Here is a 115,343-nt window from a genome sequence, read left to right on the forward strand (position 1 = left end):
TGTATACACCAGGATCCTGTAAAGACAGCACAAAACGATAGCGTCCATCAGTATCAGCCATTGCTTGCTGATTATTTAAACTGCATACTACATTTCCGGGATCGATGGTAATGGTCCATGGACCAGTCGCAGGCGCAATGAAATAGTTAGCACCTCCCATATCCACTGTTAATAATAAGGCTTCATCATCCTCTATTTCAAAATGTCCAAACGAACTTGCCTGACTGACCAGGGTTCCCAAATCATCAGATTGCTCGGGCTGTTTAAATGTGTTAACCGGATTTAGCTTGGTTTTGATACCCAAAGCCCCTACCCCGTAAAAGAAGATAGATTCCGAGATATTTTTTATCGTCTCCAGATAAATTCGGGTGTCTGATCTTGGCGTTTCACCAGAGATATCATCAAGCAGTTCAACCGATAAACTATCCGGCTTTTGAGCCTGCCAATCTCCAAGACTATTGCGCACAAACAACATTTCTGCATCATCATTCGATTGAATATGATTAATTCGACCATTAGCCGCTTCACTATCTATCGTGATTTCATAATTTCCATCGGCATCAATCTGTAATTCACTATTAGTGAGCAATGCCACTGTACCCTGTGAATTAGGATTACTGATTAGAGAGAAACTGGCATCCGCAAGGCCAGCGGGTTCCCGATGTCCATGTATTTTATAATGTAAGGAACCATCTATGGGGATTGTACGGTAAATAACATCCGGATTATCATAACTGTATCTTCCGCCAGGCACATCAAGGCCAAACCATTGACGCGGGCCGCTATCCACCCAATAGACTTTTGGAAAATAGGGATCAGAGTTAACTGCTTTTTGAATGGAACTGAATATCAGCTCATCAACCATCGGTGACAACAGTGGCTTTGCTTCATTGCTGATTAAAAGTCCATAAGCCAGAGCATAAACCGCCTTGGCTTTGATGCGAAACAGCCGAAAGGTATTATTCTGATATATTTCGATGGCTTTCTCATCGAGAAGTTTCTGCTCTGGGGTTGCCAAAGGATTACCGGCATACAGGGGAAAAGCCAGGGCAAGAGATGTTAGAAATACAGCTGGGCTTTTCAAGTGTGAAACAATATTCATTGAGCTTCCTTAATCTATTGAACATTTAAAAACTAACACGTTTTTATTCCAAGTCCAATTAAGGCGTGTTTTTTTAATTTCCAGGGCTAGAATTAAAGAGAAAGATTAACTTTAAGAGCAGCATGGAAAAAAGTTTCCTCGAATTGGAAATATTAAAAAGCGATAAGTTAAGAACGACCATTCTGGCTATCGTTTTTGCATCTCTTTCGCTCATGTGGACCTTTTTTGTAATTTTTTATCCTCAGGAATATATTAAAATAATGCGCGGATTACCTCTAGCCGGATTACCCAGCGGTTTGGCTTTGGTTGCGCTTTATTTTCTTTTTATGAGACAAATGATTTGTCGACATATTAAACATCAAAAGCCATTTCCAGGTATTTTCCGCTATTTGACTTCTTTTTTAGAGGTAAGCATCCCGTCTATCGCTATTATCATTTTGTCTCACTTTCAAACCCCTGTTTATGTTCTTCTGATGCCGCCTGTTCTGGTTTATTTTATTTTTATCATTCTTTCTTCATTAACCTTAAATGAATGGATTTGCCGGTTTGCAGGACTGATAGCAGCGATAGAATATATTGGACTTTATTACTACGCGCCCTTTTGGAGCAATTTTCAAGAGATCGATCCCTTTCTGACAAGCTGGTACTCTTTTGCCGGGCGGGCTGCGTTGTTGTTGATTGCAGGCATTGTAACCGGTTTTGTAACCGCTCAAATCAGAAAACAATTAGGTACCGCTTTTGAGGCTCAGAAAGAGCGCGAACGAATTGAGAGTATTTTTGGACAGCATGTTTCTCCTGAAGTAGTTGCTAAATTACTATCAAAAAATGCCAACGCCAGTGAATACATTCCGGTATGCGTCATGTTTCTCGATATCAGAAACTTTACTCATTTTACGGAACAGAACGAACCCGCTGTTGTGGTTAGCTATCTGAATCAGCTTTTCAATTATATGATTGAAATTATCCATGATAACAAAGGGATTATTAATAAATTTCTAGGGGATGGTTTTATGGCGGTATTCGGGGCGCCCATCTCCAGCGGTAACGATATCGCGAATGCCATACAGGCGGCCCAGGAGATCGTTAAGCGTACCGATGAAGAAAGTACCAAAGGCAACATACCCAATTTCAAATTGGGAATCGGCCTGCATTTTGGCTATGCTGTAACCGGCACTATTGGTACCGAACGGCGGCTCGAATATACCATCATGGGAGATGTGGTTAATTCAGCTGCTCATATCGAACAATTGAATAAAACCTACAACACTACCGCCCTGATTTCTGAAGATGTAGTGAATAATTTACCCACCATCCAGGCTGAGTTTATCGGCAATGCCACTTTGAAACACCGGGAAATGCCGGTGAAGTTATATAAGCTGGTTTAAACCTGATGCGCCGGTGTGCGCATCAGGCTTCTTTTTAGCGGCTTCGCCGCATTGCAATTGCCAGAAAAATATAAGCCCAGCCATCAACCATAAGCTCTACCGCAATGAAAAGGCCAATCACCCATAAGCCGCTGATTGGCCATTGCATAATAATCATTACACCCAGAGCAATAGCGATAATTCCAGCTAAAATCAATATAAAAGCAGATGAGCCTTTGAGTGTGGATGCCATAATAAACCGGCTTAAACCGATTACGATCAGAACCGTGGCCAGCATCAGAGTAATCAGGCTGGAGGCAAGAAGAGGATCATAAATCACCAGACCTCCGCCAACGATATAAAGAACAGCAATAAAGGCATGCCAGATAACTGCTCGCCAATGTTTTGATTTGAACACATCAACAATTTGAGAGCATCCGGCGATGATCAGTAAAATGCCTAAAAAAAGCATGCTGGCCAAAGTTAGCCCAACCACCATACTTAAACCAATTGCGCCCAGCAGCACAAAAAAGATGCCCAAGGCCAAAAGCCATCCCCAACTGCGGCTTGGCTCATTGACCGCCCTGACTTCCTGTTTCTCGGTTGACATACAATATCCTTATTAATCGTTTATCTTTTTTACAGATGAAGTAAAAGCATAACTGCTTTCCAATTCATTTCGCCTGTTAAGGAACAATAGCACAACTTATGGATCCAGAACCATGATTTAAACACATAGCGGGGTTGTATCAACAACCCAAAATGGCGTAATACTGCCATCACCGAAACTACTGTTAGCCATAAAGCTTTTAATTTACTTTAGAGACAACTTACAGGAAACTATCTTTCGCAACTCGCTCAGGGAGTTTTACCAAAGGATATGGAGAAATTATGCCGCAAGAATCTGATGCTCAGCAAATAGCTACTATTGAAAACACCTCAGGCTACGCCACTTTTGACACACCCACAAGTTCTCACAGTTATTTTGGAGGTCTTAAACGCTATGTCAGCACATTAAATCTGAGTAGCTATCTGCCCTCTTCCAATACACTAAAAAGCTATGTCCCTTCCTGGTCTTCGATAGCCTACGGATCAGCAGCAGTCCTTACCACCCTGCCCTTTCTGCCTTATTGCCTAACCTCTCGACCGGAAGCCATCAGCGAAGAATGGTGGGATTCAAAATTAAAATCTGATAAATGGTTTCTAATCATCAATGCCTTGGTTTTTATGGGTATTGGAACTGCAACACGTACTCGTTATTATCATGAAATGGTCGATAATTTAAAAAAAATCCTTGGTGGCTATTTTGACAGTTTAAGCGGTTTTTTTTATAGAACAACTATCTTGTTAATCTCTGCCCTCTCAGCAATGCCAGCAGCGGCCTTAGGCTATTTCGGCGCCATCTGGGCAGGATCCAATGCGGCTCTTTTCTCCTCATTATCGAGCTTTGCTAACACCTGTGCCTTACGTATTGTTTTTATTCCCAATTTTATTCAAACAATTAAAAACTGGTTTGATGAAGATCGGATTTTTCAAAAAGAACTCGCCTATCAGCTTAGTCATTTAAAACCGGAATCTGTTAGCACAATCAACAACTGGCTTACTGAAGAATTTACAAATCAACAGCTTGATGAGCAACTCGTTAAAATCATTATAAAGCGCATCTTTCAGGAGGAATTAGCACTCTCAGACCTCGGCGAATCTCATTTTTATAAACCAGGAATTATCACAAGAGCTATCGATTGCTTTAAATCCTGTACTCCCACAGGAGTCTCTGGTTTTTTTAGTATTTCCTTTTTTCTATTAATCAGCCAGGCAGGTTTTGACGGCTTTAAACTATTCTGTCAGGCACTTAGCGAACGCTGCACAGTCGAGGACTTAAAATATATCGTTAAACTAAGTATCGCATTTATCCCGGGATTAACTGCTGCTATCGTTGCATTTATGTCCAGCAACAATTTTTCCCGACAGATCTTAAAAGATGTTTACGCACATGTCAGCAATAAACCACGCGAAGTGATCAAAGTATTAGTTATTGCGGGATGCTGTCTGATAACTGCCGGGGCCCTATATAATGCGGCTAAAAGTATTGCTGACAAACCCAATTTATATCAAATTAAAACAGATACAGAAACCCTGGGACAACTGATGTATCTGTATTCTTTTCTAACAGGCAATTACTCTGTCGGTCTGATTCTGGATTTAGGCGCCTGTCTGAAATTAGCAGGGCTTACCGAAACGCATAATAGCACTCCGGATGTTAAAGCGGTCGTTCATTGGCTAAATCGAAAGGAGCTATCCTCTGCAAGCGTTTCTACTATCAGACAACATGGTTTTTTTTCTCAATCCCGAATAAAGCGGCTTTCGACAGCTGAAGCTGAAATGCAACCCGTGGCCGCATGTAATTTAACCGGACTATCACAAAGATAGGCTTCTGATATCTTGCTCATACTGAAGAGCAGCGCCCCATCTCGAAAACCTTGCAATCAATATCTGCATGAGTTTCTCTGCTCTTTTCCAGCCGATTATTTATTTCAATAAATGTCCGGGCTGCTTTTTTCAAATCAATGTCCTGCGTATTTTTGTTCAGATAGATTTTGCCTCGTTTGCCAAAATGCCTGTGAGAAGCCAATGCTTTCCTCACCTCCAGATTATTAATGAACATGTCGCCTCTACACTCAACAGACACCTTGCGGATAGCGTCCTCTATCCTGTCTGCTTTGGCATTTTTTCCAATAGCAAACCAACTTCGGGCTCCTTTACGCAAATCGAGGATAGCTAAACAAATCTCCTGATATTCAGATGAGTTTAAACTTTGAAGAACATTATCCAGCCGTGTTTTAATTTTGCTGATATCAGTAATTGATTTTGCGCCATCTATCAGTTGCTGCTGCTTATCGACATAGTGTTGCATCAATAAATCTTTCTGACCCCCGACATTTTTTTCCTGAATGGACTTAATAAGCCGCTGACATTCCAACTTTATTTCTTGAAAAAGTGTTTCTTCCATCTCTGAATACCTGGACAGTTTATCCGCATTCGCTTTTCCTGGTAACAGTTTACTTTTTAACCCCTGAGCTATAAAAACAGCCTGCGAAATAATTTTTTTTGTATGCTTTTTTTTCTCAGGGGGTAAAGCATTCTCATGGGACACTTGTTGGTTATGAGTGACTATGCGCTCTTGCTTTAGCTGATCTGTTCTATAGTCAATGGCTGCAATTAATTTGAGTATTGCTTTTGTTCTGGCTAAACGAACAGCCTGCTCCTGAACCACGCGCTGCAGCATTAGCTTTAACTGCAGTAATTGGCTGTATAGCGTTTCAGCATTATTATTCCCTGCCATTTTCCTCAGGAAAATTTTGATCTCTAACTTATAATTGTTGACCTTATCCTTTCTTGTGGTGCTAAAAAAATACTTAAACCCTTTATTAAACTGATCCTCATCACTGGCCAGTAAGGCATCCAGTTGCTTAAGCCACTTGTTAATCTTTTGGTTTTCTGGATGAGACAGATGAAGAAAGGATTGAATTTTTTCCCGAAGATTTAAATTGCCAGGCTTATTGATTTTTTCTAGTTGTTTCATAGTGACAAACCGCCCTGATTAAAAGGTTATAGTTAGTCATGACTACATGGTCGATAATGACCCAACATGTATTTCTAATAAAGCAAGACATCCAGGCACAAAATAAAATACTGGAAAAATCTCAAGTCACTGAAAATAAATGTGATATGGTTATAATGATAGCAGTAAAAAAAAATTTGCAATTATTTTTTCATTTATACAGGGAAATTCATGCAAAAAAAGCACCAGTTTGTTTTCTTCTTCACTTTTCTACTGGTTTCTGTCGCTTTTCCCAGAGGCACAATCGAATTCCAGCTTCAGCACATTCTGAATAAAAATCTTAACTCCACAACTCCCGGCGCCGTTTTACTTGTTTCCAGCCCTGAAACAGGCTTGCTAATCGCTGCGGCAGGCCAATCTAATCATCAAACCGGGCAAATGATGAATACCAGTAATAATTTTCGTATTGGCAGCATTAGTAAGACTTTTTTGGCGGTCAGCTTGCTAAAGCTGATTGAAGAGGGAAAACTAAGCCTTGATACGAAAATTTCCACACTTCTTCCTAATAATATTGATATAGACCGTATACCGAATGGCCGTTTGTTGACAGTGAAAAATCTAATGCAGATGCGAAGCGGCATACCGAATTATGTTGAATATAACAGTTACTATCGCCTGATTGAACAAATGGTCGGACAACAATGGAAACCCGAATTGCTTATCAGACTTATTTATGATGAAAAGCCCAAATTCAGTCCCGACAGTTCATACGAATACAGTAACACCAACTATTTATTACTGCAGTTAATTGTTGAGAAGCTAACCGCCCATTCCTATGCGGATTTATTCAGAGAACAAATTCTGACTCCGCTCCACATGAAAAATACTTATGTGGAGCATACAGACGAGGACACCCTTCGCTTAATTACCCGGGGCTATACACTGGCAGAGAAACAACTCATTGACGTGACCTATCTTAATGATGGTTTTGGTCTTGGGGATAGCGGCATGATTAGCACGGCCAAGGATTTGGAGCATTTTGTAGCCGCCCTGCTCAGAGATAAAAATTTACTGTCTTCAGGTTCTTTAGAGAACATGCTGACTACAAAAGACGACTATGGACTTGGCATTTATCGGGAGCAGATTGGTGATGAATGGGCCTGGACTCATAATGGGGCCACCTCAGGCTTCCAGGGAGAGTTTTATTATTTTCCACGAGAGCAGTTAATTATCATAATACTCACTAATTCATTCGATACCGATATCATTGAAAAAGTCGTTTATGACAGCTATCAGTTATTTAAGCGAGAAAGGGATTAGAAAATGAATTTCCCGGTTGCTCACAACCGGGATTCAATGCTCCAGGTTCACAGAGCCTGAAACTATCAATACATTTCATAAACAGCAGGAGTCACCTCAACGGGCGCTTCATTGACCACAGTCACCTCTTCATAGTTGGTGGTTTGTACAGGTGAGCAACACGTATTAGTCACAACCGGGCGACGGACCTCTACGGCAGCGGCACAGCAATTGGTTTTTACAACAGGCCGTTTTATTACTTTTGTGCAGCAATTGCGTACAGGTACGGGTTTTACAACAACTGCATTACAACAGCTGGAGGGGGTGTAGACGGTATTTACATAGTTTGTGGTTGGAATATAACCACAAGCGGTTAAACAAAGGGCGGCAGGTAACAATAATATTCCTTTCATGTTGGACTCCGTTATTTTTCCATTAGCTAGCTTAAGTGTATAGCATGGTCATTGATAATTCAATTTTTGTACAGATGGTAGAATTATAAACATTGGAGTCTGAGGTGATGGCGAAGCTTTTGACTTTCGTCTACGTACCATAACTTGCTTTGTTTTGTTTAATGAAGGTTGATTTTTAAAAAAACGTCTTTGCGAGTGTCAGCGACGCAATCCAGTTCATACCTTTCATTTGGATTGTTCACTTCGCTCGCAAGACTACACTATGCACAGCTTGCCGTTTCGGCCATATTTTTCACATTCCGCTCAATATTCTCCACAAATCCCATTCGAGATGTGTTAGTGAAGAAAGCTGATGCATAGCCATCTTTAATCTTGCTGTAGGCTAATTTGGCTATTAATGCCAGTCCCGCTGAGATCACGGAGACAAATATATTTCCCAGCAATGGTTGCCATGTATTTCGCCGTTCGCTCATTGCATCGTCCTGACTATGCAGGTGAAGACGAAAATCATCTTCAAAAGCGCGATACGTCTGCTCATCAACCTTGCCGGACTCAGTCAGTACTGATTCATTATCCATAAGAAACTCATCAACTCGCTGTTTCAATTGACAGGCCAGGGTGCTAGCCGTTTTAGCTTTGTCTGCATCGTCTATTGCAAGCTTTTCAGAATAAGCTTCCATAGCGTTTATGGACGAATAAAGAACATCGATTTTTTCGGCTGCATCAGCATTAACAGCGCGAATCCTCCCTAAAAGCTCATTTCTGTCCGCAAGAATCCTGGGCGTGAACACAAATGGCTTTTCATAACTAGCAGGAACCTGCTTGCGATATTCTTTAACTGCAAGCGTTAAACGATTCAGCAAAGGTTTAAAATGAACTCCACTGTAAGCTTTACCCTGGGTGTTGATTAAATCCAGAAGGGCTTTGCTATCCCCTGTATCCTTAAATTGAGCCAATTGTGCTGCCAAACGCTCAATAAAGGCTGTTCGGCTGAATTGATCGGCCCTGTTGAAAAAATCTTTGGTATGATGTCTTTGGTTTCGCCTGGATAGATATTCCTGCAGCTCCAGATCAAAATCTGAAAAAATCTTGCTTCGAAGTATTGCTCTTTCCCGGATTGTATCGGCAACTGCCATCTTGTTGACAAAAACCGGTTCAATTGCTTGCTGGTGCTGTTGAAATTTTTCAATCTGCTCATGCACATCAATCAATTCGGGATTAAATTGCTTAAACTGCGCCTGGAATATTTGAAGACTATCAGGGGAGAACTGGGTCAAGTTAGTATTATGCAAATCCAGAATATTTTGTTTGTTTCTATAATTCTTTATGATTTCATCATTTGCATCAAAATCCAGTCGGTCTAAATCTTCCTTCGCTTGCGCAGTAAGCTGTTCATTCATACTCGCCAGTAGTGCGTCAGCCATTTCTTTAAGCCGCAGCGACACGCGAGCGAACTGCGTGGTCAAATTTCTCAGGTCCGCTAAAGCTTGCTCAGCAAGGTTGGGTTTATGCTTCGCAATAAAGCTTATGCGGCCATGGCAGCTATTTAATGTGGATTTCAAGTCATTGAATTGTTTCAACAGTTCATTGAGTTTATCAAGGCTCATATCGTCTGTTATGACTGCATCTACTTTGCCAAGCTCATTCAGTAAAGGCGTGAGCAAATTGCTTTGCTCCGTTAATTCGGTCTTGAAACAGGTCTCCACTTGCTGATCGGCTGCTTCTTTTAGCGCTTCAATGGACAGCAGATTTCTATGATAGGGGGACTGAGGCGAAATTGTTTGTTTAAACTGATTTATTTCCTCAAATAACGATGTTACCTCTTCAAAATATGAGCTAACGCCATTTTCATTAAAACCATCGAGAGCTATCAATCCATTCATTTTCTCGACCAAACTCTTCGCCCTGTTAAAGAAAGCAATCACAGAGGATAATGGACGTTGCTCTTGATCTAAATCATCTAATTGTTTCTGTTGTCCATTAAGAGCTAATGTCAATTTACGATCTTCTTCGGCAGATGCATTGAGAGATTGCTCAACCGCATTAAGCGTCTGAATTTCTATATCCCCTTCCTCAATCAAAACGCTGATTTTATGCTGTTCCGCTCTGACTGTGGCATATTCCAATTCTTTAGAGCCGATAAGAGCATATAGTTGTTCTTTTTTATCAACCTGATAGTTTGTTGAAACAAACCCCAAGCGGTTCACTTCAAAAGTTTTGTCGCCAATGACGGACAAAAAATAATCCAATCCCGATAACTTTGCCCCTTTCACATTTAACGCATTCAGCTTGTTTATAGCACTTAGCGGGAAATCCCCCTTCCCACTATTATTTAGGCAGGTCATAACGGCAAGGATCAGACTCTCTTTATATTTTATGATCTCTTCCCGTTCTTTTATTTGTTTAATCAGAGCCGCTTTCCACTGCTCAAACTTTCTATTGGCATCAGAGACATTCTGCAAGTTGACTTTAACAGCTGTGTGCTGAGGATGACTATTTTCTGCGATTGAGGGGTAGACTTTTTGACCCAATTTATTCATCAGTTGAAAATACTGAGCTGAAAGACCAGCAACTTCATCTCGCAATTTTGATATAGAACCCTCGGTTATACTTTTCTCAGAAGAAACAGCCTCTATCGTCTTTTTGTTTTCTTCAAATATTACAATTAAATCATCAACACTTGCATTAGCTAAACGCTCATCCGCTAACTTCTTAAGCAGGGTTCTCTCCCGCAATTTTACAACCTCAGACCTGTTTTTTAATAACATGGATTCCAGTTCATTGAGGTGCTGCCCAAACTGCTGAATGTGCTTATGCAGGTCTGAATAAACAGGCTCGTCATCATCAAGCGTCTCTCTGGTTTGGCTGAGTAACTCCCTGGCATTAATCAGTAATTTCTCGTGTTCGGAAATCAGTACAAGTTCCTTTTCATAAATATCTATAGCATCTGTTGCAGTTACAGACGACTCCAGTTTTGGGATTACATATCCATTGAGCGGGTCGATAGCAAGTTGAATCTTGCTCAATTGTTCGCGAGCGTCTCCAATTGTCTTTCGCTGAGTGAGTATTTTATTCTCTGCAGTTTTGTAGGTATCAAGTGCGCTATTGATTACATCTTTGCCTAATGCAAGATACTTCAAATATTTATCATTGGCATGAATTGTTCCCTGCCCCATGGCTGTATAGCTAAACTGGCCTTTATTTTCTTCTTTGTTTTCAGCTTCCGAACGCGGGGTATGAGAGACTATTAACAATGCAAATGCTTCTGGATTCAGGAAAGACACCAGTTCATCCATAACCAGAGGAAATTTTGCAAGCATTCTACTGATTTCATTAAACAGTTCGTAAACAACAGGATCATAAATTCTGATTTGATAGCTGCCCTTGATTCCCAAGGCATTGTGCAGGTGCCAATAAAAAGCTCCATTCTGTTTCAATAAACCGACATCCAGCTGCCCCTTAACAAAGTAAGCTGAGAAATCAAATGAATCAATAGCCGCATCAATTGCTTTCAAGGAATTTTCAAGACTGAAATCAGGTATTTTTTGCCAGTTGGTAAGAAAATTCAGCGTAGAGGTTTTAATATTCTTTTTTAATGTTTCTTTCAGGTGACTTATGTTGTGTTCATTGAATTTTTGAGAACCTAGCAAGGATTCAAGATTACCGTAGATATTACCCAACAAATTATAATCAGGGTTAGCGCTTAAGTATTCGGTATCCTTGAATAGTTTTTCGGCTTGCTTTCCCAATTTACGTAATGCGAATATGCCGGGCGATTCTCCTTTATCAAACCTGGGAAGGACTACTTCAGTAAGAAAATCAAAAGTTTGATTTATAAGCCTTATCTGAGTCATTGAAAATTCTTTTTTCAAATCGGTATCAACCAGACTGAGTTCACCCATTCTATTTTTGGAAAGAATTTCCTGTCGACGTTTCTTGAATTCAGAGATCAAATTGCCCAATAAGCTAGTTTCAATGTCAGTAAATGGGAACATAACGCCTACATCTCAGATTATTTGGGTTGATAATATCCCAAAAAAATTAAGTGAGTATTAAGTACTATTGGTTAACAATTAAATAAAAAATTCTTAGTCTAAACGTTCTACGGTTTATCCGGTATTGTTGTATAAATAGAACCTCACACCCTGTCACGTCTTTGCGAACGAAGTGAAGCAATCCAAATCGAATCTTGAATGGCGTTAGATGTGGATTGCTTCGCTGACGCTCGCAAAGACGGTTTTGTGTGTACCTATCCATTTATGCAACAGCGCGGGTTATAGATTTTGAGAGCCCCTGGGAGAATGAGTAGAACTTGCACTACTCACTATGTCCAAAGATGTCATTAAGTATCACTGCTAAGCGGCAGCCGGCCAGTGTGATTCTTTTTTCTACCGCCGTTTTAACGTCGTTCTCATAAGCTTTGGATGGTATTTCACCGTATTGAATACGATAAGCGAGATTGACTGCCAGGTCGTAGGATTCTTCAGACCAGCTTTCAGGATTTATAACCTGAGAAGCGGTATCGCAGGGCCATTTTTTTTCAAGATATTTAGCCTTTCTGTTAAGCTGAGCAGCATTCAAATAGCCAGTTTTAAGTAACCCGCCGCCATTATCCCAATAGGAATGGAGATTTCTTGCAACCGGGTTTTGTCCAAGAATAAGAAAATTGCCTCCCGCGTCGCCTTCGGGAAACCGTCGGCTAAATTCACTGACCGCATGCATGGGCTGGTGTATGTCACCAGTGACATGCAATAAAATCCTCAGACTAAAGCCTTTATCAAAGGGAGTGGATTGACGCTTTTTAAGCGTGGCAATTGCTTTGTTCAAAGCCAGCACGGCGTTGTTTTTATCTGGGGGCACCAGAGAAGTGCCATCACGGCTGAAAGGAATATCTACATAATGGAGAGACTGTAACCATAAATCGTTTTGAAAACGCAGAGTATCCATCCAGGGTCCTGCATTAACAAATGAAAGCGGCTTATATAACCGATCCAATTGATGATTATAGTGATTAACCGCCTGCTTTGTTTCTTTCGTCAAATGATTATAGGCAATCTGCGCCACCAAACGGTGACCCAAAGCATTCCAGCTATGGGCCATATTAACAAATAATAAGAAAAATAAATAAACAAACGTCCTTATCAGATTCATCATTTACCCTAAATAAGGTGACCAGGCAGGTTCCTGAACATCACCCTGGCGAGCAGGGAGACGTAAACGAATGCGTCCGTCAATTGAAACAACCCCTAACACGCCTTTGTCCTGGAAACGTGTTGCATAGAGTACCAATCGGCCATTAGGAGATACAGAAGGCGATTCATCAAGTGAAGCAAAGGTCAGCAGACTCACCTGACCGCTATTCATATCCTGTACACCAATATTGAATTTGCCATTGTCGCGGTGATACATCACCAGATGTTTCTGATCCGGGGTAAACATTGCCCGCGCGTTATAGTTTCCATCATAAGTGATACGGTTAATGCTGCCGTCAGCCAGAGACAGTTTATATACCTGTGGAGAACCACCACGGCCTGAAGTAAATATGAGGGAACGGCCATCAGGAGTATAGCGCGGTTCGGTATCAATAGAGTCGCCAAAGGTTAATTGCTTCATGCTTCCTGAAGAAAGATCGATGCTGTAAATTTTGGGACTACCACTCTTGGATAATACAACCGCCAACTGACGACCATCAGGCGACCAGGTCGGCGCGCCATTAATACCAGAAAAATCAGTGACTAATTGCCGTTTCCCGGACTCAACTGAAACAATAAAAATCTGTGCCTTTCTTTTCTCGAATGAAACATAGGCAATTTTGCTGCCATCCGGCGACCAGGAAGGCGACATGATCGGTTCAGGCGAAACCAGCAGGCTTTGCGGGTTATAACCATCAGCATCTGCAACTTCGAGAGAGTAGCGGGCACGGCCTGCAGCTCTTTGAACCAGAACATAGGCGATTCGGGTTGAGAAAATACCCCGTTCACCAGTCAGTTTTTCATAAACCATATCACTGATATGGTGCGCCAGTGGACGAATATCATTGGCACTTACCTGGAAACTTTTGGAAAGCAGCAATTTGTTTTGGCTGACCGTATCCAATAATTCAAAACTGATATCATAGCGGTTTGAACCTATCGGAGTTACCCGCCCAGTCAATACGCTGTCAGCACCCGCCTGTTTCCAGGCGCCAACGCCATTCATTTCCATGGCAGGCAGGCTGATAATTTTGAATTGACCCGACAAGCGCAGATCGTTATTAATTACTGACGTGATTTCCTGGGCACTGCTGTTTTCTCCGAATGAATTGATTCCGATGGGCAAGGCTGAGCTGATACCCTGGGTCAATTCCAAATCAAGCGCAAAAAGATGGCTTGATACAAGCGTTAAAAAACAGGTCAGAAGTTTTTTCATAGACACAATAATTACCCCCTAACGTTCTCGGGTCTAACGGTTAAACTGATATCGCGGAATAAATTAAATGTTTCCGGATCACTTGGCACCGGCAATGGCGATGCTTTATATATAGCGGTTTGGGCGGAGCGATCGAGTATGGGATCCCCGCTGCTGCGCATCAGAGTCACTTCCAGTACCGCTCCATCAGGCGCCAGACGAATTCGGAACTGACTGGATAAATGACTGTCCACGTTTTCAGGCAGAATCCACTGTCTGCCAATCGCGTTCACAATCATCGCCTTGTATTTGTCGACTTCACCAGCCAGCCTGGCCTGCTGGGCCGCTTCCTGGGCAGCTTGCTGCTGAGCAGCGAGTTTTTGCTGAGCAGCTTTAGCCTCTGCGGCCGCTTTGTCTGCCGCTGCCTTTTCTGCGGCCAGTTTATCAGCAGCGGCTTTTTCCGCAGCCTGCTTCTCAGCCAGCTGCAGGGCTTCCTTCGCCTTCAACTCATCCTGTTTTTTTTTAAGCTCAGCCTGTTTTTCTGCTTCCTGCTGTTGTTTTTCCAACTGTTGCTGTTTACGCTTTAACTCTTCCAGACGCTTGGCTTCCTGCTCTTTTTGCAATGCCAGTTGTTTGAGGCGTTTTTGTTCTTCTTCAATTTGCTTTTTACGCTGTATTGCCAGCTTTGCCGCCTCATCTTTCAACCTGGCCAATCGCTGCTGTTCGCGCAGCCGCTCTTTTCGTGCATCCTCAGCCTGTTTTGTCAAAGCCTGCTGTCTCGCCTGCTCAGCCTTTTGCTGCTGTAGTTTTTCCTGTTTGAGACGGTTAATTGTTTCCATGACTTCCTGGCTATCCACGCTTACCGCTTTTACAATTTCCTGCTGTTTTGGCTGCTCGACCTGCTCGATAGGCAACATCTGCCCCGGTGTGTTTTTATTGTCAGCGACCAAAACGGGGTGTTCGTTACTGGATGAATCCTGCAAAAGAAAAAGTATCAGGCCGAAATGCAGAATTAAGGCAGCGATAAATGCCTTACGATAAGTCATATCATTTATCATCCCTGCATCTCCGTTTCCTGGGTGGAGTCGGTCATTAAGCCAACTTTTTCAGCACCTGCCTGTTTCAAAAAGCCCATAGCAGACACCACCTTCCCATAAGGAACGCCCTGATCACCTTTAACCAGCACATTAACAGACTGGTTATTCTGCTTCGCAAGCTCAAGTTCAGCCGCAACCCTGACCACTAGCGCATGAGGCTCAATCGGCAGCTCAGGCTGGGCATTAATATTCAGAAAATAATCGCCTTGCTGATTAACGGATACAATAATCGGCTCACGCTCACTGTCTTTTAATGATTCTGTCGACGCCGCTTTGGGCAGGTCAACAGTTACCCCCTGTGACAACATCGGCGCGGTAATCATAAAAATAACCAGCAGCACCAGCATCACATCGATATAGGGAACCACATTGATTTCCGCAATGGGACCGGCACCTGGTTTTCTTCTTTTTCTTAACATAGAAGTTATCCTCTAATCGGTACAGTGGTTTGTTGCTCGATTAATGCGATAAGCTCATCCTGAAATAAATCGTATTGCTCCAATATACCAGTGGCTCTGGTAGAATAACGATTAAAAGCAATCACCGCGGGTATGGCAGTAAACAGTCCAAGGGCTGTTGCCACTAATGCCTCAGAAATTCCGGGAGCAACCATTGCGATAGTCGCCTGGGAAGCCTGCCCTAAAGCCTGGAATGACGTCATAATGCCCCAAACGGTTCCAAATAAACCGATGTAAGGTGCAATGGACCCCACTGACGCAAAAAAAGGCAGGTGCTGCTCCAGCTGAATTGCTTCCTTATTATGAGTAATTTGCATAACTCGCTGAATAGGCTCCAGGGCAATCGAGCCCTGCTTTCTTGTGCGAACATATTCTTTGAAACCCGAATGAAAGATCGAAGCCAGGCCATGCTTGCTATCCGGATTGCCATCAACATCAGCATAGAGCTTGCTTAGGTCGCTACTATCCCAGAATCGCTGGCTGAAGCTGTCGCACTCAAGCTTTTTGCGCTTGAAATACCAGGCTCTTTGTAAAATAAGTGTCCAGGACGTAATCGAAGCGACAAGCAAAATCAGCATCACTGTTTTAACGACCAGGCCTGCCTGTATAAAATACGCTAATACGCTCGCATGGGTTCCCACTGTATTCCTCCAGCATTTTAGAAGTTGATTTTGACGTAACTCAATAATTTCAAAAAATTTGTCTTTCCACAATGACAGATAATGTCATTTTTGCAATAAATTGAATCGATCTGGCAAGCGCCGCGGCTTGGTATGACTGTTTACACAGACGATTGTCACCAATGCACTGCAAAGCTCGCTATTATGCTCATTCTTTATGATTTGTTCAAATACAATACTGCATGCCGTTTTATTTTTTATATTACAGGTAATAGTTATAAGATCATCTAATCTGGCAGGCTGTTTGTATTTTAATTCCACATCTGTGATAACAAAATGGCAGTCCTGCTTTGCTAACTCAGTAAGTACCAGGCCATTACTTCGCAACATCTCGGTTCTTGCTCTTTCGCAAAATTTCAGATAATTGGCATAATAAACGATACCCATGAAATCGGTATCTTCGGCATAAACACGAAACTGGCTGGAATGCGTAAATTGAGACACTAGATGCGCTCCGCAGGCTGTAATCCAAAAAGATGGTACGCCTGGACTGAAGCGACACGGCCTCTTGGGGTACGCATCAGAAATCCCTGCTGAATTAAGAAGGGCTCCAGCACGTCTTCAATCGTTCCTTTCTCTTCACCAATAGCCGCAGCGATACTGTCAACCCCGACAGGGCCACCATCAAAACGCTCAATAACTGCCAGCAATAATTTTCGGTCCATCATATCGAAACCATTTTTATCGATATCAAGCATCTCAAGTGCTTTTTTCGCCATATGCAGAGTGATAATACCTTCCCCGCAAACCTCAGCATAATCTCGCACGCGCCGGAGCAAACGATTGGCAATTCGAGGTGTTCCTCGTGAACGTAAGGCAATTTCTTTTGCACCAGCTTCTTCTGTGCTTACTTTAAGCAGATTGGCTGAACGCTTCACGATTTGGGTTAAGGAATCAGTGGAGTAGAATTCCAGGCGCTGAACAATGCCGAAGCGATCTCTTAATGGGGAGGTCAGCAAGCCTGCTCGGGTGGTGGCTCCCACCAGTGTAAATGGAGGTAATTCGAGTTTTATGGAGCGAGCGGCTGGTCCTTCGCCAATCATAATATCCAGTTTATAATCTTCCATCGCAGGATAAAGGATTTCTTCAATAACTGGGCTTAATCGATGAATTTCATCGATAAATAAAATATCGTTTTCTTCTAAATTGGTTAATAAAGCTGCAATGTCACCTGCTTTTTCTAATACTGGCCCGGACGTCTGGCGAAGATTGACCCCCATTTCATGAGCAATAATACCTGCAAGAGTGGTTTTACCCAAGCCTGGAGGTCCGAATACGAGAACATGATCAAGCGCGTCATATCGCTTTCTGGCCGCTTCAATAAAAATGCGCATTTGAGTGCGAACCGCATCCTGGCCGATATAATCATCAAGATTCAATGGGCGGATCGCTCGATCGATAGCTTCTTCTGAGCCAATTTGGACAGCACTTATCAAACGGTCGCTTTCGAGCATTTTTATTCGTGTTATTATCAAATGCCACATTCTAGCACAGCTATCGAACAAGATAATAGCAAGATCAATGACAAAAAAATCTATTTGAGAATAACGAGAATTGTTGAGCGAATACGGTGTATTCTTGAGCGGACTGTGCCTAATGGACAATGCATTCTGCGAGCAATCTCTTCATAAGCCAATCCTAAAACACTGTATAGATAAAAACACTTCTGCAGAGTTTTTGGTAAACTCAGCAGAAATCTGGTTATCTTCTCACTGAGTTCCAAACGAATCGCCTCTTGCTCGGGTGAGCTGTCCTGCGTATCGGGTTCTTCATTGAAAATTTCTACAGTATCCAGACGCCGGCTTCGATAATAATTAATAATTGTCGTTTGGGTAATCTTGTATAACCAGGTCTTAAAATTAGCTTTATGATCAAATTGATTGATAAAACGAAACACTTTAATGCAAACTTCCTGAGCGAGATCTTCTACATCAGCCATCTCATCTACCTGCGCTCTGATCTGGTATACAATGGTGGGACGATAATGGCACAAAAGTCTCCCAATAGCCGCTCTTTCTCCGCTTCGCGCCTGGTTCACCAATTCCCTATCTAGATCTTTTTCTAGCGCAGCCATGATATGCTCTTTAATTGCTCACATCTGATTTATCGTCATAAGAAACAATTGCTTTAACATTGTTCTTATTGATTATAACTCATTCACATTCAAACCGAGGATAATTGAGCGAAATTCTGTATGAGATAACTGATCGAGGAATATAGGTATGATTTTTCGCTGTTCTGGGGAGGACAACTCGAGAAGAAAAAATAGTCCGGTGTTTAACAAAACTCTACGCCGAGTGAAGATTATGCGCTGTCCGTTTTTGTTAAGAATCCATTCATCATAGAGATACTGGATGCTGATTTTCCCTGAAGGATAAGGAGACTTCAGAATATAAAGCATCTGGAGAATAATCAGGCAACTCAAGATAAGTTTTAAAAACAGCAGAAGAGAAGATGCCATTAACATATGGAATGCAAACAGATACAGTATGGAGGCTGTTTTGATATAGTTTGGCGATCTATTTAACTCTATGCCGCAACTTAATGAATTGTACAAGTTCGGATAACTCCTTATCCTCAGGCGATTCTTCTGTCATCAACCAATTATACAAATCCGGATCATCACAGCTTAACAATCTTTCCAGCGTATCAAACTGCTCATCCTTCATCTCGGCAAAACTAAACTCAAGAAAAGACTGGAACAGCAAATCAAGTTCAAGCATTCCTCTGCGGCATCGCCATTCAATTCTGGCTTTTCTAATTGGATCTATCATAATTTATGTATTTTAAAAATCGCCAAATGTTACAATACAATGCTAATGTACTGCAAATTTATTGTTATCTGGCGCTTTTATGAACACTATTCGAATTGATAACCGAGTTTATACTAAAATTGACTCCCCCAAAGAGAGCGGGCTATTTCCGCTGGGAGAAGAGTCTGCAACACTTTTTGATTTGAGTTACCTGGCACTTATCGAAGTCAGCGGTAATAAATCAATGGAATTTCTCCAGGGCCAATTAAGCTGTGATGTTTCAAAAGTGACATCTGACCAGATGCGTCAGGGAGCATTCTGTAACCTGAAAGGCAGAATTTTAAGCCTGGCAGATATTATCAGCTGGCAACGCTACTATTTGGTTGTACCAAATGATTTATGTGATAAAACCATTGAGTCACTAAACAAACCAGCCATGCTTAGCCGGGTTAAATTGCAGGCTGTTTCTGATTTCTTCATTTTTGGCTTATATGCCCCACCCGGCTCTCTACCTCTCGCCCATTTGGGCATTGAACTACCCGAACAGCAATATGAGCTTGTGTCCAATGATGTTTTTTGCTGTTATTCTCTTGGAAATAATTACTACCAAATCATAAGCCGAAGCAATGATCTTAAAAATAGTTTTATTGCACAAGAGCAATTCTATGGTTCCCTGGCATGGCATCAGCTACAGCTTCGACGCAAGCAAATAGAAATTTATCCCTCTTCCCGTGGACTTTTTCTACCGCATCGGCTGGATTTGCATCTGGCAGGCTATCTCGATTTCCAGAAAGGCTGTTATAAAGGACAGGAGATCATCGCCCGCACCCATTACAAAGCCAAGCTTAAGCATAAACTTGCGATTTATCTCATTGAGACTGATGAGCCATTAGTCCTTGGGCAGCGTATTTTAGCGGATGATAGAAATAGCGAGCTGGGAGAACTTGTCGACTTTTGTCCTTTAGAAAACAACCACTATCTGGTCGCAGCGAGTATTCATTTTGAACATCCCGAGATGGTTTATTTTGAAGGGCACCAGAATTCTGTCAGGCTACAGGAAAGCATATAACCCCGCCTGGCTTTTACTGCCATTAAGTTAGGTACACAAAAACCGTCTTTGCGAGCGTTAGTGAAGCAATCCAGATCCTAACTCTATTCAAGCTCGAGCTGGATTGCTTCACTTTGTTCGCAAAGACAACAGTTTAGTTTCTTGGTTCTATTTACGCAACAACGCCTTCGCGGGGAGGACAGTTTAATTAACCTTACTGTAGAAACTGCGAGTTACTTATTTGAGCCCGGCAGCATTTTCCTTAATACATCATCTCTATCAATAAAATGATGTTTTAAAGCGCCTGCAACGTGTAGAGCAATCAATGCAATCAGGATCCAGGCGATGGTTTCATGAAACTCAAACATTAAATCGGACAGGCTTTTGTCCGGCTTAACCCCTGGAAACGGAACATTGAAAAAACCAAAATAGCTTGGAGTGCGATCAGCTGCAACCGACATAATCCATCCTGAAAGCGGCATTAATATAAGAAATAAATACATAGAATATTGCACTACGCGGGAAAGGATTTTTTCCCAAAGTGGAACATTTTCTGGTAATGGAGGTCTTCCACTTTTAATTAACCAGATAATCCGCAGTATAACCAGCAAAAGAATACTCAAGCCTAATGACTTGTGAACCATATACGCTGTTGCTGCATACTGATCAGGGATCTCATCAAGGAAAAATCCCACCGCGAGCATTCCAAGTACCAATAAGGCGATAAGCCAATGAAAAAACTTGGAACCACTTGAGTAATGGGTTACCAACTCGCTTCTGTACATCTGAACTCCTTTTGATAAATCCAGGCAAGTGGCTTTATCATTTCAAGATATATCAATAAAAGCAATCATTTAATCGATTTAGAGTAATACTTATGTTCTAAGTGAAGGTGAGCAGATCTTACTGAATCCCGCGAACCGTTCTTCTTCTGTTTTAACGCTGGTCAATGCACCGTTCTCCATTATTTTTCGCCAGTAAAATAGTTGACTGGGAGGAATACCGTGTTTGCGTGCAATAAAGGATACTGTTACGCCTGTTTGGTAGGTTTCATGAACAATTTGTTGTTTTTCGTAAGCTGTCCAACGTTTTCGCTTACGACTGAAGTGAATTATTTCGTTACATTCTATTGTTATTATATTCATATTACTAGTCCTATTCCTAGTCGTTAATTTAAAACTAGGTGGACCGGTTTATTTGGGGGGCATTACAATAACAAGCCAGTGACCAACAATGACAAACGCATCGGGCAAAAAAAAATAATATACACTGAAAGCCAAGCCATAATCGACTCGGAATTTGTATTACAATTGAAAGACCTTTTTGAGAAGGCGATCTTAAAAAAATTAAATAAATATAATTTTGAAAACGGTATTTTAACTATTATATTTGATGACGAACTTCCTTATTTAAAGGCAAAAATTCAGGAAATGATAATTGAGCTGATTGGGTTTTATAAGGAGAAAATAAATAAATCTGAATTTAGAGAGATAATTTTTATTGGTACTCGAAATTTTTTTTCCGGTTAAATGAATCAACTTAATCTACCCCTTACATTTGTCCCGTTATCCTTAAAATAGTCAATGCAATGGTGAAAGCGCTGAATGGAATGTAGTTTGTCCAAATAAAGCAACATACTGATCAGAAATGCTATTAGCCAATCCAGCATATTTCCTATCAAATATGATGCGGAAACCCTATCTCAGTGGAGGCACTTATTCTGCTCCAGAGTTATCTAATATAACCGGTATTGCTGTAGCGCTAGTTTGTGGAAAACCTATAGGGATCGTTGGAATTAGTTGGATTTGTGTTAAGTTAAAATGGTGTAATTTACCAGATGGTATGACATGGAAAGGTATTTGGTTGGTAAGCCTTCTTACATGAATTGGATCTACCATGTCAATGTTTATTGCCATGTTAGCTTTTAATGATATAAAAATTTTAAATGCCGCAAAATTGGGAATATTACTGGGATCTGTTACTGCGACTATATTAGGACGTGTATGGGGTATAATTACCTGAAACAAATGGCCAGGAAGCAGAAGAAATAAACTAGTCTTTTTCCTTAATAAAATGATGCTCATATAAGCTTAAAAGTTTTTTACGGTCCTCTTTTAGCGGAAGACTTTCATTTGCAGCTTCTTTAAGGGATAGTGCCTGATTGGCTAAAATAGATTTATGTATGATATTAGTGATGTTTTTATGTATAGAAATAATCACTTCCATCAGATGAAAAGTTGCATTCCTATCCTTACATACATAAGGTTGTACTCTACTAAACATTAGATCACAAAACTCCTGAAAGGAAATCGGTTTAGTTATTAATCGTAATTTATTCTCAATATCTGCTCTATAGGCCGAAGGCTCGTCCGTTTTTGATAATTTTTGTATGCTTGATTGAAGCCAATCCAAACAGGTCATCGCTGTGAAAGGATCATTAATACCTGGTGATAAAGCACGAGCAATGATTTCAACCATTTCATCTACTAGAAAAAGGATGTCCTGCTCTTGATTGCGTTTGTGGCCTAATGCAAACACATCAGTACATTGTTTCTGTATATCCTCATCCACCTTTTGAGAGGAAAAAATAGTAAGCAGAGTAGCGTCTTCAGTAATATAAGTTCCAGGCCTTACTTCTAATTGAATAATTAAATCATTCTTCGTAGCAATATCAATTAGTGAATTCCCCTCCAAGATACGAATGTAGCCCTGGTTAGTGGACTTCACAAGGGTTTTCCTTAGCAAGGATAAGTCTATTGATTTTTGTGTGTGTTCTTTGCCTATATTAATGGGAAATTGACAGCTGATTTGACTATTTAAATCTCCTCCGACTTGGGCAATCACATTAGACATATTAATACTTTCAGGGATGTGATGAATAAAGCTAATTAAAACAACTAGACTACTAATAGTAAAGATAATAGCCATCAGCAAAGAAATTTGTGGAATAAAAACCTGCCCATTAATCTGTGGAATACCTTCTTTATTCGCATTAAAAAGCGCTAATAAAATAAATAGGCAAAATAAAAATGTAGCAATGAAAGTACCCAATGTGATTTGATTTGCTCTATCCCTCATAAAATTTGAAGTGAGTCTTGGGCCAACCTGACTGCCAGCGAAAGCAACGGCTACAATAGTCATAGAGAATGTCACTCCGGCTACCGTAATCATCGAAGTGGCGATTGTGGATAAAATACTGCGAGCTCCTTCGGGATTGCTGGCATGAAACCAACCCCATTTTTCTAACCAATGCCAAACGAGCATATGATCTAAACGTAAAGTTAAAACAGCAAGTAAGAGGGAAATGATGCACATCAGTAAAGGGATATACCAATAACTCGCTCGTAACTTAGAAAAAAAGTCCAGTATTTTTGATTTCATTCATATTCCTTGGAGCGTGCCATTGCCCTATGATTCTGATTAATTAGAACGATGCAGTCTCTTCATAAGTTATTGTTGCGGTACTACCTTCTTTTAAGTCTTCACTATCAAATAGAAGTTGGGGTAATCCCCCATTTTTAACCGAAGTCAAAAGTAGAGGATTATGCCACTAAGGCCAATTTTCGCCTTGGAGGAATACCTCCAATAGCCATATTAGGACGTTCGTTGTTGTACGTCCATAACCATTGTGTCGCATGAAGTTGAACTTCTGCAATGCTTTCAAATAAAAATTGACTTAACCCGCCATATCTAACGGTGCGATTATGTTCAATATAAGCATTTTGCTGCGGATTTCCAGGCTGAATAAAAACCAACTGTATCTGATTTATATCCGCCCATTGTTGCAGCAGTTTGCTAATATATTCAGGACCATTATCACAACGTATTTGCCGAGGTTTACCCCGCCACTCGATGATTTGACTGAGCGCTCAAACCACGCGCTCTGCCGGCTAGGACAGATCGACCTCGATGGCAAGGCCTTCGCGGTTGAAGTCATCAATCACATTTAACAAGCGATAGCTACGGCCATCCTCTAACTGGTCATGCATAAAATCCATCGACCAACATTCGTTGATTGAAGTAGGTACCGCAAGGCATCTGGCTTGTCCCTCATTAACCGCTTTTTAGGCTTTATTCGCATATTGAGTTCCAAGTCCCGATAGATTCGATAAACCCGTTTGTGATTCCAGGGGAAATCCCTTCACATTGCGTAGGTATAAGAAACATAAACCGAAGCCCCAATTACGCTGGCTCTGCGCTAATTGCAGCAACCAGTCCGAAATCAGCGCGTTTTCATCATTCAATTTGGCTTGATAGCGATATGTAGTGGTCTAATATTACCCTACGCTTAGAAGATGGCTCTCTGAAGAACTTAAGCAACTAGTTTCGATGCTCCAAGTCCGGTCGGATAGTGTCAACTATTGGTCAATGGCCTCCAATGACTAAGGCACACTGGCCGGGCGGTGGAACTGGCTTACAACGTTATCCGATGGTGCTAACATACCGTATTTTTTAGTGAACGAGCAATTGGATGAGTTGTAGCAAGGGGCCTCATACTGTTTATTTCTTACTCGCGACTTTCCCGGCTCTGGATATATTCGCGATGGAGTCTTTAAGAACCATCGAAGAGAAAAAGGTCATGGACCGTGTGACAAAAGCCAGGATATTAATCGAGACAGAGGGAAAAAAGACGGCGTTGAATGGGTTTCAAAAAAATTCAAGTCGAATTCTTGCCATTGAACTGAATGGTATGGTGCTAGCCTCCCCTATTCATCCCGAAACAATAGGGACTAATCAATGGTGGTATAAAGATGATTTGGGCGTTTTAGTCGTCCAAGAGGAGATTGCAAAAGCCAAGGCCGGAGGCGGATGGCTTAACGGCCGGTTTAGGAAAAATCACCTCACGGGCCATTATGCCTGCCGAAAACTTTACATTCTTCCCATACAAAACGATTTCTTTATCGGCTCCTGGTATTACTATCCTCCCAGCGAAGAGAATGACTGTCCCATGTAGTCAGGACTAGCGGTAAACCTGACGAAAGGGAGAAATGCTATTCGTGATTAATTCAATTGATATCCCCCTTCATCTCTATTTTTTATTAGCGATATCGATCCACGTGACATGTTGCTACAGAGCGGATCTCTATCCACAATGGCTTCATTAAAAAATCCCATTCTCGCTTTATTGTGTTTGCTTGTTTTTTCCAATTCTCTTTGGGCGATAAAGGCGTTTACCAATTCCAGTCCGGTGCAGTTACCAGCCAGTATCGCGGTGGATTTTGCTTTCGCCAACACATCGTCGAGAGTTGGGGAGAGGGGTATAAATGGAATATTACATAGCAATATTCTTGTCAATTCAATTTGATCGGGGTGTGCCGCTGAATCGATTAAGGCTTTTTGATAATTGCCAGTATCTCTAATTTCTAGCTTCACTGTTCTATCAAGACAGTCAAAACCTTCTATCAGAGAATCTAGGCAATGCAATTGAAGCTGCTGAAAGTAGTTAGAGACTTTAAACTCCTGCAAAACCCATTGTTGCGCTGAAATACTAACGTCAGATTTAAAGTTAAAGGGATTATTCGATTGGTTTATCCCATTGGGAAAAATTTTATTCCGCCAGGGATCGGCTACAATAATGGCTTCATTATCTAAAAATAATTCGGCATCGACAGTCATTGGATTGGTCTTATTTTGAAACGGATCGCTTTGAAGTAATTGATTAGAGCGTGGAATAATAAGTACAAAGCCGTGATTGACCTGTTCGCTTTCATAGGCTGCATAGAACACTCTATAGCGTTTAGATAAGTAAGTGGTATTGGATAGCAGAGCCGCTAAATAGGCGGATTGATCCCCACAGTCGCCAATGTGATATTGAAGCATTAAACGAATGCAGACGTAATGTTCATGCTCAGCTGCCAGGGCATTGATTGTATTGTAAATCAAATTTTGTTTATTCCCCATTGTTTTATAGGGTCCAAACTCCTCTCTATCAATGTGATATAAAGAACCGCTGAACGAATAATCAATTTGGGATCCGATGAACCTGCAGTAATGCTCGACATAAAATAAGACTCCGTTTTTCATTTAATCTCCGTTTAGAAAAGGTCACTAAATTGCAAGGCAATTCATTTTATAGAAAAAATTCCAATTGAGAGTGAGTAATTTCTCCATGGCGCAATACTTAAATTACTCAATATTGTAGAAAGACATGGTATTGGTGGTTTACTTTAAGAGTTTTTGACATTTCCGGCTAAGGGGATTATTAACAAATGATATTGTTATTGCTTCGGAATTATCACGACCAGGACGTTCCTTCAAGGAAACACTTCATACAATAGAAACAATTATCCAGGATAAACAAGCAAGATTGATTCTCATTAAGCAGAATCTTGATTTAAACCCACAGTTAAAGATAATGTAACCAATAAAGTGCTGATTACCATTTTTTCAATGCTGGTGGAGCTGGAAAGTGAGTTTATTTCAGAGAGAACCAAAGAGGGATTAAAGGCACATGCTGCCAAAGGAATTAAACTTGGCAAACCGAAAGGAGTAATACAAGCTTCTATGTATGATCAGGATAAAGAAAAAATTTTACATCTTCATAATTTGGGGGGGTTCAATAAAAAAATTATGCCAATACATCTGGGCTATGGCAAATATTTATCGTTAAAAGCCTTTATTGATAAATTTAGGATAATGGAATGAATCAAGGCTCATGAAAATATAAAAAACTTAATCAATGAAGCGCCAACAATGAACAACAAGGGACTGATATGATAATCAAAAAACTAGCTCTAAGTATTTTAGCTCTATCACCAATATTAAGCACTTCTTACTCAAATGAAGCCCCAAAAGAAGCCTCTTCAGTAACTAAAAATGCCAATGATGATTTATTAAACGAATTGCCATTCAATGACAAAGAGTCTTTTGATAATGCATCTAAAGGGCTTATTGCCCCCTTGCCAGATAAAGGGGTGATTAAAAATGCTAATGGTACTATTGTATGGGATTTAAGCAACTTTTCATTTATCAAAAAAGACAGCCTTTCTCCAGACACGGTTAACCCGAGTTTATGGCGACAGTCCCAGCTCGTTTCAATGGGAGGGTTATTTAAAGTTAATGAACATGTATATCAAGTGCGTACTGCTGACCTTTCCAATATTACCTTTATTGAAGGGCCTCAAGGCATCGTGATCGTTGACCCATTAATTTCTACGGAAACAGCAAAAGCCTCCCTGGATTTATATTTTAAACACCGACCTAAAAAACCTGTTGTGGCAGTTATTTATACGCATAGCCATGTCGATCACTATGGCGGGGTTAAAGGAGTAGTTACAGAAGATGATGTTAAAGCAGGAAAAGTAAAAATTGTAGCGCCTATTGGATTTACTGAAGCTGCTGTAGCTGAAAATGTGATGGCTGGCAATGCGATGAGCCGAAGGGCTAGCTACATGTATGGTAATTTACTACCTATGTCACCTACGGGGCAAGTTGGAGCAGGCTTGGGAATGACCACCTCATCTGGAACAGTATCACTTATAGCCCCTACCGACCTCATCAAAGATAACCAACAACATTTGAATTTAGCAGGCTTGGATTTTGTTTTTTATATGGCACCAGACTCTGAAGCACCCTCTGAAATGTTTTTTTACATCCCAGAATACCATGCTTTATGTACTGCTGAAGATGCAACCCATACCTTACATAACACTTACTCTCTGCGAGGAGCCAAAATTAGAGACCCATTGGCCTGGTCTAAATATTTGAACGAAGTCCTTTATCTTTGGGGCAACGATGTTCAGGTATTGTTCGCGCCTCATCACTGGCCCGTTTGGAATAGAGACAATATAGTTAAGCATCTAAAATTACAACGCGATATGTACCGGTTTATTAATGATCAAACCCTACACTATGCAAACCAAGGGTTTACTATGGATGAAATAGCTGAAAAAGTGAACCTTCCCGATACATTAAATCATTATTGGTCAAACAGAGGCTATTATGGGACCATGAACCATAATACCAAGGCAACTTATGTCAAATATTTAGGTTGGTTTAGCGGTAATCCAGCTACATTACATCCTCTAGTTCCTGTGGAGTCTAGTAAAAAATACGTCGATTATATGGGGGGCGCTTCCAAAATTATGGAGCAGGCCAGAAAAGATTACAGTCAAGGAAATTATCGTTGGGTGGCCGAAGTAATGAATCATGTGGTTTTTGCGGAACCAAACAATCAGGAAGCCAGAAATCTTGAGGCGGATGCCTTAGAGCAAATGGGCTATCAAGCAGAGTCAGGCCCATGGCGTAATTTCTATCTAAGCGGAGCTAAGGAATTGCGTGATGGCGTCCAAAAAGGCGCCACTCCCGACACGGCAAGTCCAGATACTATTCGCGCAATGAGTACTGATTTGTTTTTCGATTATCTAGGCGTTAAATTAGATGGCATAAAAGCTGCTAATACCACACTTACATTAAATTTTGTTTTCCCTGATGTTAATGAGAAATACATCGTAGAGCTCAATAATGGCAGCTTGCATCACATTAAGGGATATCAATCAGATATAGCAGATGCAACGATTACAATCAATAGAGAGATCTTAAATCAAATTATTCTTAAACAAAAAACAGTTACCAGCACACAAGCCAACAATGAGTTAAAAATTGAAGGCAATCAAGAGTCATTAAAGCAATTATTGGGTTTAATCGACAACTTTGATTTTTGGTTCAATATTGTAACCCCTAATCAATAATGGTTTGGCCTCACTGTCAATGGATAGTGAGGCTCGTACCCTTTTATCAATTAGGTTGGTTGAAACTAAATGTGGCAAACTGCCCCGACTCTCAAAAATTGCCTCCTAATTTTACTGCATTACCGGAAAAACTGTCACAATAAACCAGTCGATCCCCAACACCAGTATATGCTGGATTTTGTGAAAGAAATTGCTGATAAAAGTGGCTTTTCCTATGGCAGCCGGCGGATGCAGAGAGCGTTAAATGCTCTGGGATATCCGGTCGGCAGAGGCAAAACACGAAGCCTGATACAAGAAGCCAATGTGATAGTGCGTTACAGGAAAAAATACAAAGCTAACTCTTCAAAAATACTCTGCCCCCAACTGCCCGTTACAGTTTTTTTACTGATGTAAGCACCAATATCCCAGTAAAGTAAAATTAGTGTACTATTCACTTGCTGCCAGACTTTCGATTTGGCCGATACGATCATTCGATGGATTTCATCGAAGTCATTTTCATAGCTACTATTAATGGTTTTGTCATTTTTTAATCTCTACATATTCAGGTATCGATACAAGCTAGGCCGGGATATTTTTAAAGCACTACAAATTTCATCGATTGAAATATGTTTATCCTGATGCATTCTTTTAGCCGTAATAACTTTGGGGTGATCTGCACTGATTTTTGGCCGCCCGCCTTTTCTTCCGCGAGCTCGAGCTGCTGTTAATCCTGCCAGTGTTCGCTCCTGGATTAAGCTTATCTATAAAAATATTCTTCCGAATGCATCCTGCTTTTATTAAGGCATCAATCTGTAAATTGAGATTCTGCTCTACGGTACTTACGCGTGCATAACCGATTAGTCGGCCAATATGGTCTGTCATCTCATAAATATTCAATATTAATAAGTTTATGATTATGTTAATTAGATGGGTTTACAATACATTGAGAAGCTTATTTTATAAAGCTCGACATTATTAGAGATTCATATCTCAAAAAACGACTGTTTTGTAAACATGCTTTTTCTCAGCAGTTGATAACTCATCAACCAGATTATAGGACTGATTACTATTAGAGGATGAAAACCATCAATCTTTGCGAACGAAGTGAAGCAACCAGATCGAAACTTGTACAAAGCTATAAGAGCTGCTTCGCCAACGCTCGCAAATACGGTTTTCATTTATGCAACACCCCTGTGCATCCTTACACCAGGGCTTCTTTTTCGGTCATTTGCATCGTGGTCTGTGTTAAATCAAGCAGTTCACGAATCGCAACAAAGTACATTGTGTAATTCAAACTGGAACTGGCACGAAGATCAGCCAATATATGCTGCCAACGTTCAATCAAACCGGAATGGCTCTCAGCCCATGCAGTGAAACAACCCATGAAATCCTTCTGCTGATTGTCCAGCGTAATCACTCCCATTGTAAGCTGTCTTTGCTGCCAATCCAAATCATCACGTAATGCCTCACGTGACAACGCTTCCCAGTTATTGTCTGTTGGATGAGCAATAATTTGAGAACGGATCCAGTGCAGATCGAGAAACTCTCCAATCCCAAAATAAAGTTCGGCCACTTTAGTTACACTAATATCAAGCTGCCGAGCAATTTCCACAATATCCATCGCTGAAAATAAAGCACGGACGGCTGTTAGATCACGAGCAAGCTCAGGGCTTAATCCCTCTTCCAGCTGCTGATTATATTGAGTTAGGTAAACTTCTTTATAATCAGCGCCGAATATGCCAGGAATCGCTTGTTTTAGTTCAGCTACCCCTGGGGCGAAAGCCTTAACAGCCTTACTGATATTTAAACGCAGACGCTGGTTACGCAAGAACCATCTTGTGGTTCGTCTCAACAAGCGCACACAAGACATAACCAGATCCATTTGCTTTTCAACCGTGATCTGAGTTTCCAGATTTTCAATCTGATGCCAGATGTTATCAATATCCAGAATACTTCTTGCAATCATATAGGCTCTTGCAATGGCAGATACAGGCGCGCCGGTTTCATCTTGCATACGAAATACAAAATGGAAGCCCATTTCATTAATGATAATATTGCTTAATTTTGTAGCAATAATTTCACGTTTCAATGGGTGCTCCTGCATTTGCTTACTGAATCGCTCTTGCAGAGGCTTAGGGAAATAGCTCACCAAAATTCCTTTCAGATAACTATCTTCCGGCACATTGGTTGCCAGGATTTGCTCTTTAAGAATGGTCTTACTATAACTCTGCAATACCGCGATAGCTGGACGCCCAAGCCCTTTGCCCAGGAGCTTTCTCTCCATGAAGACTTTATCGTCTGGCAAAAACTCCAAAGCCCGATCGATTTTACCAGTACGCTCTAACTCGTTAATATAGCGAGTATGCAATTCGACCATCCGCAGGGAATTTTCGGCTGTAAAACTAATGGACCGGGTCTGGGCAAAATTATCTTTAAGTACCAATGCCGCGACTTCTTCCGTCATTTCTTCTAAAAGCTCATTTCGCTGTTTAAAAGTTAAATCACCGGCAGCAACAATTGTATCCAGCAAAATCTTGATATTGACTTCTTTATCTGAACAACTTACCCCTGCGGAGTTATCGATAAAATCTGTATAAATCAAACCGCCAGCCAGGGAATATTCGGTTCTGGCAAGCTGTGTCAAACCAAGATTTCCGCCCTCGGCAACCACTTTACAGCGTAGTTGCGTCGCGTTGATACGGATTGCGTCATTGCTTCGATCTCCAACATCCAGATGCGTTTCAGTGGTCGCTTTAACAAAAGTACCGATACCAGCACTCCAGAGCAAGTCGACTTTGGAACGTAAAATGATTCGAATCAGTTCATTGGGCTCGATATCTGATTGCTTAATACCGAATGCCTGCTTCATTTCCTTGCTGACAGCAATCGATTTTGCATTACGATTAAATACGCCGCCACCCTTTGAAATTAATTTTTTATCATAATCCGCCCAGGTTGAGCGAGGTAAATTGAACAGGCGCTGACGTTCATTAAAACTGGTTTCGGGGTTCGGGTTAGGATCAACGAAGATATGCATATGGTTGAAGGCGGCAACCAGTTTGATGCGATGCGATAAAAGCATGCCGTTGCCAAATACATCACCCGCCATGTCACCAATACCCACCACAGTAAAGTCGGTGGTATTGATATCGACATTCATTTCATAGAAATGCCGTTTGACCGATTCCCAGGCTCCACGTGCAGTAATACCAATTTTCTTGTGATCATAGCCCACCGATCCGCCGGAAGCGAAAGCATCTCCCAGCCAGAAACCAAATTCCAGCGAGATTGCATTGGCAATATCAGAAAAGGTGGCGGTCCCTTTATCCGCCGCGACGACCAGGTAGGGATCATCTTCGTCAAAACAAATAACATTCGCCGGCTTGACGACATGACTGTCTTTATAATTATCAGTAATATCAAGCATACCGCGAATGAAATCCTGGTAACAGGCAATACCTTCCGCCAGGATCTCTTCTCTGGAACCATTGGCAGGCAAACGTTTGGGAACAAATCCTCCCTTCGCTCCTGAAGGCACAATTACCGCATTCTTGACCTGCTCGGCTTTCATCAATCCCAGGATTTCAGTGCGGAAATCTTCACGACGATCCGACCATCGCAATCCCCCGCGAGCTACTTTACCGCCACGAAGATGTACTCCCTCAAAGCGGGGAGAATAAACGAAAATCTCAAATAAAGGATGCGGTTTAGGCAAATTAGGTATCAGCTTGCTATTTAATTTAATAGAAACATAGGGCTTATAATTCCCCTGCTTGTCCAATTGATAATAATTCGTCCTTAATGTCGCCGCCATTGTATGCACATACTGTCTGATAATTTTGTCTTCATCCAGATTGGCTACGTTATCCAGTGCGGCAAACACTTCTTCTACTTTCTCGCCAAATTGAATTTCACGCTTTGGATTAGCCTCTGGATTAAAGCGCATTTCAAAAAGCTCAACCAGTTTTTTAGCAATCAGCGCATTGTTATTCAGTGCAGATTCAATATATTCCTGGCTGAAGGTCAGACCTATTTGCTTGAAATAACGCGCGTAAGTACGCAAAACTGCGACTTGTCTCCAGTTTAAACCAGCGGCCAGAACCAATTGATTAAAGCCGTCATTTTCTGCTTCACCAAACCAGACACTGGCAAAGGCATTCTGGAATAAATCTTTAATTTCATCGATATCAAAACATTCACCCCCGGTGTATTGCAATGAAAAATCATTGATCCAGGTTGTTTTGCCATCTTCAAATTTTAAAGTATAAGGTCTTTCACTTATGGCGCGCATACCCAGCCGTTCAATGATAGGCAGCACATCCGAGAGCGGAATAGTATTATCATGCTGATAGATTTTTAGCCTGAAGCTGCTCGCCACTTCATCCATCGGACGATAGAAGTTCATTACCAGGGGATTATCTTTCGATAATGCCTCTATATGTTTGATATCATAAACTGCTGTTCGCGGAGTAAAATTATCTTTATACGCACCAGGGAATGCAGATTTGTAGCGCGCATTCAGCCTGTTTGAGACTTCTTCACCGAAGGCCTCTGACAGAAAGTGTTGCAAATCATCCGTCCAGGAACGGCCAATTTCAATCAGCTTCTGTTCGATTTCTTTAAAATCCCACTCGGTATTATCCTGAGGATTGGTTTTGATGATAAAGTGAATACGGGCAAGAACCGACTCTGAAAACCAGGTCGAAAAACTGATTTCCTGCGCGTTAAAACTCTCGGCAAGTTCTTTTTGCATTGCCTGACGCAATTCAGTATTAAACCGTTCCTTGGGAACATAAACCAGGCAGGAAACAAAGCGGCGATAAACGTCTGTGCGAGCAAACATGCGGATACGGCGACGTTCCTGCATGTAGAAAATGCCCATAGAGATTTCAAGTAATTCATCTTCAGACGCCTGGATCAAATCGTCGCGAGGCAGAGTTTCCAGAATATTCAGCAGGACTTTGCCAGCATGGCTGCGAGGATTCAAATTGGAATTTTTCATCACGGTCGCGACTTTATGCCTTAGAAAAGGAATATGCTTGGGATTGGTATTATAAGCCGCAGAGGTGTAAAGACCAATGATGCGTCTTTCTCCGATAACCTGCCCTTGTTTATTAAAACGTTTCACACCGATATAATCGGTATAGGCACTGCGGTGAACGGTAGCTTCTGTGTTAGTTTTGAACATCACAAGAGCACGATTGGATAATGTCAATTCACGTGCCTCAGGCGTCATTGCCGAAATACTGCGCACATTTGACTTGCTCATACTGGATCTCAGAACCCCCAGGCCCGTTTGTGCAATCGGCTGAAGAATGGTTTCCTGTCCTTTATGAACCAGATCATAATCCCGTATACCAAGAAAAGTGAAATGATGGTCTTCTATCCAGCCTAAAAATTCTTTGGCCTCCTCCACCTCAGCCTGATCGATTATTCCTGCAGCTTCACTAAGCTCGTCAATCGCTTCACGGACTCGTTGCCGCATCATTGGCCAATCTTCAACAATAGCGCGATTATCTTCCAGAACCCGCTCGAAATTACGATGTAATTCTTCAAGCACTTCAGGATCAGTCTGGCGATCAATCTCGATAAAAATAGGGGCTTCTACATAGATGGACGATCCTTTTTCACTGCTGCCTCTTGGCAATACCTCAGCAACCTGGTGCTGTTTATCTCTGCGAACAGTAAATCCGCCCATATGAATCACTAAATGGGAAACCAGGCCAAGACGGTTAATCACCATGCGTAATGTGTCAACCAGAAAAGGCATATCGTCAGTGATGACCTCAACAACAGTATGAGTTGTCTGCCATCCATGCCGTTCGTAATCGGGATTATAGATACGAATTTTGGTTTCATTGGGAGAACGTTGCTGAATGAGCGCCCAAAAATTGATAGCTGCACCATACAAGTCATCAATATCCCATTCACCCAAATCTTCAAGGGCAACGGTGCCAAAAAACTGACGAACAAATTCGGCACAATAAAGGCCCTGATCACCGGTCATTTTCTGACGTAATTTATCAACAACTTCCTGGATTATCAGATCCTTGCCCGCTTCAAACTTATAAGACATGCATTTACCTCATCAGGATGGGAAATAAATTTTTGAGGAATTATATACTGGACCCCATTCAATTTGCGAGAAATTAAAGCATAGAAATTGCAACTGTTATTGAATATATACCGGGGTTCCTACTTCTACCCAGTCCGACAGGGCAATAATGTGGCTATTTCTCATACGAATGCAGCCATGGGAGCCGGGATGGCCCAATGGGGTAGTATCAGGTGTTCCATGAAGATAGATGAATCGTTTAAGACTGTCTACTTCTCCGCCCTGGTTTCGACCTGGCTCCATTCCATCCAGTTGGAGAATGCGCGTCAGGATCCAGTCTCGCTCGGGGAATTGGCTTGCCAGTTCCTCGGTGTACATTTCTCCAGTCCATTCTCTGGCGACAAATACCGAGTTAGCTTCCGCCGTTAATCCCAATTTACTATAAATACGATGCCAGCCTCTGGGGGTACGGAAACTGCCCTTTTCCTCCCCTAGGCCGTTTTTGGCTGAAGATATCGGATAAACATTAATTAATGAGTCGTATGCATAGCAATACATCGACTGCACCTGGGTATTAATAACTATAATCTGACGGCTCATTTTATTGCGACAGTTTTAACATTCACAAACTCAAGAATACCTTCACGCGAAAGCTCTCTCCCCAAACCTGAGTGTTTTGTACCCCCAAATGGGACACGTGGATCTGATGCGACAAAGGTATTCACAAAGCAGGATCCGGCATCTATTTTATCACGGGCTATCCTTTCGCCGCGCGAAATATCACGGGTAAAAACCGCTGCGCCCAAACCATATGAGCTGTGGTTGGCAAGCTCTATTCCCTGCTCTTCATCCTTCGCATCGATTAGGGCAATCACTGGTCCGAATAATTCCTCATTAAACGCCGGCATTCCCGGTTTTACATCTACAAGCAAGGTAGCGGGATAATAAAAACCCTCTCTCTGCGGAATTTTTCCTCCTGTAATCAGCCGACATCCTTTAGTCAGGCTTTGTTCTACTTGTTTCTGAAGAGTTTCTCTCAGATCGTTTCTCGCGAGCGGCCCCAACTTTGTTGTATTTTTTGCCGGATCATCCATTTGATAGGCAGCTATTAATTGTTCTATTTTCTGCTGTAACGTGTCTTTAACAGAATGTACCGCAATTACACGTTTAGCAGCGATACAAACCTGGCCGCAATTATTCAGCCTGGAAGAAACCACAGCCTGGGCAGCGATATCCAAATCCGCATCTTCCAAAATTAAATAAGGATCACTTCCCCCTAACTCCAAAACCGCTTTCTTCAAATTTGAAACGGCTAGCCCGCCCACAATCCGCCCGGCTTTTTCACTGCCTGTAAAACTCAATCCGGCCACCTCGGGGTGTGCAATCACTTTTGCTGCCACGTCATTATCTATAATCAGATTTTGAAATAAATGGTTTGGAAAACCTGCTTCGAGAAATAATTGTTCCATCGCATTGCCAGCACCAATGGAAATCGGTGCGTGTTTCAAAAATACCGCATTTCCCGCCATGATGGCCGGAATGGCACAGCGAAAAACCTGCCAGAAGGGAAAATTCCAGGGCATAATCGCTAAAATAACCCCGAGCGGTTTGTAACAGACAAATGTTTTTTTCATTTCCGTCTGAATGCTGTGATCAGCCAGATAATGCTCTGCATTTTCGGCATAATGCTCACAAACCCAGGCGCATTTTTCAATTTCAGCCTGAGACTGGGTTATAGGTTTACCCATTTCCATCGTAATAATTTGAGCCAGCTCTTCAGACTTTTGCCGCAATAACTTTGCCAATGCCAGCACCAGCGTCGATTTTTCAGCGAAAGTTTTGCTTTTCCAATGTTTAAATGCCGTATGAGCGTTATGAATCCTGGTTTCGGCAGTCCTGTAATCCAGAGCCTTATATTCGTTAATCAGATGCTCATTCGCCGGATTAATTGTTTGAAATATCATATTCCATCTCCTGTAGGCATTTTCCCCGAACCAAAAGACCGAGAAGCAGTTTAAATTAGTATAACACTTCGCCCCCCTTTTCAGGAAACGGGCACTTTAAAGTTCATTTATTAATTAATTGGAGTATTTTTTACTAACAATTTTCGCTAAATACACAAATATCTCAATCAGATGACCGCTATCCTTGCCTCAGATAAATGATTATTGTTACTATTTTGCTATTTGTAATCGTTGGAATAATTCCAACACTAAACTAATGTGTTTTGCAAATGTAATCTGCAAAAACCGCCATACAGGATTAGAAATGACAAAACAAAAACTGGGCTACCGTTTTTCTCATTATTTGGTCGCCTGGGCAGTACATGCCTTTACCGCCAGTGCTGCGTATGTGGGAATATTGACCCTTATTAAAATTTACCAGCAGGAATATCAACAGGCACTGTGGTATATGGCCATTGCGGTTGTAATCGATGCGCTGGATGGCACCTTGGCAAGACTTGTAAAGGTCAAAATGGTATTACCCAATATCGATGGCGCCTTGCTGGATAATCTCGTGGATTATGTTAATTATGTGATAACTCCCTGCTTTTTCCTATACGCCAAAGCAGATATGCTTCCACCTTCACTGGGTTTATTAATTATTATTGCGATTACAATCACTTCGTCCTACCAGTTTACCCAGTCTGATGCTAAAACCCCGGATCATTTCTTTAAAGGATTCCCCTGTTACTGGAATATTGTTATTTTTTACATGTTTATTTTTAACACATCAATGTATACCAATGCCTTGATTCTTGCCGTTTTATGTCTCCTGGTTTTTGTTCCAGTCAAATACGTCTATCCCTCGCGGCTCGACTATCTGACTGAATCCAGGGCACTAAAGGTGCTGATGCATGTCTTCTCAATAATGTATGGAGTTTGCTCTGCGATTATTTTATGGACCTATCCCGAGCTAAACCCATTTTGTCTGGCTGTCTCACTCATTTATGTGGTGGTTTATTTGTTATTGAGCATTTACAGAACGTATTACCCGATGATCAAATCACGAATCACTGCTCATCGCGAAGAATTAGAGAGCAAGGTTTAAAAGGAGGTTCACTTTTAGACTCAATCTCATTAGAATAGCCGCTTTTACATTGGTATAAAGGTTAATAATGTCATCATTAAAGACAGGATTTGCAGGAATTTTATCGCTGCTGGCTTCAGTAAGCAGTTATGCAGAGGGGTTTCCTCGTGGGTGCGAAGTCACCGGTTTTGGGTATAATGGCTATAATCTGGTTCTTAATGAGACGGGTGATCAAAGCTTTTATTTAATACAGAATCGCAGTACGCATCATGTTGAACTACAGCGTATCGAAACAAAAGAAGTCTTTATGAGCCCTCCTCTGACCGCAAAATTACAAGCTGCTAACTGGGCGGCCTTTGCATCCGATGAAAAAGAGTTTAACTTTCAATGTTTTGTTGTTGAAGACAACAACACTGAAAAAGTAGATTGCCGTGAAGTGCTCGACGTATGTCAATATCCAAGAGCAAAATTTGCTTTAAGCAACATGGGCAATTATTGGGTTTCTACTAACAAACCACAGCGCGAAATTATCAATGACGCAGCAGCCAAAGGCATCTATTTACGCTGGTAACAAGATGCCATTAACATTCCGTGATTATTTCTTTTGGATGCTTGGTATTGTGGGTGCAATCATTACGCTTTATGGTTTCACCCAGACCAATGCGCAGGCTTATTATGTAGCAGGCTCAAGCCTTCTATTGCTTACTGCTATTTACTCCAGACTGGTATTTTTTATTGCTCTTGAACTCATTCTGATTGCAGGGCACGGCGCGATCTTGCTGGGCATTGGCTCTATTCTGCAATTTGCCATCCCGGTCTTGTTATGCGTGCAGCTGCTAATCTTTTTTTATCTGATAGGACAGCTTAATAATATTTTCCTTCTGATAGGTATAGTCGGTATTGCCAGCTTATCGATAGGTTTTTCTTATGCTAATGAATGGATATTTTTTATTGGCGGAATATCCCTGGCAACTTATGCATTTTCTATTGTAAAGAAGAACCCTCTGGTATTACTCTGGGCGGTTTTAAACAGTCTATTCGCACTCATTGCTATTATTAATGTGATTTTTTAGAAAATTGCACAAAGGAGTTGGTTATGGCAAGAACACCTTCAAATATGAAAGAGCTGGGCTCTGCAGCGCCCGAATTTTCCCTGACAGATGTTATTTCCAATGACAAAGTTGAATTGCGTTCTCACAAGGGTCAGATTGCCACAGTGATCATGTTTATTTGCAATCATTGTCCCTATGTAAAACATGTTAATAAAGAGTTGAGCCAATTGGCAAAAGACTACACTGGTAAAGGAATAAGCTTCATTGCCATTAATTCAAATGATGTAAAAAACTATCCTGATGACTCTCCTGAGAATATGCGAATTACTGCACAAACAGAAGATTATCAGTTTCCTTATCTGTTCGATGAAACTCAGGATGTTGCCAAAGCCTATCAGGCGGCCTGCACCCCGGATTTCTTTATCTATGATGCGAATCTGACACTGGTTTATCGTGGACAACTTGACGACTCACGTCCGGGAAATCAAATTCCGGTGTCCGGTATTTCTATCCGCAATGCACTGGATTGTCTGTTAAACGCACTGCCCGTTTCCACAGAGCAAAAACCAAGTTTGGGATGCAATATCAAATGGAAAGAATAATTAAATTTAGTCACTAAAAGGAAAATATTATGTCAGCTAGCCAGGCGCAGATTGTTCGGTTTCATGAAACAGGGAATGCCGATGTGTTAAAGCTTGAGAGCGTCGCATTGCCAGAACCCGGCCAGGGCGAAGTACGCTTGCGTGTCCATGCGATTGGCTTAAATCGCGCGGAAGTAATGTTTCGCGTGGGTCAATATCTTATAATGCCCCAGTTCCCCTCCAAGATTGGTTATGAGGCTTCAGGAGTCATTGAAGCTGTGGGTCCAGGTGTTGATCCCCAAATGATTGGTAAAAAATTCAGTACGGTTCCCTGTTTTGATATGGGTAAATACGGAGTCTATGGTGAAGTCGCCATTATACCTGCTTATGCTCTGGCGGCTTATCCTGAGAAATTATCCTTTACTGAGGCGACATCCATCTGGATGCAGTACATGACTGCTTATGGCGCACTCGTTCATTACGGGAATGTATCTAAAGGTGATTTCGTGTTGATTACTGCAGCGAGCAGTAGTGTCGGTATCGCAGCTATTGAGACAGTACGTGCTCAGGGCGGTATAAGCATTGCAACCACTCGTACTCAAGCTAAAAAAGCCGAATTACTGGAGCTTGGCGCTGATCATGTGATCGTCACTAATGAAGAAGATCTCCCCGCTCGAGTAAAAGAAATTACTGGAGGCAAAGGCGCACGCGTTATTTTTGACCCTATTGCAGGCAAAGGGATTGAAGCATTAGCTGAGGCGGCCTCAGACAAGGGAATCATCTTTGTGTATGGCGCATTGGCTAATGAGCCTATGCCTTTCCCTCTGTTCACTGCCTTAAACAAGGGACTCAGCATTCGCGGCTATACACTGTTTGAGCTCAGCACCAATCCTGAGTTACGAAAGAAAGCAGAGCATTACATTTTTGATCATCTGCAAAGTGGAACATTTAAACCACGTATAGCTCGCAGCTTTACCCTGGAGCAAATAAAAGACGCTCATCGCTATATGGAATCCAATGAGCAGATTGGAAAAATTGTGATTTCAGTTCAGTAAAACCGGAACGGTACGTAGTTAACTACGTACCGTCACTTGTTTTACATAGTCACTACAGCGCGAAAACGCACCTGGCCATTCTTTACTTTTTCATAGGCCTTATTGATTTCATTCAAAGAATAGGTTTCAGCAACTACTTTGACCTTCCCTTTAGAAACCATATCAAGCGCTTCAAAAAGATATTCCCGATGGTTTTGCTGGCTGCCGATTATTTTTATACGTTTGACGATTAAATCGGCTACAGGTGCAGCAATAAAATAGTAATCACTTACTGTGAATGCAGGAAAGATTGGATATAATATCCAGGGCAAAACTGAGGTCACTGAATCACAGGAAAATCACATGACATTTTCAATAAACGATTTGCATTCTATTGCAGAATTAGCCCATCTTGATATAGAGGATGAGGACATGGATTCACTGGCGAAAGAAGTCAATTCGATTATAAATTTCGCAGAACGAATACAGCAAATGAACACCGATGAGGTCGCGCCACTGTTTCATCCAATGGATATGCATCAGCGTTTTCGTCCTGATGAAGTGAGCGAAGACAATTGCTTACAACAGTTAGAGGAAATCGCTCCTTTATTTGAAGAAGCTCATTATCTGGTACCCAAGGTTATTGATACGGAAAAGCAGGATGTTTAAAAACTTACGAGAACTGATTACTGCTCTGCATAGCAAGAAAATATCCAGTACAGAATTAACCAGCCACTATCTTAAACGCATCGATCAGTATAAAACATTAAACTGCTTTATTAATGTGGATGCCGAAGCAGCAATGATGCAAGCCCAAAAAGCGGATCAGCTTCTTCACAAAGGTGAAGCTCAGCTATTGACTGGCGTGCCAATGGCTCATAAAGATATTTTCTGCACATCCGAGCTCGCAACCACTTGCGGATCAAGAATGCTCGCTGATTATAAATCACCCTTTTCGGCTACCGTGGTAAACAAATTCGCCGCTCACAATACTGTATTACTTGGTAAAACCAATATGGATGAATTTGCCATGGGCTCCACTAATGAGAACAGTTATTTTGGCGCGGTTAAAAATCCCTGGAATTTATCCTGTGTCCCCGGAGGATCGTCAGGCGGCTCCGCTGCCGCTGTTGCGGCCGACCTGTCAGCTTTTGCAACGGGCTCCGATACGGGAGGCTCCATCCGCCAGCCCGCTGCGTTTTGCGGCATATCCGGTATTAAACCTACCTATGGTCTCGTCTCCAGATATGGCATGGTCGCTTATGCGTCCAGCCTGGATCAGGGAGGTCCAATGGCCAGAACGGCAGAAGATCTGGCTTTGGTTCTATCTGTCATGGCGGGATTTGATCCGAAGGACTCCACTTCCTACCCCAGTAATATTCCCGATTACTCGAGTTTCCTGAATCAGTCTTTGAAGGGTTTGCGAGTTGGTCTTCCTTCCTGCTTTTTTCAGGCAGAAGTTAATTCAGAAATTCAGCTGGTAATCAGACACGCTGTGAAGCAATTGGAAGACGCAGGGGCGATTATCGTGGAAATGGATCTTGCCTTACAATCCCTGTGGGTTCCCTGCTACTATCTGATTGCCTGCGCTGAAGTCTCCTCCAATCTTTCACGTTATGATGGAATACGTTTTGGTTACCGAAGTGCCAGAGCTGGTGATATCAGAGAACTGATTGCGGCTTCACGCTCTGAAGGCTTCGGTCTTGAAGTCAAACGCCGAATTCTGACTGGTACTTATGCCCTGTCTTCCGGATATTTCGATGCTTACTATTTAAAAGCACTGAAAATACGTCGCCTGATTCAGCAGGAACTATTGGCGCAATTCTCAAAAGTGGATGTTATCCTGGGACCTACAACCCCTACTCTGGCTTTTCCGCTTGGTGAAGTTCAATCTGATCCCATACAAAATTATTTGGCTGATATTTTTACAGTGGCATCAAATCTCGCTGGAATTCCGGCTATTTCCATTCCCGCGGGTCAGATTAGAGGCTTACCGGTTGGCATGCAGCTAATGGCGAAACATTTTAATGAAGCCTTATTATTAAATGTCGCACATCAATTTCAACTGTTGACTGACTGGCATCAACGCCGTCCGGCCTTGTGAGGACAATATTATGCAATGGGATACCGTAATCGGCCTTGAAGTGCACGTGCAGTTACAAACTAAATCAAAACTTTTTTCAGGCTCAGCAACCCGGTTCGGTGCACGGGCAAACACACAGACTTCCTTTATTGACGCAGGCTTACCCGGTGTTTTGCCTGTGTTAAATAGTGAGGCCGTGCATATGGCCATTCAATTTGGACTCGCCATTAACGCGAAGATCAATAACTTATCTTATTTTGAACGTAAAAATTATTTCTATCCTGATTTACCCAAGGGATACCAGATAAGCCAGTATCAGTCTCCCATCGTCAGTGATGGCCGTCTGCGCATTGAAACCCCCAATAGCGCTACGAAAGAAGTCGACATTGTACGTGCGCATTTGGAGGAAGACGCAGGTAAGTCGGTTCATGACGCCAATCCTGATTACACCGGCATTGATTTAAACCGCGCGGGAACTCCCTTGCTGGAAGTAGTCACTGCCCCCTGTCTCTACTCCTCTGAGGAAGCGATAGCCTATCTTAAAACATTGCATCAGTTAGTTCGTTTTCTAGGTATTTGCGATGGCAATATGCAGGAAGGCTCATTTCGATGTGATGTTAATATTTCTTTAAAACCTGCCGGCTCCGCAAGTTTAGGGGTGCGTACTGAGTTGAAAAATCTCAATTCTTTCCGCTTTATTGAAAAAGCCATTGCCTATGAACAGGCAAGGCATCAGGATCTTCTGGAAAATGGTCAACCAGTAATTCAGGAAACCCGGCTCTTTAATCCCGATACCGAACGCACTTATGTATTGCGAACCAAGGAGAATGAGCAGGATTATCGTTACTTCCCAGATCCCGATCTCTTACCTGTGGATGTGGAGTCATTGAACATTGAAAGCATCAAAAACAGCCTGCCGCCATTACCTGAAACCATCAAAAAACAATTGACGGCAATGGAAAATATTAATGAGGATGACATACAGTTTTTGCTCTCCTCACCAGAAAATTATTATTTTTTTGTAAAGGTTCTGCAGCAAGCTCCGGTTAGCGAGAAGCTGGTCATTAATTGGCTCAAGGGGCCTTATCAGGCATTACTTAAGGAAAAACAGCTTGATTTCCTGAACCCGCCAATAACAGCCGGGCAAATCGCTTTATTATTGAAGCACATTAGCGCGGGCAAGATTAGTAATAATCAGGCCAGGCAAATATTTAATAATCTCGAGCTTCATCCTGATGCCAATGTAGAACAACTGGTAGAAGATGCAGAAGCCAGCCAATCTGAAAGCGCTGCTGAAATTGAGCAATTTATCAAGGAGTTGATTGAAAAAAATCCTGTACAAGCTCAGGAATACCGCCAGGGAAAAGAAAAGCTCTTCGGTTTTTTTGTAGGTCAGGTAATGAAATACTCGAAAGGACAGGCGGATCCCGCTGTTGTTAATGAATTACTAAAACAATATCTTGCTTGAGCAAGCATCTTGCACTTCGCTTATCAAGGCTACTCTCACGAAGTAGCTTGATAAACGAAATCAGATATATTTTATATCCCTGCGCTGGCAGGTCGTAAACTTCTTCTAGTAAGGTTTCACAATTACTGTCGTACCTACATCAATGAAATCCTGATTCAACCATTGTGCAGCACTGGGCAGTACCCGTATACAACCATGGCTGGCATTATAGTTAGGAACTTCATAAGCTGCATGGATTGAATAACCACCGCTGAAGTGCATACAGTAGGGCATTCTGGCTCCGCCGCCTGTTTCGATAGGATAAATACTGGATGTACATTCAGCACCTTTTTTAGAATATACCCTGAATGTACCTGTTACTGTGCGGCAAGGGCGACCCACGTCCTCACAGAAATCCTTTCCTCCCGAAGCACTACCTGTCTGGACCCGATTACCCTGGGCATCATAAGCTGCCCATGCTGTCGCTTTCGGGTCAAAGATAAATACTTTACGTCCTGTAGCCGCTCGCTTCTCAGGGAAGTAGTTGCTGCCTTTAGAATCCGATTTATAAAACGCCGTATAATGGGTGTACCCCCCATCATCGACAATCGGCACTGAGCGATCCATTGAAGCGCAAGCTGCGGTTAACACCGAAAGCGATCCAATGATAAGTTGTTTTTTCATTGGTGTATCCTCCCTCTCTTTTTTTTTGTTATCGGGAGAATAAAAAATAGGTTTAGCTTTTTTATAATTTTTTTTAACTAATTGTTTTTTTTATGGGCTTCCAGTTCATTTTGCAGATTTTTTTTGATTTGCGGTGAAAGCATGGCTAAAATGGCTAACTTCAATTGCTCGTCACTGCATTCAAAGCATCCTCCACGAGAAGGCATAGCCCCATACCCTTCTTCGGTATGGTTGAATAAGACATTAAATCCCTGCTTCAGCCGCGGGATCCAATCCTCATCCCGCTGAATGACAGGCGCTCCAAGATTAATCATCGGCTTGGCGGCGTGACAGGTTGCGCAAAAATGCTCAACAATCTGTTCTCCTTCATTAGAGCTCCCCCTGATTTCCTGCAAAAATTCCTGGGGACGGTGGCTCGCTGACCACACATTCTGACTCAATATCCAGCTGATAATAATCATTCTAAAATACATCGTTGATGGTCCTTATAAAACAGCCATTAGAAAGTTGGCTTGATTTTTGCTTGGGGAGTTTTTTTATAAAACGGTATTGTACATGATTTTTTATCGATTAATTGTTTTCATTGTATTGCTTCATCCCCTGACTAATTACGCTGAAAATCAATCGCTTGATGTGTTAAGACATAAAATAGAGTTGTTTGTTAAAGAGGAGATGCCCAATCAACACTATGATCAAATCAATATCGTCGCAGAAAATATAGATCCCAGGTTACATTTACAGAAATGTCATAAAAATCAACTGGAAGCATTCAACCCTTATCAGCATCTCGCTAAACAACATACGACCATTGGTATTCGCTGTAAAGAACCCACTAACCACTGGACAATTTACGTACCAGTTCGGATTACCATTCTGAAGGAAGTTCTGGTGAGTTCTCATTCGCTTGCCAAGGGGGACATTATCACCGACAGAGATATTTATTTACAAAAACAAAATGTTAGTTTCGTCAGTCAGGATTATATTGATAACTCCGATCAGGCACTTGGTCTGGCGGTTAAAAAAAATATCAAAGAAGGACAGTTGATAACCCATAGCCTGCTGCAAAAACCCTGGTTAGTGAGAAAAGGTGAACAAATTCTTATTCAGGCCATTAACGGTAATATCAAAATTACTATGGCAGCAATTGCACTTGCAGACGGGGCTTTGAATGAAACTATAAAAGTCCGTAATCTGACAAGCAAACGAGTTGTCGATGCGCAGGTTATTGATGTCAGAAAAGTCACAGTCTCATCTTCTTAGTCACACATCCTCCCTTCTCCAGCAAGCGGGAGAAGGGAGCAGCAGAGTTTAGTGACATTTTCTTTCCCTCTACCAAAAACCGGAGAAGGGAGCAACAAAATTAGTGACATCTCCTTTTATTTATGATATTGCTAAGTCTGGAGCACGAAAAGCCTCACTGACTGGACTTAAAGGGGCTACGCCTGGACAACTATCGGTAGACCTTTTTTATCCTTTTTTCCAGGGTTTTTCTAAAGATCTTTAAAATGGAACCGATAACTATGATGAATGTAATTGAGGACAATATTATGGTTAACTCCATTAACGATTCCCATAATTTTAAGCAGCTGGATCCAGAGATTAAATTAAAAAACTCCCAGCAACTTCATCAAAACAGGAATGCTTCTGGTGCAAGTAATGTCAGTTTAAGCGATGTTACCAAGCAAATTGCCATGCTAAAAAAGTATGTTACGGATACCGAAGTTGTCAATGAAGCTCGAATTGAGTTTATTAAAAGTCAGATTGCCAGCGGGCAATATGAAATGTCTGGCCGACAAATTGCCGCCAATATGCTTAATCAAATGCAATCATTTTAAGGACTGTGATGACTTCTCCTCAGGCTTCAACACTGGTTTCATTGCTAGCCAATGAAATTCATTTGCTCAATAACCTATGTAATGTCCTGGTTCAGGAAAAAGAGATTCTTCTTAACAGGCAATTTGAGAATCTGGAAAGCCTTGCTAATCAAAAACAGGAATTATCAGAGCAATTGGAAGCAAGCGGAAAACAGCGCAGTGAATTGCTCACCTCCTCTTCCAATTCTGCAGAGCATAAGAACGCACTGGAGATTTTTCTAAATAGCTGTTCCGCTGAAGAGGCCGGTCAGATTAAACGACTCAATGAAGAACTTGCAAACAAATTAATTCATTGCCGTGAGCTCAACACTGTTAACGGGCAGGTGATCGTCACTAATCTGAATATCCGCCAGGAACTGGTCCAGATTTTACATGGACAACACCCGACAGAAGCAGTTAATACCTACACTTCCACAGGCGATTTAAACTCAAAAGCAGGCTCAAATCATCATGAGAAAGCTTAATTCATATGAGTGTTCAAATTGACATCATTTTGTAAAAAATATCATTGATAACCCTGTGCAATAAATGTATTATTTGCCTTAAATCAAGCATTGAGTATATTCATGCCTCATAAAAATACTTTATATAATTTTATTGCCCACTATATTGACGGCCAGAAAAAACTGGTTAACGTGAGAAAGTTAAAGCCTTTAACAACTCTGGACAACAAAGATTATTATCTGATAGACCTCGAAATGCCAAGGCCAGTGACTTTCGACCTGGACGACAAAAAGCTTGAGCTTATCGAGCATCATATCAGCGTTTATGCAACAGAATGCAATGGCATTCCTTCATTAAGCCAGTACCATTACACTGTCAAATTAAAGGCAGCCAAGCCAGACGAAGCTAAAAGAGAGCCAGATCCGCTGTCAGATCACTATATCCTCCATATTTACTTTAATGAGAAAGATGAGTTAACCAAACTCCCTTCATTAAATTTTGTCAGTAAAGGTCGACAGAAAACCACTTCCATTGACCATGATTTGAACGGTAAATTCCTGGCGCTGTCAGAAGAAATGATTAGACCTACATTAATGCAATTACGAGCGCTCAAAAAAGAATGCATTGAACAACTGCAGCAGCAGTACCAGGTAGAAGAAGCAAGAGCAAGTGATCTTTCCACTGATCTGAAAAAAAATGCAGCAGAGCACAAGCAGGCCATACAACGAATGATAGCCATTCGGCTTCAGTTAGACCCTCTTTTCAAGCATGATACCAATGCAGCAGTTGCTGAAATGCTTGGCGCTATCCGGTTTAAATCGCCTATTGCCCAGGAAAAACCTCCATTACCGCAGATAAAAACTGTGGAAGAGAAAAAATCAGCGCCCGTTAGTCACTCCAAACATAAAAACAAACAACCGAAAAAATCATCAAAAAAAGAAAAAATCAGACCGTCTGAAAAAGAATTTGAGAGTGGCTTACAGAGGCTGGCTCGAGAATTTGCGAAGCTTCAGTCAGAAAATAGCAGCAAACTGGCTATCGATTTATGTAATATGTTCGCAAAGACAAGCGAACTATCCATCGTTGCTATTGATGCAAGACCTTCACAAGCAGGTTTAAGCGAATTAAACCTGCTGCGTCTGCAGATACAAACCACAGGCGAGAAACTGCTGAAGCAGCTTGTTAAAGATAAAAACTTTGCCCTCGCCTCTACACTTTATCCTTTTCATTCCAGCCTTGAACAACGTCTAATTAATGAAGCTCTGAGTTGCGGCGATGATCTTTTTCTCGATTTTTTAATTCAGTGCAGTGAACATGATCTCAATTACCAACCACTAAAAATACGAGAACAATTTTACCCTTCCCCTATACATTATTGTCTCCAGACTTGCCGGGGGAGCATTGATATGTCTGGCTGCTTCAGCACATTGCTTAAACACAATGCTTCTTTACTGGTGCCTGATGAACAGGGAATACCCTTGGCCTGCATAATATTAAGCGATCCTAACCATCCTTTTCAGAAGCCCCTGACAGCCAGCAGGAAATTAACCAAGGATTTTTATTTCAAGCTTATTAGTCATTTAGAGAGCTATCTTTCCAATCATGATCTGGATGAAGCTAATGCAGAGCGATTGGCGATTGAAATCGACGTATATAGAAATCGTGCCCAATCTGCAGTACTTGCTCAGGAACTGAATGATATGTCGGAACTATCTAACGTAAGTAATATGGTGGAGTTAGCAGTTCATATCGGCAACGAACAGGTTCACAAGCTTGAAAGGGCTCCGGAAATCATCGAGGCCATAGATAATTTTAATCAGGTTGCTTTGGAGTTTAAGAGAAGACGGGTTCGCAGCAGTTGCTTAAGGACTCGGTCTATAAAAGAAATGATTGGCGACTTATTTTCCCATACGCCCGAGAATATCAAAACGATGAGCTATGAAGAAATTCTTAAATGGCGGCTGTCTTTGTTTGAAAGTGCGCAAGGCCTGTTCCAGGAGATGGGAGAGTATGTTTCCATACTGCCAGCCGGCAGCAGGAGAAAAGTGGTGAAGGCGCATCGCGGAATCATGGATAAATGTGAAGAGGTGATCAGAGTGGCTCAATGTACACCTGTCGAGTCAAGCGCTGCCAATATCTTCTCTTTTTTCGCCTCTGGTCTATGCAGCGCCCTGGAGGCGCAGAAAGAGAAAGAAGAAGATCAGGTGGAAAAAGAAGCCATATCACAAAATCTCTATGCTTTTCATTCTAACTCTTTGAGCAGCTCCGATGGAGAGGATAGTCCTTCCCCTTCCGGTAGAGAAATCGTGAAAAGATAAAACATTGCCCATCAATCCGTCATTGCATTCCTTTCAGCAATGACGGGATTTAACCGGCTTATTTTGCCTGCATTCTCAACGCACCATCCAATCGAATCACTTCACCATTCATCATTTGATTTTCAATAATGTGAATGACTAATGCAGCGAACTCCTCCGGCTTACCCAGTCTTTTGGGAAACGTCACCGTTGCAGCCAGTTTATCCTGAACCTCCTGCGGCATATTTAATAATAAGGGGGTGGCAATCAAACCAGGAGCAATAGTATTCACACGAATGGCATGCTCCGCCATTTCTCTTGCTGCAGGTAGTGTCATGGCGACAACACCGCCCTTGGAAGCACTATAGGCCAATTGTCCAATTTGTCCTTCAAAAGCTGCAATTGAAGCCGTATTAATTATCACACCTCGCTCACCGCTATTTTCATCTATTGCTAAACGAGTCATGGCTTCAGCCACCAATCGCATCACATTGAATGTACCAATAAGATTAATGTCGATGACCTGGCGGAATGCTGCAAGCGGCATAGCTCCTTCGCGGCCAATCATTTTCTTTGCCGGTGCAATACCTGCGCAATTAATGCAAATACGGGGGGTACCTAATTGCTCAATGGTTTCCTGCAGGGCACGCTCCACTTCGGATTCAGAACTCACATCGCAGGCAATGGACAAATCCCCTTTTTCAGTACTTGTTTTATCCCAGATAGCCACTCGAGCACCCGCCTTCATTAATGCGTTCGCGCATGCCCATCCCATGCCGGATGCACCACCCGTTATCACTGCAATTTGATTGTTAAGACTCACTTAGCTTCCCTCATTTCAAATATTGTTGGCTTAATCGTTTAAATTCCGCGCTTCCCGCTTTTTCTACCCATTCAAAAAATACCATTTCTGAAGTAACCAGTTGAATACCAGCCTGTTTCATTCGCTTCAAACCATATTTCCAGTCAAGTGTCTTTCGGCTGCCCACCGCATCGACAACTACAAACACCTCATACCCTGCCTCAATTAATTCCATCGCGGTTTGCAAAACACAAACATGAGCCTCTATTCCAATTAAAACGGTTTGTTTTCTGTGCAGATTCTTTAGCGTGGAAATAAAATCAGGCTCACGGTGGCAGGAAAAATACACTTTTTCAAAAGTTTCTGCACATTCTAGCGACTGGAGTTCATCTACTGTATGACCTAAACCCGAAGGATACTGCTCACTCACTAAACAGGGAACTGATAAATCACTTGCCAGTGACATTAGCCATTTGCAGCGCTCAATAATTGCTTGTGAATGCTCTATCAGGGGAGCCAGTTTTTTTTGGACATCAATTAGCAATAAACACGAATTTTCTTTTTTGAGCAGCATGGTAACTTCCTTTTTTAAACAGGTTATTATCGTCTGTGTGCATAAAGGTCAACTTAATAAGTTTCCCTATATCCTCTCTCCCCTCAGGGGAGAGAGTTAGAGAGAGGGGTTTAAAATCAACTCTCACCCTAGCCCCACTGCCATTAAGTTAAGCTCAGTTGTATATAAACTGTCCTCCCCGCGAAGGCGGGGATCCATCTCTGAGCTCGCTATAATGCCAATTGAGGAATGGATTCCCGCCTTCGCGGGAAGGTCATAATCCCTTAACTTATTGGCAGTGTCCCTGGCCCTCTCCCAGCTTGAGAGAAGGGAATTTCTTTTTAAATTGACACCTATGCGCCTGAACGAAAATGACCTTCCTCTTCATTAGCCAGTAATCACATCTCAAACCTCGCCGAATGTCAAATGATTTGACTATCAAATGGCATTCAGATAGAATGCGATAATGTTATATTACATTAGTACACTATCATGAAATCACACAACCATTCTAAACGTTCAAACAACCATTTAATGAAGGCAATTTGCTCATTGAAAAATGAAGACGAAGCCACTGCTTTTTTTAATGATCTCTGTACGCCTGCAGAACTTGAAGCAATGGCCGATCGCTGGGAAGTGGTTCCCTTACTACGTAAAGGCTTATCTTATCGAACGATTCACGAACAAACAGGAGTGAGCGTTACAACCATTACGCGTGTAGCGCGCTGTCTTAGCATGGGAAGCGGGGGTTATACACTGATTGCAGAGAGGTTAGATCAATCATGACAAAAAGATTACGTTTAGCGATACAAAAAAAAGGCCGCTTAGCCAAAGAATCGATGGAGCTACTTAATCGTTGTGGATTAAAATTTCGCTTACGAGAAAATGCCCTCTTATGCCATGTCGAAAACTTCCCTATTGATTTACTGCTAATTCGTGACGATGATATTCCCGCATTACTTTTCGATGGTCTTTGTGATGGCGGTATCGTTGGCGAAAATGTTTTACTGGAGGCGGCGCTAACTTTTCCCGATAAACCCTATTCTATTCTGCAAGCTTTAGGAACTTGCCGCTGTCGTCTTTCTATTGCGGTTCCAGAGTCATTTGACTATCGAGGTCCAGGATGTCTTGATGGCAAACGCATAGCCACCAGCTATCCTCTGCTTCTTAAAAAATATCTGGATGAAAATAAAATCTCTGCTGAATGTTTAACCCTTTCAGGATCGGTCGAGGTTGCTCCGCGAATGGGCATGGCTGATGCAATCTGCGATCTGGTTTCAAGCGGACAAACACTTGAAGACAACAAGTTGGTTGAGGTCGAAACGCTTTTAAACAGTCAGGCATTATTCATTCAATCATCTTATCCCCTTCCTGATGAACTGCAAAATCTGCTCATCATGCTTAAGCGCCGCATTGAAGCGGTTCAGCAGGCACAGGAGAGAAAATATATTCTTTTTCATGCACCCCGTAATGCCCTACAGCAGATCTGTGAATACTTGCCTGGCGCTGAAAGCCCAACGGTGCTTCCGCTGCCGGCTAATCCTGAGAAAGTAGCGGTACATGTCGTTTCCAGCGAAGGAATTTTCTGGAACACGCTGGAATCCATTAAAGCAATGGGAGCCAGCTCTATTCTGGTTTTACCCATTGAGAAAATGCTGGAGTAATCATGATTAAAATCATTAACTGGAACACCCTTTCTGATTCAGCCAAAGAGCAAATCCTTGAAAGACCCATTATGACTAATGATCCCTCTCAACAGGTCAGTGAAATTATTTCCCAGGTCAGAACCCAGGGGGACAGTGCTCTGCTTGAGCTGACTGAAAAGCTCGATGGAGTGGCGTTGGATTCAATTCAGGTTGAGCCTGAGGCAATTTCCGAAGCCATAATTGAGGATAACGCGCTTGAAGCCATTGTACAGGCGACAGACACCATTACCAGGTATCATCAGGCGGTGCTGCCCTGTTCACAGACCATTGAGACAGCGCCTGGAATTATTATTGATAAGCAATATAGGCCTATTGAAAAAGTGGGACTCTATGTACCCGGTGGAAATAATACGCCATTAATTTCTTCCTTGCTGATGCAGGCCATTCCCGCCAAAATTGCCGGATGCCCGCTGCGCGTTTTATGTACTCCTCCTGATAAAACAGGTGGTATCGACCCTCATCTGCTGGTGGCTGCGCGCATTTGCGGTATAAGCACTATTTATAAACTCGGCGGAGCCCAGGCAATCGCGGCTTTAGCCTATGGAACAGAAACGGTCATCAAAATGGACAAATTATTTGGCCCAGGTAATCGTTTTGTGACCGAGGCAAAAACGCAGGTTTCAATTGATCCTCAAGGGGCCGCCATTGACATGCCTGCCGGCCCATCCGAGGTGATGGTCGTTGCAGACAAATGGGCTAATCCGGAATTTGTCGCCGCCGACTTGCTAGCACAGGCAGAACATGGCTGCGATTCTCAAGTGATATTACTATGTGAGGAAGAAGCCTTTGCCTGCTCGGTTCAGACCGCCTTGTCAAGACAAATCTATGAAATGCCTAAACAGGCGATCATTCGCCAGTCGCTGGGCATAGGAAGCATACTAGTCTGCAAGTCTGTTAAAGAACAGCTAGCTATAATAAATCGTTATGCACCAGAACATTTAATTATTAATCGCGAAGACGCCCGTGACTGGCTCAATGAGATCAAATCAGCCGGAACTGTTTTCCTGGGCCCTTGGGCCGCAGAAAGTATGGGCGATTATATCACCGGAAGTAATCACGTCCTGCCGACATTTGGGTATGCAAAGACACACAGCGGTTTGAGTACCGCTGATTTTATGAAATCAATGACTATCCAGTCGATTGATAAGGCCGGCCTTTTGGGCTTGGGGGAATATGCTATGAGGCTTGCAAAGCTTGAAAATCTGCAAGCTCATGCCAATGCCATTCAGCTTCGTATAGACTCGGTTTACGCAGGAGAATAATGTGACCATTTTAAATTTAATCCGCCCAGAATTTGCCAGATTGATTCCTTATCGACCGGGCGGTGATGAGCTTAAATACCGGCTGCACGCTAATGAATCACCCAGCGCACCTGTTTCGGCCCTTGACCTGCCTTTAAATCAGTATCCGGATTATCAGCTTGAGCGGGAAGTTCAAAGGCTGCTTGCAGGATACTATAAAGTCAATCAGGAACAGATTGCACTCACTCGAGGAAGTGATGACGGTATCGATCTGTTGATGCGTTTATTTTTAATCGCAGGACAGGACAGCATTTTGCAATGCCCGCCCACCTTCCCCATGTATCGATTTTATGCGCAACTGCAAAATGCGGCTGTGATTGACTGCCCTTTGGACTTTAAATCCGATTTTAGCCTGGATTTGCAAAAACTGTTTTCAAGCTGGCGTGAAGGCTGCAAACTGGTGATGCTATGCAGTCCTAATAATCCCACTGGTAATTGTCTGGATATTGCCAGCATTGCCGAAATCTGCGAACAGTTTACCAATAAAGCGGCAGTCGTTGTTGATGAAGCCTATATTGATTTTTCCGCTCGGGAAAGTGCTATTAGTTTACTCCCGCAATTTGAAAATCTGATTATTTTGAGAACACTGTCCAAAGCCTATGGACTCGCTTCTGTCAGAGTGGGAGCGGTCGTCGCTAACCAGGCATTCATTCAGCAAATAAAAAAGATTATCCCACCCTATCATTTGGCAGCACCTGTATTGAAAATTGCCGAATTAGCTTTGAAAAACCCGGCATGGCTTGCAAACTCTGTCAGCCACATTGTGGAACAGCGTCAAAACCTGATTAAAGCCCTGAAGGCTTTTGCATGGATAGAGATTGTTTACCCCAGCGAGGCAAATTTCATTTTAATAAAAAGCCCATATAACGCTCAGTTACAAGTCTGGCTGGCCTCACATGATATTGCGGTGCGGCAATTGCCGAATACTTCCGAACTGCACAATATGCTGCGCATTACAGTCGGTAATGCGATGCAAAATACCCTGCTCCTTGACGTATTAAACCGTTTTAAACCTACAGGTGTTGTATGAAAAAACTGTTACTCATTGATCGGGATGGAACTCTGGTGGAAGAGCCTGAAGATTTTCAGGTAGACCGGTTTGAGAAAGTTAAACTTTTACCTGATGTGATCCCTTCTCTGCTTCGTTTACAAAAGGCAGGGTATCAGTTCATCATGATCACGAATCAGGATGGCCTGGGAACTGACAGTTTCCCGTTGCCAGAGTTTGAGCGGTGTCAGAATTTCATCCTGGATTTATTTTTATCACAGGGTATTCGCTTTCAGGATATCCTCATTTGCCCACACAAAGAGGAAGATGCTTGTTTTTGCCGTAAACCCGCTATTGGGTTAATGACTGAGTTTCTTAAAAATAATGAACTGGATCAAACGAGCTGGATGGTAGGCGACCGTGTAAGCGATCGTCAATTTGCAGAAAATCTCGGTATTGGCTTTTTAGAGGTTAACAAACAACAAAGCTGGCCGGAAATTGTTAATCTCATTCTGGCAAGAAAGGCCCGGATTGAACGGCGTACGCGTGAGACAGCGATAGAGATGAGCCTGACTCTTGACTCGGATAACAATATTTCGATAAATACGCCTATTCCCTTTTTCTCTCACATGCTGGAGCAGGTTGCCAAACATGGCGGATTTGCCTTGCAACTGAATGCCTTGGGCGATACAGAAGTGGATGAGCACCACTTGATTGAAGACACGGCCTTAGTCTTGGGCGACGCACTGTGTGAAGCATTAGGCGATAAGCGAGGAATTGGCCGCTATGGATTTACCCTGCCAATGGATGAAGCTCTGGCCGCTATTGCCATTGATTTGGGCGGAAGATCCTATTGCCGCTTTGAAGCATCATTTACCCGGGAATTTGTAGGCGGAATGGCTACCGAAATGGTACCCCACTTTTTTCATTCCTTAGCTGCAAGCCTTAGAGCAAGCATTCATATAAAAATCACCGGTGAAAACCATCACCATATGATAGAAGCCTGCTTTAAAGCCCTGGGCCGCGCATTAAGACAAGCCTGTGCCCGAATTGACAATGACTTACCTTCGACCAAGGGGATTTTATGATTGCGGTACTGGATATCTGTGGGAACAATCTGGCTTCGTTGAGTAACTCACTGGCCCGACTGGGTTATGACTATACACTCACCCACAATCCAAAAAAAATTGAACAGGCCAGTCACTTAATAATTCCTGGCGTTGGCACTGCTTTATCCGGTATGAATGCCTTGATTCAATACGGGCTCGTTGATCTAATCAGAGAACTTCAGCAGCCTGTTCTGGGAATTTGTCTCGGTATGCAGTTACTTTATGAATACAGTGAAGAAGGCCAGGTGGAATGCCTGGGCCTGCTTCCGGGAAAAGTGAGCAGTTTTTTTCCACAGAAAGGCTGTCCAGTCCCTCATATGGGTTGGAATTCTATAAGCTGGTTGCAGGAGTCTCCTCTTCAGCAACAGCTTCCCCAAGAGACATTTCTGTACTTTGTGCATAGTTATGCCCGATTTATTGACAAAAGTAATGAGCACACGATAGCCAGCTGTGACTATATGCAGCCGTTCTCTGCGATTGTGCAGCAGGGAAATAAAGTAGGGATGCAGTTTCATCCGGAAAAATCTGCAGAAGCCGGCTTACAGTTACTTGATAACTTTTTAAGGATGCAATAATGAATATTATTCCTGCCATCGATTTACAACAAGGGCAATGCGTCCGTTTGCGTCAGGGCGAGTTTTCACAGACCACAATTTATCCACAAACAGCTTTGCAATTGGCAAGTCTTTATCGCCAAAAAGGAATGACTCGTTTACATCTGGTGGATTTAGACGGCGCACGATCGGGCTGTATGGAACAGCTTGAATTAATGACCAGCCTTTTATCCTCCGGTTTAATTTTACAGGCAGGAGGTGGAGTCCGCTCTCTTGAAACAGTAAAGCAATGCCTTGATGCCGGAATTCATAACATCGTTCTGGGGAGTCTGGCGGTTCACGATCCCGATTTAACGCGAGCAATTATCCGATTGGCCGGTGGCGGCCGAATTGTGCTGGCATTAGATATTCGCTGGAGCAATAACCTGCCCTTGCTTACCAGTCACGGCTGGCAGCAACCCACGGCGATTAGTCTTTGGGATCTCGTTGAGGCTTATTCGGATATGGACATTCGTGAAATTCTTTGTACGAATGTGCAGTGCGATGGCATGATGCAAGGCCCTGATTTTTCCCTTTACCAGCAAGCTATTGAACGATTCCCGCAAATTCAGTGGCATGCCTCTGGTGGAATTCGTGGCGCGGATGATCTGAAGCGCCTGGCAGATATGGGATTGTCAGCCGCCATTCTCGGGCGAATGCTTTATGAAACCGATTTTGATTTATCCAGTTATTCCGAGGGAGTTTTGCTATGTTAACCAAACGCCTTATTCCCTGTCTGGATGTATGTAATAATCAGGTTGTTAAGGGGGTTCAATTCAGAAATCATCGAATTATTGGCGATATACTGCCCTTGGCCAGCCACTATTCACAGTCCGGTGCCGATGAGCTGGTATTTTATGATATCACGGCCAGCAGTGAAGATCGCGCAGTCTCTTTAAACTGGATTGAAGCAATCGCCAAAACAATCAATATTCCCTTTACTGTTGCTGGCGGCATCCGTACACTGGATAAAGGGCGAGCTATTTTAAATGCGGGAGCAGATAAACTCTCTATCAACAGCCCGGCTTTGGAAAGACCGCAATTAATCAATGAATTGAGTGATCAATTTGGAAAGCAATGCGTTGTTATCGGGATCGATAGCCAGTGGATTGACGATGATTACTATGTATTCCAATACACAGGCAATCCGGACAAAACATTGAATTCCAGGCGCAAAACCCTGGATTGGGTGAAGGAAGTTCAGGCAAGAGGTGCTGGAGAAATCGTATTGAATTGTATGCAATCGGATGGTGTAAAAAAAGGCTACGACATTCAGCAGTTGCAAATGCTCAGACAAGCAATTCATGTTCCATTAATTGCTTCTGGCGGAGCAGGTGCGGCTGACGATTTTATTGCTGTATTCAAAGAAGCTCAAGTTGATGGAGCGCTCGCAGCGTCTATCTTTCACGACAGAATTGCAAGTATCCAGGAAATCAAATGCTTGCTTGCGGAAAATAATATCGAGGTTAGATTATGAATCATATTGATAATACATTATTAGACTGGGAAAAAATGAATAATCTGATTCCCGCCATAATTCAACATGCCAATAACGGTGATATACTGATGTTAGGTTATATGGACCCTCAGGCACTTGAAATAACCCAGGTTACCAGAAAGCTTACTTTATACAGCCGAAGCAAACAACGTATATGGCGTAAAGGGGAAAGCTCGGGTAATTCAATGGATGTCATTTCACTGGCTGTAGATTGTGATGGCGATAGTCTTTTAGTTCAGGTTATTCCAACAGGACCTGCCTGCCATCTTGGTTATTCAAGCTGTTATAAACCCGTGACCACGGCAAAAATCAACTTTCTCGCCTGTCTCGCTGACATCATTCAAACGCGTGGCGATCAGCAGGAAGGGATTAGTTATACTGCCCAGCTGGTTCAATCCGGGGTGCCTCGATGCGCTCAAAAAGTAGGCGAAGAAGCCGTTGAAACAGTGATTGCCGCAGTAGAAGGCGATAAGGACGCAGTCATAGAAGAAACAGCAGATTTACTATTTCATGTTCTGGTACTGCTCAAAGCCTGCGAGCTGGATCTCTATCAGGTGATTGATTGCTTACAGCAACGACATATGCCAATTATTCAACAAAAGTAGTTATACAGTAAACGTAGCCAGGTTAACCACGCCCTAGGCTCACTGCCATTAAGATAAGCTCAATTGTATATTAAACTGTTATCCCCGCGAAGGCGGGGATCTACCTCTGAACTAGCTATAATACCGGCTAAGCAATGGATTCCCGCATTCGCGGGAATGACAAAATTCCTTAACTTTATGGCAATGCGCCCTGGGCTACGCGGATATTTTCGTTCATCCCTTATCTTGTAGTATACTTTCAACCCTCAAATAGTCTTGATCGTGATTTATGCAAAACGCCATACTCCAATATCCATCTGTTGACCGAAAACAAAACTGGGGAAGCCTTCATGGCTGCAGCTTGTCACTTGCCCTGTCGGAATACTGCCTGAATGAACCCGGGGTTAAATTACTTATCACCCCTGATACTCTGACGGCCAATCAACTCATGTCAGAGTTGCGTTTTTTCCTCGGACAATCCAATTGTGAACTGCTTTATTTTCCTGACTGGGAAACGCTGCCCTATGATTTATTTTCTCCCCATCAGGATATTATTTCAGAACGCCTGCTCACATTAAACCGCTTGCAGCAAGCCAGTAAGGCGATTGTTATTGCATCAGCGTCAACGCTCATGCACAGGCTTTGTCCTCCAGCGTTTCTGCATCAATATGCCTTTGCGCTGAAACAGGGCCAAACACTTGATCTTGGCCATTTCAGAAGCCAGCTGCAAAATGGCGGCTATCATTCGGTCAATAAAGTATTGGAGCATGGGGAATACGCGGTTCGCGGTTCGATTATTGACATGTATCCAATGGGCAGCAATTGCCCATTCCGCATTGAACTATTCGATGATGAAATTGAAAGTCTTCGTCAGTTTGATACTGAATCGCAGCGAACGATTGCCAAGGTTGATCGAATTGAAATTCTTCCAGCCAGAGAATTCCCGCTTAATGAAGCCAGCATCACCCTGTTTCGCAGAAATTTTCGGGAACAGTTTTCGGGTAATCCAAGCCAATGCCCTGTTTATGAAAGTGTCAGCAATAGCCAATATCCTTCTGGTATCGAATATTATCTGCCTCTTTTCTTTGAGAATACGGCCACTTTTTTTGACTATTTACCAGAAAATGCAAGTATTTGTCTTATACAGAATATACCCGACGAAGCGGAGCGATTCTGGCAGGAATTAAAACTGCGCTATGAGCAGCGCCGCTATGATATCAGCCGACCCGTGTTGACACCGGAACAAATGTTTATTACCCCCACGGATCTCCTGACTCAGGTGAATACGCATCAGCAATTACGTCTCTGGCATCAGGAAGTCGATAGAAAAGGGACGGTATTTAACTTCAAGGTGAAAGAAGCCCCCGCTCTTCCTGTTCAACGTCAGTCACCACAGCCTTTACATCGTCTACGGGAATATCTCAGCCAACCCGACCGCCGTCATTTAATTGTGGTGGAGAGTGCTGGCCGTCGGGAAGTCCTTTTAGATTTGCTAAGGCAAACCGGGATTAGTGCAAATCAGCTTAGTGACTGGCAATCATTTGTTAACAGTGATGAGCTGATTAGTATTACAACCGGCCCTCTGATTGAAGGAGCAGAGCTTTTAGACCCGCAAATCGCTATTATTGTCGAAGCCCAGCTTTTCGGTGAACAGGCCATTCCCCAGCGCCGGAGTACGCAAAAAACAGTCGATCCGGATTTGATTATCCGGGATTTATCAGAGTTACGTCTTCATGCGCCGGTGGTGCACATTCAGTTTGGAGTCGGGCGTTACCAGGGGCTTAAAACACTCGAAACCAATGACAGTATTAACGAATTCCTGGTCTTATCCTATGCCGGTGATGATAAAATATATGTTCCAGTCACCTCTTTACATCTGATTAGCCGATACACTGGCATGGATAGTGAGCATGCCCCGCTTCATAAATTGGGCAGCGACCAGTGGCAGAAAGAAAAGAAAAAAGCGGCAGAAAAAATTCACGATGTGGCTATTGAATTGCTCGATATTTATGCCAAACGTGAAGCGCAGCCCGGATTTGTGTATGAGTTTGATTCCCTTGAATATCAACGTTTCGCCAGTGGATTCCCGTTTACAGAAACTGTTGATCAGTTAAATGCAATCAATGAAATTATCAAGGATATGAAATCTTCAAGGCCAATGGACCGCCTGATATGCGGCGATGTGGGTTTTGGGAAAACAGAAGTTGCCATGAGAGCCGCTTTTCTGGCGGTTCAGAACAACAAGCAAGTCTGTGTCCTCGTTCCAACAACGCTTTTGGCGGGTCAGCATTTTGAAAATTTCCGTGATCGCTTCGCCGATTTTCCAGTCAACCTTGAATTACTTTCCCGATTTCGCAGCACTAAGGAATCCAATCAGGTTATAGACGGATTAAAGTCCGGGAAAATTGACATCGTTATTGGCACGCACAAACTGTTCTCCAAGAACATTAGTTTCAAAAATCTGGGCTTATTAATTATTGATGAAGAGCATCGATTCGGAGTCAAACAAAAAGAGCATATTAAATCGCTTCGTACCCATATCGATATTTTATCCATGACAGCAACCCCAATACCAAGAACCTTAAACATGGCGATGGGAGGGATCCGTGATATTTCCCTGATTGCAACCCCGCCCGCCAAACGACTGGCTATCAAAACGTTTTGGCAGGAAAAGCAGACATCGGTGTTACGCGAAGCTATCCTGAGGGAAATACTGCGTGGCGGCCAGGTTTACTTTTTACACAATAACGTTCAGACAATTGATAAAACGGCTGAGGAATTGCAGGAAATGATTCCGGAAGCAAAAATCCGCACCGCGCATGGGCAGATGAGGGAAAGAGAGCTTGAAAAAATAATGTCTGATTTCTATCATCATCGCTTTAATGTACTGGTATGCACGACGATCATAGAAACCGGTATTGATATTCCTACGGCGAATACGATTATTATCGATCGGGCTGACAAATTTGGTCTGGCACAATTACATCAGTTAAGAGGCCGGGTTGGCCGCTCGCATCATCAGGCCTATGCCTATTTGTTTACTCCCAATGAAAAGCTGCTGACTCCCGATGCGGTGAAACGTCTGGAAGCTATCGTGTCACTGGAAGATCTCGGTGCCGGCTTTACACTGGCTACTCATGATCTGGAAATCCGCGGCGCAGGCGAACTGTTAGGCGAAGAACAAAGCGGCAATATGCATGCGGTAGGTTTTCATCTGTTTATGGAAATGCTCGATAAGGCGGTTAGCGATTTAAAATCCGGAAAAACTCCGGAACTGGGCGGGCCTATGCAGCAAGGACCTGAAATTGATCTCCGTTTAAGCGCGATTTTGCCTGAAGAGTATATTGCTGACATCCACACTCGTCTTATTATGTACAAACGGATTGCCAATGCAGGCGATAAAGAGCAATTGCGTGATCTGCAGATTGAAATGATCGACCGCTTTGGGCTGCTTCCTCCTCAAGCCAAATATTTATTATGGGTCACTGAGTTGAAACTTATAGCGGCAGAGTTGGGGATTAATAAAATATACGCAGCCCAGCAGCACGGTAAAATTGAGTTTGGAGAAAATCCCAGAATCAATACTGGAGTGCTGATTAATCTCATTCAGGTTCATGCCAAACGCTATCAGCTTGAAGGCCCCTCCAGGCTCAAGTTTACACTGGATAGTGAAAGCCATGAGGAACGAATTCTCGAGATTAAGAATTTGTTATTGAGGTTGGGTAATGAGGGGTGAGCCTTCGAGACGAGAAGAAAAACCCGTCTTTGCGAGCGTTAGCGAAGCAATCCCTAACTGTATTCAAGCTTCGATGTGGATTGCTTCACTTCGTTCGCAAAGACGACAGTTCTGGTCGAAACGGGAAAAAGATACTTTACTCCCAAATAACCGACTGCCTTTCCTTAATCGCTCTTTTTATCAAAGGCTGGTAGTTCGCTTCAATCGTTCTTCTTTTGATCTTTAAGGTCGGTGTCAGGCAGCCATTTTCCGGGGTCCAGGGGTATTTGCTGATTAGGATATGGCTAATTTTCTCATAACTGGCCAAGTCAGTATTTACAGAGTGTAATATTTTCTCAAGCTGTTCCTTAATCCACTCCGGAGGTTTCTGCTGACCTGTCTCATTTAATGTGATTATCAGCACATTGCTGGGCAGTTCTCGCCCAACAAGGCAGAGTTGTTCAATGAAGCAGCTTTCGCTAAAACGTTCCTCTATTGGTCCTGGCGCAATAAACTCCCCTTTCTGATTTTTAAAATTTTCCGACAGACGGCCGAGAATTTTCACGCGCAATGAATTATCTATCTCAGCAATATCACCTGTACAAAGCCAGCCATCAGCCGTTAAAGAACGTACAGTGGCCTCTGGATCGTCATAATATTCTTTCATTAGACAAGGTGATTTTATTAACAGTTCTTCATTTTCGCCAAGCTTTATTTCCACCTTTAATCTTGGGCTTCCCACATAGCCCGGCCGTCTTTCGGATAACTCGGATAATGTAGCATAAGCAAGATTTTCAGTTTGCCCATAGCCTTCCTGGATAGGAATATTTAAATCGTCAAAAAATTTAATAATTGATGCGGGCAAATGAGAAGCGCCCGAGAAACAGTTATAACATCGTTCCAGCCCTAATTGGTGTCGGATTTTTTTCTTGATAAAATAAGAAAGTATGGGAATTTTCAAGATCAGGCGCAATTTGTCAGGCGAGGCTTTTTGTTCTATTTTCTGCTGGAAAACTCCCCATATTCTGGGTACTGCCGTAAAAAGACTGGGCTTTATTTCACGAAGATTCTCAGCAAATTTGTCCAGACTCTCAATAAAAGACACATCACAGGGAATACTCACACTACCCAGTTCAATAGCTGTTCGTTCATATACGTGAGCCAATGGCAGATAAGAAACCAGATGATAATGATTTAATTTACGAACGCGTGCCAGATCGTCAGGGAATAACGCCAGATAATTACCGATAATTTCATGTGTGTAGACAGAGCCTTTGGGAAGCCCCGTTGTGCCTGACGAATAAATGATCGTAAATAAATCCTCTGGCTGTGGTAAAACAACTTCCTGTAAAGGTTCTTTTTTTAAAATCTCATCCCAGGATATGCAGTTGCTCAGATTAGGATGATAGTTAAAAGAAACGGAGGTAAATTGATTGGAAATGTATTCTCTGGTTTTTTTATGGTTATCCAGTTTGCCAATAAAAACCAGCTTCACGCCGGCGTGATTTAATACAAAATCAATACTCTCTTTGTGCTGATTTGCAAAAAGCGGTACGCTCACCATTCCAGCTAAAGAAATACCAAAATCACTAATGAACCATTCCGCACAGTTTTTTGAAAAAATAGCCACTCGATCGCCTGGGTTTAAGCCCGCATCCTGTAAAAAACGCGCAACCTGCCGGGCCTGCCGCATCGTTTGCTGCCAGGTATATTCATGCCATTGATCATCGCGTGGCTGACGAAGATAGATGCGATCACCAAGGCGCTTCTCATTATCGAGAAGATATTGGTTTATCAAACATCCTGTATCAGTAGCTGTCATTTTCAATCCTTGAAAAATCTTTATATACAGCTAGAAGTATAGTCGAATGAATGACCAGGGTGCTAAATTCAGGACACTATAGCTAGGGCAGTGAAATTATCCTGGTAGGAATTTCACTCTCTCTCATCAGGATAATTATCGTTTATTCCATTGACCATTCAGGAAAAAAGCCTGTGTCCATTGAAGCTGAAGCGGCTTTTCTTTTTCTTTTATAGTTGCTGTAAACGTTTCAGTTTCATTGGGCCGCAGATAAATTAATGGTTCGGAAGCTGTTGGCTTCAATGCAAAACGGGGACAGCAAGCATAAAGCGATGCTATATTTGAACAGTGTTGTGAGGATATTTCTTTTTTTCATTATCGACCCTCCCTGGTATCGAAACTATAAATCAGGCTAAGTCACTCCGTCAAAGGGCATAAACGAACTTAATTAGGTATAACCTATGCTATTGATTTGCGAAAATTTTGTCATTCCCGCGAAGGCGGGAATTCATTCCTCAATTGGCATTATAGCGAGCTCAGAGATGGATCCCCGCCTTCGCGGGGAGGACAGTGTTATATAAAATTTTCCTAATTTATTGCCCGAGCTTTCTCCCTGCTTGGGAAAAGGTTCTCAGACAAGTGAAATTATTGAAAAACAATCCTCAGAATCTTTATTTTGTTCCGCCAATAGTCAGAGCATCAATCTTAAGCGTTGGTTGCCCCACACCTACAGGAACGGATTGCCCTTCCTTGCCGCAAATGCCAATTCCTCCGTCAAGGGTCAAATCATTGCCAATCATACTGATTTGCTTCATTACTTCGGGACCATTGCCGATCAGTGTTGCTCCTTTTACAGGCTTTGTGATTTTGCCATTTTCAATCAAATAGGCTTCACTGGCAGAGAAAACAAATTGTCCGGAAGTAATATCAACCTGTCCACCGCCAAAATTAACTGCGTACAGACCTCTCTTAACGGATTTAATTATCTCCTGCGGATCATATTGACCAGCCAGCATATAAGTATTAGTCATCCTGGGCATTGGTACGTGAGCGTAGGATTCACGGCGGCAATTTCCAGTGGGTTTCATTCCCATTAATTTGGCATTTAGTTTATCCTGCATATAATTTACTAATACACCGTCTTCAATAAGTGTTGTGCATTGCGTTGGAGTACCTTCATCATCCATTGTCAGGGAGCCGCGACGATTTTCCAGAGTACCGTCATCCACCACAGTCACCCCTTTGGCTGCAACCTGCTGACCGATTTTACCGGAAAACGCAGATAAGCCTTTACGATTAAAATCACCTTCTAAACCATGTCCTACGGCCTCATGCAATAACACCCCCGGCCAGCCAGGTCCTAATACGACAGGCATAGTTCCTGCGGGGGCATCTTCTGCTTCCAGATTTATCAAAGCTTCCCTCACAGCTTCTCGTGCATACTCCAAGGCACGATCCTTCTCAAGAAAGTAGGAATAGGGAACCCGGCCTCCTCCTCCAGAGCGAGCGCTTTCACGGCGGCCGTTTTTATCTTCCACCAGTACACTAACATGAATGCTTACCAATGGTCTGATATCTGCAACCATTCTTCCCTCAATCCCGGCGATCATAATCACTTCATAACAGCCGCTCAATGAAGCATTCACCTGAATCACTCTGGGATCAAGACGGCGAGCTTCCTTATCTATCGCTTCCAGTAGTGCGATTTTTTCCTGCTTATTCATTCCCTCAATCGGATTAATACCCTGATAGCGGGCAACAGGCGCTCCAGACACATGAATGGCCTGCACAGGATTAGTCGCGACCAGAGCAATTGAACGCGCGGCATCTGCGGCACGTTGCAATGCAGGTAAAATGATATCATCACAGTAGGCGTAACCGGTTTTATCACCGCTAACTGCTCGAATCCCTACTCCTTTATCATGAGAATAGCTGCCGCTTTTAACTTCGGAATCTTCCAGATACCAGGACTCATAGCTGCTGCTTTCAAAATAAAGATCAGCATCATCCACATGCTGACCCATTATCGAACGAACCAGCTTAGCGATGGTTGATTCATCAAGGGAAGCGGGTTTTAAAATTAATTCTTTGGCAATTGCCAGCGCCTGACTCATAATAAACACCTTATACGTTATTTAACCTACCATGACCGCATAAACCTCAGTTACATATCAAGACATGATGTTCCACACAGGGAAATTGCCGTCTTAACTGATGCAACCGCGGCAAATCAATATCCGCAGTCACCATACCTGCATTGTTCTCATGTTGGCCCAGAACTTTCCCCCAAGGCTCAATAATCATACTATGACCATAAGTCTGTCTGCCATTTTGATGTGTTCCACCCTGGTTGGCGGCAAGCACATAACATAAATTTTCAATGGCACGCGCTCTCAGTAAAACTTCCCAGTGCGCCATGCCAGTTATGGCCGTAAATGCTGAAGGAACGGAAAATAATTCTGCTCCCCTCATCAATAATTGTTGATATAATTCTGGAAAACGCAAATCGTAGCAAACTGTCAAGCCGATTTTACCTACAGGTGTATCCACAACCACCAGCTCGCTTCCTCTTTCAATTGTCAGAGACTCCTGATGGGCCTCTTGCTCAGACACTCTGACATCAAACAAATGGATTTTATCGTAACGGGCTGCACAAATGCCATGTTCATCAAATACAAGGCTTGAGGAACGCACTTTATCCTGCAACCCTTTGACCGGTATTGTTCCAGCGATAATCCAAAGCCTGTATTTACTGGCAAGCGCACTGACTTTTTCCTGAATTTCGCCGTGCGGATAAGCCTCCGCCAAGCCAAGCTTGTCGGTTTCCTTCAATCCCATAAATGCAAAATTTTCTGGAAGAACCGCTAACTCAGCATTCTGCTCTTTTGCACTTGCCAGCAATAAATCGGCCTGGCGCAAATTTTCAGCGGGTGAGGCAGAAGAAACCATTTGTAATACAGCCACTTTGGACATCATTGTGTTCCTTGCATAAAACAGAATCTCATTCTACTCTCAAATAATTGAATATTACACGCTTTTAACTTTCTGATTATTCTATTCAACGATGGTTACAGTAGTCACACTATTGAGTTCAATTTAATATCTCTATAGACTTGAAATGCCAAGAGTCATTCCCATATATATGCTAAAATAACTATATATTATTTTAATTAGGACAAAACAACCGGAGCTGTCAATGAATAGAAATGACGTTACTGTTTTAAGCCAACGCAACGATTCGGTACTCGCGACCAATCGTGTTTTGCGAAACACTTATTTGCTTCTGAGTATGACTTTCCTGTTTAGCGCACTGACAGCCTATCTGTCTTATGCAAGCAAAGCAGGCCCAATGAACCCATTTGTCATGATAGCAGGTGTGTACGGTTTAATGTTTCTGACTCAGGCTCTGCGTAACAGCGTATGGGGACTGGTTAGCGCATTCGCGTTCACAGGCTTTCTCGGATACACCCTGGGTCCTATTCTTAACTTTTATGTCGCCAGTTTTTCTAATGGACCGCAACTGATTGGTACTGCACTGGGCGGCACCGGAATGATTTTCTTCGCCTTGTCTGGCTATGCCCTGACAACTAAAAAGGATTTCAGCTTCCTTGGCGGCTTTCTTTTTGTGGGAATGATGGTTGCGTTGCTGGCTATGATTGCAGGTCTGTTCTTTGATATCCCTGCTCTTCAGTTAACTATCTCAGCGGCCTTTGTATTGATTTCCTCCGGTTTGATTCTTTTCCAGACCAGCGAAATTATTCATGGCGGTGAGACAAATTACATTTCCGCAACGATATCTCTCTATGTATCAATATATAACCTGTTTATCAGTTTATTGAACATACTAAGCGCTTTTGCAGGCAACAGAGATTAATCAATTCGTTTTCCTATCTGAATCCCGACGCCAGTCGGGATTTTTTCATCCCCTTCTTGCCTAAACTGCTTATCGATCATATCATTAACCCGTTTTTTTAATATTGTCTCCAATTATAAGTCAAGGACAAGACATGCATACAAAAAATAATGCTCTAATTTCGATAGGCATGTTACTCGCTTCCAGTTCTTTCGCTGGCACAATGGGTGCGGTACCAGCGGGAGCTTATGTAGCGACTGTAAGTCTCGCTGCAGCCTGGGTCGATCCTGGCGAAACTCAAACCCTGACGCTACAACCTGATATTGTTAAAACCTACTCTGATACCACCAACTCAAAAGTCGTTCCTGCTATCGAGTTATTCCTTGGCTGGCAACACCCCATCAATAATACGCTACGCGGTCAAATCGGAATAGCGGGAGCAGCTACAACACAGGTAAAACTGGAAGGCGATGTCTGGGAAGATGCTGACCCTGCATTTAATAATTTTACCTATCAGTATAAAGTGAATCATTATCATCTTGCTGTAAAAGGTAAGCTGCTTATGGATCTTGATGAGTGGGTTGAGCCTTATGTCAGCGCAAGCGCCGGTATAGGTTTTAATCAGGCTCGAGATTTCCAGATTGCTGCCAGAATATTTCAAGAAATTCCAGCGCCTCCATTTAACTCAGAAACAAAATCATCTTTTGTTTATACGCTGGGGATCGGATTGCAAACAGCGTTGAATTCTAACTGGCAAGTCGGCTTAGGTTATGAATTTGCAGATTGGGGTAAAACTGAATTAAGTCGCGCTTCTGGCCAAACAGTAGGTAAAGGAATTGAAACTGATAATTTCTATGCCCATCAATTGCAACTGAGTTTAAGCTACATTTGCTAAACTTCCTGATCTGAAAGGTATCTGTACATCTCCACTACGCCCTGCGGCTTGTCCGCAGGTGCAGTGCTTCTCTTATGAGTCTTCTGGATCCCTCGAAACCAGGCCTTCGATTACGAATGATATGCTAATCCTGACTCCAGGACGCCTTTGCCCTGAATAAATGCTCTACATCAGCTTTTGTTTTAGTTATTGGTTTATCAAACTGATAGCATTGACGTGGCTGCTGATAATAAACACCCAAGGGTACTGGATAATCTGGATAATGAATCTGAGCCAGGCGCATGGCGGCTATCAGATTGCTGCTATCATGGACATAAGTGTTTTGTTCATCATGAGCAATGATTCCAAGTGTCTCTCCCTTCAATGATAAAGCCTTCTCACCATTGCTTCCATACACAAGAGGTTTATTTTCTTCCAATAGCACGGTCTTGTCCGCACGGTTTGTTTTTAAGGCAAAACCATCAAAAGCACCATTATTGAAAATATTGCAATCCTGATAAATTTCAACAAATGAGCATCCAGGATGCTCATAAGCTTTCCTGAGCACTGTGATTAGATGATTGGGATCTTTATCAACTGCTCTGGCAACAAAGCTGGCTCCTGCTGCCAAAGCAAGCATAAGGGGATTAATGGGTTCATTATTAACGCCCTGCGGTGAGGTTTTTGTAATCTGACCTTTTTGAGAGGTCGGTGAAAACTGACCTTTAGTCAAACCATAGACCTGATTGTTAAACAATAAAATATTGACATTGACGTTACGGCGCAGGCAATGAATAAAATGATTACCGCCAATACTCAAAGCATCTCCATCTCCGGTAATAATCCAGACGGTAAGATCGTCTCGCATGGTTTTGAGACCTGTTGCGACAGCAGGCGCCCTTCCATGTATTGTATGCAGACCATAGGTGTTCATGTAATAAGGAAGCCGGCCGGCACAGCCAATTCCTGATATAAATACATGCTGTTCTGGCGGCAGGCCAAGCTCCGGGAGCAAGCGCTGCAATGCCATCAGGATAGCGTAGTCACCGCATCCAGGACACCAGCGAACTTCATTTGAATTGGCAAAATCATCACGCTTGTATTGAGTGTTCATAATCGACTTCCGCTTTGATGGCTTGAAGTAAAAAACTGACTGTAAATGGTTGACCGTTACACTGATTGATTGAACGGCAATCGACCAAATACTCGGCTCTGAGCAACTGGCATAATTGTCCGGAGTTCAGTTCAGCCACCAGCACCTTCTTGTATTTTTTGAGCAAAGGACCCAGATCACCTGGAAATGGATTCAAATGACGAAGTTGTAGCAGGGCAAGCTCAAGCCCTTCTAAAGCCGCATGCTGAACAGCTGATTTAAGACTGCCATAGGTACTTCCCCATCCTATTACTAATGTTGAAGCGTTCTGACTTCCTTCGACATGAAGTGGCTCATAAATTTTGCTTATCCCTGCAATCTTGGCAGCTCGTAAATTCACCATATTCTGATGGTTTTGAGCATCGTAACTGACCTTCCCTTCTTCTCCCTGTTTCTCCAGCCCACCAATCTGGTGTATAAAGCCAGGTACACCTGGCGGATTCCAGCTCCGAGCCAATTTATCGTCACGCTGATAAGGCTTATCAAAATGGTTAAATTCTATCTCAGGTAATTTCAAAGAGTCGAAGTCAGGAATTTTCCAGGGCTCTGCGGCATTGGCCAGATAAGCATCCAGCAAAACAATCACTGGCGTCATATAAGAAACTGCTATTGAGAATGCTTCAATAATAGTTTTGAAACAATCGGCTGCCGAACGAGCAGCAATAACCGGTAAAGGAGCTTCACCATGACGTCCATATAAAGCCTGCCTGAGATCGCTTTGCCCTGTTTTAGTTGGCAATCCGGTGGAAGCGCCGGCCCGTTGTACATCGACCACGACCAGGGGTAATTCAGTCATCACCGCAAGCCCCAAGCCCTCGCTTTTTAAATCAAGGCCCGGACCGGAGGTGCAAGTCAAAGCAAGGTTGCCCCCGAAAGCCGCGCCAATGCAGGCGCAGACAGCGGCAATTTCATCTTCAGCCTGTAATAACTGAATACCATAATCAGTGAATTTTGCGCACTCATGTAAAATGGCGGAAGCAGGCGTAATAGGATATCCGGATACCAGCATTCTGGTCTGGGTACCCACAGTTAAGGCTGCAAGTCCCATGCTCAAAGCTTCAACTCCGGTAATCTGCCGATATTCCCCTGGCTCTCTGTTCATCTTGCCCAACATGAAATGCTGTCTGGCCAGTTCCAGCGTCATGGCGTAGTTATAACCAGCCAATAACGTCAATTCATTTGCTTTGGCAATTTCTGAATTGTTTTTAAATTTTTTAGCAATAAACGCCAGACAATTTTCGGCAGGTAAATCAAAAAGCCATAATACCAGACCCAGCACATAAAAATTCTTGGTCTTCTTGGCTTGAGCATGCGTAATACCCAGGCCCTCTACTGCTTTGATAGTCAGACTGATTAGCGGCAGACTCAAAATCTGATAAAGCTCGCTGGCCCCTTTTAAAAAATCGCTGCTTAAACCAGCCTTTTGCCAATCCTTCTCAGTAAAGCTGTCTTCATTGATAATCAGCAAGCCCCCCGGAGATAAAAACTCCAGAGAATTTTTTAAGGCTGCAGGATTTAAAGCGACCAATACATTTAAAGTTTCACCGGCGGTAAAAATAGCCTCTTCCGCCATCGCTAACTGAAAACCGGACACTCCCGCCACCGTTCCAGCCGGTGCACGGATCTCAGCCGGAAAATCGGGCAGAGTACGCACCTCTCGTCCGGTAAGTGCAGCAGTAATAGTGAGTTGCTCGCCTAGTAATTGAACCCCATCACCAGAATCTCCGGTGAGGCGAATTACAATCGCATCAGTTGTTGACATAATTCCTTGCTTCCAGCATGAGTTGACGTATATCCTTCACTGCCTGCTTTAAACCGGTAAACAGTGCTCTCGCAATGATGGCATGCCCAATATTTAGTTCATTCATTTCCGGTATAGCCGCGATGGCTTTTACATTATGATAATGCAGACCATGCCCCGCGTTTACAATCAGACCTTTGCTGGCAGCATAATTTGCAGCCAGCTTTATTCGTTCCAGCTCAATATTCTGAGTTTCCGGACTGCTTGCGTCGGCATAGCATCCCGTATGAATTTCAATAACCGGAGCCCCTGTCTCAACCGCCGCATCAATTTGTTTAAGATCAGCATCAATAAACAGAGAAACTTCACTGCCATTAGCCTTCAACCGTCTTACAGCGTTTGATACGGCTGTAAAATGAGTAAGCACATCCAAACCGCCTTCAGTAGTCAGCTCTTCTCTTTTTTCAGGAACCAGACAGGCATGCTCAGGTGAAATTTCCTCAGCAAAATCCAGCATAGCATCAGTAACGGCCAGTTCGAGATTCATTCTTGTTTGTAAAACAGCCTTAATCAATCGGACATCCCGGGCCTGTATGTGCCTCAGATCTTCCCGCATATGCAAAGTGATGCCATCCGCGCCCGCTTCTTCTGCCTCCATTGCTGCCTGTACCGGATCAGGGTATCGAGTGCCCCTGGCCTGACGAATGGTTGCGATGTGATCAATATTTACGCCTAATAATATCTCTTTTAACATACTTCACCTGTTACAAATGCAATAGAATAACCAAGTGGCCGGCACTTCATTTCAATTTATCATATCAGGTTATAATGCGAGAAAGTAGAAGAATCGAGAAGTCTTCATCAAACTGTGTCATGCCATATCAGATTCAGGAGATCTCTCACTGCATTCGAGATGACGGGTGTAATGACACCGTTTAATGAACACCCTCCAGGAATCATTCGCTCCTGGGAATTAAAAACAGGGCTCGCGATTTCAGCTCGCGGCCGGCCAATAAGTGATCAATGGCTTGACGCATAATGGTTTTAGCCATTTTAAGAACAGACAGACGACTGAAATCCTGATTGGCAAAAGCGAGTATATCAGATCCCTGAAAACCTTGACGGGATAAAAGAAAACCAGTACCCGGAATAAACTGATAATAATGATCTGCAGCAATGGCATCTCCTGTTGAAGCCTCTTCGCTGAGATTCAGACTATAGCCGCAGGTACTTAATAAACACTTCTCGAACTGCCTCAGTATGATTTCAATCGCCAGCTTGTCATTAGTAATCTGCAGTGCCTTAAGTGTTAATTCATAACTGTCGAATAACCAGGGACAGGGATCCTGGGGCCTGATTGTATAATAGATTAGTTCGTTAAGGTAAAGTGCTGTAAATAAAGCGTTTCCCTGCAAGTCGAGAATAGTTTCTGTTGACTCCACGGTATTAATATAGAAAAAATCTCTTCGCAGATTAACCGATAACCACAATGCAGAGAAAGGCTGTACCAAAGCATGTTTTCCAGGTTTGCGCCCGCCTCGATACAGGCAATCAATTACGCCCATTTCTCTTGTAAAAAAACGTACTTGAAGACTGCTGTCCCCCGATGGGCGCCTGTGCAAAAGCCATGCTTTACAGGTTTCAGTGATCATAGCCTAATTGCCGTAGCATACGCTCATCATCAGACCAGCCTGACTTCACTTTACACCAGCAACGTAAAAATACTTTTTTGCCCAGTAACTCTTCCATATCCAGACGGGCGCTAGTCGCCATTTCTTTCAGCTTTTTCCCTTTATCGCCGATTATCATTCGCTTGTGATTATCTTTGTCGACCAGAATCAGGGCATGAATGGTCACCAGGTCTCCTTCATCTTTGTAGGATTCAAGATCCACTGTCGTCGAGTAGGGCAGCTCCTGTCCGCAGAGACGGAATATTTTTTCACGAAGCAGTTCTGCGCAAAGAAACTTTATCGGCCTGTCGGTGATTTGATCCTCTCCAAACAAATGGGGACCTTCGGGTAAAAACGGCTTAAGCTGATTCTGCAATTCTTCAACCTGCACCCCGGTTCTTGCTGATAAGGGAATCATGGCAACGAAGTTATGCTGCTGAGATATTTTATCGATCCAGGGCAGCAAGGCGGATTTGTCTGCAAGCTTATCCACTTTATTAATCGCGAGTATACAGGGTACGCCTGATTGCCTGATTAGCTTAAGGACATACTCATCCTCGTCATTCCAATGCGTTCCATCTACTACCAATACAGCCACATCGACATCACGCAGCACACTGATGGCTGTTTTATTCATCATTCGATTCATGGTTTTTTTGGAACCCTGATGAATACCCGGCGTATCTACATAGACATATTGGTAGTCGCCGCAGGTATCAATCCCTAATATACTATGTCGCGTCGTTTGAGGTTTTCGCGAAGTGATACTGATTTTCTGTTTTAAAATTCGATTCAACAGGGTTGATTTGCCTACATTAGGACGCCCTACTAAAGCAATATAGCCGCAATAACTAGTCATTCAATAAAACCTTGATTAATTTGGAGTCATTTTAGCATGACTCGGTCAATACAGTAACCGTGAATTGATAAGATTACTTATTCAAAAGCACTTGCCTTATCAACCCTAATAACGCTAATGTTTAAGACCATATGGATAAACGGTAACTAGCAAATGGCCAATTTAAGAGCAACGGATGATCATCTGCAAATAGCTATTCCCTTAACCGTTAAACCTGTTGATAACGAAACAGCAACAGTGAGCAGCTTAACGCCCAAAGAGGCTAGCTTATTATACGGGCATTATAGTATGGATTACCGTATACCGGGAGGTATTCTGCGGCTATTAGCGCGTCATGACAATAAATCAATGCAAATATTGCTGATGACAGAAGATACCGCGCTGCTCCAGGAGATGCCTGGAGAGCGGCCTTCCTCTCTGATTGCCAATACCATCAGCCGTTTAAACGGCTATTTCCTGCACGCGGATTCTTATGACAGACCGCTTTCAATTCATCAGAAGAAAAAAATTCAGCTGACGCAAAACTGTATTAAACAGTTATCTCTGCTTCTTGAAGAGGAACGACAAATTCAGTGTGAGGAATGGTCAAGACAAGAAGACCTGCGCATTAAAGTACTCGCAGTCATTGAAGCATGCCAGGATGGGAATATTTTGCTGGCCAATCATCCTGCCGTTTCGGAGGGAACGCTCGGTAAAATTTTATTTCATGCACGTGACTTTGCTCAACGATATGAATTTAATCGGGTTTTTCCAGTAAGTAGAATTGATCAACATGATTTTTCCAGGGTATCTGAAACGAAGAACAATCCTTGTTTTATCTGGGATAGTGAGACTCACCTGGAAAATGGTGATAAAGAAGAATTATTGAAAGAAGCGCTCTGGGTTATTTCGCGTCAATATGGTTTCAATGAAGCAAATGAACTAAACCAGATTGATGCCAACCGTTTTAAGCGGCTGGAGACATTTTTAAGAAAGCGATGGCAGGATATCCAGAAATGGGTTGATTATCTGGCAATGCCACAAAAGCCCGAGCCAAAGCTTAGAGAAGAAAAGCGATTAAATGGAATATCGACTACCAGTATTGAGCCTTATTATTTTTTTGAAGGTGTTGGACAGCAAGCTCACCTGAATCTTCATTCATTAGTTGAAAGCCTGGTGAATAATCCCGTGGAAATTGCTAAAACCGAGACCTTTGAACAGGCAGAACAATTGTTATGGACCGCTCATGACGGCTCCTGGGTGCATCTGGCAGGCTCAAATTCAATTGTCCTTAGAAAAAATAATCGCATACGTCAATGGCATTATTTTAAGGAAGATGAATTTTATTATATTTTACCAACGAATCAGGACCTGCTGACTCTGATGCAATTGAGCAAGCGCCATCTCTATTTCCCTGAACGGGCGAAATTAACATTCAAAGCATTTTTAGTGAACATTCCTCGTTTTTTTAAATTTTTATATACAAAGGTTTACGCTTATATCACTGAAACCCTGAAGGATGATTTTTTCAATCATCTGCATTCAGGCCATCCCCAATTAAAAAAAGAAAGTTCCCCGTCTAAACCCTTACGAGTGCTGCCAGCCCACCTGCGAAGTTTACAAGACATTCTTCAGGGTCAGGGGCTGCTTGCCAATGGAGAAACGCTGGAGGAGTTTGTTAAAAGACAAATACATGTCAACCAATATGTCATCGCCAGAGCTGAACATGTGCCAAGCCCTCCTCCTTACAACAATCCATTTCATAGAGTGCTGGGCGTATTAAGGCATTTTTCCGCTCTGTTCATTGATATTAGCGAACAAAATCCTATCATTGGATCGTTGGCACTTGCTGCCTATATTTACGGTGCGGGTGCTGTTGCCGCTCCGGAGCTGCTAAAGTCCATCCTGGTCAAGCTTCATCTGAATGGTTTGATCTACGGTATTGAACCAACTCAGGCTTTAGGGCGCTGGATGAGCCACGGTACCGTTTCGGAGGCCATTTCTGCGGCTGTCACTTACTGGCAGGGAGTCATTGTGGGCGGTGACCTGGATCAATTCTTTATTAAAGCGGTGAGCGTTCTGAAAGATGAGCCCGCCCAGGTTGCGATCATCATCAGCCTCGCTCTTGGACTAGGTTATGGTTTATGCAAGACATTTCCTGCGATTGAGAAAGAAATGGGCACATTTCCCTGGCCCAATCGATTGGCTGTTGGAGGAAAATTTGGTGCAGCCGCCTTTGACACCATCATGCATCCGGGTGATGATTGGCTTTTGGGAACCATTAAATGGTTATTACATGGCGGCTTTATTTTCCTCAAAATTGCCATATCGCCCTTTATTGAATGGCGCTATTACGGGTTTAAAAATGGCTTTGGGTCGGGTCTTGGCAAAAGCCTTTCACTAACTATACAAACAGCTAAAGAAATTGTCGCTGGTACACTGGATTTTACGCTCACCCTCTTAACAATTCCATTTATGGAGTTAAGCACCCTGTTTATTCATGTGCCATTTAGAGGCATTACCAGTCTCGTTAGCAAAACACTGGGAGCGCTTGGAAATGTTCAGGCGATCGGACAAAGTCTTAGTGAATTTGCAGAGAGAAAAACAGGCTGGAATTATTTATCAGGTTTTCGCCTGTCACCGCTTTATGGATTTAACAACCCGATTCAGCGCTACTCCAATAATACCTTGCTTAATTTACTGGCTACCCTGGTGTGTATGGTGATAATCCCCGTTTTTCAGTTACTAAAAAATCTCGTCATTCTTCCGCTTCTGGATCTGACTTTTCTTGGGATTCGCCTGTCTCTGACATTAATTGATCCCATAAGCCGACTGGCAGCATTCATGCTGGGAAAGACTTTATTTTACACTGGCTATGTTTCAGATTACACGATAGGCTATTTACTGCGTTTAAGTGCGACGATTGTCACAAAATCCAGCAATCTAATCGATCAGGCTGCCGGGTTTAGTCGTCAATTAATTTTAAAAGAGATCCAGTTAGGCCGACATGCTTTGTTTCATTGGGCTTTCGCGGCCCAGGATGCCGCAGCACACCAGCCGCAAACTGATTTTGATTATTTTCAGGAAGATGTAATGCGTATTGAACGTCTGGAAGACCAGGATTCTACGCAATGCCTTCTTGAAATGCTTATCGATGATTTGCCCAAGGCTCATCTTTCAAAAGCAAAAGATGATACGCCCTGCAACCGCTTATTCCATAAATCGGCGGAACAATTATATTCCGCTTATACTTTGAATCGAAAACCACCGCAGGTTCAGATCAGTACAAGTGATTATCAACTAAGTTCACCAGTCTTTTAGAGGGTATTATGAAAAAAGGATTTACACTAATTGAATTACTGATTGTCATGGTCATTATTGGAATTCTGGTCAGTATTGCTTACCCGAGTTATTTACAATACATCGTTAGCGCCAGACGAAGCGACGGTCAATCCGCAATAATGGACCTGGCAAGCCGAATGGAGCGCTACTATTCAGAGCGTAATACCTATTTAAACGCTACAATCGGAACTGGCGGCGCCAATGATATCCGCTCCAGCAATATATCGCCCGAAGGATGGTATACGCTTTCTATCAGCTCGCAAACAGCCTCTACCTATACGCTCCAGGCCATCCCGCGAAATAACCAGGGTCGTGACGATCGCCTCTGTCAGACCTTAACTGTTAATAGCCTGGGGGCTAAAGGAATTGCTGCGGGGCCTGGTGGGGCACCAAGCGGAACCGTTGACCAGTGCTGGTAGCTAATTTCTATAAGTAATTACCGTAATGTATTTGACAAATTCCCTTGGTTAGCTATACCCAATTTATGAAGCAGCAAAAACTACTCAATAAAAATTCTGCAATTCGTCAAAAAGGATTTTTTAAAGGAAACAGTATAGGTATACTGTGGTATCAGATGAATCTAAGGGATTAGTTTATCAATCTGCCCACTTGATTTAACAGGCTCAAAGGAATGATTATATGGACACGACCGGTTTAGAGTTCAGACTCATCAATGAGCTTATTGAAAGTTCTCAGGATGGGGTCTTTGTTCTCAATTCGCTCAATAAAATCATATTGAATAATGTCACTGCATCGCGCATCACTGGTTATTCCCCCGCCGAACTAATTGGACAGGATGCTTTCTTGTTAGGCTCAGGTCTGCACGATGACTCCTATTTTAAAAAGGTTGAACAGTTCCTTGAGATAAATCAGCGCTGGCAAGGTTCTATGATAAATCGCACCCGCACAGGACAGGCCTATCTCGCCAATGTTCTGATTATAAGGATTAATGACGATGAAGGCGATCTGCAGTTCTATCTCCTGCGCTTATTGTCAGTACAAATACTCGGTGATTTAGTTGACTCTGTCATAACTCATATGCCGCAATTTGATGCCTGTCCTAACCTGCTACCCGGATCAGAAATTACACTGTCCAGTTTTTTTGACGAAAATACCGGTGATAATAATAACGACAGTTTTGCGCTTATTTTATTGAAAATTGAAACGCCCGATTATGAACCCAATGGTAAAAACAGTCATCAGAGTGCTAGCGACAAGATAGTGAGCTACCTGTCCAGTCAATCACAGCAATTTGTTTTTGCCGGTAAACTGAATCACAATTATTTAATCGCCATCGCCAGTTTTCAACAACGAAATGCGCTGGAACAGATTCTAGGCCATCTTCGCCTGGTCCTGATTGAAATGATTAACTCGGAAAATAAATCAGCTAACCAGCCCATTGGCTTGTCGCTTAGCGCTGCAGTCTATCCTGAAAATGGAATTTATCTCGATACTTTATTAGTGAAAGCAGTTTCTACGATGCTGCATGCGAAAACTATCAACAAACAATCGTCTTATTTTATTGATGAACCTCAAAATAAATCATCATCGAATCTGATTACCTACTCCTATCTTAAAGAAACTTTGAATAACGAAGGACTTTGTCTTTTTTATCAACCCATTGTCACCATGGACAACCAAATTGTTGCCATCGAAGCGTTTCTACGATGCAAGGACGATCAGGGCGGTCTGCTATTGCCTAATGAATTTTTCCCTATTGCCGAAAAATATCAGCTTTTGCCTGCGATTGAAAAATGGGTTATTGCTCAGGCCTTACAAGATATGAAAATGATTAACTCCACAAGCCTCAGACTTCATGTGAATATTAGTGCCTCACAGTTTCTTCATCCGGATTTTTATCAGGAATTGCAGGACAATTTGCAGCATTATGATTTTTCACCCTCGATGTTAAGTCTTGAAATTAATAACGATCTAATGACAAAGCTACAGGCCGCCGCTATGAGCGTACAGCTATTACAGAAAAGCGGAATCAATATTGCGGTGTCCTGTGGTTATTCCTTATTTACATCTTATCGCTTTATGGCTGAAATTGGCGCCAGGCAGATTAAATTTGATCGCTACTATGTACGAAAAATTTATGAACGAAAAGTAGATCAGACTGAAATTGATATTATGCTTAAACAATTGTTATTACAGAAGAGTGAAGTCATTATTGAGGGCATTGAGCGGGAAGATGATCTGGAGTTTTTCAAATCAAGAGGTTGCAATCTGTTTCAGGGTATCTATTTCTATCCACCAATGACTATCGAGCAGTTAAGGCAATCGATCTAATTACTCACCACCACTCATCAAATCCCAATACCACCAGAATACAAGGGCCTCTAGCTATTACGTTGATTCCATGCCTTAAGCCTTGCTCAATGGCTGATTCACTTTCAGCTCCGGGCTGCATCCAGATGTTTTTTATTCCCTTTGTAATGGCCGCGTCAACAATTTTTTCGGTAATAGCAGGAGGCGTGATAATCGATATACTCTCAACCTCATCAGGAAGATCTGAAAGATCTTTGATGCTTGCCTGCCCCTCAATGTTATCCTCGAATGGATTAACCGGATAGGTTTTCATATCGTGAGCCAGGTAGCAGCGTAATACTTTATTGCCAAATTTGCTGCGGTTACTTGAGGCCCCGACTACGGCAAAGGCGGTGGATTTCAAAAACTGCTCAACATTGCCCATAAGAATACTCCTTTATGAAACGATATGAGGACTGTCGGAGTGCAAAGTAATATTCTCAGCATGATGTTCATTTAATATAGAGAAGATCGCTTGCTGCTGTTGCTCGTTAGTGCATGCCAGCCATAACACAAAACCACCCATATGCTCCTGCTTCTCAATTTTGGCTTTACGTGCATTTCTAATGGACTTCATTATACCGAAGCCAATTGCCGCACCAATTAAGCCGCCGATGATTCCAAAAATAATATTATCAGCATAATGATTCAATTCGCCTCCGGCGAGCAGGCCGAGAATAATGCCGACAAACATAGGAATTGATATTGAAAATCCTTGAACCCAGCCAAAATCATCATGCATGTAGGGTTCTTGCTTTGGCGAAAAATCCTCTGCTTTCTGTACAGTTTCCGGATTAACATAAGGCTTGCCGAATTTTTCTACCATTTTCGATGGAGGACCCTGAACACTGACTTCACCCAAAGAAAGGGTTTTTTCAGTCAAATGGCTGATCGCTTTTTCGAGGGTTCTTTCATCACGGAAAATCGCGCTTATTTTATTCGTATTCATGACGGATCCTTTCCTGTGAACGATAGTCCTTGTATTAAGTTTAGTTCAATTTGGGTCCTGAGGTAAGCTTTGACAGCATGAGCTGCTTCCTTCATTACAAAAGGCTTGCTAAGAGTTTGTAAGTCTTCTAACATAGGAGTCATTACGGCGCCTGTATTAGCGAAAATTTATGATGACAGATAAATTGTTTGGAAATCAATCAATTATAATAAGCCTCGATGTCGATGCCTATTTATTTGACCGGCTTAGACAAATTGCAAAGGCAGGTTTCTCGGTCGTTGAGATCAACAGCTGTGATGAAGGGCTTTTGAAAAAAATTCTGACCGAATTTCCCGGACTGCGCATTGGAGCAGGTAACGTTATCAGCACCCAACAATTGGAAGATTGCTATCAGGCAGGTGTACACTTTGTTTCCAGCCCGGGTTTTTTACCCGCTATTGCACAAACAGCTGCTATCTATTCAATTAACCATCTTCCAGGAATTGCCACGCTGTCAGAGGCAATGCAGGTAATGGCACTCGGCTACCATCAGGCAAGGCCTTTTCCTGCGTCCTTATCATTTTGCGCACTATTAAATAAGTGTTTACCCACGCTTCGTTTATTCCCCGCGGAAGTCGAATGGGATGAAGCAGAGCATTATTTAAGCTTGCCGTCAGTTGCTGCAATCAGCATTCTGAATCCAGAGGTTAAATTATTAACCTCATTATCGGACGGGGCTCTTGCATAGATCCAGGAGCAGGAAAAAAGCTCCCAGGCAAATCGCGCTATCGGCCAGATTAAAGACTGGCCAATGATAATTCTGGTAATACACATCAATAAAATCAATTACATGTCCCAGCAGTGCACGATCATACAAATTGCCAATCGCCCCACCGAGGATAAGGCTAACTGCAAGTGACTGCAGAATTGCTTTATTCGGTAAACGCACCAGCCAGATTATTAGTGCAATACTCATTACAATACTAAAGCCTGCAAAAAACCAGCGATGCCAGCTGCCTGTTCCACTCAGGAAACTAAATGCGGCCCCCGTATTATACGCCAGGGTAAAATTAACCATTGGGATCAAAGGCTCTGGCTGATAAGCAACCAGATGGGTCGACGCCCAATATTTGCTTATTTGATCCAGAGCAATTACCAGGATACTAATAATGAACCAGTGCCATTTCTTCATGCAAATTGTCTCACTTCATCCTGACCACTTAAATTGTCTGCACAACGATCACATACTTCGGGAAAATTTTCCTGCTTGTTAACAGAGTCACGACGATGCCAGCAACGAATGCATTTTTCATAAGGGCTGGCATTGACTTCGATTGCAAGCTCAAAATCAGAGAGTGTAGAAAGCTCTTCCGGCTTTTCCTCAATTGAAAAAACTTTAGCGTCCGAAGTAATAAACAGAAAACGCAGCTCATTTTCAAGGGGGTTGAGTCTATCTAAAAGCGCCGGACTAACATACAGGCGAATTTCTGCCGCTAATCCAGAACCTATAACTCCCTGCTGTCGCTGAGCTTCGAGTGCTTTATTTACTTCATCTCTGATTTCGAGTAATTGCCGCCAGAATGCCATATCCACGTGACCAATTTCAGGCCAACTATCATACCACTCCTCCAGCATCACCGATTCAGAGGATTTGCCTGGGATATACTGCCAAATCTCATCGGCGGTAAATGACAGAATGGGAGCTAACCAGCGAGTCATCGCGTGGATGATATAATACATTGCTGTTTGGCAGGAGCGTCTGGCTATACTGTTTTTCGGGGTCGTATATTGTCGATCTTTAATGACGTCAAGATAGAAGCTGCCAAGATCAACAGCACAAAAATTATGAATTTTCTGATAAATAATATGAAAATTATATTGCTCATAAGCCTGCAGAATTTCTTCCTGTAACTGCTGGCTATGCTTGACAACCCAGCGATCGATGTCCACCAGCTTATCGGCAGGCAATAAGTCTGTCTGGGGATCAAAATCAAATAAATTGGCTAATAAAAATCGGGCTGTATTCCTGATTCGCCGATAGGCATCGGCATTTCGTTTTATAATTTCCTCTGAAATACTTACCTCGTTACGGTAATCAGTAGATGAAACCCAGAGACGAAGAATATCTGCGCCGTGCTGGCCGATGAGTTTATCCAGAGCGACATAATTCCCTTTGGACTTTGACAGTTTTTTTCCTTCTGCATCTACTGTATATCCGTGGGTCAGAACGGTACGATAAGGAGCATGTCCATAAATGGCAACGGCGGTTGTGATCGAGGAATTAAACCAGCCTCTATGCTGATCGGAGCCTTCAAAATAAATGTCCGCCGGAAGCGATAACTCTTGATTCGCTTTCAATACACTGTAGTGAGAAACGCCGGAATCAAACCACACGTCCAGGGTATCGGTAATTTTTTCATAGTTTTCTGCCTCATCGCCCAGAAGTTCTTTCAAATCAAGTTCAAACCAGGCATCAATGCCCTTCTCTTCAACGCGTTTTGCAACCTGCTCTATCAAGTCGATTATATTTGGGTGAAGCTCTCTGGTTTCTTTATGAACCATTAAGGGCATCGGCGTGCCCCAGGCTCTTTGCCGGGAAATACACCAGTCGGGTCTTGTTTCAATCATCCCGGCAATACGGGCTTTGCCCCACTCCGGCATCCAGTTCACTTCATTAATAGTTTTTAAGATTTGTGTTCGCAGCCCGTTTTTTTCCATGGAAATAAACCATTGTGGGGTTGCAAGAAATATCATCGGTGTTTTGTGACGCCAGCAATGCGGATAACTATGCCGAATGACTTCATTTTTCAGCAGTACTTTTCGTTCCTCAAGTAGCGCAATAATCTTGTCATTAACCTTCAGGACGGATTGATTAGCAAAGTATTCCACATCAGCAGCATAACAGCCATTCGCTTTAATGGGGTTAATCAGAGGCAAATTATAGGCTTTGCCCACCTGATAATCGTCCGGACCATGTGCCGGCGCTGTGTGCACACAGCCGGTGCCTGCGTCAATCGTAACGTGTTCACCAAGAATTACAGGAACAGTTTTATCCAGAAATGGATGTTGCAGAGCCTGCTTTAGCAGATCCAAGCCAGGAACCTGTCCAAGAGACTGGTATTCAGAGAAACCGTAGCGGCTCATACAGCTCTCAACCAGTTCGGAGGCAATAATAAAACAGGCTGCCCCGGCATCCACGAGTTCATAACTTAATTCCGGATGCAGGCAAACCGCTTCGTTTCCAGGCAAACTCCAGGGAGTCGTAGTCCATATCGGGAAAATAACGGGTTTGACTGCCCGACCCGCAGCAAAAATTTTAAGTATTTGCTCGGGATGAATCGCATAGAAACTTACATCAATAGAGCTGGATGTTTTTTCTTCATATTCAACTTCTGCTTCAGCCAGGGCAGAGCCGCATTCAATACACCAATGCACAGGCTTAAATCCCTGTTGCAGGTGGCCGTTTTCAATGATTTTTGCGAGTGCACGAATAATATTAGCTTCATAAGAGAAGTCAAATGTAGCATAGGGATGCTCCCAGTCACCAAAAACGCCCAGGCGTTGAAATTCATCCCGCTGGATATCAATCTGGCTTGCGGCATATTCCCTGCATTTTTCACGAAACTCTCTTGCAGAAACCTTTACTCCGGCCTTCCCAATCTTTTTTTCAACATTTAGTTCAATAGGCAAGCCATGACAATCCCAACCGGGCTGGAATGGTGAATCGTACCCGCTCATGGTTTTGGATTTGACAATAATATCCTTTAAAATTTTATTTAAGGCATGTCCACAATGCAAATGACCATTTGCATAGGGAGGGCCATCATGCAGAATAAACTTGTCGGCACCTTTTCTTTCTGATCTGATTTGCTGATAAAGCCTGGCATCCTGCCAGCCCGCAAGGCGTTCCGGTTCCCGCTGCGCCAGACTGGCCTTCATTGGAAATAAAGTGTTCGGTAAATTTAAGCTGTCTTTATAATCTGCCATTACTTACTCTGCTAAAAGCGTTAAATTCAGGCGGCTGTTTGAAAAATAGTGTTCTGCCGCCACAATATCATTTCTAATTTGCTGGATTAAATCTTCCAAATTGGAAAATTTTATTTCATCTCTTAATTTATGCAAGAAAAATACTTGTAATCGTTCACTATACAGGTTTTCCTGAAAATTGAGCAAATGAACTTCCAATACTGTTTTAGTACCGTCAACTGTTGGGCGAACTCCCAAATTGGCGACACCATGATATATCTTGCCGTTACACCGTTTCACTTCGACGCAAAACACACCTGTAAACGGAGGTATTTTTCTGTTAAGGGCTATATTCGCTGTGGGAATTCCCCATTTGTGACCTTGCCTGTTTCCGACAACCACCCGCCCGGAAATGCTGTAAGTACGGCCTAGTAAACTGGCAGCCTGAGTTAGCCTGCCCTCTTTCAACAGTTTTCTGATTCGGGTGGAACTGACTCGTTTGCCATTTATCTCAAAATCAGGAAATATCTCTAATTCCCGGCCTTGAGCCTTGAAATAATCATTTAATAATAGCGCATTTCCCTGACGGTTGGCCCCGAACTGGAAATCATTGCCCACTGTTAAATAGCGCAGTTGTAATAAATCGAGAAGATACTTTTTTGCAAAGGTTTCAGCGCTCATTGAAGCCATTTCACTATTGAACTTTAACCGACAAATATAATCTATCCCGTATCTGGAAAAAATTTCTACCTTTTCTCTGAAAGTAGATAATCGCGCCAAAGTGTCCTTTCCAAGAAAAAACTCGGCGGGCTGCGGTTCAAATGTCAATACAACAGAGGGCAAATTCAATTCCCTTGATTTTTGCTGCAATCTTTTCAGGATGGCCTGATGCCCTAAATGTACGCCATCAAAATTACCGATTGTTGCTACACATCCCATATCTGATGGAAAACGATGTAATCCAGCTAGAATCTTCATATGATAACTTTAAGAATAAAATTTCAATTATACCGATTTTTATCGCAGTTTGCGAAATTCCTTATTATAAAGTTTAGCTCTCTGTTTAATAACTGTCGCTTTATTTCATTTCACGATTAAATTCTTTAAAATTATTGCTTTTTTTGAGGTTATCTCCTGTCAATTGGCATTACTATGCCACTGCATCAGCAGGAAATGGCAATTTATTAATTTTTGAGATATTGAGTTACTCATGAAACTTACCCCTTCAATGGACTGGAATTTTATCAAATCTATTTTTGATCCCCGCGAAATTATTTTCCCATTCACTTTACGCAAACTATTCTTCTTTCTGTTTTATGCATTACTCATTGCAGCAGTTGTAGCTGTAGAGACTAATGTGGGTTTTTTTGAATATCTGGTTCGCGCGGTTAAATCCAATCTCATTCCTTTAATGGCTATCCTATATGGTTTTGAACCCCTATTGATGCTGGTTACTATGGCTTTCACCAGGTATCCGGATAAACTTCCTGAGGTTTCAGAGAAAGCCCCCGAGCCAGCAGACGTGGAAATCCAGCTTGAGGAGGAAAACACTCAGGCAGCCATTAAAGCTCACAATAAAAAAATGGCTGTAATCATCGTTGCTCACAACAGTTCCAAGGAAATAGAAGCTACGCTCAGAGCGTATTTAAAAATTGTTGAACCCGAGCAAATTTATATTATTGACAATGGGAACTGCGAGCAGCCCACCGACAATACATTCAGCATTGCAAAATCGGTATCCGAACAAATTAATTACTATTGGCATAGTCGTGGAAACAAAACAGTTGCCCAATTTATTGGACTTATTTTAGCTCAGGCAGATCACCATGAATTTGCGCTGATGAGTGACGATGACGTCCATCCGCCATCTAATTTTAAATTTAACGAAAGCTTGTTAGAGAATGAAAAATTTAAAGGGATTTTCTATCCCATTATGGCTATTTCCAAGCAAGAAACACCATCCAGACTAGTGCAATTTCAATCTATTGAGTACAAGCAGGCAGATCATTTTAAAATGTTTGAGGATCGCTTTCATGGTGCTTTATATCCGCATGGCGCTATTGCTCTCTGGAAAATATCAGTCTTGTTAAGAACATTATTAACCCATAGCACTCGCTTCATCGCCGAAGATCTTGAAACGGGTATTCGTGCCGCTCGTTTAGGTTATCGTCAGCGTTTTGATGCCAATTATGTGTTTCCGACCGAAGTACCCACAACTGTTTTAGGGCCGGATCAAAATCTCTATAAGCAGCGAGCCAGAGGATGGTGTATGGGGATTCACACCATGAACCTTGAATTGCTGCGCAATTTTTTTACAGAATGGAATTTGAAGCCCGCGGATGTTGCTGCTTTAAAAGCTAGCCAGATGTATACACTGTATAATAATTATGTAGACTGGACCCGTTTACTGGTAATGATTATATCAGCAAACGATCCCACCTATTGGGGGAAGCTGGCTGCGGTAATTGCGGGTCAGCAAGCAATGACCATGTTCTGGCACTATGCCAAACTTCGTAATCGTCCTGATTTGCAGCACGATTTTCTAACACTTACTACGATGTTTTTTTATCGCCTGCTACTAACTGCCTTTACCAATGTCGGTCTGCTAAGGTTACTTTTGGTGTATTTGCCAAATTTATCGCCGGCCAAAACCATTGAGGAACTGCTCAAATCGGGCGAGTTTAAAAATCTGAAGGTTGAACTGCCTGAGTTTCTTGCCTCTCTAATTGCCCCACCAAAAGAAGAAGCTAAATCAGAAAATGCACCTGGCTTTAAAGACTCACTTTATTCATTTTTCTGGAAAAAGCCAGTCAGCAAAAAACCATCAATTACGATCGAAGAAGTGGTGGAAACAAAACAAACAGAGATAGAACTTGTCTCGGACACTCCGTCTTCGCCATAAGACAACGTGAGCAGGACACTTCACAAGTTTTAACCATAAAGTAGGTCGGGCGCTTCGCCCGACATTTTATCAATATGGCGTTCTTTTGTTGAGTTTGATTAAAAATGTACTGTCGGGCGAAGCGCCCGACCTACGCTTATTAACTAATCCTTCGCAGAACGGACAATCAGAACATCACATTCCGCACCGTGAAGAATAGCATTAGCGGTAGAGCCTAATAATAAGGCCAGGCCATGCTTGCCGTGACTGCCGGTAACGATTAAATCAATATTTTTCTCCTGGGCCACCCGGAGTATTTCGTTTTTAGTAGAGCCAAACTCGATCATACAGTGAGCTGCATCGACACCGAGTTTTTTAGCAAGAGCAGCCAGCTCTTTCTCAGCCTGCTCACGAATAGATACTTCAACCTCAGCAAAGCCTGCAAAACCAGGATAGGCATAAGCCGGAATGGGTTCCACAACATGCACTAGCAACAGATCAGCTCCATTCTCATCAGCAATTTTCTTTGCTTTCTGCGCCGCTCTAACTCCTACTTCATCAAAATCAGTAGCGAATAACACCCTTTTATACATAGCTATCTCCTTAGCAAGCTTATATGCTAAGCCTATCAGATATTTGGAAAATTTCCCAGTAAGCTTACGGAATCCCGGAACCCGCGAACCAGCCGATAGGTATCTACACATCTCTGAAAACAGAGTATGCTCCTAGCCTCTACTCCCTCTGCTTGTCCGAGGGATCCAGAAAACTCATAGAGAAACACTGGACCCTGCGGACAAGCCGCAGGGCGTAGGGGGGATGGGCAGATACTTATGGAACCAGGGAATAAGTATATCGGCTTATGAATCAGGCCAGCCAGGTCACATTAAAAAGTACACCATGAGTGTACAAATGATCTAACTGAAGGCCGGTATTAAGTGTTTGCCCCGCAGCACGTCCGAGTTCGCTTTTACCCCAATCAGCAAATTCATAGCCAACGCCCACCTGAAAATGTTCGTTTAAACTCTTCTGTACACCGGCGCCAAGCGTATAGGCAAAAGTGGTCTTGGTATGGTCTGCAAAATCCGCATTAGGAACGGCTTCAAAAATTGTCGGTGTATTCTGAAATGCATAGGAGCGATTAAAGCCTGCACCCACACTGGCGCTAACCCAGGGAATTACAAAATAGCCTTTGTCGAGTAGTAATTTGCCTTTTGCGGCAATACGGTTATGTTTGACCTTATAGCTATAGGTGTAATTGTCAAACGAAGGATCAGCATCATCCCAGATATTACCTTGCAACCTAACTCGGCTGGTGGTGGCAAGTTCAATCCCTAATTGTCCTGACCACTGATCAGACAGACTCTTTTGGGCGCCAAAGAATAACTCAGCAACAGCCAGGGCTTTAGTCGATTTTCTGGCGACATAGGTTTTTTCAATTTCGGGCGCAAGGAAAAAAGTCTGAGTATCGCCAGCTCTTGCCCAGGCAGGTCCCGCACTGAAAGAACTAACCCAGGTCCAGTCTTTAGCTTCGACCGGTCCCATGGTACCTGCATCAGAGTAGCTGGCAAAAATACTAGTGGTGAGTGCAAGTAAAGCAGTCTGTTTTTTCATTAAGGGTTTCCTTACTCAAAAATATAAAATAGTAAATAAGTTCATCAAATTTAACATTTAATGATAGAATACATCTCTTGCTTACCGCCTGGCGGGAAACGTTTTTCTAACTATCGTAATAATATACATGCTACTGGATCTCTTAGGAACTATTTTATCGTTACTTTCCACCTGGTATTTCATTCAAATGGACAGGAAAGCGTGGATAATCAGCATGTTTGCCACTACGATAAACAGCATTCTCTATTTTAGTAAAGGGATTTATGCCGACACACTGCTTGAAATCTTTTATTTGTTAAACAGCTTTTACGGCTTTTTGCTGTGGAACAGAACTCCCAACGCAAAGTTTAAAGTTAAATGGTTATCAGTGCATCAGGCCGCTCTCCTGTTACTGATCACTACTGCCTTATACCTTGTTATTTATTTCCTGTTGCGACAATATACTGATTCAACTGTAGCAAGCCTTGATGCACTCACAACGGCGCTTAGTATTATGGGGCAGTGGCTGATGTGTTATAAAATCATCTTTACCTGGCTTGTCTGGTTTATTACCGATGCAATATATGCTTATATGTATTTTTACAAACAAATCCCTTTTCACGCCCTTCTAATGTTCCTCTATACCATTATGGCTATTGCGGGTTATTTAAAATGGGCCTCTCAGGATACTCTTCAAGCAGAACCCAATTCACTTTAAAATTAAGGATATATTATGAAGATTATGGAGATCAAACATCCATTATTTGCTGCCTCAATGCTTTTGTTTGGCAGTAAACTCAATGCAGGAGTACCATTATGGACTTTTGCGCAAGTGCCAGGATTCCCAGCCAATACCACGGTGGAAACAACAGGCAGTGCAACTGTACAATACACAGTAACTAATCAATCGCGTAAACCTCATACTTTAAGAATGCAGCCAATTCGCGGAATTTTTCCTTCCGGATGTACCGAAACACTGGGCTATCTTCAGTCCTGTCTGCTGACTTTAACTATTAATGGGCAAGCTCTTCAAGCCGATGTCATCGGCGGCCCCATCCTTTGCGATCTATATGCGCCTTTGCAGTGCTATCAGCCCGGTTTCAACGACGGCCTTAGAATCCACCTTGTATCTGCGAACCCACAAACGCAACCTGCCTTGTTAAGTCTAAATCCTTCACTCCTTCTTCTTATCGCTGGAGACGGGGCAAAAAACATTCAGGTGTTTAACAATAGTAATGCTACGGCTGAAAATTTAACTATCTCCATCCCGCCGAGCAGTGGACTGACAGTGAATTATGCAGCCTCTACCTGTACCAGTACGCTTGCCCCCTACAGCAGTTGTACTTACAATATCCAACCAGGCGGTCTCGCGGAAACCACAGCTATTTCAGTTCAGGGTTCCAATACTAATGTGGTCAATAGCCTGGTTCGGGTTCTTGCGTTTACACCGCCTGGATATTGCGCGGGATTATTGCTTCAAAGTAATGTCAATCCGATCACCAATCCTACTGATGGGTGTAGTTCTTGTCTTCCTACTAGCCCCGGTTATCCTTTGAATAATACAATGCATGTCTTTAATGAAGTGGGTGGATGCGGCAGCGTGCAATTTACTTTGGAATGGTCACGCAACGGCGATATTGATGCCCATGCATTATTCCCTACCTTGCCTACCCCAAGCCACATCTATTATGGTAATAAAATTCAGGATAATTTTGAGCTGGATGTGGATGATATTCCAGGTAATGGTCCTGAAAATATCTATCAGGTTAACTCCAATCTGCCAACGCCTGTGGGACGTTCCTACTTTGCAGTATATAATTTCGGTATGTCCGCAATGCCGGGATTAACATACTACTTACGTTTTCGCTGTATTGATAAATCCGTTACCCCCTTCATTTTAAATGAGGTGGTGCGAGAATTTACTGTACCCTCAGTAGTTAATAAGCTTGCCAATTATGTAGGTTATGCTGAATTTGGGGCGGATGGATCCTGCAGCATCAATTTACCCTCCACCACCGCAACTGCGATAGGAGACGTAACTGGAGCTAATATTTTCTAATCAGAGACAAGGATTACAGTTATCCACTCAGCGGTTCATTTACAAGTTCCTGTATCCCGCGAAGTATTGCGGGATACAGGAAAGCAGGAAACAAGTGATATTTACGCAGCTTCTATCGGCAAATCATCATGCGTTGATAACACTTTTCTTTGCTTCATATTGTTTTTATCGGCTGCAGTACGGCGCAACTCTTCATCACTGAAATCATCCACTGCAATTACTGCCTGACGGGCCTGTTCAGCTTCACGCATTTTGACTGCTTCCTCTGCGGTTAAAACACCAGCAGCCTCAGCTTCGTCGATTTGCTCGAGTAAAGTCAATGAATGCAGCATTCCCTCTCTGACGGCCTTACTGATTTTTCGCTCGAGACTTTCCGCCGCATAAATTTTATGAAAGGCATCTTCCAAACGCCCAACAGGGCAATTGGCCAAGGGCTCTTTAAATACAATACGCGCCATTCGATCGCGAGTCTCATTAGGCTCTGACATCAGTCTGGCAAGTTTATGGCCGAGGTGATCCGCAGGGTAATGACGTTTGCTGCCGAAAGGCATCAGTATCATTTTTAGCAGGATGCGCCCCCAGCGGACCGGGAAATTGGTAATAACCCCTCTGAAGGCACGCTCACACTCATGCAGTAAGTGCTGGCAGCACCACTCGACCAAGGGCAGGTCAGCTGCTGGCTCTCCATCGTCGTGATAGCGTTTCAGTACTGCGGATGCGAGGTAAAGGTTACCTAAAACATCACCCAGACGTGCGGAAATTTTTTCCTTGCGTTTTAAAGCGCCTCCCAATATCCCCATACAGAAGTCTGCTGTAAACGCCAGATTGGCACTATAGCGGTTGATGAGCTGATAATAACGCTTCGCTTTACTCTGCGGAGCCTTTGTGAATCGCCCATCAGTGAAGGCATAGACTATTGATTTAGCCAGATTAGCCATGACGAAGCCGGCATGTCCCCAGAAAGCATCATCAAAAGCCGTCAGATCATTTTCACGAACACTTTCGAGTTCCCTGAATACATAAGGATGGCAGCGAATAGCGCCTTGTCCGAAGATAATCAGATTACGGGTGAGAATATTAGCGCCTTCTACAGTAATTCCAATCGGTGCATTCTGATAGCCTCTTCCAAGATAATTATTAGGGCCAAGGCATATTCCCTTACCGCCATGTATATCCATCGCATCTAAAGACACCTGACGGGCTCTTTCAGTGGTCTGGTATTTAAGAATGGCTCCGGCAACTGAGGGCTTGGCACCGTGATCAATTGCTGATGCAGCCATTGTTAGCCCTGCATCAATAATATAGGTATTGGCCATGATGCGCGCCAAAGGCTCTTCAATGCCTTCAAAATTGGCGATTGCCTGATTAAATTGTTTTCTGACTCGGGCATATGCACCACTGGCCAAAGCTCCGGCCTGAGATCCACCCATTGCACTGGAGGGAAGGGAAATCGCTCTGCCGGCACTTAAGCATTCCATCAGCATGCGCCAGCCCGCGCCTGCCATAGAAGCCCCGCCGATGAGATAATCTACGGGAATGAAAACATCCTTACCCTGAGTAGGACCATTGAGAAACGCAGTGTTCAATGGAAAATGCCTTCTACCCTTGATGACACCCGGTGTAGTCGAGGGTATTAACGCACAACTAATACCTACATCATGGCCTTTACCCAGCAGGTTCTCGGGATCAAATAATCGGAAGGCTAAACCAATTACCGTCGCGACCGGGCACAGTGTAATATATCGCTTGTTCCAGTTCAGACGAATTCCTAAAACTTCTTTACCATTAATCATTTCCTTACAGACAATTCCCTTGTCCGGTATAGAAGCCGCATCAGACCCGGCATTGGGGCCAGTCAGAGCAAAACAGGGTACTTCACGTCCATCCGCTAATCGAGGCAGATAGTAATCTTTCTGTTCTTTCGTACCATACTTCAAAAGTAATTCAGCAGGGCCTAATGAATTGGGCACGGAAATAGTTGTTGCAGCAGAAATGGAGCGCCCATAAACTCGCGCCAGAATAAAGGCCTGGGCAGTCGCAGAAAAATCAAGGCCGCCGTATTCCTTGGGAATAATCATTCCTAAAAAGCCTTTCTCCTTAATGAATTGCCAGACCTCAGGAGGCAGGTCGGTACGATTATGGGTAATATCCCAATCATCCAGCATGCGGCATAACTCACTCAGCGGGCCATTGATAAAAGCCTGTTCCGCATCAGACAATCGACTTACCGGTGCATTTAACAATTGCTTAAAATCAGGGGCTCCGCTAAACAAATCACCTTCCCAGCTGACCGTTCCTGCTTCAAGCGCTTCACGCTCAGTGGCCGACATAGTGGGCATTGCTTTACTTACCACCTTAAATACACGGCTGGAGATTAATTGTCGTCTTAAGGGTTTGATGGCACCTGCCAGCAACATTAAAAATCCTAGGCCTAATAATGTGTGAGCAAACCACCCTAAGGAAGAATATTTCATAAAAAGTAAGGCAACAATCGCGTAACTGATTGTCCAGACTACAATTGACGCCTGTCGGCTCAGCAATTGATAAAATCCGTATATCAGGATTGCTGTTATAATTAGATTGAGCAACACATTCATCTCCTTTTAGCAATGTCAATAATAATCAAAGACCCAGAGGGTGTTAACAGAACTGGTTCATGCGAAGGATCCATTGTTGCCACAGAATCTGTAGGTGAAATGGATTTCGCTTAGCAGGACACCAGTTGAATGAACAGTCTCGTGATCTTAAGTATATAGTGGGTTAATGGTTTTTTGCCAGAATTACGCATTTTGACTCTGTTTTTGTTTATCTCCCGTTTTTTTAAGGTCAAGTAGTTTGAAAATCTGCTCGGCAAGTAACTCTGGATTTTCCATTGGCAACATGTGAGTTCCTTTCATTTTCTGGCTCACAATACCATAGTGCTTGTTCATGTAACTCACGTCAGACTGGCTGACAATATCACTTCGATCTCCGTAAATAAGGAAAGCCGGAATTTTTAATTTACCTTCATATTGATGAAATTGATGTGGAATAGTCCGAAAAATCGAGTATTCAATGTCCCGGTCAAATCGCAGTGAATAACCCTCTTCATCTTTGCAAAAGCCATATTCAATATAATCTTTCAGACAATCATCTCGAAAACTCGAAAAAAGCGCTCTGGTTTTAAGATAATCCGATAGTTGTTGCTTATCAGGCCAATGCTGCCTCCTGCCCCGAGTTCGTCCGGCTGGCGTCACTTTATCGATCAGACCAATGGTTTTTGCCAGTTTAACCATCCTTGATTTAAACCGGTTTAACAAAGGAGAATCAATCATGACAACAGCGGAAAATAACTCCGGATGCTCTATAGCAGCAATTAAGGATAATACACCGCCAAGCGAGTGCCCTACTCCAATGACCGGGGGCTTGCAGTTTTCTTTGACGCTCTCTGCTATTTGATCAACCAGACAGTGCCAGTTTTCAGTTACTGGAAAACGAATATCATGCCCGATACGATCTACATAGCAGTAGTCGTACCGGGTTTTTAATGCAGTCAGGAGCTGATGATAACAAGGTGATGGGAAACCATTTCCATGCGCAAAATGGATTGTTTCCTTCACGAAAGCACCAGCTTTTTACTTTCATTACGTAATGAAATGACGGCAAAACTGAAATAAAAGGAAAGAACAAGAATAATAACCACGCCTAAGCCAGGAATGGGTAAATTCGCTGCCAGCATCAACAGTAAAATTGCGATTGACGGTGTTGCTCCGACTGCCAGTAAACGACAGGATTGCGAGTAACTCAGATCCAGTTTATAAAACAATCGGGATACAAGCTGTCCAATCATTCCAAACACCAGGAAAAACGTTAGAAACATCACGAAGAATATCAGAATGACTGTCGGATAAATGATAATCAATGACAGGTATTTTACTGTTTCGATCCCTGAAGAAGCTATCCATTTGCTCCCATCGAAAATTTCATTCATTTGTGGCGGAAATATTTGCACTATCGGCGTATCCGACTGTGGCTGTGCCTGATTCATAAAGAAAAACTGGGGCGATGGCGGCCAGAAGGACAATTGATTTTTAGAAATAAGCGTCGTGAGATAAGGATACTTCTCACTGCGTCCGGTCACAGTTCCGCTTGTGTCAATGACTGAAACAACCTGACCTGATTGATTTTTTATTTCATAGGGCATGGGTTTATCAAAACTGACAAAGCCATTTTGAATTGTGATAGGCGGCATTTTTTTAAGAGGGGTTAGCAACTGCTGATCAAAGAAAATATTGAAATCATTGGTGGTTCTCAGGGCAAAGGGGGTTCCGAACACCAATATAGCAATAAATAAGTATACAATTCCCAATCCAAACCAGCGCTTGCCGACATCAACATACAATCGACTGCTGAAAAATGAGAGAACCAGAGCCTGCCAGTAGTTATAATGTGGCTTGTTAATATTACGCAACGCTGTGTTGTTTTGACTCATGCCATCCTCCCATTCGTAATCCGGTTTTACTATCAAACAAATTTGCTTTGGCGATATTTAATTCGATATTAAGATGATTATCACTAATTGGTTCATCTGCTGATGCTCTGATTGCAAATTGTGTTGTACCACACAAACTTTGTGCGTGAATCAGTTTATCAGCTCCCAAATCATCAATATACTCTATTTTCACCCGGATAGCTGGCCTTGCTGAGTCTCTATTAATACGAAGATGCTCCGGGCGAATACCGATGATTACCTCATCGACAAGAGTATTGGAACTATTTGGAACAGGCAGATCAAATCCAAGCCTGGACGATATTTTACCGCTGCCATTATCGAGTCGGGCAGGTATGAGGTTCATTGGATAATGACCGGTAAATCCTGCAACGAATAATGACTGGGGTTGCTGATAGAGCTCCTGTGGAGAACCTATCTGTTCAATTCTACCCTGATTTAACACGACTACTTTGGAAGCCATTGTCATTGCTTCTGTTTGATCATGGGTAACATAAATACTGGTGGTTGCAAGGTTTTGGTGAATCTTTCGTATTTCATAACGCATTTCATTGCGCAACTTTGTATCCAGATTGGATAAGGGTTCATCAAACAGAAAAACGGCGGGCGAGCGGACAATCGCGCGCCCCATCGCCACTCGCTGCCTTTGACCGCCTGACAATGCCTGCGGTTTGCGTTGCAGACAGGCGCTAATCTGCAACATTTCTGCGACATCCAGGACTCTTCTTTTAATTGAATCCGCAGTCATTCCCCTGATTTTCAGACCATAAGCCATATTTTCAAAACAGGTCATATGAGGATAGAGCGCATAATTCTGAAAAACCATCGCAATATCTCGTTTGGAAGGCGCTATATTATTGACACATTGTTCATCAAAAAAAATCTGCCCGGAACTTATCTCTTCAAGGCCTGCTACCAATCTTAATAAAGTTGACTTTCCACAGCCGGATGGGCCAATGATTGCGACAAACTCGCCCTGCTCGATATTTAAATTAACATCGCAAAGAATTTGCTGTTTGTCATAATCTTTACTTACATGCAGAAGTTTGACCGTAGCCATTAATGTGTTAATCCTTGCTCAAACCAGCGTTGTAAAACCACCACTATAATGCATGGAGGAAGCATCGCCAATAATGCAACTCCCATAATATAGTGCCATTGCGGGATCTGATCTGCTACCCCTGCCAGATAACGTATTCCCATAACAATGGTTGCAACACTGGAGTCACTGGTAATTACTAAAGGCCATAAATACTGGTTCCAGCCATAAACAAACAAAATGATAAACAAAGCAGCAATTTGCGTTTTTGCAAGAGGTAATAATATATCCCAGAAAAAGCGGACAGGCCCTGCTCCATCAAGAGTCGCCGCATCAATTAACTCATTGGGGACGGTCTTGAAGAATTGTCGGAAGAGGAAGGTCGCGGTTGCTGAAGCCATTAAGGGAAAAGTCAGGCCGCTATAATGATTTAGCCAGCCCATTGAAGCTACTATTTGAAAAGTGGGCACAATACGAACCTCTACCGGCAGCATCATAGTGGCAAATATCAGTCCAAAAATAAACGATTTACCCGGTAATTTAAAATAGACAAGCGCAAAGGCTGACAACAGGGCGAGAATGATTTTTCCACTGGCGATTGAAAAAGCCATCACAAAGCTGTTCAGTAACAAACGCCAGATGGGTTGACCGCCAGTTGAGGCAACGCCCTGCGTGAGCACCGTCTTTAAATTGCTTAACAACAGACCTCCGGGAACCATTGGGACAGACTGCTGCATCATTGCACTTCCTTCATGGCTCGCTGCGACCAGAGCCAGATATAAAGGGCAAAACAAAAAAATAATAAATCCTGTGAGAAAAATATGCGGGAGCAAACGATTTAATTTTATCATTTATAGTGCACCCTTTTTTCAAGAAAATAAAATTGCAAAAGAGTAAGAATGACGACCAAAAGCATCAATATAACAGACTGAGACGCTGAGCTCCCCGGATCCATACCCACAAATCCATCACGATAACTTTTATAAATCAAGGTACTCGTACTTGTGCCTGGGCCGCCGCTGGTCAGAATATCAATGATTCCAAACGTTTCAAAAAAACCATAAATGAGATTCATGATCAACAGAAAAAAAGTAGTCGGAGATAGCAAGGGCCAGATAATCTGCCAGAATTGCTGCCAGGATGAAGCGCCGTCAATTACAGCGGCATCAATCAACGAGCGCGGCAGTGATTTGAGTGCCGCGAGAAAAAAAAGAAAATTATAACTGAATTGCTGCCAGCTGGCAGCAATAATAATGACAATAAGAGCCTGGCCTGGATGGGTGAGGTAATTAAAATGGATGCCAAAATGCTCCATTAAACCTGAAAACCAGCCCATACCCGGTTGGCACAAAAAGCGCCATAGAATAGCCGCTATCGCCGGAGCTACTGCATAAGGCCATAATAATAATGTTTTGTAGATCCGCTGGCTTTTTTTCCGGTTGAAAACAAGATAAGCCAGCAGCAAACCAAAGCCCATCGTCGCTGCTGCAGTGGAAAAAGCAATAATAAGGGTAATCAGAATGGCGCGGGAAAACTCCGGATCCAGAAACAAATCGACAAAATTACTGAGACCGGCAAATTGCTGTTTAAGCCCAAAGGCATCACTAAAATAGACCGACTGAACTAACGCCATGAAGGCAGGCCAGATAAAAAAAATCAGGGTAATCAGTAACTGGGGAGCTATGAACAATAGCGCCAGTTTTTTGTGTGATGTAAACTTTGCCATCAGGCAACCATTTTATGTATAGAAACAAAATTATATACCGACCGCTTACCATATTAAAGACAGGGACAGAATTCAATGATTAATCCACCTCCTGATTTCATGCGCTGCATCCTTATTGATAAAAATCATCAGCTCACGATAGCTAAAGAAAAAATACCCGCAATCAACGACCACCAGATATTAGTTAAAGTAAAAGCAATCGCCTTGAACCGGGCTGATTTAATGCAGCGTCAGGGCAAATACCCGCCCCCGCCTGGTGAATCGGCAATCCCCGGGCTTGAGGCAGCGGGTGAAGTGGTGGCAACAGGGTCTAAGGTTACTCGTTTTGAACCTGGCGATGCCGTTTATGGACTGGTAGGCAGCGGCGCGTATGCTGAATACTGCCCCATTCATCAATCCCTTGCAGAAAAAATGCCTGCCGACTGGTCATTTGAATATGCAGCGGCCATTCCTGAAGCATTAACCACCGCCAACGCTACGCTTTTCGAGTTGGGAAATCTGTCGAGTCATGAAAACATGCTGGTTCATGCAGCAGGCAGCGGCATTACAACCATGGCCATCCAAATGGCAAGACTCACTCAGGTGAATCTGTTAACAACTGCCAGTAATTCGAGCAAAGCCGAACAGGCAATCTCGCTGGGAGCATCCCGGGTTATTAATTATCGGCAAGACGATTTTGCAGAATTGATTGCTCCTGATTCACTGGATTTTGTTCTGGATTATATGGGCGGGGATTATTTCAATAAGCATCTCAAACTGTTGAAACCATCTGGACGCATGATTCAAATTGCTTCAATGCTGGGGCGAAATGTGGAACTTGACCTTGCGACTTTAATGAGAAAACGTTTAAAAATTCAGGGCTTTGTACTAAGGTCGCAATCCATTTCCGATAAAATTAGCTTATGGCAGGCAGCGCATACACGCTGGGGAACTGCTTTGCAGAACGGCAAACTCAAACCCGTCATTGATTCCGTCTTTCAATTCGCGGAAATAGAAAAAGCCCAGCAGCATATGCTTGATGGCAGGCATTTTGGCAAGATTGTTATCAGTCTGTGAACATCAGGCGTTCTTAAGCGTCCGCCTTAACAGTTGGGTATAAATAGGCTCATTACCAGCTAACTGGACAACGGTTGTTGAAGTCAGGCAACTGACCATCAAAGGCAATATCAGGGAATAATTCTGGGTCATTTCCACAACCAGAATAATTCCTGTCACTGGAGCTCGTACAGCGGCTGAAAAAAGTGCCCCCATCCCGGCCACAGCAAACATGCCGGGGTGAATGTCCAGTTCGGGAATTAACCACAGCAGCATGTTATAACACGCCAGGCCGGCCAGAGTACCCAGTGCCAGCATCGGCGCGAAGATACCTCCCGGCACTCCGGTGGTATAACTCATCAATGTGGTCACAAATCGAAGTAAAATCCACAGCGACAACAAATACACCGGCGGAGAAAGGGTTAAAGATTGTTCAATAATGTCATATCCTCCTCCGACAATCGGGGGATACATTACAGTAAAAATTCCAATCAGACAGGCAGTTATTGCAACATAAATAAATTTCTGAGGGGTACTCCATCGATCACTTAATCTCAGACATTTCATCAAACAAATATTAAATATTAAACCTGCAAATCCCATGATTAATCCGAACAGAAAAAATAACCACAAAGAATGCAGACTTGGCTCAGTAAACACAGCCATTGGAATTGCCGGCGCCGTTCCCATAATCAATTGGCCGGTAATGGTAGCCATCACACAGCAGATAGCCACCATTTTGAAGTTGGTGAAATTGAAGTTAAATTCGTTGCGCATCTCCTCAATTACGAAGAGGACACCTGCTAAAGGTGCATTGAAAGCGGTGGCAAGACCCGCAGCGGCTCCTGCTGAAATGAGCGTGTCACGACGATTTCTATGTATCTTGAACCACTCTCCCAGCATCGCTCCGAGATTGCCGCCCATTTGAATAGTAGGTCCTTCACGCCCGACCACCATCTTTGCACTTATTGCTAAAACGCCGCCAATAAATTTGACAGGGAGCAAGCGCCGCCAATGAATAGGTCGTTTATGCAGCAAGGTGCCTTCAATTTCCTGCACCCCACTTCCTGCCCCTTCTGCTGCGATGAAGCGAACCAGTGCCCATGCGATAATCACCATCAGTACAGTGAAAAAAACGGTAATCATCAGCGTAATAAGCCATTGTCCCTGAGTGAATGACTTCACCCAGCTTATAAATTGGCTTACATGCGTGATGGCCATCTGAAATAAAGAACCTGCCAGGCCGGTCAATATCCCTAATAGAATCGAAATAAAGTAAACACTGACTACTTTATTCCACAGTCGTCCTTTCAATCTCATTAATTAAGTCCATTAAATTACTGATTATTTTAAATCCCGCCTGATTCGCTAGCGATAAAATAGTCTCGGGATGAAACTGTACGGCATAAATCGGTTTGCTGTGATGTTCAATCGCCATGATAACCCCATCCTCGGTTGCTGCCGTTATTTTAAGCTCTGCCGGGAAGCTCGGGCGTGAAGCATACAGTGAATGATAACGACCCGCTGTAAATGAATTGCCAAGTCCCTTAAACAAGGCTGATTCATTCTCCACTCTGATTTCCGATGCTTTTCCATGCATCGGGTAAGTCAGCGTTTCCAGTTTTCCCCCAAAATACTCCACCAGACCTTGCAATCCAAGACAAACGCCAAACAAAGGAATTCCCTGTTCAATGACTGTAGCAATGGTTTTATTCAATTCAAAATCAGCCGGACAACCAGGTCCTGGCGACAACACCACCAGGTCAAAGGATTCCGATTTTAAACATTCAAGCGCATGATCATAGCGCATGGTTTTCACTTCTGCACCCGTTTGGCGAAGATAATTCGCAAGCGTATGAACAAAGGAGTCCTGGTGATCAACTAATAATATTTTTTTACCTTCTCCAGGCATTTGCGACACACCCAGGCTGATTGTTTGTGAAGCCGGCTTTAACAAATCAACAAATGCAGAAGCCTTCAATCGGGTTTCCTGCTCTTCTGACACAGGATCTGAATCATATAATAAGGTAGCCCCTACTCTGATTTCAGCAATCCCTTTCTGGATTCGCATAGTTCTTAACACGAGTCCTGTATTTAAATTACCATTAAAACCAAACCAGCCTACTGCTCCCGCATACCAGCGTCTTGGCGATTTCTCATGTTCCTCTATAAAATTCATTGCCCATAATTTGGGGGCGCCGGTCACAGTAACTACCCACATATGGGTAAGAAAGGCATCAACCGCATCAAAACCCTCTCGCAATATCCCTCTCACATGATCAACGGTGTGAATCAGGCGTGAGTACATTTCGATCTGCCTTCGACCAATGACCTGAACGCTGCCCGCCTCACAGATTCGCGATTTGTCATTGCGGTCCACATCCGTGCACATCGTTAACTCGGATGCTTCTTTTTCCGAGTCGAGAAGAAGCTGAATATTATGAGCGTCTTCTATGGCATCCCCTCCCCGCTTGATTGTGCCGGAAATAGGACAAGTCTCCACCATATCACCAGTCACACGCACATACATTTCAGGCGATGCCCCAACCAAATACTCTTCCTCACCAAGATTAATAAAAAAACCATAAGGGGAAGGATTCACGGTCCGCATTTTACGAAATAAATCAGAGGGCTTTTGTGGACAGTGAGCGTAGAAAGTCTGACTGGGGACTACTTCAAACAGGTCCCCGCAGGCAAATCGTTTTTTAGCGGTTTCAACAACGGCGGCATACTCTCCTTCCCTGTGGTCACAAAACACATCGGGCTGCTTTTCTGCATGATATTCTGAAAACTGTCCGTCACGAGGTAATGATTGAGTGGACTCCCCTTGAAACTGAAAATCATATCGGCGGATAAAGGCCTCTTCTTTTCGATGGTTGACGATATAAATTTCATCAGGGAAATAAAGAACCATTTCACGCTGGTTTTCGGCTCTTTTTTTATGTTGTTTTAAACCCTCAAACTGAAAAATCAAATCGTATCCTAAAGCACCATATAATCCTAGATAAGGTTCCTCGGGCAACTTAAACAACTCTATCAGACAACGGATAATACTAAATACGGAAGGTTGCTGGCTTCTTTCTTCCTCAGTGAAAATTTTTTCAGATTTGTTTATTTCAAGATGTAGAACCTGTTTGGTAGTTTCTGTAACGGTGATTGATTCGGAGTTGGTTAAAGCAGTCTGCGCAATCCTTAATAATATCTCACCACGTCGATTAAGGGCTTGCAGTGAGGCGCTTTGTTGTTTAACTACCAATGCCATCGGTGGATTATAAAAACCGATGTCCCAGCAAGTATAGCGTCCAGGATATTCGAAACTGGATGCGAATAAAGCGCCCCGTTGAGAATCCAGCTTATCGAGCAAGGGCTCAATCGCATTGTTATAAACAAGCGATTGTTGCTCAAACTCAATAAACACACCACCTTCTGTCTTTACTTGCTGTAGCATTTTGAGGACACCATTGATTAAATGATCCCCATTCTACTGTAAATTAATGACTCTGCAATATGGCAAGTCTTCAATCAGACAGGTTAAACAAATAAACCGATGTACTTGAATGGATCCAACAGCCTGGCAGGATTTATCCCCCAATTACCGAAAAGTCCACTTCGATATTGCCCCGTGTTGCGTGCGAATAAGGACAAATTTTTTCATGTGCTTCTTTAACTAAAGCTTCCAGATCTTGTTGGGACAGGGTTTTATCTTCGACCTTAATTTTAACCGCCAGAGCAAATCCTGTGGGTTCACGTTTGCCAATTGAAACACTGCAATCAATTGTTGCTTTGGAAGCATCTTTTTTGTTCATTTTGGCAATGAAATCCAATGCGCCGCCAAAACAGGCAGCATATCCAGCCGCGAATAAATGCTCCGGCGTCGCTGTATCAGGCTTTCCCTGACCGCCTAAATCTTTGGGAACTGAAAGATTGACAGAAACCATACCGTCTTTGGTTTCACTATGGCCATTTCGTCCGCCTGTCGATGTGGCGGTAATAGTAAATAAGGGTTGAATTTTATCCACGTAGTTCTCCTGAGTGTGTGTTTAAAAAAGTGAACAGATAGATGTTAGCAAATATTTGTTTAATATCAAGGGACTATAGCTTCAGCTTTACACACTTTGACAACTATTTTGAATCCATGCAACAATCCGCGCCATTATTGTCAAAACAATTTTGAACGACTAGTACTCAGGAATCAATCAATTTTTAACCTGGTAAATGGAGGATGAATGTGGGTAAATTTTTAAGAAAACTGAATGAGCGTCTACAGCTAGTTGATAAAGAAGGCTATAGGAGAGAGCAATATCAATCCTATATGACCGGGCCAGAATGGCGAAACGTTGAAATGGCCAGTGAGTATGGCGAATACCTGGGGCAAAATAAATCAATGTTTCATTTCCCCTACTTCCGGCAGATCGGGGGATTATGGAGAGTATTTTATAATTCATATCAGGCAGCACGAAAGTACAATAGTCACTGGGAGATAATTTCTTCTGAATATATGGTAATGGACGTGTTCGTCAGTGCTTTTACCACAATGGAGCTTTTGCCTAAAGCCCTTTTATCGCTAATTACTTTTCCCTTCTTTAATAAGGAAAATCCTAGCGAAATGCAGCAGCATTTGGCTGATTTTTACAAGAAATACGCCAAAGATTTGCAGACCATACCTTTTTACGATCATGAATATAAAGCAATTCATGAAGACTTGGCGGCAAAGTATAAGACCTGCCACAACTGGACCTGGGGCGACTGGTTTAGTTGGAAAGTAGTTTCAACAGAATTATTCGCAAGACGCCTCATCTCTAGCCCCTTGAGCTGGTGGTTTCATCAGGATAATAATTTGGTTCCAGCAACCACGGACTTGCTGGTTAAACTGAATGTTCCTGACGAAACTGACTTCGAGGTTGCAAAAAGTCAGCTTAGGAACAAAATAGAAAGTCTTTCTAAAGAGCATACGCTGGCAATCGTGGATGATCACGTATACGAAAGGGGTAAAATCAAAGAAAAACACGGACAATCATACACTTCAGTCTATGCCCGTATCAGTGCTCCGCGCTATGCTGCTTTTCAGCCAGCTGTTCAAGCGATGGCCCAAAACGGTATTCATACCCGATTACTGGCAGGACAGGAACAGGTTCAGGTCAAGTGCATTATTGAGGCCGAGGATGGCGCAAAACTTAATGTAAGGCAAAAAGCGGCCAATCTGGTCAGGCATGTTGACCCGCTTTATACCTATGAGAACAACATTGATAGTACAAAAAAATTCTGCCTTTTCGATGTACCCGCAAGAGATCTGCATAAAACCCTTCATCGGCTCAGTAATCAAGAGGGTGTTGAAACTAAATTCATTCATAATTTTTAAGGATAAACAAAATGCCCTTGAGCTTAAGTATTAGAACTTTTTTAGAAAAAATGCCTGGAATAGGACGTTTCAGTTCAGTTGCTGCAGGGATAATTGATCGAGCCTATTTAAACTGGCCCAAAAGCTACCTCGGACAATTCCTCAGCTATCTTAAAACCCGGACGGTTTATGTTGGCTTATTTTTACCACTATCTTTTTTAGATATGCTGACCTCAGGTGCACTGGGGCTGCGTTATGCACTGGGTTCTTTTTTCACCAGTGACGAGCGCCAGGAGCGACGTTTAATAGAACAACAAAAATACAGTACTTTATTTAGCCGCAATCTTTATGCCTTGCTAGCATCGGTTGTTGGCTTATTTTCACCTAAGCTTGTAATTTTTTATTTTACTCCCGACCGTAAAGATAAAGGTATTACCTCCGGTGGTGGTCTTCATCATGCGCCCAATGTTGAGATAAAACAACCTGAAACTATTGAAGAAGCACAGGAAGTCTTTCTACAGGCGCGTCGAAGTGGTACAAAAATGATGCCTGTAGGAGCCGGAAGAAGCCAGGGGAAACAATATTTCCCTGAAGATGTAAAAGGTGGTATCGCTCTTGATCTTTCAAAACTCAATGAAGTTGAAATCAACTCAAAGGAGAAAACTGCCATTGTCGGTGCAGGCGCGACCTGGGCAGATATACAACTTGAGGCTAACAAGCACCGACTGGCTCTGCAAGTCATGCAGGCTTCCAATGTATTTTCAGTTGGCGGTTCTATTGGAACGAATATTCATGGTTGGGACCACACAAAAGGAACTGTTTCAAATACCATTCTTTCGATGGATATTATCAACGGCAAAGGGGAACGGATCACATTAACTCCAGAAGACCCATTGTTTGACAAAATCCCGGGAAGTCTGGGACTCCTGGCTACGGTTGTCAGTGTTAAAATTCAGCTTACTGACAACGACCTATTGCACGAGCGTGGTGTTGACGTGTCTCTCAAAGACTATGTCTCCTATTTCAGAGAAACGGTGCAGAAAGATCCCAAAATCAAAATGCATTTATTTCGCCTTTCATTAGATCCCGATAAGCTGCTAGGCTCAGGTGTCGCAGTAAATTATGTAAAAGAAGGCACAGCAAAACCAATTGCAGCGCCACATTTAAGAATGGAATCAGCCCGCGGAACCCGATTTAACCAAATCATGGTGAATCTGGCTCGCCGTTTTCGCTTCATTCGCAAAACCTATTGGGAATGGGAAAAAACACGCTTACTGGACAACAATAGTGCACCAATGACTCGCAATGAGATTATGCAGCCTCCTATCAACGCCATGTTTAATCCTGCAGTAAGCGAAAGTGAATGGCTGCAGGAATTTTTTGTTCCAGAAGAAAACTTAGAGGCTTTCACCTTGGCATTAGGCCAGTTGCTGATGGACAATGACGTTATATTACTAAATGCTTCCATCCGCTTTGTTCTAAAACACGATGCAGCCCCACTTTCTTATGCTCACGACGGCGATCGTTTTGCATTGGTGCTTTGTTTTAACCAGTCTCTGAGCGATGAAGATAAAATTTCAGTACAAAAATGGTTAAGGGAGGCGCAGGCACTCGCAGTGAAACATGGCGGGAGCTATTATCTCCCCTATCAGCATGTTTCCTCGCCTGAGGATTTTGAAAAATCCTATCCTTATGCTTCGGAACTTATTGAGCTTAAAAAGGAATATGATCCTGATAATTTGTTTGTTAGTGGATTCTTCCAAAAATACCTTGCAACAAAAAGCCCGGCGGTAAATCATTTTAAAGCCGTAATGGCAAACAAGGAAACCCAGAAGCGCTTTTCAGGCTTTTTAAATAATGTACTTCAGCGAATAGACAGCGATAAGCTAATCGCCTTAATGGATGACATCTTGAAATATAAAGATACCCATGAAGAAATCTATGAGGAGTTATGCCACAGATTGCCTGAAGTCAAGCCAGGAGCACTCACTGATTTCAGACGAGTACTAAACTCCCTTTCCAGCATCAAGACAGACTTGGGAGCTCAAGCGCAATCCTTGTTACCAGATGACATGACAACTATTGATGGCCTTGTTGAAATAGGCTATCCCGGGCGTTTTGTATCTGGGTTTAAGCAAAATAATCGTACCATCAAGGGGCAAATTGTTGCCGTTTATAAGGAACCCTCAATTACTGATTATATACAGACTGGTTTTCCAAGACCCTATCATCGCTTTGAAAAACTGAGATACAATCATCCAACTCTTGCAAATCTCAAGGATAATAGCGCGGATGTTATAACCTGTTATGTAGGTTTACATCATTTCCCCGAAAAGGAATTGGATAAGTTCCTGATTGAGATACGCAGGGTACTCCGCAAAGATGGGCGGTTTTTACTGGTCGACCATGATGTGATTGATGACGAATCAATGAGTATGGCTCATATGGCACACACTATTTTCAATGCGGTTACCGGTGTTCCATTGCAGAAAGAAATCAGGGAAATCAGAAACTTTCAGCCAATGACGTACTGGAAAGAGCGTCTGGCTAAATGCGGGCTGGGTTATGCTGTTGAAGGGCCCGATGTGCCATTGATTCGCAATGGAGATCCAAGCCGCAATCGAATGGTTAGCTTTAAAAAAGCGGCTCCCAAATTAGAGCTAGTCAATTCAGCGACTCAAGATATGGTACAAGAGCCAACAGAAACCATAACTCCAAAGCCTTCATTAGAGATAAACAATGGGAATTCAGAAATAAACGCAGGCCAGTGGCGATCGAATACACGCCCCTCCTCTTTGAATTCAGGATTCCCATTATTTACTGATACGAGAAGCGGTGTACCTGGAGAGCAGGAACAAGCCCTTCAGAACGTCCCTGTTTCCAATCCACTTTGAGCACTGTCCTCCCCCGCCCAGGCGGGGATCCATCTCTGGGCTCGCCGTCTGCGCGCGGAAGGCGTTGTTGCATAAGTGAAGAAGGGGCACACAAACCGTCTTTGCGAGTGTAGCGAAGCAATCCATCCTTACTTTGTTCAAGTTTCGATCTGGGTTGCTTCACTTCGTTCGCAAAGACGACAGGTTAGTTGCTTGATTCTATTTACCTAATAATGCTGCGCGGTATTCAGAGGATGCTTTTGAGAGACACAAGCTTCTTAAGGCACATATTCTGTGGGTACCGCACATAAGCGCGGCACGGAGGCGATCGAAAAGTCAAAAAATCAGGGCAATTAGAATGCCATCAGATCTTTTTCTTTCTCAGAAAGGACATGATCAACATCAACGATGTACTTGTCAGTGATTTTTTGAATCAGCTCACCAGCTCTTCGCTCATCATCTTCAGAGATTTGCTTTTCTTTTACCAGTTCCTTCAATTGGTTATTAGCATCACGGCGCACATTACGGATAGCTACTTTAGCCTGTTCTCCTTCGCCCCGTACTACTTTAATCAATTCTTTTCGTCGTTCTTCAGTCAAAGGCGGCATGGGAACGCGGATTGCTGATCCAGCAGTAGCTGGGTTTAACCCTAAATCAGAGGTTAGAATTGCCTTCTCCACTACAGCCACCATCGATTTTTCCCAGGGAGTGACTAATAAAGTTCTTGAGTCACTGGCAGAGACATTGGCGACCTGGTTTAAGGGAGTGAGATTGCCGTAATAATCTACCTGAATATGATCCAGCAGACTGGCATTTGCTCTTCCGGTTCTGATTTTTGTCAATTCATGCTGCAATGACTCAACGGATTTTTTCATTCGTTTTTCAGCATCATTTTTGACATCATTAATCATTATTGGCTCCTACAATAGTTCCTACGCGTTCACCTGATACAATTTTTTTCAAGGCGCCCGGTGCAAACAAGTCGAACACCTGAAGCGGCATTCCATGATCCATACAAAGACAGATAGCTGTTGAATCCATCACTTTTAAGCCATCGCTGAGCACTTGTCTGTAGCTTAAATAATCGTAGCGAGTGGCTTTTGGATTTATCATTGGATCATCATTGTAAATCCCATCAACCTTGGTTGCTTTTAATACAATATCAGCACCCACTTCTATCGCCCGTAAGCAGGCAGCAGAATCAGTTGTAAAAAATGGATTACCCGTTCCCGCAGCAAAAATCACGACGTGGCCATTACGTAAATGGGTAATCGCTTTACGCCGGTGATAGGGATCAACAACACCTAACATAGGAATAGCAGACATGATTCTTGCAGGCATGTCAATACGTTCCAGTGCATCTCTCATTGCCAAAGCATTCATTACCGTGGCAAGCATCCCCATATGATCCCCGGTTACCCGGCCCAAACCCGCTTCAGACAATGCTTTCCCGCGAAAGAGATTTCCGCCGCCAATTACCAGGCCAACTTCAACTCCCATACGGATCAGTTCAGCCACATCATTCGCGATCAGGTCCAGCACTGAGGGGTCAATGCCGAACTGGGCCTTCCCCATCAGTGCTTCACCGCTGCATTTTAATAAAATGCGTTTATATTTTAACTGTAAGTGATTATCGCTCATCATTAATCACGAACCTGTGCCATCACTTCTTCAACAAAGTTGTCTTCTTTTTTCTCAATGCCTTCCCCTACTTCAAAGCGAAGGAACGCAATGACTTCAGCGCCTTTTTCTTTCAGCAGCTGACCCACTTTTACATTAGGATCTTTAACGAAAGGCTGACCATTCAAGCTGACTTCATCAATGAATTTATTAATACGGCCTTCGATCATTTTGTCGATAATTTCCTGTGGCTTACCGCTTTCTCTGGCCTGAGCAGTAAAGATTTCACGCTCATTTTCAATTGCTTCAGCAGAAACCTGATCACGGTTAACAACCATCGGGCGACTGGCAGCGATATGCATTGCGATGTCTTTTGCCAGTGCTTCGTCACCATTTTTCAGGGCTACGAGAACACCAATTCTTGAGCCATGCAAATAAGAGCCAATCACACCATCGCAGGACATTCTTTCCATACGACGAATCTTGATGTTTTCACCAATCTTCGCAACCAACTCCTGGCGAGCCTGTTCGACGGTGCTGCCAGTATCTTTTAATGTCTCACCAGCAAGTGCAGCAACATCGGCGACAGAACTTTCCAGAGCTGTTGCAGCCACTTTTTCTGCAAAGCGGGTAAAGTTCTCATCTCTGGCAACGAAGTCAGTCTCACTGTTGATTTCCAGCATGACTGCGCTACGTCCGTCAGCAGAACGCGAAATCACAATAACGCCCTCAGCAGCAATGCGATCGGCTTTTTTGTCAGCTTTGGCCTGGCCTGCTTTTCTCATTTCAGAGATGGCCAATTCAATGTCACCATTGGTCGCGACCAGAAACTTTTTGCACTCCATCATTCCGGCGCCAGTTCTTTCACGTAACTTCATAACCAATGCAGCACTTATACTCATTTCAATTCTCCACATAGTAAAAAAGGGGTGCGCTGCAGACAAGTCATAAATCGACATGAAGGTACTTCATATCCGATTTATGCTTGGACAACGCGCCCCTTTAGCAAAGTTAATTATTCACCCGCTTTTTCAGCTTCCTCGGCAGACGATACTTCCACGAATTCACTGCTTGCTACTCCACCTGTTGTGTTACCGCTTTTTGCATCTGCAATAGCATCGGCAACCACACGGACATAAATATCCACTGCACGCATGGAGTCATCATTACCTGGAATGACATAATCAATATTGTCTGGGCTGTTGTTAGTATCAACCACACCAATGACAGGAATTTTTAATCGACGAGCTTCTTCAACAGCGATGTGTTCAAATCCGACATCGACAACGAAGAGAGCATCAGGCAATCCGCCCATATCCTCGATACCGCCTAATCCACGCTCCAGTTTTTCCAGTTCGCGGCTTAACATCAGTGCTTCTTTCTTAATCATAGTTTCAAAAGCACCTTTGTCACGTAATTCTTTCAATTCTTTGAGTCTGAAAATTGACTGACGGACAGTTTTGTAGTTTGTCAGCATGCCGCCCAACCAGCGATGGTCAACATAAGGCATACCACAACGCTTTGCATGTTCACGAATGCTTTCCTGAGCCGCTCTTTTTGTACCAACAAACAGGATTTTAGCTTTGTTAGAAGCCAGACGGCCAACATAGTTGGCGACATCATTCAACATGGGCAGTGTTTTTTCCAGATTGATGATATGAATTTTGTTTCTTGAACCAAAAATATACTCAGACATTTTCGGGTTCCAAAAACGGGTTCTATGCCCAAAATGAGCGCCCGCTTCCAATAGTTCACGCATACTAACGTTATTCATTGTTTCTCCAAGGGTTATGCCTCCACGCTTCCCATAAAGCACCCCACATGGGGACCCCGCTTTATGTGACGAAACGTGTGTGTCGTTAAAAGCGCGCTAGTTATATCATATTTAGGCGCTTGCGGCAATCGTAATGAGTGATTACAGCTCGTTTGCCTGTTAATTATGGATATCAGTTTAATTGAATAACAAGAATTATTTTCATTTAGAGTCTATACTCAAAACTGGATAAAAATTAAAACAACAAGGAGAACACCATGTTCAAGAAAGTATTGCTGCCAATATTGTTTATCTCTGCCTCATTGGCCGCACCTGTCTATGCAGACAGCACCACTGCAACTGATCAGCCAGCCGCCAGCTCGCAAGCTGCAAGCACTGATAGCGGCAAACTGTGCTCTCATGCACAACGATGGCAGGAAATGGTTCAGACTTTACAATTAACCCAGGATCAGCAAGATAAAATTAAGGCAATTAAAGACAATGCCAAAAGCGCAATGAAAGCGAATTGGACACAAATGAAAAGTATTCGCGAAGAGATGAAAGCATTGGTGATGTCGCCTACTCTTGACCAGGGTAAACTAGATTCACTGATTCAGCAAAAAACAACTTTGATTGGCAACATGATGAAAACCAAAATCACCATGAAAAATCAAATTTATAACTTGCTGAATGATCAGCAAAAGCAGCAATACCAAACATTGATGACTCAATGGGAAACCAAGAAAAGAGAATTCTTTAAACAAATGGGCTGCTAGGACTTTACTGACCTGTCTGTCGTCACCCTTTCCTCTATGAAGGGCGTTGTTCATAAATGAAAACCTGTCGTCTTTACGAACGAAGTGAAGCAATCTAGATCGATGTTGACAAAATTAGAAGTTAGTTTGCTTCGCTTACGCTCGCAAAGACAGTTTTTTGCGCACCTGTCTTCATTTATGCAACAACGCCTTTGTGAAGGCAAAGGGTGATAAAAAACACGCCTAAATCCATGATGTAGAAATTGAATTCTTATGCTACTATTTCAGTGAATATTCCGCTCTAACCGTTTTATGGACCTCTTATGCCTGTAAGCATTAAAACACCTGAAGAGATACAAAAAATGCGCATCGCCGGGAAACTGGCCGCTGATGTGCTGACTATGATCGAACCCTATGTGAAAGAAGGGGTTACCACTGATGAATTAAACACAATTTGTCATGACTATATTGTCAACGAGCAGCAGGCTATTCCTGCCCCCTTGGGATATAACGGTTTTCCAAAATCGATTTGCACTTCGATTAATCATGTCGTTTGCCATGGTATTCCCGGAAAAAAAGCGCTGAAAAATGGGGACATTATTAACATTGATGTCACCGTTATAAAGGACGGCTATCACGGTGACACCAGTAAAATGTTTTTTGTCGGACAGCCTTCGGTGAAAGCCCGTCATGTAGTCCAGGTTGCTTATGAGTGTTTATTTATTGGCATTGAACTGGTCAGACCCGGTGTTCGCCTGGGCGATATTGGATACGCTATTCAGCAACATGCTGAAAAAAACCGTTGCTCGGTTGTGCGGGACTATTGCGGACATGGGATTGGTCGTGTGTTTCACGAGGACCCGCAGGTGCTGCATTATGGAACCCCTGATACCGGAGAAATATTACGAGCGGGCATGACCTTCACCATTGAACCAATGGTAAATATCGGCAAGCATCACACTCGTTTACTGCCGGACCAATGGACGGTTGTGACGAAAGATCACAGCCTGTCAGCTCAGTGGGAGCATACCCTGCTGGTCACCGATGACGGGGTAGAAATCCTGACGCTTCGTGATGAAGAACGCTAATCTGGTTCTTAAACAAACGTTAAAACAGTTCAGGGAAGAGCTGTGTAATGAATTTTATCAAAAGGCCAATATTGGTCATCTTACCCGAAAACTGGTCAAATTCATTGATCAGAGCCTGATAGGCTTATTCTATAAGAACAGGCTTCATTTGAGTAATCAGTTTTGCCTGGTTGCACTTGGCAGCTATGGAAGACGAGAGTTACTATTGCATTCTGATGTTGATCTCTTGTTATTGCATTCAGAAAAATTATCTAAAATTGAGATTCAACGCGCTCAATCCTTCATTCAGGAATGCTGGGATGCAGGGCTGAATATAAGTCATCAGATTACGACAGTTGAAGCCTGTGCGCAACTCGCACAAAAAGATCTGACAGTTATCTCCAGCATACTCGACTTGCATTTACTTTGCGGTAAAAGCAGTCTGATGGAGGAGTTACAATATAAAACCCATCCGCTGCACATGTGGCCTAGCGAAGACTACTTTCTGGCCAAAATGCAGGAGCAGCAGACACGTTATAAAAAATATGGCGAAACCGAATATAATCTTGAGCCGAATGTTAAACATGGTCCGGGAGCTCTTCGTGACTTGCAAATGCTCTTATGTATTGGAAAACGGCATTATGGTATTAAAAAATTGGCCGACGGCATTAGCTGTGGCTTCTTTACTGATAAGGAATATGAAGAATTAATCAACTGTCAGCATTTCCTGTGGCGCGTTCGCTTTGCCCTGCATGCCATAACCGGCAAACAGGAAGAACGGCTTCTTTTTGATCATCAGCTTAAGCTGGCCAGCCTTTTCAATTTCACCGACAATTCTCATTCACTTGGAATTGAGCAGTTCATGAAGGCGTACTTCACCGTAATTAAGCGTAATCGTGAATTAAACGAAATGCTGTTTCAATGGTTTTCTGAAGCCATTGTGCATCATGAAAAGCAACGAATTCAGCGTCTGGATAATTATTTTCAATTATCCAATAATTTTATTGAAATTCGTCATACCCGTGTTTTTATCCAGCATCCTCAGGCGCTAATCAGCCTTTTTCTGTGGATTGCCAAAAAACCGGACATCCTGGGGGTGAGGGCTAGCACCATAAGACTAATCCGCCAGCAGCTGTATCTGATGAACAGACGGTTTAAACTTACGAAAAGCGTCACTTCGGCTTTTATGGCGATTTTCAGGGAGGGAATTAATCCATTTGAAGCCTTGCAGCACATGAATCGCTATGGGGTACTGGGCCATTATCTTGATTGTTTTGCCGCAGTTACGGGGCAGATGCAATATGATCTTTTTCATGTGTATACAGTCGATCAGCATACCCTCTACGTTATCCGCAATATTGTTCGGTTTCTCAATCCCTTTTATTCGCAAAAATTTCCGCTGGCCGCCTCGGTTATGTCTTCCATCAAGAAAAAGGAAATCATTTATTTGGCTGCCTTTTTCCATGACATTGCCAAAGGCCGCGGGGGCGATCATTCCGATTTGGGTGCACTTGAAGCAAATCAGTTTGCCATCAACCATAATCTGGACGACGATGATCGGGAGCTGCTGATATGGCTTGTACAAAATCACTTGCTGATGTCGCAAACGGCTCAACGCCAGGATATCTATGATCCCAAGACCATCCAGGATTTTAGCAGCAAACTTCCAAGTCTCCATTACCTCGACTATTTATATCTTTTAACTGTGGCGGATATCTGTGGAACGAATCCTTCTTTATGGAACAGCTGGAAGGATACTCTGCTAAAAGAGTTATATAAAGCCAGTAAACAGGCATTACTGGAAACCAGCGCTTTTGCCAATGAATCTGCTTTAATTGAATCGCGCAAACAACAGGCTTTGGAAATTCTTATTGCTGATAAAATTCTTCCGGCTCGCGCTCAAAGAATATGGGAAAATTTTCAGGGTCTTTATTTTTTGCATGAGTCCCCTAAAATAATTGCCAAGCACACTAAAGCAATCCTTGATTGTAAGGAATATCCACTGGTCATGATCCTTCCACATCACAGTGAGGGGGGAACAGAGGTGTTCATTTATATGCCTCATCACGACGAGCGCTTTACAATTACCACCACGGTGTTAAGCAATCATCATACAACCATACAGGAAGCAACGATTCTGAGCTGTAAGAATGAATTTGATTTGGATACCTATATTATCCTTGATGAACAACATCAGGCACTTTTTGATAAGGAAAAAACTGATCTCATCCAGCAGGCATTAGTTGAACAATTGGCAAAAGCCAACGAAATTCCGTCGATTTCCAAACGCAGAATTACGCGCACTATGGCTCATTTCAAGTTGCCTCCACAGATAAGCTTTAGTGAAGAAAATCATCTTACACATACTCGATTGTTTTTG

At 42.8% G+C, this 115,343-nt stretch carries 102 protein-coding genes and 4 pseudogenes (2 of these 106 cut by a window edge); 48 read left to right on the forward strand and 58 right to left on the reverse strand.

Annotated features, from left to right (window positions below):
• Positions 1–1,102: the 5' portion of a hypothetical protein gene (locus E1O89_RS04095; protein WP_133139069.1), read on the reverse strand. It extends 224 nt beyond the left edge of the window; only the first 1,102 of its 1,326 coding nucleotides appear in the window; it begins with the start codon at positions 1,100–1,102; its stop codon lies beyond the left edge, outside the window.
• Positions 1,103–1,224: 122 nt separating this feature from the next.
• On the opposite strand from E1O89_RS04095, the gene E1O89_RS04100 reads away from it, so the two are divergent.
• Entirely contained in the window at positions 1,225–2,487 is a 1,263-nt protein-coding gene (locus E1O89_RS04100; protein WP_133139070.1) for an adenylate/guanylate cyclase domain-containing protein, read from the forward strand.
• Positions 2,488–2,521: 34 nt separating this feature from the next.
• Here E1O89_RS04100 and E1O89_RS04105 read toward each other — a convergent pair whose 3' ends face one another.
• Positions 2,522–3,076 carry an HdeD family acid-resistance protein gene (locus E1O89_RS04105; RefSeq protein ID WP_133139071.1) on the reverse strand — a complete coding sequence of 185 codons (555 nt, stop codon included), beginning with the start codon at positions 3,074–3,076 and terminating at the stop codon, positions 2,522–2,524.
• Between the two features lie 281 nt (positions 3,077–3,357).
• Here E1O89_RS04105 and E1O89_RS04110 point away from each other — a divergent pair, with 281 nt between their 5' ends.
• On the forward strand, positions 3,358–4,896 hold the full coding sequence (locus E1O89_RS04110) for a hypothetical protein (RefSeq protein WP_133139072.1): 1,539 nt from the start codon (positions 3,358–3,360) through the stop codon (positions 4,894–4,896).
• A gap of 16 nt (positions 4,897–4,912) precedes the next feature.
• Here E1O89_RS04110 and E1O89_RS04115 read toward each other — a convergent pair whose 3' ends face one another.
• Positions 4,913–6,049, reverse strand: a complete 1,137-nt coding sequence (locus tag E1O89_RS04115) for a hypothetical protein (RefSeq protein ID WP_133139073.1) — start codon at positions 6,047–6,049, stop codon at positions 4,913–4,915.
• A gap of 210 nt (positions 6,050–6,259) precedes the next feature.
• Between E1O89_RS04115 and E1O89_RS04120 the strand changes: the two genes are divergently transcribed.
• Entirely contained in the window at positions 6,260–7,348 is a 1,089-nt protein-coding gene (locus E1O89_RS04120; RefSeq protein ID WP_133139074.1) for a serine hydrolase domain-containing protein, read from the forward strand.
• A 65-nt stretch (positions 7,349–7,413) separates the two neighbouring features.
• Here the strand turns inward: E1O89_RS04120 and E1O89_RS04125 are convergent, their stop codons facing one another.
• The 11 genes from E1O89_RS04125 to E1O89_RS04175 form a co-directional block, all read right to left on the reverse strand.
• A complete protein-coding gene (locus E1O89_RS04125; protein ID WP_133139075.1) occupies positions 7,414–7,740 on the reverse strand; it encodes a hypothetical protein in 327 nt (108 codons plus the stop codon).
• Between the two features lie 260 nt (positions 7,741–8,000).
• Positions 8,001–11,735: a hypothetical protein gene (locus E1O89_RS04130; protein ID WP_133139076.1), complete on the reverse strand. Its 3,735-nt coding sequence runs from the start codon at positions 11,733–11,735 to the stop codon at positions 8,001–8,003.
• A 322-nt stretch (positions 11,736–12,057) separates the two neighbouring features.
• On the reverse strand, positions 12,058–12,894 hold the full coding sequence (locus E1O89_RS04135; protein WP_133139077.1) for a S1/P1 nuclease: 837 nt from the start codon (positions 12,892–12,894) through the stop codon (positions 12,058–12,060).
• Complete coding sequence (gene tolB, locus E1O89_RS04140; protein WP_058506632.1) at positions 12,895–14,148, reverse strand: Tol-Pal system beta propeller repeat protein TolB; 1,254 nt, start codon at positions 14,146–14,148, stop codon at positions 12,895–12,897.
• 11 nt (positions 14,149–14,159) lie between these two features.
• The gene (gene tolA, locus E1O89_RS04145) at positions 14,160–15,185 is read right to left on the reverse strand and encodes a cell envelope integrity protein TolA (RefSeq protein WP_133139078.1); all 1,026 of its coding nucleotides are present in this window, start codon (positions 15,183–15,185) and stop codon (positions 14,160–14,162) included.
• A complete protein-coding gene (tolR, locus tag E1O89_RS04150) occupies positions 15,182–15,643 on the reverse strand; it encodes a protein TolR (protein ID WP_112219733.1) in 462 nt (153 codons plus the stop codon). The genes tolA and tolR overlap by 4 nt, the downstream gene beginning before the upstream one ends.
• Before the next feature lie 5 nt (positions 15,644–15,648).
• Entirely contained in the window at positions 15,649–16,323 is a 675-nt protein-coding gene (gene tolQ, locus E1O89_RS04155; RefSeq protein WP_133139079.1) for a protein TolQ, read from the reverse strand.
• An 84-nt stretch (positions 16,324–16,407) separates the two neighbouring features.
• The gene (ybgC, locus tag E1O89_RS04160; protein WP_165483057.1) at positions 16,408–16,806 is read right to left on the reverse strand and encodes a tol-pal system-associated acyl-CoA thioesterase; all 399 of its coding nucleotides are present in this window, start codon (positions 16,804–16,806) and stop codon (positions 16,408–16,410) included.
• The gene (gene ruvB / locus E1O89_RS04165) at positions 16,806–17,816 is read right to left on the reverse strand and encodes a Holliday junction branch migration DNA helicase RuvB (RefSeq protein WP_133139080.1); all 1,011 of its coding nucleotides are present in this window, start codon (positions 17,814–17,816) and stop codon (positions 16,806–16,808) included. Before ruvB ends, ybgC begins: the two co-directional genes overlap by 1 nt.
• Before the next feature lie 80 nt (positions 17,817–17,896).
• Positions 17,897–18,436, reverse strand: coding sequence for a sigma-70 family RNA polymerase sigma factor (locus E1O89_RS04170; RefSeq protein WP_133139081.1), 540 nt, complete (start codon positions 18,434–18,436; stop codon positions 17,897–17,899).
• Between the two features lie 445 nt (positions 18,437–18,881).
• Positions 18,882–19,136 carry a succinate dehydrogenase assembly factor 2 gene (locus E1O89_RS04175; protein WP_133139082.1) on the reverse strand — a complete coding sequence of 85 codons (255 nt, stop codon included), beginning with the start codon at positions 19,134–19,136 and terminating at the stop codon, positions 18,882–18,884.
• A gap of 79 nt (positions 19,137–19,215) precedes the next feature.
• Here E1O89_RS04175 and E1O89_RS04180 point away from each other — a divergent pair, with 79 nt between their 5' ends.
• On the forward strand, positions 19,216–20,184 hold the full coding sequence (locus tag E1O89_RS04180; protein ID WP_133139083.1) for a YgfZ/GcvT domain-containing protein: 969 nt from the start codon (positions 19,216–19,218) through the stop codon (positions 20,182–20,184).
• A gap of 212 nt (positions 20,185–20,396) precedes the next feature.
• Here E1O89_RS04180 and E1O89_RS04185 read toward each other — a convergent pair whose 3' ends face one another.
• The gene (locus E1O89_RS04185) at positions 20,397–20,948 is read right to left on the reverse strand and encodes a cytochrome b (RefSeq protein ID WP_133139084.1); all 552 of its coding nucleotides are present in this window, start codon (positions 20,946–20,948) and stop codon (positions 20,397–20,399) included.
• A 90-nt stretch (positions 20,949–21,038) separates the two neighbouring features.
• On the reverse strand, positions 21,039–21,308 hold the full coding sequence (locus tag E1O89_RS15750; RefSeq protein WP_133139085.1) for a transposase: 270 nt from the start codon (positions 21,306–21,308) through the stop codon (positions 21,039–21,041).
• Positions 21,309–21,386: 78 nt separating this feature from the next.
• On the opposite strand from E1O89_RS15750, the gene E1O89_RS04195 reads away from it, so the two are divergent.
• Positions 21,387–21,692 (forward strand): hypothetical protein, encoded by a 306-nt coding sequence (locus E1O89_RS04195; RefSeq protein ID WP_133139086.1) that lies wholly within the window; start codon positions 21,387–21,389, stop codon positions 21,690–21,692.
• Positions 21,693–21,849: 157 nt separating this feature from the next.
• A pseudogene (locus E1O89_RS15755) lies at positions 21,850–22,185 on the forward strand (Na+/H+ antiporter NhaA).
• A 30-nt stretch (positions 22,186–22,215) separates the two neighbouring features.
• Here E1O89_RS15755 and E1O89_RS04205 read toward each other — a convergent pair.
• Together E1O89_RS04205 and E1O89_RS04210 are read right to left on the reverse strand one after the other, a co-directional pair.
• Positions 22,216–23,544: a DUF2254 domain-containing protein gene (locus tag E1O89_RS04205; RefSeq protein ID WP_133139087.1), complete on the reverse strand. Its 1,329-nt coding sequence runs from the start codon at positions 23,542–23,544 to the stop codon at positions 22,216–22,218.
• Between the two features lie 161 nt (positions 23,545–23,705).
• A pseudogene (locus E1O89_RS04210) lies at positions 23,706–24,431 on the reverse strand (IS3 family transposase); the annotation flags it as partial.
• Between the two features lie 203 nt (positions 24,432–24,634).
• On the opposite strand from E1O89_RS04210, the gene E1O89_RS04215 reads away from it, so the two are divergent.
• Entirely contained in the window at positions 24,635–25,117 is a 483-nt protein-coding gene (locus E1O89_RS04215) for a cache domain-containing protein (protein ID WP_133139088.1), read from the forward strand.
• A gap of 47 nt (positions 25,118–25,164) precedes the next feature.
• On the opposite strand, the gene E1O89_RS04220 is transcribed toward E1O89_RS04215, so the two are convergent.
• On the reverse strand, positions 25,165–26,187 hold the full coding sequence (locus E1O89_RS04220) for a hypothetical protein (RefSeq protein WP_133139089.1): 1,023 nt from the start codon (positions 26,185–26,187) through the stop codon (positions 25,165–25,167).
• A 196-nt stretch (positions 26,188–26,383) separates the two neighbouring features.
• Here E1O89_RS04220 and E1O89_RS15760 point away from each other — a divergent pair, with 196 nt between their 5' ends.
• The 4 genes from E1O89_RS15760 to E1O89_RS15765 all read left to right on the forward strand — a co-directional run bounded on the left by E1O89_RS15760 (position 26,384) and on the right by E1O89_RS15765 (position 29,246).
• Complete coding sequence (locus E1O89_RS15760; RefSeq protein ID WP_410054759.1) at positions 26,384–26,524, forward strand: hypothetical protein; 141 nt, start codon at positions 26,384–26,386, stop codon at positions 26,522–26,524.
• A gap of 8 nt (positions 26,525–26,532) precedes the next feature.
• Entirely contained in the window at positions 26,533–26,808 is a 276-nt protein-coding gene (locus E1O89_RS15560; protein ID WP_133139090.1) for a recombinase family protein, read from the forward strand.
• Positions 26,809–26,876: 68 nt separating this feature from the next.
• Positions 26,877–28,853, forward strand: coding sequence for an alkyl/aryl-sulfatase (locus E1O89_RS04230; protein ID WP_133139091.1), 1,977 nt, complete (start codon positions 26,877–26,879; stop codon positions 28,851–28,853).
• 69 nt (positions 28,854–28,922) lie between these two features.
• Positions 28,923–29,246: an IS3 family transposase gene (locus tag E1O89_RS15765; RefSeq protein WP_133139092.1), complete on the forward strand. Its 324-nt coding sequence runs from the start codon at positions 28,923–28,925 to the stop codon at positions 29,244–29,246.
• On the opposite strand, the pseudogene E1O89_RS15770 reads toward E1O89_RS15765, so the two are convergent.
• The 6 genes and pseudogenes from E1O89_RS15770 to E1O89_RS04260 form a co-directional block, all read right to left on the reverse strand.
• Positions 29,246–29,323: pseudogene (locus E1O89_RS15770) on the reverse strand (hypothetical protein); the annotation flags it as partial. The gene E1O89_RS15765 and the pseudogene E1O89_RS15770 sit on opposite strands and share 1 nt — an antisense overlap.
• 63 nt (positions 29,324–29,386) lie before the next feature.
• A complete protein-coding gene (locus tag E1O89_RS15720; protein ID WP_316043236.1) occupies positions 29,387–29,476 on the reverse strand; it encodes a helix-turn-helix domain-containing protein in 90 nt (29 codons plus the stop codon).
• A 106-nt stretch (positions 29,477–29,582) separates the two neighbouring features.
• Positions 29,583–29,714 (reverse strand): annotated as a pseudogene (locus E1O89_RS15725) (recombinase family protein); the annotation flags it as partial.
• Positions 29,715–30,033: 319 nt separating this feature from the next.
• A complete protein-coding gene (locus E1O89_RS04250) occupies positions 30,034–34,908 on the reverse strand; it encodes an NAD-glutamate dehydrogenase (protein ID WP_133139094.1) in 4,875 nt (1,624 codons plus the stop codon).
• A gap of 96 nt (positions 34,909–35,004) precedes the next feature.
• Complete coding sequence (locus E1O89_RS04255) at positions 35,005–35,487, reverse strand: L,D-transpeptidase (protein WP_133139095.1); 483 nt, start codon at positions 35,485–35,487, stop codon at positions 35,005–35,007.
• Positions 35,484–36,851, reverse strand: a complete 1,368-nt coding sequence (locus E1O89_RS04260) for an NAD-dependent succinate-semialdehyde dehydrogenase (protein ID WP_133139096.1) — start codon at positions 36,849–36,851, stop codon at positions 35,484–35,486. The genes E1O89_RS04255 and E1O89_RS04260 overlap by 4 nt, the downstream gene beginning before the upstream one ends.
• A gap of 304 nt (positions 36,852–37,155) precedes the next feature.
• On the opposite strand from E1O89_RS04260, the gene pcsA reads away from it, so the two are divergent.
• From pcsA to E1O89_RS04285, 5 genes are all read left to right on the forward strand, one after another.
• Positions 37,156–37,938, forward strand: coding sequence for a phosphatidylcholine synthase (pcsA, locus tag E1O89_RS04265; RefSeq protein ID WP_133139097.1), 783 nt, complete (start codon positions 37,156–37,158; stop codon positions 37,936–37,938).
• Between the two features lie 67 nt (positions 37,939–38,005).
• The gene (locus E1O89_RS04270) at positions 38,006–38,488 is read left to right on the forward strand and encodes an enhanced entry protein EnhB (protein ID WP_112219744.1); all 483 of its coding nucleotides are present in this window, start codon (positions 38,006–38,008) and stop codon (positions 38,486–38,488) included.
• Between the two features lie 4 nt (positions 38,489–38,492).
• On the forward strand, positions 38,493–38,990 hold the full coding sequence (locus E1O89_RS04275; protein WP_172458252.1) for a hypothetical protein: 498 nt from the start codon (positions 38,493–38,495) through the stop codon (positions 38,988–38,990).
• 23 nt (positions 38,991–39,013) lie between these two features.
• On the forward strand, positions 39,014–39,571 hold the full coding sequence (locus tag E1O89_RS04280) for a thioredoxin family protein (protein ID WP_133139098.1): 558 nt from the start codon (positions 39,014–39,016) through the stop codon (positions 39,569–39,571).
• Between the two features lie 29 nt (positions 39,572–39,600).
• A complete protein-coding gene (locus E1O89_RS04285; protein ID WP_133139099.1) occupies positions 39,601–40,605 on the forward strand; it encodes a zinc-dependent alcohol dehydrogenase family protein in 1,005 nt (334 codons plus the stop codon).
• 41 nt (positions 40,606–40,646) lie between these two features.
• Here E1O89_RS04285 and E1O89_RS04290 read toward each other — a convergent pair whose 3' ends face one another.
• Positions 40,647–40,928: a hypothetical protein gene (locus E1O89_RS04290; RefSeq protein WP_133139100.1), complete on the reverse strand. Its 282-nt coding sequence runs from the start codon at positions 40,926–40,928 to the stop codon at positions 40,647–40,649.
• Between the two features lie 19 nt (positions 40,929–40,947).
• On the opposite strand from E1O89_RS04290, the gene gatC reads away from it, so the two are divergent.
• Genes gatC through gatB form a run of 3 tightly spaced genes read left to right on the forward strand, consistent with a single transcriptional unit; the run spans position 40,948 to position 44,135 of the window.
• Complete coding sequence (gene gatC, locus E1O89_RS04295; protein WP_112219808.1) at positions 40,948–41,253, forward strand: Asp-tRNA(Asn)/Glu-tRNA(Gln) amidotransferase subunit GatC; 306 nt, start codon at positions 40,948–40,950, stop codon at positions 41,251–41,253.
• Complete coding sequence (gene gatA / locus E1O89_RS04300) at positions 41,246–42,688, forward strand: Asp-tRNA(Asn)/Glu-tRNA(Gln) amidotransferase subunit GatA (RefSeq protein WP_133139101.1); 1,443 nt, start codon at positions 41,246–41,248, stop codon at positions 42,686–42,688. The genes gatC and gatA overlap by 8 nt, the downstream gene beginning before the upstream one ends.
• Positions 42,689–42,698: 10 nt before the next feature.
• Positions 42,699–44,135: an Asp-tRNA(Asn)/Glu-tRNA(Gln) amidotransferase subunit GatB gene (gene gatB, locus E1O89_RS04305; RefSeq protein WP_133139102.1), complete on the forward strand. Its 1,437-nt coding sequence runs from the start codon at positions 42,699–42,701 to the stop codon at positions 44,133–44,135.
• A 105-nt stretch (positions 44,136–44,240) separates the two neighbouring features.
• On the opposite strand, the gene E1O89_RS04310 is transcribed toward gatB, so the two are convergent.
• The gene (locus tag E1O89_RS04310) at positions 44,241–44,798 is read right to left on the reverse strand and encodes a L,D-transpeptidase (RefSeq protein WP_112219750.1); all 558 of its coding nucleotides are present in this window, start codon (positions 44,796–44,798) and stop codon (positions 44,241–44,243) included.
• A gap of 77 nt (positions 44,799–44,875) precedes the next feature.
• On the reverse strand, positions 44,876–45,271 hold the full coding sequence (locus E1O89_RS04315) for a c-type cytochrome (protein ID WP_133139103.1): 396 nt from the start codon (positions 45,269–45,271) through the stop codon (positions 44,876–44,878).
• Between the two features lie 82 nt (positions 45,272–45,353).
• Between E1O89_RS04315 and flgA the strand changes: the two genes are divergently transcribed.
• The 4 genes from flgA (at position 45,354) to E1O89_RS04335 (ending at position 49,434) form a co-directional block, all read left to right on the forward strand.
• Positions 45,354–46,058, forward strand: a complete 705-nt coding sequence (gene flgA, locus E1O89_RS04320; RefSeq protein WP_133139104.1) for a flagellar basal body P-ring formation chaperone FlgA — start codon at positions 45,354–45,356, stop codon at positions 46,056–46,058.
• A 260-nt stretch (positions 46,059–46,318) separates the two neighbouring features.
• A complete protein-coding gene (flgM, locus tag E1O89_RS04325; protein WP_058506657.1) occupies positions 46,319–46,633 on the forward strand; it encodes a flagellar biosynthesis anti-sigma factor FlgM in 315 nt (104 codons plus the stop codon).
• An 8-nt stretch (positions 46,634–46,641) separates the two neighbouring features.
• On the forward strand, positions 46,642–47,136 hold the full coding sequence (locus E1O89_RS04330) for a flagella synthesis protein FlgN (protein WP_133139105.1): 495 nt from the start codon (positions 46,642–46,644) through the stop codon (positions 47,134–47,136).
• Between the two features lie 102 nt (positions 47,137–47,238).
• The gene (locus E1O89_RS04335) at positions 47,239–49,434 is read left to right on the forward strand and encodes a hypothetical protein (protein WP_133139106.1); all 2,196 of its coding nucleotides are present in this window, start codon (positions 47,239–47,241) and stop codon (positions 49,432–49,434) included.
• 58 nt (positions 49,435–49,492) lie between these two features.
• Here the strand turns inward: E1O89_RS04335 and E1O89_RS04340 are convergent, their stop codons facing one another.
• Both E1O89_RS04340 and E1O89_RS04345 read right to left on the reverse strand, forming a co-directional pair.
• Entirely contained in the window at positions 49,493–50,236 is a 744-nt protein-coding gene (locus E1O89_RS04340) for an SDR family oxidoreductase (RefSeq protein WP_133139107.1), read from the reverse strand.
• A gap of 10 nt (positions 50,237–50,246) precedes the next feature.
• Positions 50,247–50,789, reverse strand: coding sequence for a hydrolase (locus tag E1O89_RS04345; protein WP_133139108.1), 543 nt, complete (start codon positions 50,787–50,789; stop codon positions 50,247–50,249).
• A 471-nt stretch (positions 50,790–51,260) separates the two neighbouring features.
• On the opposite strand from E1O89_RS04345, the gene E1O89_RS04350 reads away from it, so the two are divergent.
• From E1O89_RS04350 to mfd, 10 genes are all read left to right on the forward strand, one after another.
• Complete coding sequence (locus tag E1O89_RS04350; protein ID WP_112219757.1) at positions 51,261–51,554, forward strand: YerC/YecD family TrpR-related protein; 294 nt, start codon at positions 51,261–51,263, stop codon at positions 51,552–51,554.
• Positions 51,551–52,432, forward strand: coding sequence for an ATP phosphoribosyltransferase (hisG, locus tag E1O89_RS04355; protein WP_133139109.1), 882 nt, complete (start codon positions 51,551–51,553; stop codon positions 52,430–52,432). Before E1O89_RS04350 ends, hisG begins: the two co-directional genes overlap by 4 nt.
• Positions 52,433–52,434: 2 nt before the next feature.
• Complete coding sequence (gene hisD / locus E1O89_RS04360; protein ID WP_133139110.1) at positions 52,435–53,736, forward strand: histidinol dehydrogenase; 1,302 nt, start codon at positions 52,435–52,437, stop codon at positions 53,734–53,736.
• A 1-nt stretch (position 53,737) separates the two neighbouring features.
• Positions 53,738–54,805 (forward strand): histidinol-phosphate transaminase, encoded by a 1,068-nt coding sequence (hisC, locus tag E1O89_RS04365; protein ID WP_133139111.1) that lies wholly within the window; start codon positions 53,738–53,740, stop codon positions 54,803–54,805.
• On the forward strand, positions 54,802–55,851 hold the full coding sequence (gene hisB, locus E1O89_RS04370) for a bifunctional histidinol-phosphatase/imidazoleglycerol-phosphate dehydratase HisB (RefSeq protein ID WP_133139112.1): 1,050 nt from the start codon (positions 54,802–54,804) through the stop codon (positions 55,849–55,851). Before hisC ends, hisB begins: the two co-directional genes overlap by 4 nt.
• On the forward strand, positions 55,848–56,447 hold the full coding sequence (gene hisH / locus E1O89_RS04375; RefSeq protein ID WP_133139113.1) for an imidazole glycerol phosphate synthase subunit HisH: 600 nt from the start codon (positions 55,848–55,850) through the stop codon (positions 56,445–56,447). The genes hisB and hisH overlap by 4 nt, the downstream gene beginning before the upstream one ends.
• Positions 56,447–57,181 carry a HisA/HisF-related TIM barrel protein gene (locus E1O89_RS04380; protein WP_133139114.1) on the forward strand — a complete coding sequence of 245 codons (735 nt, stop codon included), beginning with the start codon at positions 56,447–56,449 and terminating at the stop codon, positions 57,179–57,181. Before hisH ends, E1O89_RS04380 begins: the two co-directional genes overlap by 1 nt.
• Positions 57,175–57,942: an imidazole glycerol phosphate synthase subunit HisF gene (hisF, locus tag E1O89_RS04385; RefSeq protein WP_133139115.1), complete on the forward strand. Its 768-nt coding sequence runs from the start codon at positions 57,175–57,177 to the stop codon at positions 57,940–57,942. Before E1O89_RS04380 ends, hisF begins: the two co-directional genes overlap by 7 nt.
• Positions 57,939–58,568 carry a bifunctional phosphoribosyl-AMP cyclohydrolase/phosphoribosyl-ATP diphosphatase HisIE gene (gene hisIE / locus E1O89_RS04390; RefSeq protein ID WP_133139116.1) on the forward strand — a complete coding sequence of 210 codons (630 nt, stop codon included), beginning with the start codon at positions 57,939–57,941 and terminating at the stop codon, positions 58,566–58,568. The genes hisF and hisIE overlap by 4 nt, the downstream gene beginning before the upstream one ends.
• Positions 58,569–58,836: 268 nt before the next feature.
• Complete coding sequence (gene mfd, locus E1O89_RS04395; RefSeq protein ID WP_133139117.1) at positions 58,837–62,283, forward strand: transcription-repair coupling factor; 3,447 nt, start codon at positions 58,837–58,839, stop codon at positions 62,281–62,283.
• Positions 62,284–62,419: 136 nt separating this feature from the next.
• Here the strand turns inward: mfd and E1O89_RS04400 are convergent, their stop codons facing one another.
• The 3 genes from E1O89_RS04400 to E1O89_RS04410 form a co-directional block, all read right to left on the reverse strand.
• Positions 62,420–64,084, reverse strand: coding sequence for an AMP-binding protein (locus E1O89_RS04400; RefSeq protein WP_133139118.1), 1,665 nt, complete (start codon positions 64,082–64,084; stop codon positions 62,420–62,422).
• Positions 64,085–64,734: 650 nt separating this feature from the next.
• Positions 64,735–66,177: a metalloprotease TldD gene (tldD, locus tag E1O89_RS04405; RefSeq protein ID WP_133139119.1), complete on the reverse strand. Its 1,443-nt coding sequence runs from the start codon at positions 66,175–66,177 to the stop codon at positions 64,735–64,737.
• Between the two features lie 46 nt (positions 66,178–66,223).
• Complete coding sequence (locus tag E1O89_RS04410) at positions 66,224–67,036, reverse strand: carbon-nitrogen hydrolase family protein (RefSeq protein ID WP_133139220.1); 813 nt, start codon at positions 67,034–67,036, stop codon at positions 66,224–66,226.
• 223 nt (positions 67,037–67,259) lie between these two features.
• On the opposite strand from E1O89_RS04410, the gene E1O89_RS04415 reads away from it, so the two are divergent.
• Together E1O89_RS04415 and E1O89_RS04420 are read left to right on the forward strand one after the other, a co-directional pair.
• Positions 67,260–67,937, forward strand: a complete 678-nt coding sequence (locus E1O89_RS04415; protein ID WP_133139120.1) for a Bax inhibitor-1/YccA family protein — start codon at positions 67,260–67,262, stop codon at positions 67,935–67,937.
• Between the two features lie 133 nt (positions 67,938–68,070).
• Positions 68,071–68,811, forward strand: coding sequence for an outer membrane protein (locus E1O89_RS04420; RefSeq protein WP_133139121.1), 741 nt, complete (start codon positions 68,071–68,073; stop codon positions 68,809–68,811).
• A gap of 124 nt (positions 68,812–68,935) precedes the next feature.
• On the opposite strand, the gene E1O89_RS04425 is transcribed toward E1O89_RS04420, so the two are convergent.
• The 5 genes from E1O89_RS04425 to era form a co-directional block, all read right to left on the reverse strand.
• Positions 68,936–69,904, reverse strand: a complete 969-nt coding sequence (locus E1O89_RS04425; RefSeq protein WP_112219772.1) for a 2-oxoacid:ferredoxin oxidoreductase subunit beta — start codon at positions 69,902–69,904, stop codon at positions 68,936–68,938.
• Entirely contained in the window at positions 69,882–71,705 is a 1,824-nt protein-coding gene (locus E1O89_RS04430; protein ID WP_133139122.1) for a 2-oxoacid:acceptor oxidoreductase subunit alpha, read from the reverse strand. Before E1O89_RS04430 ends, E1O89_RS04425 begins: the two co-directional genes overlap by 23 nt.
• The gene (pdxJ, locus tag E1O89_RS04435) at positions 71,692–72,438 is read right to left on the reverse strand and encodes a pyridoxine 5'-phosphate synthase (protein ID WP_133139123.1); all 747 of its coding nucleotides are present in this window, start codon (positions 72,436–72,438) and stop codon (positions 71,692–71,694) included. Before pdxJ ends, E1O89_RS04430 begins: the two co-directional genes overlap by 14 nt.
• Before the next feature lie 202 nt (positions 72,439–72,640).
• Complete coding sequence (recO, locus tag E1O89_RS04440; protein ID WP_133139124.1) at positions 72,641–73,336, reverse strand: DNA repair protein RecO; 696 nt, start codon at positions 73,334–73,336, stop codon at positions 72,641–72,643.
• A complete protein-coding gene (gene era, locus E1O89_RS04445) occupies positions 73,326–74,213 on the reverse strand; it encodes a GTPase Era (protein WP_133139125.1) in 888 nt (295 codons plus the stop codon). Before era ends, recO begins: the two co-directional genes overlap by 11 nt.
• Positions 74,214–74,366: 153 nt before the next feature.
• Between era and E1O89_RS04450 the strand changes: the two genes are divergently transcribed.
• The 3 genes from E1O89_RS04450 (at position 74,367) to E1O89_RS04460 (ending at position 79,826) form a co-directional block, all read left to right on the forward strand.
• Positions 74,367–77,513: a hypothetical protein gene (locus tag E1O89_RS04450; RefSeq protein WP_133139126.1), complete on the forward strand. Its 3,147-nt coding sequence runs from the start codon at positions 74,367–74,369 to the stop codon at positions 77,511–77,513.
• Between the two features lie 8 nt (positions 77,514–77,521).
• Positions 77,522–77,953, forward strand: coding sequence for a type IV pilin protein (locus E1O89_RS04455; RefSeq protein ID WP_133139127.1), 432 nt, complete (start codon positions 77,522–77,524; stop codon positions 77,951–77,953).
• A 220-nt stretch (positions 77,954–78,173) separates the two neighbouring features.
• Complete coding sequence (locus E1O89_RS04460) at positions 78,174–79,826, forward strand: EAL domain-containing protein (RefSeq protein ID WP_133139128.1); 1,653 nt, start codon at positions 78,174–78,176, stop codon at positions 79,824–79,826.
• Between the two features lie 4 nt (positions 79,827–79,830).
• On the opposite strand, the gene E1O89_RS04465 is transcribed toward E1O89_RS04460, so the two are convergent.
• Positions 79,831–80,229: a CoA-binding protein gene (locus tag E1O89_RS04465; RefSeq protein WP_410054757.1), complete on the reverse strand. Its 399-nt coding sequence runs from the start codon at positions 80,227–80,229 to the stop codon at positions 79,831–79,833.
• Between the two features lie 12 nt (positions 80,230–80,241).
• Entirely contained in the window at positions 80,242–80,793 is a 552-nt protein-coding gene (locus tag E1O89_RS04470) for a hypothetical protein (RefSeq protein WP_133139130.1), read from the reverse strand.
• 169 nt (positions 80,794–80,962) lie between these two features.
• On the opposite strand from E1O89_RS04470, the gene E1O89_RS04475 reads away from it, so the two are divergent.
• A complete protein-coding gene (locus tag E1O89_RS04475; RefSeq protein WP_058506686.1) occupies positions 80,963–81,520 on the forward strand; it encodes a multidrug DMT transporter permease in 558 nt (185 codons plus the stop codon).
• On the opposite strand, the gene lspA is transcribed toward E1O89_RS04475, so the two are convergent.
• From lspA to ribF, 3 genes are read right to left on the reverse strand one after another with little or no spacing between them, the layout of a single operon-like run.
• Entirely contained in the window at positions 81,497–81,964 is a 468-nt protein-coding gene (gene lspA / locus E1O89_RS04480; protein ID WP_112219782.1) for a signal peptidase II, read from the reverse strand. The two genes, E1O89_RS04475 and lspA, sit on opposite strands and share 24 nt — an antisense overlap.
• Positions 81,961–84,759: an isoleucine--tRNA ligase gene (ileS, locus tag E1O89_RS04485; RefSeq protein WP_133139131.1), complete on the reverse strand. Its 2,799-nt coding sequence runs from the start codon at positions 84,757–84,759 to the stop codon at positions 81,961–81,963. Before ileS ends, lspA begins: the two co-directional genes overlap by 4 nt.
• A gap of 3 nt (positions 84,760–84,762) precedes the next feature.
• The gene (gene ribF, locus E1O89_RS04490; RefSeq protein ID WP_133139132.1) at positions 84,763–85,716 is read right to left on the reverse strand and encodes a bifunctional riboflavin kinase/FAD synthetase; all 954 of its coding nucleotides are present in this window, start codon (positions 85,714–85,716) and stop codon (positions 84,763–84,765) included.
• Positions 85,717–85,948: 232 nt separating this feature from the next.
• On the opposite strand from ribF, the gene E1O89_RS04495 reads away from it, so the two are divergent.
• The gene (locus tag E1O89_RS04495) at positions 85,949–87,640 is read left to right on the forward strand and encodes a glycosyltransferase (protein ID WP_133139133.1); all 1,692 of its coding nucleotides are present in this window, start codon (positions 85,949–85,951) and stop codon (positions 87,638–87,640) included.
• A gap of 143 nt (positions 87,641–87,783) precedes the next feature.
• Here E1O89_RS04495 and E1O89_RS04500 read toward each other — a convergent pair whose 3' ends face one another.
• Positions 87,784–88,212, reverse strand: coding sequence for a universal stress protein (locus tag E1O89_RS04500; protein ID WP_058506691.1), 429 nt, complete (start codon positions 88,210–88,212; stop codon positions 87,784–87,786).
• Positions 88,213–88,483: 271 nt separating this feature from the next.
• Complete coding sequence (locus E1O89_RS04505) at positions 88,484–89,230, reverse strand: outer membrane protein (protein WP_133139134.1); 747 nt, start codon at positions 89,228–89,230, stop codon at positions 88,484–88,486.
• A gap of 127 nt (positions 89,231–89,357) precedes the next feature.
• Here E1O89_RS04505 and pnuC point away from each other — a divergent pair, with 127 nt between their 5' ends.
• Together pnuC and E1O89_RS04515 are read left to right on the forward strand one after the other, a co-directional pair.
• Positions 89,358–89,927 (forward strand): nicotinamide riboside transporter PnuC, encoded by a 570-nt coding sequence (gene pnuC, locus E1O89_RS04510; RefSeq protein WP_133139135.1) that lies wholly within the window; start codon positions 89,358–89,360, stop codon positions 89,925–89,927.
• Positions 89,928–89,942: 15 nt separating this feature from the next.
• Entirely contained in the window at positions 89,943–91,268 is a 1,326-nt protein-coding gene (locus tag E1O89_RS04515) for a hypothetical protein (RefSeq protein WP_133139136.1), read from the forward strand.
• Positions 91,269–91,369: 101 nt separating this feature from the next.
• On the opposite strand, the gene E1O89_RS04520 is transcribed toward E1O89_RS04515, so the two are convergent.
• The 6 genes from E1O89_RS04520 to E1O89_RS04545 all read right to left on the reverse strand — a co-directional run bounded on the left by E1O89_RS04520 (position 91,370) and on the right by E1O89_RS04545 (position 98,522).
• On the reverse strand, positions 91,370–93,856 hold the full coding sequence (locus E1O89_RS04520) for an acyl-CoA dehydrogenase (protein WP_165483066.1): 2,487 nt from the start codon (positions 93,854–93,856) through the stop codon (positions 91,370–91,372).
• A 192-nt stretch (positions 93,857–94,048) separates the two neighbouring features.
• A complete protein-coding gene (locus E1O89_RS04525) occupies positions 94,049–94,867 on the reverse strand; it encodes an alpha/beta fold hydrolase (RefSeq protein ID WP_133139138.1) in 819 nt (272 codons plus the stop codon).
• Positions 94,864–95,739, reverse strand: a complete 876-nt coding sequence (locus tag E1O89_RS04530; RefSeq protein WP_133139139.1) for a DUF1189 family protein — start codon at positions 95,737–95,739, stop codon at positions 94,864–94,866. Before E1O89_RS04530 ends, E1O89_RS04525 begins: the two co-directional genes overlap by 4 nt.
• On the reverse strand, positions 95,711–96,817 hold the full coding sequence (locus tag E1O89_RS04535; protein ID WP_133139140.1) for an ABC transporter ATP-binding protein: 1,107 nt from the start codon (positions 96,815–96,817) through the stop codon (positions 95,711–95,713). The genes E1O89_RS04530 and E1O89_RS04535 overlap by 29 nt, the downstream gene beginning before the upstream one ends.
• On the reverse strand, positions 96,817–97,647 hold the full coding sequence (gene ugpE, locus E1O89_RS04540) for a sn-glycerol-3-phosphate ABC transporter permease UgpE (protein WP_112217968.1): 831 nt from the start codon (positions 97,645–97,647) through the stop codon (positions 96,817–96,819). The genes E1O89_RS04535 and ugpE overlap by 1 nt, the downstream gene beginning before the upstream one ends.
• Entirely contained in the window at positions 97,644–98,522 is an 879-nt protein-coding gene (locus tag E1O89_RS04545) for an ABC transporter permease subunit (protein ID WP_133139141.1), read from the reverse strand. Before E1O89_RS04545 ends, ugpE begins: the two co-directional genes overlap by 4 nt.
• A gap of 75 nt (positions 98,523–98,597) precedes the next feature.
• Between E1O89_RS04545 and E1O89_RS04550 the strand changes: the two genes are divergently transcribed.
• A complete protein-coding gene (locus tag E1O89_RS04550; protein WP_262337399.1) occupies positions 98,598–99,578 on the forward strand; it encodes an NAD(P)H-quinone oxidoreductase in 981 nt (326 codons plus the stop codon).
• A gap of 3 nt (positions 99,579–99,581) precedes the next feature.
• On the opposite strand, the gene clcA is transcribed toward E1O89_RS04550, so the two are convergent.
• The 3 genes from clcA to E1O89_RS04565 all read right to left on the reverse strand — a co-directional run bounded on the left by clcA (position 99,582) and on the right by E1O89_RS04565 (position 103,576).
• Complete coding sequence (gene clcA, locus E1O89_RS04555) at positions 99,582–100,859, reverse strand: H(+)/Cl(-) exchange transporter ClcA (protein WP_133139222.1); 1,278 nt, start codon at positions 100,857–100,859, stop codon at positions 99,582–99,584.
• Entirely contained in the window at positions 100,849–103,005 is a 2,157-nt protein-coding gene (locus E1O89_RS04560; protein ID WP_133139142.1) for an anthranilate synthase component I, read from the reverse strand. Before E1O89_RS04560 ends, clcA begins: the two co-directional genes overlap by 11 nt.
• A gap of 133 nt (positions 103,006–103,138) precedes the next feature.
• The gene (locus tag E1O89_RS04565) at positions 103,139–103,576 is read right to left on the reverse strand and encodes an organic hydroperoxide resistance protein (protein WP_133139143.1); all 438 of its coding nucleotides are present in this window, start codon (positions 103,574–103,576) and stop codon (positions 103,139–103,141) included.
• Between the two features lie 209 nt (positions 103,577–103,785).
• Here E1O89_RS04565 and E1O89_RS04570 point away from each other — a divergent pair, with 209 nt between their 5' ends.
• Positions 103,786–104,916, forward strand: a complete 1,131-nt coding sequence (locus E1O89_RS04570; protein WP_133139144.1) for a hypothetical protein — start codon at positions 103,786–103,788, stop codon at positions 104,914–104,916.
• An 11-nt stretch (positions 104,917–104,927) separates the two neighbouring features.
• Positions 104,928–107,789, forward strand: coding sequence for an FAD-binding protein (locus E1O89_RS04575; protein WP_133139145.1), 2,862 nt, complete (start codon positions 104,928–104,930; stop codon positions 107,787–107,789).
• 332 nt (positions 107,790–108,121) lie between these two features.
• Here the strand turns inward: E1O89_RS04575 and frr are convergent, their stop codons facing one another.
• The 4 genes from frr to rpsB form a co-directional block, all read right to left on the reverse strand.
• On the reverse strand, positions 108,122–108,679 hold the full coding sequence (frr, locus tag E1O89_RS04580; protein ID WP_133139146.1) for a ribosome recycling factor: 558 nt from the start codon (positions 108,677–108,679) through the stop codon (positions 108,122–108,124).
• Positions 108,672–109,412: a UMP kinase gene (gene pyrH, locus E1O89_RS04585; RefSeq protein WP_058506705.1), complete on the reverse strand. Its 741-nt coding sequence runs from the start codon at positions 109,410–109,412 to the stop codon at positions 108,672–108,674. The genes frr and pyrH overlap by 8 nt, the downstream gene beginning before the upstream one ends.
• Positions 109,412–110,290 (reverse strand): translation elongation factor Ts, encoded by an 879-nt coding sequence (gene tsf / locus E1O89_RS04590; protein WP_133139147.1) that lies wholly within the window; start codon positions 110,288–110,290, stop codon positions 109,412–109,414. The genes pyrH and tsf overlap by 1 nt, the downstream gene beginning before the upstream one ends.
• Before the next feature lie 113 nt (positions 110,291–110,403).
• Positions 110,404–111,162 carry a 30S ribosomal protein S2 gene (gene rpsB / locus E1O89_RS04595; protein ID WP_112217977.1) on the reverse strand — a complete coding sequence of 253 codons (759 nt, stop codon included), beginning with the start codon at positions 111,160–111,162 and terminating at the stop codon, positions 110,404–110,406.
• A 257-nt stretch (positions 111,163–111,419) separates the two neighbouring features.
• On the opposite strand from rpsB, the gene E1O89_RS04600 reads away from it, so the two are divergent.
• The 3 genes from E1O89_RS04600 to glnD all read left to right on the forward strand — a co-directional run.
• The gene (locus E1O89_RS04600) at positions 111,420–111,917 is read left to right on the forward strand and encodes a Spy/CpxP family protein refolding chaperone (protein WP_112217978.1); all 498 of its coding nucleotides are present in this window, start codon (positions 111,420–111,422) and stop codon (positions 111,915–111,917) included.
• Between the two features lie 302 nt (positions 111,918–112,219).
• Positions 112,220–112,984, forward strand: coding sequence for a type I methionyl aminopeptidase (gene map / locus E1O89_RS04605; protein WP_133139148.1), 765 nt, complete (start codon positions 112,220–112,222; stop codon positions 112,982–112,984).
• Positions 112,971–115,343, forward strand: partial view of a [protein-PII] uridylyltransferase gene (glnD, locus tag E1O89_RS04610; protein WP_133139149.1) — the 5' portion only. The gene runs 201 nt beyond the window's last position; 2,373 of the gene's 2,574 nt are visible here — the first part of the coding sequence; the start codon lies at positions 112,971–112,973; the stop codon falls past the right edge of the window. Before map ends, glnD begins: the two co-directional genes overlap by 14 nt.

The organism is Legionella genomosp. 1 (genome assembly GCF_900640215.1).
Lineage (GTDB): Bacteria > Pseudomonadota > Gammaproteobacteria > Legionellales > Legionellaceae > Legionella_C > Legionella_C quinlivanii_A.

What these genes read in the sequence shown, in the direction of transcription:
- E1O89_RS04100 (WP_133139070.1), top strand. Translation starts at nt 1,225, where the DNA reads ATGGAAAAAAGTTTCCTCGAATTGGAAATATTAAAAAGCGATAAGTTA.
- E1O89_RS04105 (WP_133139071.1), bottom strand. Translation starts at nt 3,076, where the DNA reads ATGTCAACCGAGAAACAGGAAGTCAGGGCGGTCAATGAGCCAAGCCGC.
- E1O89_RS04110 (WP_133139072.1), top strand. Translation starts at nt 3,358, where the DNA reads ATGCCGCAAGAATCTGATGCTCAGCAAATAGCTACTATTGAAAACACC.
- E1O89_RS04115 (WP_133139073.1), bottom strand. Translation starts at nt 6,049, where the DNA reads ATGAAACAACTAGAAAAAATCAATAAGCCTGGCAATTTAAATCTTCGG.
- E1O89_RS04120 (WP_133139074.1), top strand. Translation starts at nt 6,260, where the DNA reads ATGCAAAAAAAGCACCAGTTTGTTTTCTTCTTCACTTTTCTACTGGTT.
- E1O89_RS04125 (WP_133139075.1), bottom strand. Translation starts at nt 7,740, where the DNA reads ATGAAAGGAATATTATTGTTACCTGCCGCCCTTTGTTTAACCGCTTGT.
- E1O89_RS04130 (WP_133139076.1), bottom strand. Translation starts at nt 11,735, where the DNA reads ATGTTCCCATTTACTGACATTGAAACTAGCTTATTGGGCAATTTGATC.
- E1O89_RS04135 (WP_133139077.1), bottom strand. Translation starts at nt 12,894, where the DNA reads ATGATGAATCTGATAAGGACGTTTGTTTATTTATTTTTCTTATTATTT.
- tolB (WP_058506632.1), bottom strand. Translation starts at nt 14,148, where the DNA reads ATGAAAAAACTTCTGACCTGTTTTTTAACGCTTGTATCAAGCCATCTT.
- tolA (WP_133139078.1), bottom strand. Translation starts at nt 15,185, where the DNA reads ATGATAAATGATATGACTTATCGTAAGGCATTTATCGCTGCCTTAATT.
- tolR (WP_112219733.1), bottom strand. Translation starts at nt 15,643, where the DNA reads ATGTTAAGAAAAAGAAGAAAACCAGGTGCCGGTCCCATTGCGGAAATC.
- ruvB (WP_133139080.1), bottom strand. Translation starts at nt 17,816, where the DNA reads ATGCTCGAAAGCGACCGTTTGATAAGTGCTGTCCAAATTGGCTCAGAA.
- E1O89_RS04170 (WP_133139081.1), bottom strand. Translation starts at nt 18,436, where the DNA reads ATGGCTGCGCTAGAAAAAGATCTAGATAGGGAATTGGTGAACCAGGCG.
- E1O89_RS04175 (WP_133139082.1), bottom strand. Translation starts at nt 19,136, where the DNA reads ATGATAGATCCAATTAGAAAAGCCAGAATTGAATGGCGATGCCGCAGA.
- E1O89_RS04180 (WP_133139083.1), top strand. Translation starts at nt 19,216, where the DNA reads ATGAACACTATTCGAATTGATAACCGAGTTTATACTAAAATTGACTCC.
- E1O89_RS04185 (WP_133139084.1), bottom strand. Translation starts at nt 20,948, where the DNA reads ATGTACAGAAGCGAGTTGGTAACCCATTACTCAAGTGGTTCCAAGTTT.
- E1O89_RS15750 (WP_133139085.1), bottom strand. Translation starts at nt 21,308, where the DNA reads ATGAATATAATAACAATAGAATGTAACGAAATAATTCACTTCAGTCGT.
- E1O89_RS04205 (WP_133139087.1), bottom strand. Translation starts at nt 23,544, where the DNA reads ATGAAATCAAAAATACTGGACTTTTTTTCTAAGTTACGAGCGAGTTAT.
- E1O89_RS04215 (WP_133139088.1), top strand. Translation starts at nt 24,635, where the DNA reads ATGAGTTGTAGCAAGGGGCCTCATACTGTTTATTTCTTACTCGCGACT.
- E1O89_RS04220 (WP_133139089.1), bottom strand. Translation starts at nt 26,187, where the DNA reads ATGAAAAACGGAGTCTTATTTTATGTCGAGCATTACTGCAGGTTCATC.
- E1O89_RS04230 (WP_133139091.1), top strand. Translation starts at nt 26,877, where the DNA reads ATGATAATCAAAAAACTAGCTCTAAGTATTTTAGCTCTATCACCAATA.
- E1O89_RS15765 (WP_133139092.1), top strand. Translation starts at nt 28,923, where the DNA reads ATGTGGCAAACTGCCCCGACTCTCAAAAATTGCCTCCTAATTTTACTG.
- E1O89_RS15720 (WP_316043236.1), bottom strand. Translation starts at nt 29,476, where the DNA reads ATGCATCAGGATAAACATATTTCAATCGATGAAATTTGTAGTGCTTTA.
- E1O89_RS04250 (WP_133139094.1), bottom strand. Translation starts at nt 34,908, where the DNA reads ATGTCTTATAAGTTTGAAGCGGGCAAGGATCTGATAATCCAGGAAGTT.
- E1O89_RS04255 (WP_133139095.1), bottom strand. Translation starts at nt 35,487, where the DNA reads ATGAGCCGTCAGATTATAGTTATTAATACCCAGGTGCAGTCGATGTAT.
- E1O89_RS04260 (WP_133139096.1), bottom strand. Translation starts at nt 36,851, where the DNA reads ATGATATTTCAAACAATTAATCCGGCGAATGAGCATCTGATTAACGAA.
- pcsA (WP_133139097.1), top strand. Translation starts at nt 37,156, where the DNA reads ATGACAAAACAAAAACTGGGCTACCGTTTTTCTCATTATTTGGTCGCC.
- E1O89_RS04270 (WP_112219744.1), top strand. Translation starts at nt 38,006, where the DNA reads ATGTCATCATTAAAGACAGGATTTGCAGGAATTTTATCGCTGCTGGCT.
- E1O89_RS04275 (WP_172458252.1), top strand. Translation starts at nt 38,493, where the DNA reads ATGCCATTAACATTCCGTGATTATTTCTTTTGGATGCTTGGTATTGTG.
- E1O89_RS04280 (WP_133139098.1), top strand. Translation starts at nt 39,014, where the DNA reads ATGGCAAGAACACCTTCAAATATGAAAGAGCTGGGCTCTGCAGCGCCC.
- E1O89_RS04285 (WP_133139099.1), top strand. Translation starts at nt 39,601, where the DNA reads ATGTCAGCTAGCCAGGCGCAGATTGTTCGGTTTCATGAAACAGGGAAT.
- gatC (WP_112219808.1), top strand. Translation starts at nt 40,948, where the DNA reads ATGACATTTTCAATAAACGATTTGCATTCTATTGCAGAATTAGCCCAT.
- gatA (WP_133139101.1), top strand. Translation starts at nt 41,246, where the DNA reads ATGTTTAAAAACTTACGAGAACTGATTACTGCTCTGCATAGCAAGAAA.
- gatB (WP_133139102.1), top strand. Translation starts at nt 42,699, where the DNA reads ATGCAATGGGATACCGTAATCGGCCTTGAAGTGCACGTGCAGTTACAA.
- E1O89_RS04310 (WP_112219750.1), bottom strand. Translation starts at nt 44,798, where the DNA reads ATGAAAAAACAACTTATCATTGGATCGCTTTCGGTGTTAACCGCAGCT.
- E1O89_RS04315 (WP_133139103.1), bottom strand. Translation starts at nt 45,271, where the DNA reads ATGTATTTTAGAATGATTATTATCAGCTGGATATTGAGTCAGAATGTG.
- flgA (WP_133139104.1), top strand. Translation starts at nt 45,354, where the DNA reads ATGATTTTTTATCGATTAATTGTTTTCATTGTATTGCTTCATCCCCTG.
- flgM (WP_058506657.1), top strand. Translation starts at nt 46,319, where the DNA reads ATGATGAATGTAATTGAGGACAATATTATGGTTAACTCCATTAACGAT.
- E1O89_RS04330 (WP_133139105.1), top strand. Translation starts at nt 46,642, where the DNA reads ATGACTTCTCCTCAGGCTTCAACACTGGTTTCATTGCTAGCCAATGAA.
- E1O89_RS04335 (WP_133139106.1), top strand. Translation starts at nt 47,239, where the DNA reads ATGCCTCATAAAAATACTTTATATAATTTTATTGCCCACTATATTGAC.
- E1O89_RS04345 (WP_133139108.1), bottom strand. Translation starts at nt 50,789, where the DNA reads ATGCTGCTCAAAAAAGAAAATTCGTGTTTATTGCTAATTGATGTCCAA.
- E1O89_RS04350 (WP_112219757.1), top strand. Translation starts at nt 51,261, where the DNA reads ATGAAATCACACAACCATTCTAAACGTTCAAACAACCATTTAATGAAG.
- hisG (WP_133139109.1), top strand. Translation starts at nt 51,551, where the DNA reads ATGACAAAAAGATTACGTTTAGCGATACAAAAAAAAGGCCGCTTAGCC.
- hisD (WP_133139110.1), top strand. Translation starts at nt 52,435, where the DNA reads ATGATTAAAATCATTAACTGGAACACCCTTTCTGATTCAGCCAAAGAG.
- hisB (WP_133139112.1), top strand. Translation starts at nt 54,802, where the DNA reads ATGAAAAAACTGTTACTCATTGATCGGGATGGAACTCTGGTGGAAGAG.
- hisH (WP_133139113.1), top strand. Translation starts at nt 55,848, where the DNA reads ATGATTGCGGTACTGGATATCTGTGGGAACAATCTGGCTTCGTTGAGT.
- E1O89_RS04380 (WP_133139114.1), top strand. Translation starts at nt 56,447, where the DNA reads ATGAATATTATTCCTGCCATCGATTTACAACAAGGGCAATGCGTCCGT.
- hisF (WP_133139115.1), top strand. Translation starts at nt 57,175, where the DNA reads ATGTTAACCAAACGCCTTATTCCCTGTCTGGATGTATGTAATAATCAG.
- hisIE (WP_133139116.1), top strand. Translation starts at nt 57,939, where the DNA reads ATGAATCATATTGATAATACATTATTAGACTGGGAAAAAATGAATAAT.
- mfd (WP_133139117.1), top strand. Translation starts at nt 58,837, where the DNA reads ATGCAAAACGCCATACTCCAATATCCATCTGTTGACCGAAAACAAAAC.
- E1O89_RS04400 (WP_133139118.1), bottom strand. Translation starts at nt 64,084, where the DNA reads ATGACAGCTACTGATACAGGATGTTTGATAAACCAATATCTTCTCGAT.
- tldD (WP_133139119.1), bottom strand. Translation starts at nt 66,177, where the DNA reads ATGAGTCAGGCGCTGGCAATTGCCAAAGAATTAATTTTAAAACCCGCT.
- E1O89_RS04410 (WP_133139220.1), bottom strand. Translation starts at nt 67,036, where the DNA reads ATGTCCAAAGTGGCTGTATTACAAATGGTTTCTTCTGCCTCACCCGCT.
- E1O89_RS04415 (WP_133139120.1), top strand. Translation starts at nt 67,260, where the DNA reads ATGAATAGAAATGACGTTACTGTTTTAAGCCAACGCAACGATTCGGTA.
- E1O89_RS04420 (WP_133139121.1), top strand. Translation starts at nt 68,071, where the DNA reads ATGCATACAAAAAATAATGCTCTAATTTCGATAGGCATGTTACTCGCT.
- E1O89_RS04425 (WP_112219772.1), bottom strand. Translation starts at nt 69,904, where the DNA reads ATGAACACTCAATACAAGCGTGATGATTTTGCCAATTCAAATGAAGTT.
- E1O89_RS04430 (WP_133139122.1), bottom strand. Translation starts at nt 71,705, where the DNA reads ATGTCAACAACTGATGCGATTGTAATTCGCCTCACCGGAGATTCTGGT.
- pdxJ (WP_133139123.1), bottom strand. Translation starts at nt 72,438, where the DNA reads ATGTTAAAAGAGATATTATTAGGCGTAAATATTGATCACATCGCAACC.
- recO (WP_133139124.1), bottom strand. Translation starts at nt 73,336, where the DNA reads ATGATCACTGAAACCTGTAAAGCATGGCTTTTGCACAGGCGCCCATCG.
- era (WP_133139125.1), bottom strand. Translation starts at nt 74,213, where the DNA reads ATGACTAGTTATTGCGGCTATATTGCTTTAGTAGGGCGTCCTAATGTA.
- E1O89_RS04450 (WP_133139126.1), top strand. Translation starts at nt 74,367, where the DNA reads ATGGCCAATTTAAGAGCAACGGATGATCATCTGCAAATAGCTATTCCC.
- E1O89_RS04455 (WP_133139127.1), top strand. Translation starts at nt 77,522, where the DNA reads ATGAAAAAAGGATTTACACTAATTGAATTACTGATTGTCATGGTCATT.
- E1O89_RS04460 (WP_133139128.1), top strand. Translation starts at nt 78,174, where the DNA reads ATGGACACGACCGGTTTAGAGTTCAGACTCATCAATGAGCTTATTGAA.
- E1O89_RS04465 (WP_410054757.1), bottom strand. Translation starts at nt 80,229, where the DNA reads ATGGGCAATGTTGAGCAGTTTTTGAAATCCACCGCCTTTGCCGTAGTC.
- E1O89_RS04470 (WP_133139130.1), bottom strand. Translation starts at nt 80,793, where the DNA reads ATGAATACGAATAAAATAAGCGCGATTTTCCGTGATGAAAGAACCCTC.
- E1O89_RS04475 (WP_058506686.1), top strand. Translation starts at nt 80,963, where the DNA reads ATGATGACAGATAAATTGTTTGGAAATCAATCAATTATAATAAGCCTC.
- lspA (WP_112219782.1), bottom strand. Translation starts at nt 81,964, where the DNA reads ATGAAGAAATGGCACTGGTTCATTATTAGTATCCTGGTAATTGCTCTG.
- ileS (WP_133139131.1), bottom strand. Translation starts at nt 84,759, where the DNA reads ATGGCAGATTATAAAGACAGCTTAAATTTACCGAACACTTTATTTCCA.
- ribF (WP_133139132.1), bottom strand. Translation starts at nt 85,716, where the DNA reads ATGAAGATTCTAGCTGGATTACATCGTTTTCCATCAGATATGGGATGT.
- E1O89_RS04495 (WP_133139133.1), top strand. Translation starts at nt 85,949, where the DNA reads ATGAAACTTACCCCTTCAATGGACTGGAATTTTATCAAATCTATTTTT.
- E1O89_RS04500 (WP_058506691.1), bottom strand. Translation starts at nt 88,212, where the DNA reads ATGTATAAAAGGGTGTTATTCGCTACTGATTTTGATGAAGTAGGAGTT.
- E1O89_RS04505 (WP_133139134.1), bottom strand. Translation starts at nt 89,230, where the DNA reads ATGAAAAAACAGACTGCTTTACTTGCACTCACCACTAGTATTTTTGCC.
- pnuC (WP_133139135.1), top strand. Translation starts at nt 89,358, where the DNA reads ATGCTACTGGATCTCTTAGGAACTATTTTATCGTTACTTTCCACCTGG.
- E1O89_RS04515 (WP_133139136.1), top strand. Translation starts at nt 89,943, where the DNA reads ATGAAGATTATGGAGATCAAACATCCATTATTTGCTGCCTCAATGCTT.
- E1O89_RS04530 (WP_133139139.1), bottom strand. Translation starts at nt 95,739, where the DNA reads ATGAGTCAAAACAACACAGCGTTGCGTAATATTAACAAGCCACATTAT.
- E1O89_RS04535 (WP_133139140.1), bottom strand. Translation starts at nt 96,817, where the DNA reads ATGGCTACGGTCAAACTTCTGCATGTAAGTAAAGATTATGACAAACAG.
- ugpE (WP_112217968.1), bottom strand. Translation starts at nt 97,647, where the DNA reads ATGATAAAATTAAATCGTTTGCTCCCGCATATTTTTCTCACAGGATTT.
- E1O89_RS04545 (WP_133139141.1), bottom strand. Translation starts at nt 98,522, where the DNA reads ATGGCAAAGTTTACATCACACAAAAAACTGGCGCTATTGTTCATAGCT.
- E1O89_RS04550 (WP_262337399.1), top strand. Translation starts at nt 98,598, where the DNA reads ATGATTAATCCACCTCCTGATTTCATGCGCTGCATCCTTATTGATAAA.
- E1O89_RS04560 (WP_133139142.1), bottom strand. Translation starts at nt 103,005, where the DNA reads ATGCTACAGCAAGTAAAGACAGAAGGTGGTGTGTTTATTGAGTTTGAG.
- E1O89_RS04575 (WP_133139145.1), top strand. Translation starts at nt 104,928, where the DNA reads ATGCCCTTGAGCTTAAGTATTAGAACTTTTTTAGAAAAAATGCCTGGA.
- frr (WP_133139146.1), bottom strand. Translation starts at nt 108,679, where the DNA reads ATGATTAATGATGTCAAAAATGATGCTGAAAAACGAATGAAAAAATCC.
- pyrH (WP_058506705.1), bottom strand. Translation starts at nt 109,412, where the DNA reads ATGATGAGCGATAATCACTTACAGTTAAAATATAAACGCATTTTATTA.
- tsf (WP_133139147.1), bottom strand. Translation starts at nt 110,290, where the DNA reads ATGAGTATAAGTGCTGCATTGGTTATGAAGTTACGTGAAAGAACTGGC.
- rpsB (WP_112217977.1), bottom strand. Translation starts at nt 111,162, where the DNA reads ATGAATAACGTTAGTATGCGTGAACTATTGGAAGCGGGCGCTCATTTT.
- E1O89_RS04600 (WP_112217978.1), top strand. Translation starts at nt 111,420, where the DNA reads ATGTTCAAGAAAGTATTGCTGCCAATATTGTTTATCTCTGCCTCATTG.
- map (WP_133139148.1), top strand. Translation starts at nt 112,220, where the DNA reads ATGCCTGTAAGCATTAAAACACCTGAAGAGATACAAAAAATGCGCATC.